This is a genomic window from Acetobacter sp., from assembly GCF_022483985.1.
Classification (GTDB): domain Bacteria; phylum Pseudomonadota; class Alphaproteobacteria; order Acetobacterales; family Acetobacteraceae; genus Acetobacter.
This window is the reverse complement of the sequence record NZ_JAKVME010000001.1, coordinates 2,476,382-2,589,956: the sequence shown is the minus strand read 5'-3', so window position 1 is coordinate 2,589,956 and position 113,575 is coordinate 2,476,382. Positions and strand designations below refer to the sequence as shown.

Sequence of the window (113,575 nt, the reverse complement as noted above, 5' to 3'; positions counted from 1 at the left end):
GCGTATGCGCGAGTGCGGATCGGTCAGCGTGACGGAAATGATCCTGCTCGATGCCGCAGCCCTCGCGCAGAAGGGGGATGAACGCGGCATGAAGGCTTTGCTGAAGAAAGTGTTTCCCCAGCATCATGTCGTTGCGTCTTTCGCGGTAGCGATGGTGCAGCTTGGCGCCTGTCTGGCGTCGGCGGGATTCTGGCTGCTGAGCAGGGCCTGTGTGCGGGATGATGTGATAGCCGATGGACAGGCCCAGCCCGGGAAAGTGCGGTCCGCGCAGGGACGGCAGCCGGTCGCGGAGGTGGTCAGGCCGGTCGCGGCGGCGTCTCTGGTCGCGGTGTCCCGCTGGCGGAACAATGACATGGCGGTGGGACAGGTGCTCTGGCCGGTCATGGAGCGCAGGCACAGCCTTCCGGCGGGTGTCTGAAAGGACGACAGGCCGGGAAGACGTGCTTCCCGGCCTGTCGGAATATAAGCCCCGGCCGTATCGCCGCAGCAACTGCTGCGGACAGGGCCGGAGAGAAGCTGCGTGCCGCTCTCAGCCCTCGTTGGCGGGAGCGGAGTTGAGCTGGATGTAGTTCTCGATGCCGACCTGCTTGATCAGGTCGAACTGACGGTCGATGAAATCTTCATGCTCTTCCTCATTGTCGAGAATCTTGAGCAGCAGGTCACGGGAGACGTAATCGCGGACGCTCTCGCAGTACGCGATGCCTTCACGCAGATCATCGAGGGCCTTCTCTTCGAGCTTCAGGTCGCATTCAAGGATTTCCTTGACGCTCTGGCCGATGAGAATGGTGTTGTAGCGCTGTACGTTCGGCAGGCCGCCGAGATAGAGGATGCGCTCGATCAGCCAGTCGGCGTGACGCATTTCCTCAATGGATTCCTCGTATTCCTTCTTGCCCAGCAGTGTCACGCCCCAGTGGTTCAGCGTGCGGGCATGCAGGAAATACTGGTTGATCGCCGTCAGCTCGTTGGTGAGCTGGATGTTCAGGTGTTCGATGACCTTCGGGTCTTTGATCGCCATGACTGCCTCATCTTTTGATGTGTGGTGGATATGAGATGCCCTTTACACCGGCATTTTGTCGGTTTGCAAGAAAAATTCTTTATTTTTCAATATGATATGAGAAGTGACTTGCATTCTCATCTGAAGTTGCAGTTCTGTCGGCAAGAAATATCTGTGATTTCAAGGCCATCGTGCAGTGACGTCGATGATTTTGCTGGTCTGTAAGCGGCAGGACTGTTCTGTAATCAAACAATAGATGTCTGCGCCCTGATCCGTCCGGTTTTCGACGGATCAGGGCGGATTTGTTGTGGGTTACTGGTCATTAATCAATATGATTTATCCGGTATTTTCGATCTATATATTTCAAGACAGAATAACAGGGTTTTCTGTGAGGAGCCGCAATGGAGAGGGGGGATATAGGCAGGCAGATATTATCCCTCTTTGACGCTTCGGATGTTCTGGTCGCCATATATGATGAAACCGATCGTCTGGTTTATTTCAACGAAGCGTTCGGGCGTGAATTTGCGCTTCAGCCGGATGAAAGATTGACCTGGACGGAGCTGATGCGCAGGGGAGCCAGAAACAACTCTGGCTGCAAAGCCCATGCAGATGCGGCAAATTTCGAACAGTGGCTTGCTGGCGCAAGATCACGTCGGGGCAAGACGCGTTTCAAATCATTTGAAACCGATATGCGTAACGGTGACTGGTTTCTGATGACGGAAACGGTCGATGACGCAGGCTGGATGCTCAGCATAGCCCCAAATATAACGAGTATTGGTGATAGCGATTCAAAGAAAATTAGAATGGATCGCGATATTGCGAAGAGATTGTCGTATACGGATGATCTGACCGGAGTCTTCAATAGAAGGGGAATTGTAAAGGTTCTGAATGATACCATTGAAAGTGGAATAGAGTATTCAGTATCAATAATTGATATCGATTTTTTCAAGAAAATAAACGACAGTTATGGTCATGATTCTGGTGATGAGGTTATCAAGCATTTTGTAGCATCTGTTCTTAAAGGGATCAGAGGCTCGGATTTCCTTGGAAGATATGGGGGAGAAGAGTTTCTGCTGATTTTTCCACGAACGACATCGGAAGAAGCAGGGCAGATAATCGACAGGATCAGGGAATCTCTTGAGCCGGTTTTATACAAGACAAATGAAATCAGCTATTCTTTCTCTGCTGGCATCACATCATCAAAAGATGCTGGAAATTTTGAGAACTCCATAAAATTTTCGGACATGGCGCTTTATCACGTAAAAAATAATGGCCGGGGTGCGAGTGGGATATATGACCCAGCGGACGATTATCCCTCACTTTCGTAAGGTAGCCTGTCGTTCCGGTGTCATGGGCGACAATCAATTGTATTGTGTTTCGTGGCTGCATCCGCTCGGACTGGATCGCGCGGGCGTAATTTGACCCGTTGTGTGTCACGCGGCAGCCCGCTTCGGGTGTGGCCATGCCACAGTATATTTCCGCAATAGAGATAGAACCGGTCAGGACAGGTTTCCTACCGCGTGGTGCCCTATCAGCCCGCCGGGTCTGTTCTTCAACAGCTTGGCGGATTGATGGGGGATGTCTGAAATGTTGACGGCAGGATCAGCGCGGTAACGCTACCAGCCGGTCCAGTGCCGTGGCGTCACCCAGAGCCGCAGCTTTTTCTTTTGTCGTCAGCGTCGTTTCCGCCTCGGTCAGCGACCGGGCTTCCTGTAGCTTCAACAGGCCCACCAGACGCTCCGCGTCAATCGGGTCGCCGGGTCTGCGGGCAGGTGGCAGCATGGCCCGATGCGCCGCCAGCAGCGCCGGGTCGGCAAGAAGCGCCATCATGGCCTCTTCCGGCAGATCGGGTGCGGGCGTCTGCATGGCGGCGGCGGCTTTTAGCAGCACGTCCGGTGTCTGGGTTTCTTCCGGAACCAGCAGCAGCCCCAGCCGTCGCAGGACCTGACCGGCGTCACGGCTTGCCGTGAAAGCTGCGAGTGGAATGGCCAGAACCAGCCCCAGAAGCACCGGTGTCATCCAGAGAAACAGGGAAATGGAGACGGCCCACGCGGCCGTGCCAAGAATCAGGCCGAACACGGTATAGCGCCAGTAACCCTTGACGATGACGCCGAACGGCACGCCGCCATCGTCGCGGCGCTGCGCATTCCAGCCGGAATCCTGCCCGCTGAGAATGGAGATCACGCCGCCTGTCTGGATCAGCATGGCGATCGGGGCGATCAGACCGCCGATCAGGGTTTCCACCAGAATGGAGCAGACAGTCCGGAGTGCGCCGCCGCAGCCTTTGAGCGTCGTTCTGTTGAAGAGCAGGGCGATGTAGGCGAACAGTTTCGGCGCGAGGAGAATGGCCATCGTCGCGATGAACACGTATTTCGCGCGGACCGGATCGACCTGCGGCCAGTGCGGATACAGCGTCTTGGTATCGCCGAAATATTCCGGTCGGACAAAGCGCGCCTGCAACGAAATCAGGATGCCGACGAGCAGGAAAACCAGCCACAGCGGCGAGGTCACATAGGCCCCGATGCCGATCATCATATGCATCCGGCTCAGCCAGTGCAGTCCCTTTGTCGGGATGACCTTGTAATGCTGGAGATTGCCCTGACACCAGCGGCGGTCACGGATGGCCACGTCAGTCAGTGAGGGCGGGCTTTCTTCGTAGGAGCCGAGCAGGGCGGGGACCATGTGGATGGCCCATCCACCGCGCCGCATGAGGGCTGCTTCCACGAAATCATGGCTGAGAATGTGACCGCCGAACGGCTTGCGTCCCGGCAGATGCGGCAATCCGGCCTGTTCGGCGAAGGCCGCCGTGCGGATGACGGCGTTGTGGCCCCAGTAGTTGCTCGCCGCGCCATGCCACCAGGCGATGCCGTGGGCGATCAGTGGGCCATAAACCCGTCCGGCGAACTGCTGCATCCGGGCGAACAGCGTCGTGCCGCCCGCAATGATGGGCAGGGTCTGGATCAGGCCGACCTGCGGGTTGCGCTCCATCGCGGCGGCGATCTGGACCAGAGTGCGACCGTCCATGACGGAATCCGCATCCAGCGTGACCATCAGCGGATAGGCGCTGCCGAAGCGGCGGACCCACTCGCCCACATTGCCCGCCTTGCGTTCGATGTTCTTGGCGCGACGGCGATAGAAGATATGTCTGTCGTCGCCCGTGTCCCGTCGCAGGGCGAGGAAGGCGGCTTCCTCCGTTACCCACACGTCCGGATTGGTGGTGTCGGAAAGGATGAAGATATCGAACGCATCCGCCCGTCCGGTTTCCTGAAGGCTGGCGTAAATGGCGCGGAGACCGGCCATTACCCGGTGCGGATCTTCGTTGTAGGTCGGCATCAGCAGCGCGATGCGGGTGTTCAGTGCAGGGAGCGGCCCATCCGCATGGATGCCGAGCCCCAGACCACCCCGCGTCAGCAGGGACCAGAATCCTGCGATGGAGGAGGTGAAGGCCAGTGCAATCCATGTGAAGAGCAGGATGAACAGCACCTCCATGATGACGCCGAGCACGGAGAAACCGTTGGCGTCGAGCACGAGGTGAGTCTGGTAGGCGCCGTAGAGTGTCAGCGCGAGAGCCGAACCGATGACCGCCAGTCGTCGGAGCGAGACAAGAGGAGGCTCCGTCGGAGAAACGGGCTCACGACCATGCAGATCGGGGAGCGCATGGAGATTCTGTGTCTCCATGGACAGGGGCGCTTCCGGGGGAAGTGCATGGAACCCGGCGGAGGTGATGACGCCGGGCATGTCGGTTATGGCGTCCAACGATATACCCACTGTTCTGAGACAGGCCCCTGATCATTGGCGAGAACGACATTCATTTCGGCGAGCTTTGCATCGCCGGGATAGAATTCGAACGTGGTGCGCCAGCCCTTGATATTGGGATTGCGTTCGACGACCACATTCTTGATCGTTCCTGCGGATGTTTGCGGAATAAGGTGGAATTTTGCGTCCGGACCGGCGTTTTCGACAGGTCCGCCGGTAAAGTCGATGGCGAAGAACCGGGCGTCCTTGTGGTCGGTCACAGCGCCGACACGGGTCGCGCCGATCCGCGCCAGTTCGGTCGGGAACGGCTCGTCCCAGCCCCAGTACATGCGATAGGTGTAGGCATATTCATGCCCCGCCTGCATCGGCTCTTTCGGTCGCCAGAAGGAGACGATGTTGTCATTGACCTCGTTGGGAGTCGGAATTTCAACCAGATCGACAAAACCGGCTCCCCAGTCCCCGATCGGCTCGATCCACAGGGACGGACGCTTCTCATAGTTGAGCGCGAGATCCTCGAAATCATGGAACGAGCGGCGGCGCTGCATCAGCCCGAAGCCGCGCGGCGAGATATCGCTGAACGCGGAGAACTGGAGATCCAGCGGATTGCGCAGCGGCCGGTAAAGCTGCTGGTCCGATCCGGTCCAGATCTGCAACGCCTCGCTGTCATGCGCGGCGGGACGCCAGTCATCGACATGGGTGCGGTCGTTGGTGTCGAAATAGAACATGCCGGTGAGAGCGGCGATGCCGGACTGCTCGATCTTGACACGCGGGAAGAAGGTGGACTGCACATCGAAGATGGTGGTCTCACCGGGACGGATGGTGAAGCGGAACGCACCGGTCACGGACGGGCTGTCCAGCAGTGCGTGAATGACGACCGAATCGACGCCCGCCTGCGGTTTTTCAAGCCAGAAAGCCCGGAAGAGAGCGAACTCCTCACCCTTCGGGTCACCTGTTCCATCCGCGAAGCCGCGTGCGGAGAGGCCGTAATTCTGACCCTTGGCGACGGCGCGGAAATAGGAGGCTCCGAGGAAGACCGCACACTCTTCCATCACGCCGGGCGTATTGATGGCATAGCGCAGGCGCAGACCGGCAAAGCCGAGATTGTCGGTGACCCGTAGCATCGGGTCGCCGTAGCGGAACATGTCGGGGCTGTAGGGAACCGGCGCGGACTTTCCATCCACGACTTCATGCATCTCGATCTGCTGGGGGTAGAGGAAGCCGCGCGGGAAAAACTCGACGTCGAACGCCAGATTGTCGTTGTGCCAGAGCGCCTGGTCAGGCTGGAACTCGATGGAACGGAACTGGTCGAACGTCAGGCTCGAAATCGGTTTGGGGAGAGACTGCTCGGGCGCGCTGTACGGTCTGCTGGCCAGACTACGGGCAATCTGTGTCACAGTGCTGTTGTCAAACGGCGTGGGCGCGGGCGGCGCGGAAGGGGCGTCAGCGGCGCGGGCCGGTCTGCCGATGAAGTCTGCTGTAAGGGCGGCCAATGCGACGCCGCTGCCTGCACGAAGCAGATCGCGGCGGAAGACGGATGATGACACGCTTCTTGTTCCCCCGGTTATTAAGGACAGACCTGAATCTTTTGTCAGCTATTGTACCAGTCTGTTTCGATTGTCACGAAGGTCAGGCTTTTTGAGGGCGGCGGACCATGCTGGCAAGCTCGTCCAGCGCTCCTTTTGCGCCTGCCGCCGCATCCTGCTCCGCTGTGCGGTAACAGCGGACCACGGCCTGCCCCGTCTCCGTGAGATGGGCGCCGCCGCCGCCGCCGGGTCTGGTGGCGACCAGTGGAGCGGTGAACTGGTCGTTGAGGGCGTCGATCAGCAGCCACGCCCGCCGGTAGGACATGCCCATGGCCCGTCCTGCGGCTGAAATCGAGCCGGTTTCGGCCAGACGTTCCAGCAGGCGAATCTTGCCATGTCCGAGTGCGGGATGACCATCCACATCCACCCTCAGCGTCAGACGTAGCTCAGTCACGGTGTCAGATCCTCAGTCGCGTTTGCAGAAATAGCCGAATGGATAATGTCGGACGGGTCGTGAAAAAGGGATCATACGCGGCAAACCTCCTGACCGGAAGGCCGCCGCTCATCCTCCCTGCGCCCGCACCCTCCGCTCAGCGGGAGCCGTCCAGCGGGAAAGGCACCCAGCGCAGCCCGTCCATGTCATGAACCAGCAGCAGAACGGAGTGGCGCTGTTCCTTCTGCGCCGCTTCGATCCCCTTGCGCAGATCAGCCACCGAGTTCACCCCGACCTGCTGGACCTCGGTGATGACATCTCCTTCCTTGAGGCCGCGATCGGCCGCCGCGCCGCCATCGGTGATGCTGGTGATCACCACGCCCTTCTGGTCCTCGGGAAGGCGGTATTTCTTCCTGTTTGCTTCCGTCAGTCCGGAAACCTTCAGGCCGAAAGCGCTGAAATCTGCGGATTTGTCGGCAGGGTGGCTTCCGGGCTTCTCGGAATGATCCGGCTGGGTCTCTTCTTTCGGCTCGGGCAGAGCCCCGATGGTCACGGCAAGATCCTGCATCTTTCCATGACGCCAGACCGAGAGCGTGGCCTGTGAGTCGACGGGCAGGTCGGCGATCAGGCGCGGCAGGGCATGACCCTCGATCGGCTTGCCATTGAGAGCCTGAATGACGTCGCCGGTCTCAAGCTTCGCCTTCGCCGCCGGACCCTTGGCGTCCACGCCCGCGATGAGAGCGCCGCGCGCCGGTTTCAGTCCGAGACCGTCGGCGATCTCCTGGGTCACGTCCTGAATCCGCACGCCGATCCAGCCGCGCGAGACGTGGCCGGTCCTGCGAAGCTGTTCGATGATGCCGCGCGCCTCGTTGGATGGGATGGAGAATCCGATCCCCACCGAGCCGCCGGAAGGAGAATAGATGGCCGTGTTCACGCCGATGACCGCGCCGTGCATGTCAAAGAGTGGGCCGCCGGAATTGCCCTTGTTGATGGGGGCGTCGGTCTGGATGAAGTTGTCGTACGGTCCCTGCTCGATATTGCGGCCACGGGACGAGACGATGCCCGCCGTCACCGTGCCGGACAGACCGAACGGGTTGCCGATGGCCAGCACCCAGTTGCCGACGCGGGCCGTGTCACTGTCGCCAAACGAGACGAAGGGCAGCGGGTGAGGCGAGGTGACTTTCAGCAGGGCGAGGTCGGTGCGGTCGTCATGGCCGATGACCTTCGCCGGGAGGGACGTGTTGTCCTGTAGCGTGACGGTGACGCGGTCGGCCTTGCGGATGACGTGGTTGTTGGTCACCACATAGCCTGACGGGTCGATGATGAAGCCGGAGCCGAGCGCCTGCATCTTGCGCGGTGGCCCGTTGGGCGTGTTCTGGCGATTCATGAAGTCGTGAAAAAACTTCTCGAACGGCGAGCCACGCGGGAATTCCGGAATCTGCGGGCCTTCCTCGTCTCCTTCATCCTCGTCGTCCGAATCGCCCTTCATGGTCTGGGTGGTCGAGACATTGACCACGGCGGGCAGCAGACGGTCCGCGAGATCGGCGAAGCTGCCCGGAACGCCGTGGGCGTCGATGGTCACTTGCGGCATGGGTGCTGGTGCGGACTCTGCATGGGCGGCCATGCCTGATGAACACAGGGCTACTGAGCAGGCTGAGACCGACAGGCCGAGAGAGAGCAGAAGGGGGCGGGCAGGACCGGAAAAAGGCATGAAAGGTGCGTTCTTTATCTGGAAAAAAAACGAAATATGCCTCTTTCATAACGCAGGGTGAGACAATGTGACAGTGTCACGGTGGGTCGCGCCTGCGTGATTTGAATTGACCGGAAGCCGCTCTATTCATAGCTTCCCGCCCATGTCTGACCAAAACGTAAATCCTGCTGGCCATTCCCTCCTGCCGAACGGGGCCGTTCCCAAAGCCTGGCCCTTTCAGGAGGCGCAGAAAATCGCCGACCATGTCACGGCCAGAGGCGGGGACCGTCCGGCGCTGTTCGAGACGGGCTATGGTCCCTCCGGTCTGCCGCATATCGGCACGTTCGGCGAAGTGGCCCGCACAAGCTGGGTGCGTCAGGCCTATACGGCGCTGACGGGAAAGCCTTCTCACCTGCTTGCGTTTTCCGATGACATGGACGCGCTCCGCAAGGTTCCGGACAATGTGCCGAACCGCGAGATGCTGGCGGAATTCATCGGCAAGCCGCTGACCCGTGTACCGGACCCGTTCGGCACGCACGACTCTTTCGCGGCCCACAACAATGCCCGTCTGCGATCCTTTCTGGACGGATTCGGGTTCGATTACGAATTCGCATCCTCGACCGAATACTACACGTCCGGCCGTTTCGACGCCGCGCTGAAGCGGATGCTGGAAGTGCATGACGAGGTCTGCGCCGTGATCCTGCCGACGCTCGGCGAGGAACGCCGCGCGACCTATTCACCGGTCCTGCCAATCCACCCGAAGACCGGCAACGTCATGCAGGTCCATATCGACAGGGTCGATCCGGAAGCGGGCACCGTCTTCTGGACCGATGAGAACGGGGAGCGCTTCGAGACGCTTGTGACCGGCGGCGCTGCCAAGATGCAGTGGAAGGCCGACTGGGCCATGCGCTGGTACGCGCTCGGCGTCGATTATGAAATGTCAGGCAAAGATCTGATCGATAGCGTGCGTCTGTCCGGTCGTATCTGCCGCGTTCTGGGAGCGGCGGCTCCTGCCGGTCTGACCTACGAGCTGTTTCTCGACGAACACGGCCAGAAGATTTCCAAATCGAAGGGCAATGGCCTGTCGGTCGAGGAATGGCTGCGCTACGCGCCGCCCGAGAGCCTCGGTCAGTATATGTTCAACCAGCCGCAGCGGGCGAAGCGTCTGTTTTTCGACGTGATCCCCAAGGCGGCCGATGAATATCTCTCTCATGTGGAGAAAGCCTCCGCCCTGCAGAAAAGCGTTGCCGAAGGCCAGGGGAGCGAGACGCAGGACGCTGATCGTCTGACGCTCTATGCCAACCCCGCCTGGTTCCTGCACGCCGGTCACATTCCGGACCATGCGGGTAGCCCGCTGTCCTTCGCCATGCTGCTGAATCTCGCCAGTGTCGCCAATGCCGAGACGCCGGACGTGATGTGGGGCTTCATCAGGCGCTACGATGCGAGCGTCTCTCCCGAGACGCATCCGATGCTGGCCACGCTGGTCGAGCGCGCCATCGTGTTCTACGCCGATTTTGTCCGGCCTTCGAAGAGCTATCGCCTGCCCAGTGAGCAGGAACACGCGGCGCTTGCCGATCTGGCGGAAGCCCTCAAGATTTATGAGGGCGAAGAGGTGTCCGCCGATGCATTGCAGAATCTGGTGTTCGAGGTCGGCAAGCGTCATGCGTTCGAGCCGCTGAGAAGCTGGTTCACGTGTCTCTACGAAGTTCTGCTGGGGCAGAGTGAAGGCCCGCGCTTCGGTGGTTTCATCGCGCTTTACGGTGTTCGCGGAACGATCGCCCTGATCGAAGCGGCGCTGGTGCGGAGCGCGGAAGCCTGAGGGCCTCGCCATGCCGCTGACCCGCAATCCCGGAGAGAAACCGCCTCATCTCTCTCTGGAAGAGGAAGAAGCCATGGTCTCCCGTGTGGAGGCCATGGCTCAGGACACACCGGCGCTTCAGGACAAGCCGAAAGGCTGGAAACGCTGGCTGAAACATCTGCCGCATCTGCTCGGGCTGCTTCTGATGATCGCCGCCATTCTGGTGGTCCGCAAGGAAGTGCAGTCGCTGAGCATGGCCGATATCCGGGCGGCGCTCAGAGGTATCCCGCACAGTGCCCTGATGGCGGGCGTGGCCTGCACCTTCCTGTCCTATTTCATCCTGTCTTTCTACGATCGGCTGGCCGTCATTCAGGTTGGGCACAGGGAGGTCTCCTTTCTCAGGACCGCCTTCGCCGCGTTCTGTTCCTATGTGCTGTCCCACAATCTCGGCTTCTCGGCTGTCTCCGGCGCGGCGGTGCGCTTCCGGCTCTATCGCAACTGGGGTCTGCCCCCGTTTGCGATCGCGCACATCATCGCGTTCTGCTCGGTCACCTATCTGCTGGGCGCGGGTGTGTTGATCGGCAGCGTGCTGCTGCTGGAGCCGGGCGCCGTGCCGGGGCTGGGTGGCCGTGTTCCCGCGCCGGTGACGGCAGGGATCGGCGTGCTGTGCTGGCTCGGTGTTCTCGCCTACATTCTTGCTGGCCTGAAATGGCGGAAGGTCACGTGTCGGGGCAAGGAAATCGATCTGCCGTCCGTGCCGATGGCCATCGCCCAGACGGTCGTGGCGGCGGCGGACATGGCGGCGACCGCCGGTATCGCGTGGGTGCTGCTGCCACCCGGCACGATCGACTACACGTCCTTTCTGGCCATCTACATCGCTTCCTACACGGCTGGGCTGGTGGCCAGCGTGCCGGGCGGTCTAGGCGTGTTCGATAGCGCCATGCTGCTGGCGCTCGGACCTTACATGTCCAAGCCGGACATCATTGGCGTCATTCTCGTCTTCCGGCTGTTCTACTACATCATTCCGCTTTTTCTCGCGGGAGGCATGTTCGCGGCGCATGAACTGTTCCTGCGCGGAGACGCCGCTCTGGCGCGCAAGAAATGTCGGGAAGACGGTGACTGTCAGGCAAAAGGCGATGAGCTGATGAAGCCGCGCCGTCCCAGTCAGGTCGTGCGGGAAAGCGAGGCTGATTTCTCGGTGGCGGTCGCCACGGGTGCGGTGGCCCTGTGCGGCGTCATGCTCATGGTTCTGCCGGTCGTCAATCCGGTGCATCATGTCGCGGGGCCGAAGATTATCATGTTCGTTTCGCGGCAGGTCGGCGGTTATGCCCTGACACTGGCAGGCGCATCGCTCATCGCGCTGGCCGTTGGACTGTCGCAGCGTGTGACGCTGGCGTGGGGCGCCACTCTCTCCGTGCTGGTGGTGGCCACGGCGGCGACCTTTCTGCGCGGCAATGCCCCGGCAGTCTCGGTTGTACTGGGCTTTTCAGCGTTTCTCATCGCGCCGTTCCGTCGCTGTTATTACCGGCATGCCCGTCTGCTGAGCGAGCCGTTATCCTTCACCACGGTCCTTTCTCTGGTTCTGCTGATCGGATGCGCGTTGCTGATCGGCACGCATCGGGAAGCGACGGACAGTTGGTGGGAGCTTTTTGTGTCGGAGGGGAGCCATGCCCGCTGGATCGTGACGGTGGCCGGGGCGCTGGCCCTGCTGGTCATTGCCAGTCTGGCGCGTCCGGGTCGTGTGATCGTGCGGCCCTGGAACGAGAAGAACGCCGAATGGTATTATGCGCTGGAGCACGCCATCGCGCCGATTCCGGGCGGGGTCGTGCATGGTATGGTCGCGGGTGAGACCGGAACCGCCGCCATGCCGTTCCGTCGGCGAGGCAATTTCGTGATCGGGCTGGGTGATCCGGCGGGTGATGACGCCGATGCGCCGTCCGTCATCTGGCGTCTGCGCGATCTGGCGTTACAGGAAGGTCTTCAGGCTGTTTTCTGGAGAACCGGCGAGGTCTTCCTGCCGGTCTATGATGATATCGGTCTGGTGAGCTGGCCGCTTGACGGTACGTCCGGTCTGTATGTCAGTTGTCCTTCCGAACAGATTGGCCTCGTCCGGGCGCTTCTGAAGGGACGTCAGGCAGCGCGGAAGACACCCAGACGGGCCGACTGATTCTGGGCTGAAGGTTGGGTTCGTATCAGCAATATGGTCCTGTAAATACCAACGCGCCTTGGCAGTGACACAGTGAAAGCTCAGCACGGGCTCGGCCCGCACCCGGCAGGGACCGCAGGCCCCGATTTATTGATATAAATACGGTTTCCAAAGGCCGACGGTCTTTGGCGGGTTTCGGGGCAACGCCCCGGAAAACGTCCTCACAAGAGTCAGTCTTTCCCCGGGTTGGTATAAGGTTTCATGAACTGTGTGGAACCGTTGGCTGTGCCATCTGCCAGTGTGCAGGCTGCGCTCTCATGATGCTCACTGGAACGGTGGCGCTCCGGAGAGCGGACGCGCTGGTGAGGTCTTCCGGTAGAAGCGGACAGGCCCGCACCCGGTTGTGGTCGCTGGTAATGGGCGACTGGTCTTACGGCTGATCGCGCCGGGCCTGTAGAAGCTGCCGGGCCTGCCGGGTGTCGCTGGCGATCTGCTGCTTCAGGGCGTCCAGATTTTCGAACTTCCTTTCCGGACGGAGCAGATCGTGGAGCGCGACGGAAACCGTCTGTCCGTAGAGATCTTCCGCGAAATCGAAAATATGGACTTCCATGCGGCTTTCGCTGCCATCGGCGATGGTCGGGCGTCGGCCGATATTGGCAACCCCCGCACGGGTCCGTCCATCCGGCAGCCGAACGGTTGTGGTGTAAACGCCGCGCGCCGGTTCAAGATGGCGTCCGAGACGGATATTGGCGGTGGGAAAGCCCAGAAGGCGGCCCCGTTTGTCGCCATGACACACTTCACCGCGAATGGACCAGGGACGACCCAGTTCTGCGGCGGCCCGCTCAGGATAGCCATCCTGCAGCAGCCGACGGATACGGGTTGAGGAATAAGGGCCATCAGCATCGGCAAGAGCGGACACGAGAGTCAGGCCGATTCCCAGCTCGCTGGCGCGTTCGGCCAGCAGGCCGGTCGTGCCGCCCCGCCGGTGTCCGAAGGCGAAGTCATGCCCGCAGGCAATGTGCTTCACGCCCAGAGCGTCATGCAGCACGTCGTCGATAAAGCGTTCGGCGGACATCTGCGAGAAGGCTTCGTCGAACGCGATCTGGAAGACATGTTTGACGCCGAGGGCCGCCAGCGCCGCAAAGCGCTCATCGGCCAGAGTCAGACGGAATGGCGGGTCTTCCGGCCTGAACAGTTCCCGGGGATGTGGCTCGAACGTGATGACGGCAGGAGGCGTGTCCGGCTGGCTGAGGTGCAGTGTGCGGATCAGATGGGCGTGTCCCAGATGGACGCCATCGAAATTGCCGAGAGCCGCCGCCGCGCCACGCGCCTCGGGGGGGATGGAGCGCCAGTCCGTATAAAGGTGAGCGTGCATTACCGGGCCTTGCCAACAGGGTCCGGAAGGCTGAACAGGTCCGCGACCTCCTTCATGGAATGAGCGACGATATGGGCGGTTCCGGGAAGTGTGCCGTCTTCCGGACGCACCATCTGGCAGGTGCGCAGTCCCGCCGAGGCTGCGGCGTCCAGTTCGGCGACCACGTCCGATACGAACAGGACATCCGGAGCGTTCCAGCCTGTTTCCGCAAGGATGCGGCGGTAGCTCCCGGCGTCCTTCTTGCCGCCCATCTCCAGATCCAGAAAGGCGCTGAAGAGCGGCGTCAGGTCGCCGTCGGTCGTGTAGGTGTAGATCAGACGCTGGGCGGGAGCTGATCCAGAAGAGTAGACGGCAAGCGTCAGCCCGGCTTTGGACCATGCCCGCAGGGCGGGCGGCACATCCGGAAAGAGATCGGCGATGAGCGCGCCGGAGGCGTATCCGTCCGCCCACGCAATGCCTTGCAGGGCCTTGAGAGGTCCGACCTTCGCGTCCTCATCCATCCACGCCATCAACTGGTCGAGAGGTTCACGATCCGGGCTCAGGGCCCGGGTTTCCTCCAGCGCGGCGATGACAGCCGGGTCATTCGCCCGCTCCCGGATCAGATCAGGGAGCGCCTTGCGGGCATAGGGAAACAGAACCGTGTGCACGAAAGAGACGGGAAGGGTGGTGCCTTCGATATCGAGCAGAATGACGGAGGGTGTCGGAATGCTGTTCATGCGGCCTGATTATGCGATCTGGGCGGGAAAGCGGAGAGCGATGTCGTCGCCGGTATAGTCCGCGATCCACCCTTCCTTGTGAGTGAAGATGCGGAGCGCCACGACATCCGGCGTTTCCCCGGCGTCAAACCAGTGGGGAATCCCCGTCGGCACGGAAATCAGATCGCCCTGCGTGCAGCCGACGTCATACACCCTGCCATCCACATGCAGGACGAAATGGCCCTGCCCATGCACGAAAAACCGCACTTCATCTTCCGAATGGATATGCTCGGACAGAAATTTCTCGCGCAGGGCCGCGCGGTTCGGCGTGTTGACGTCAATGCTGATCACGTCAGCCGAACCCGCGCCGGTCTCGCCCATCAGCTTGTCGAGATAGGGACGGTAGACACCCAGAACGGTTTCCTGATCCGCGCCGCGGGCGGGAGGCTCGACATCCGTCCAGCGTTCAAACCGCACGTTAAGGGGAGCCAGCCGGGTGGCGATCGCCTCGGCGTCATGGCTGGAAAATTCCGGCTGGCCGGGACGGGCGTCGTCATAAACCGTGAGACTGCTCATGATCCGCTTCCCTGAACGGTCGCGCGAAATTTCGCCTGTTCCAGTTCGCAGGCGAGAAGAAACTCCAGTCCCTCCAGCCGGGCGAGCGCGGTGTCCATGTTGGGACCCCAGACATACACGCCATGACCGCGAATGATGTATCCGGCCTTCATGTCGTCAAGAGACAGGGCCACGCTCCGGGAAAGGCGCGCGATATCCTGATCGTTCGGAAAGACGGGCACGGCGAGGCGCGTCTCGTGCGTGGTCTGGCCCTCGAAGACTTTCAGGACTTCGTAGTCAGCCAGATAAAGCTTTGATCCAGCGGTCGTCATGGAGAGCACTGTCGATGCGACGGAATGTCCGTGCAGGACAGCGCCCGCATCGGGAAACCGTGCGTAAATCTGGCAGTGCAGGAGAGTCTCGGCGCTGGGGCGGTCTTCGGGACGCATGGAAGCGCCATCCAGCCCGACCTCGATGACGCCCTGACGGGTCAGGAAGCCCTTGTGGCCGCCGGAGCGTGTGACGGCGATCCGCCCGTCAGGCAGCCGGACGCTGAGATTGCCTGCTGTGGCAGGCACCCAGCCGCGCTGGTCCATACGACGGCCCGCATGGATGATCTGCTCGACAGCCTTGTCCCATGCGCTGTCCGATGGTTCGGGGGCTGCGTGGAGGAGGGTGTCTGTGTCGGTGGCGAAACTCATCGTATGGCAAAATCCCTGAAGCGGGCCCGCTGTCCAGAGTGACCGGACGTCAGTGCGTGCCGGGTCCGCCGGATGTCGTGTGCTGCTGTTCCGTGGAGAAATTCGGAGCGTTTGCGGGCGGCGGCGAGATGCGTCCGTCCGGCGTTGACGGCGGGTGTTCCATGGACTCGTCATCATCAAGATTTTTCTTGAAGGATTTGATGCCCTTGGCGAAATCGCCCATCAGCGTGCTGATTTTGCCGCTGCCGCCGAAGACGATCAGGACCACGGCCAGAACGATCAGCCAGTGCCAGATGCTGAAGCTACCCATTGTGTCGACTCCTCAACCTGAAGAAACCGCCGGGCGAGAGACAGGCGCGGACGGGTGTAGTTTCAGTTGGTGTTGCATGGACTTCAGGAGAATAACCGCCTGAAACGCCTGTGCGGATGTTGGCGTCGTTATTACACACCCCCGGGCCGGAAAGCCAATGGGGTTTTCGTGTCTATTTCCTTACGAAATCCACCCGCCGGGTCGTCCGGGAAGAATGAAACCGTATGTGGGATAGACCGTGCGGCCCATGCTGCCGGTGGGGCTCCACCACACCCGCACGCGCGTCCAGTCATTGCGCGGAGAGACATCGACCACGGGGACGTCATGATCGACCCGCCCCGGATTCCAGTTGGCCTGATCGACAAGAATGGCGCGGGTGCCCCTGATGGAGCGGACGACTGAAACATGGCCGTCCGGAAGGCGGGAGGACGAACGGAAGACAAGCACGGCTCCCGGTGCGGGGCGGGGGCCACGGACATATTGTCCGTCGGCGCTGCGCCACCAGGACGCCGCCGCCCCCCGCAGGGCGATGGATGAGTGCTCCCGTGCCCAGGGGGCGCATTGAAGGCTTCCCTGCCAGCTTCTGCCAGTGCCACCACCGCCGCATCCGGCGAGCAGCAGGGCAGGCAGACAGCAGAGAGTTTTCCGGAGAAGGTGGTTGCGGAAAAAGAGCGGACGGTCGGCGGCAGACATTACAGGCTGGCTTTCAGGGTCAGGATACGGGATTCGGCTTCTTCGGCGTCCATCCCGAGCGCCCTGTCCGTAACGTCGCGGGAAAAGCCTGCGAGGGCGAACGCACCGTAAAGACGGGCCTTTTTTCCGGCGTGATTCTCATCGGCATCGTCGTGCGCGTCGTCGGGCTGCTCTGCGTGTTGAAAAGGACCGGCCCTGCGTTTGCGCGCAAAGATAAGTGCTGCTGCAATTTCCGCGTCACGGGCCATCTCATCCTGACCCAGCGTTTCATCGAGCGCCTGTTCGGTGGTCGGGGAATCGATGCCTCTGGCGGAGAGCTGCGCCTGCACGGCCCGTCGTGAGCGACCGCTACGGGTGAGGCGGGCGGCGCGGGATCTGGCGAAGTCGTGATCGTTGACGGCGCCCAGCGTGACCATCTCCTTCGCGATGGCTGCCGCCAGTGGCAGGCGACTGTTCACGGTGTCTGCGACGGCGGATGATTCCTGTCCGTCCTCGACAGCCCTGCGTCCCCATCGTGTCACCCGGCGCTCAAGGACGAGGGTGAGGCTTCTTTCCGTCGCGGCGAACCGTCCCAGATGAGCGAGCGCCGCTTCCCGAAGGGATTTCCTGTCGGGGGGAGGAGGAAGAGGGCGGCGCGCGCCGATATCCGGACGTCGTGACATGAAGTTCCCCTATCATGGCGGCGGGGCGGATGTAACTTGTTGTGTCACCAGATCGTCGATTCTCTTTCACGCATACTTGACGGGGAGGGGAAGCAGGCGTATGGCCCCGGCTCTTGCGAAACGCGGGAGAGTCGTCCGTGCGCCCTGTGCGTGGTGGAGATTCGCCAGAACCGCGGTTCGGGTTCAATATAAAGGAGTCCCGGATATGGCCAAAAAAATCGTTGGCTACATCAAGCTTCAGATTCCGGCAGGCAAGGCGAATCCGTCTCCGCCGGTTGGTCCCGCTCTTGGTCAGCGCGGCCTGAACATCATGGAATTCTGCAAGGCGTTCAACGCCAAGACGCAGACCCTTGAGCCCGGCATGCCGATCCCGGTGGTCATCACCGCGTATGCCGACCGTACGTTCAGCTTCATCACCAAGACGCCGCCGAACACCTACTTCCTGCTGAAGGCCGCCAAGGTCTCCAAGGGAAGTCAGACTGTTGGCAAGTCCGCCGCTGTCGGCAAGGTGACGATGGCGCAGCTGCGCGAGATCGCCGCAGAGAAGCAGAAAGACATGAACGCCAACGACATCGACGGCGCCGTCCGCATGCTGGTTGGTTCCGCCCGCTCAATGGGCCTGCAGGTTGTGGAGGGCTGAGATCATGGCAAAGAACAAGCGTCTGACCGCCGCCCGCGCGACCGTTGACAGCACGAAGCTGTATGCCCTCGACGAGGCTCTCGCTCTCGTAAAGAACAATGCGAAGGCAAAGTTCGACGAGACGGTCGAGATTTCCCTGAACCTCGGCATCGATCCACGTCATGCTGACCAGATGGTTCGTGGCCTGCTCTCCCTGCCGAACGGCACGGGCAAGACCCTGCGCGTTGGCGTGTTCGCTCGTGGCGCGAAGGCTGAGGAAGCCCTCGCAGCCGGTGCTGACGTCGTCGGTGCGGAAGATCTGATGGAGAAGGTGCAGGCTGGCGAAATCAACTTCGACCGCTGCATTGCGACCCCGGACATGATGGGCCTCGTCGGTCGTCTCGGTAAGGTGCTCGGCCCGCGCGGCCTGATGCCGAACCCGAAGCTCGGCACGGTGACCATGGACGTTAAGGGCGCCGTCGAAGCCGCCAAGTCCGGTCAGGTCGAATATCGCGCCGAGAAGGCCGGTATCATCCATGCCGGTATCGGCAAGGCTTCTTTCGATACCGACAAGCTGGCTGAAAACATCCGCGCTTTCGTGGATGCCGTTCAGAAGGCGCGTCCGACCGGTGCGAAGGGAACCTACCTGAAGAAGGTGGCTCTTTCCTCGACCATGGGTCCGGGTGTGGGTGTCGAAGTCTCCGCTTTCGGCGGCTGACATCAAGAATGACTGCCGGAAAGTTCTGCTTTCCGGCTTTCCAGGGTGACGCTCTCGCGTCACCTGATCCTGTCCAAGACCGGATGTGGCTCTGAGCCTTAATGCCCTTGGTGGCGCGACCGGGAGACGAGGGTGCTGGTTTGTGGATTTCGGTCTGCTCGCCGTGCGTATCGTGACATGGACAGGCGAACCGGATTGTCAGCTCTGCTGACGGTCCTTGGGTAACCGGCCCATTCTCCCTGAGGGGGTGGGCTAACACGGAGACGGGAAGTGAACCGTACGGAGAAGCGCGAATTTGTCGCCTCGCTCGCTGCCGTGTTCGCAGAGACGTCCATGGTGGTTGTCACCCGTAATGACGGGCTGACAGTCGCTGATGTGACTGACCTGCGTCGCAAGGTGCGTGCAGCGGGAGCGACTTACAAGGTCGCGAAGAACCGGCTGGCCACTCTCGCCCTGGATGGGACCCGATTCGACGGCATTGCGCCATTGCTGAAGGGGCCGACCGCCTTGTCGTGGTCGGCTGATCCTGTTGCGGTGGCGAAGGTGATCGTCGAGTTCGCCAAGACCAATGAGAAACTGGTGGTGCTTGGTGGCGCCCTTGGAGCCCAGACGCTTGACGTCAACGGGGTCAAGGCGCTGGCCGAGCTGCCGTCGCTGGACACGCTTCGTGCGCAGCTCGTGGGGCTTATCTCCACGCCGGCTACGCGTATCGCGGGTGTTCTCCAGGCGCCGGCAGGCCAGCTGGCTCGGGTCTTTGGTGCCTATGCCAAGACGGGCGAGGCGGACGCAGCCTGATGCGTCTCCCCGCAAGGGGAGAGAGAAAATGCGCATGACCCGTTTCTTTCGGGTTGTGCATCCTGAATCAGTATCTATATTAGGAAGACCATATCATGGCCGATCTGAACAAGCTTGTTGACGAGCTTTCCGTCCTTACAGTTCTCGAAGCTGCTGAGCTGTCCAAGCTCCTTGAAGAGAAGTGGGGCGTTTCCGCCGCTGCTCCGGTTGCTGTTGCCGCTGCCGCTCCGGGCGCTGCCGCCGCTCCGGTTGAAGAGAAGACCGAATTTGACGTGATCCTTGCCAGCGCAGGCGACAAGAAGATCAACGTGATCAAGGAAATCCGCACGATCACCGGTCTGGGTCTGAAGGAAGCCAAGGACCTCGTCGAAGGCGCTCCGAAGACCGTCAAGGAAGGTGCAAGCAAGGACGAAGCCGAGAAGATCAAGAAGGTTCTTGAAGAGAACGGCGCCAAGGTTGAGATTAAATAATTATCTCAATCTTCTGGCGGCGCCTTTGCGTGCCGCCACTGTTTGAGCTGGTTATGGGCGGAGGCTGCTTGTGGTCTCCGCCTGTTCGTCTGTAGTGACACCCTGTAAGGGTAAATTGCTACGGCGGTTCACGGATCGGACGATTGCGCCGGATTTGGGCGTTGGTCGTGTGAAGTGTGCATTAAGGCCGGACCGTCTGGCTGCCCTCCTCCCCTGTCGGGGCGGGGTGGCCGGATGGTCCGACGGCAGGGACGAGGCAGGATAGACATGAACGCAATCACCAAATCGTTCACGGGGCGTAAGAGGATCCGCAAAAGTTTCGGGCGGATTCCCGAAGTTGCGCCGATGCCTAACCTCATCGATGTCCAGCGCGCCTCCTATGAGGCATTTCTTCAGGCGAACGTATCGCCTGACGCGCGGACGCAGACGGGGCTTCAGGAAGTATTCCGTTCCGTTTTTCCGATCAACGATTTCGCAGGGCGTGGCCGTCTCGAATTCGTTCAGTACGAATTTGAAGATCCGAAATATGACGTTGAAGAGTGCATCCAGCGTGGCCTGACCTATGCCGCCCCGCTGAAGGTCATTCTCCGTCTGATCGTCTGGGACGTTGATGAGGATACGGGCTCCCGCTCGATCCGCGATATCAAGGAGCAGCCGGTTTACATGGGCGACATGCCCCTGATGACCGATAACGGCACCTTTATCGTCAACGGCACCGAGCGTGTGATCGTCAGCCAGATGCACCGTTCGCCGGGTGTCTTCTTCGATCACGACAAGGGCAAGACCCATTCCTCGGGCAAGTACCTCTTTTCGGCCCGTGTCATCCCGTATCGCGGTTCCTGGCTCGATTTCGAATTCGATGCCAAAGATCTGATCTATGTCCGCATCGACCGTAAGCGCAAGCTGCCGGCCACGACCCTGCTTTATGCGCTTGAAGGAGCCAATTCCGAGGCGGCGCGCAAGCAGAAGGCGGAAGAGGGCGGCGACGTCGCTTCCATGGACATCCGTGGGATGGATTCTGATGAAATCCTTGGCTACTTCTATGCTAAGGTGGTTTTCCAGAAGTCCGCCAAAGGCTGGGCTCGTGCCTTTGATCCGGAAGCTTTCAAAGGGCAGAAGCTTCTGTCCGACCTGATCGACGCGGATAGCGGCGAAGTCGTTGCGGAAGCCGACACGAAGCTGACCGCCCGCGCTGTCCGCAAGATCGCGGAAACGACGAAAGAAGTGCTGGTCACGGAAGCGGACCTGCTCGGACGTTTCATCGCCCATGACATCGTGAACCCGAACACGGGAGAGATTTATGGCGAGGGCGGCGAAGAGCTGACCGAAGCCCGTCTGCTGGCGCTGGAAGAAGCGGGAATCACGGAACTGCCGACCCTTGCGGTTGATCAGGCCAATGGTCCCTGGGTCCGCAACACCATGACGGTGGACAAGAACAACTCCCGTGATGAAGCGCTGATCGACATCTATCGTGTCATGCGTCCGGGCGAGCCGCCGACCGCTGAAACAGCGGAAGCGATGTTCCGCAGCCTGTTCTTTGATCCGGACCGTTACGACCTGTCGTCCGTTGGTCGTGTGAAGATGAACATGCGTCTGGGCCTTGAGTGCCCTGACACGGTGCGTGTGCTCCGTAAGGAAGACATTCTTCGCACGATGAAGGTCATGTGCGACCTGAAGGATGGCCGCGGTCAGATCGACGACATCGACAACCTCGGCAACCGTCGTGTCCGCTCCGTCGGCGAACTGATGGAGAATCAGTATCGTATCGGCCTGCTCCGCATGGAGCGCGCCATCCGCGAGCGTATGGGCTCCGTCGATATCGACACGGTTATGCCGCATGACCTGATCAACGCGAAACCTGCTGCTGCTGCCGTGCGCGAGTTCTTCGGCTCCTCACAGCTCTCGCAGTTCATGGACCAGACCAACCCGCTTTCGGAAGTCACGCACAAGCGTCGTCTTTCGGCGCTTGGCCCGGGCGGTCTGACCCGTGAGCGCGCAGGCTTCGAAGTCCGTGACGTTCATCCGACTCACTATGGCCGTATCTGCCCGATTGAGACGCCGGAAGGTCCGAACATCGGTCTGATCAACTCGCTGGCGACCTACGCCAAGGTGAACAAGTACGGCTTCATCGAGACCCCTTATCGTCTCGTCAAGGACGGCAAGCTTCAGGACGGCTGGAAATATCTCTCCGCCATGGAAGAGGAACGTCTGGTCGTTGCTCAGGCTGACGCCAAGCAGGACAAGGACGGCACTCTGACCGGCGAGCTGGTTTCGGTCCGCAGGAACGGTGACTTCCGTCAGGTGCTTCCGACCGATGTGACCGCCTGTGACGTTTCTCCGAAGCAGCTTGTCTCCGTGGCTGCGGCGCTGATTCCATTCCTTGAGAACGATGACGCCAACCGCGCGCTCATGGGATCGAACATGCAGCGTCAGGCTGTTCCGCTGGTGCGCTCTGATGCGCCGCTGGTCGGAACGGGCATGGAAGCTGCTGTTGCCCATGACTCGGGTGCAACCATCGTCGCCCGCCGTGGCGGTGTTGTCGATCAGATCGACGGCGCCCGTATCGTGGTGCGCGTCACGGACGAAAGCGGTGCGACGCAGGGTGTTGATACCTATCGTCTGCGGAAATATTCCCGTTCCAACCAGTCCACCTGCATCAATCAGCGTCCGCTGGTCCGCGTGGGTGATCAGGTTGCTGCCGGTGACATCATCGCTGACGGTCCGTCCACGGAACTGGGTGAACTGGCTCTGGGCCGTAACGTGCTCGTCGCGTTCATGCCATGGAACGGTTACAACTTCGAAGATTCCATCCTGATTTCCGAGCGTATCGCCCGTGACGACGTCTTCACCTCGATCCATATCGAGGAATTCGAAGTCATGGCGCGTGACACGAAGCTCGGTCAGGAAGAAATCACCCGTGACATCCCGAATGTCGGTGAGGAAGCCCTTCGCAACCTCGACGAGGCAGGCATCGTGTATGTCGGCGCCGAGGTGAACCCGGGTGACATTCTGATCGGCAAGGTCACGCCGAAGGGCGAGAGCCCGATGACACCGGAGGAGAAGCTCCTTCGCGCCATCTTCGGTGAAAAGGCTTCCGACGTTCGTGACACGTCCCTGCGTCTGCCGCCCGGCACGACCGGTACGATCGTTGACGTGCGCGTCTTCTCCCGTCGCGGCGTCGACAAGGACGAGCGTGCGATGGCCATCGAGCGCGCCGAGATCGAGCGTCTGGCGAAGGATCGTGATGACGAGCGCGCCATTCAGGAGCGTTCCTTCTACAACCGTCTGCGTGAGCGTCTCATCGGTGAGACGGCAGGGACGGGTTTCAAAGGTCTGAAGTCCGGCACGCCGATCACGGAAGAAGTTCTGACCGAGATTCCGCGTGGCGCATGGCGCAACGTCAGCGTCGCCTCCGACTCTGTCACGGCCGAGCTGGAAACCCTGCGTCGTGAATTCGATGCGGCTATCCAGAAGATTCAGGCTCGCTTCGACAGTAAGGTCGAGAAGCTCCAGCGCGGTGATGAACTGCCGCCGGGCGTGATGAAGATGGTCAAGGTCTTCGTCGCCGTGAAGCGCAAGCTTCAGCCGGGTGACAAAATGGCTGGTCGTCACGGTAATAAGGGTGTCGTGTCCCGCGTGGTGCCGGTTGAGGACATGCCGTTCCTTGAGGATGGCACCTCGGTCGACATCGTGCTGAATCCGCTCGGCGTGCCGTCACGAATGAACGTCGGACAGATTCTTGAGACCCATCTGGGCTGGGCGTGCGCCAATATCGGCAAGCGCATCGGTGGCATGGTCGATGAGTATCAGCGTGATGGTGAAAAGAAGCAGGTCCTTCTTGATGAACTGAAAGACGTTTACGGCGATGAGGTCTTCAAGACCGATATCGCCGAGATGTCCCATGATCAGCTTGTTGAGCTGGCGAACAATCTGCGTAAGGGCGTGCCGATTGCAACGCCGGTCTTCGATGGCGCCTCGATCCCTGATATCGAGAACATGCTTGAAAAGGCGGGTGTCGACCGGTCCGGTCAGTCCCAGCTTATCGACGGTCGCACAGGCGAACTGTTCGAGCGTAAGACGACGGTCGGTTACATCTACATGCTCAAGCTGCATCACCTTGTCGACGACAAGATTCATGCCCGCTCGATCGGCCCATACTCGCTCGTCACGCAGCAGCCGCTGGGTGGTAAGGCGCAGTTTGGTGGTCAGCGCTTCGGTGAGATGGAGGTCTGGGCGCTTGAGGCGTATGGCGCAGCCTACACGTTGCAGGAAATGCTCACGGTCAAGTCCGATGACGTCTCCGGTCGTACCAAGGTTTACGAATCCATCGTTCGTGAGCAGGACGACTTCGAAGCCGGTATTCCGGAGAGCTTCAACGTTCTTATCAAGGAACTGAAGTCGCTGGGTCTGAATGTCGATCTGGAAAACGGTGGTGACTGATTTTCCTGTTAATTTTGTCGAGGGGCTGTGGTCCCTCGACGCCGACCTGTTTTCAATAAAACGGAGCGCGGGGCAGAGCGCCCGGCGTGACGCGGAGCGCGGCCGCGTGAAACCCGTCCTGGAGGTTTTCGGCGCATGAATGAACTCATGAAAATCCTTGGCCAGTCCGGTCAGGCAGCCACCTTCGATCAGATCAAGATTCAGCTCGCATCAAGCGAGCAGATCCGTTCCTGGTCGTTTGGCGAGATCAAGAAGCCGGAGACGATCAACTATCGTACGTTCAAGCCGGAACGTGATGGTCTGTTCTGCGCGCGTATCTTTGGACCCATCAAGGACTACGAGTGCCTGTGCGGCAAGTACAAGCGCATGAAGTTTCGCGGCATTGTCTGCGAGAAGTGCGGCGTTGAAGTCACGCTGGCGAAAGTGCGGCGCGAGCGGATGGGTCACATCCAGCTTGCCAGCCCGGTCGCGCATATCTGGTTCCTGAAGTCGCTTCCGAGCCGCATCGGCCTGATGGTCGACATGACGCTGAAAGATCTGGAAAAGGTTCTCTATTTCGAGAGCTATCTGGTTCTGGAGCCCGGCACGTCTCCGTTGAAGCAGTTCAGCCTTCTGACCGAAGAGCAGTATCTCGACGTGCTTGATGAGCACGCGGAAGACGGCATTGAAGTCGGCATTGGCGCGGAAGCGATCAAGAAGCTGCTTGAGCGCATCGACTGCGACGCCGAGAAGGTCAAGCTCCGTCAGGAACTGAAGGAGACGACGTCCGAGGCCAAGCGCAAGAAGCTGGTCAAGCGTCTGAAGCTGATCGAGGCGTTCGCCGAGAGCGGCTGCAAGCCGGAATGGATGATTCTGGACATCGTGCCAGTGATTCCGCCCGAGCTGCGCCCACTGGTGCCTCTGGATGGCGGTCGTTTCGCGACATCCGATCTGAACGATCTGTATCGTCGCGTCATCAACCGTAACAACCGTCTGAAGCGGCTCATGGAGCTGCGTGCGCCGGACATCATCGTCCGTAACGAAAAGCGCATGTTGCAGGAGTCCGTGGACGCCCTGTTCGACAACGGCCGTCGTGGACGTGCGATCACGGGTGCCAACAAGCGCCCGCTGAAGTCGCTGTCCGACATGCTGAAAGGCAAACAGGGACGTTTCCGTCAGAACCTGCTCGGCAAGCGCGTCGATTATTCCGGTCGTTCGGTCATCGTGGTTGGACCCGAGCTGAAGCTGCATCAGTGCGGTCTTCCCAAGAAGATGGCGCTGGAGCTGTTCAAGCCGTTCATCTACTCCAAGCTTGAGAAATACGGTCACGCCACCACCATCAAGGCTGCGAAGCGCATGGTGGAAAAGGAGCGTCCGGAAGTCTGGGATATCCTTGAAGAGGTGATCCGCGAGCATCCCGTGATGCTGAACCGCGCACCGACGCTGCATCGTCTCGGCATTCAGGCGTTCGAGCCGATCCTTGTCGAGGGCAAGGCCATCCAGCTTCATCCGCTGGTCTGCACCGCGTTCAACGCCGACTTCGACGGCGATCAGATGGCCGTTCACGTGCCGCTGTCGCTTGAAGCCCAGCTTGAAGCGCGCGTGCTGATGATGTCGACCAATAACATCCTCAGCCCTGCGAACGGCAAGCCGATCATCGTGCCGTCGCAGGATATCGTTCTGGGTCTCTACTATCTCAGCCTTGAGACACCGGAATTCGGCGCGACGCCTGATCGTAATGAATATGACGACAAGACCGGTGAACTGACGAAGAAGGGCGCATCGTCTTTCGGGTCGATCAATGAAGTCGAATATGCCCTGTCGACAGGCGCTCTGAAGCTTCACGACAAGATTCGCATGCGTCTTGAGATGACCGGCGAAGGTGGGAAGACCTATGCCGAGACGGTCGTCACGACGCCGGGGCGCGTTCTGATCGCACAGATTCTGCCGAAGAGCAGCTCGGTGCCGTTCTCCCTGATCAACAAGCAGTTGACCAAGAAGAACGTGTCCGACGTGATCGACGCGGTCTACCGTCACTGCGGTCAGAAAGAGGCGGTGATCTTCTGTGACCGCATGATGTCGCTTGGTTTCCGTCATGCTGCGAGAGCCGGTATCTCCTTCGGTAAGGATGACATGATCATCCCGCACGAAAAGAAGGAACTGGTCGATCGTACCTCCGCCGAGGTCAAGGAGTTCGAGCAGCAGTATCAGGACGGTCTGATCACGGCTGGCGAGCGCTACAACAAGGTGGTTGACGCCTGGTCTCGCTGCACGGACGAAGTGCAGGCTGCGATGACCAAGGAGCTGTCGAAGGCCGAGATCGGCAAGCCGATCAACTCGGTCTGGATGATGAGCCACTCCGGCGCGCGTGGGTCGCCAGCGCAGATGAAGCAGCTTGCCGGTATGCGTGGTCTGATGGCCAAGCCGTCGGGCGAGATCATCGAACAGCCGATCATCGCCAACTTCAAGGAAGGCCTGTCGGTTCTCGATTACTTCACCTCGACTCACGGCGCCCGTAAGGGGCTGGCCGATACCGCGCTCAAGACAGCCAACTCGGGTTATCTGACGCGTCGTCTAGTCGACGTGGCGCAGGACTGCATCATCGTCGAGAACGATTGCGGTACCGAGCGTGGCCTGACCATTCGCGCCGTGATGGATGGTGGTGAGGTTGTCTCCTCGCTTTCCGAGCGAATCCTTGGTCGTACACTGGCTGCTGATGTCATCAACCCGACCACGGGTGAGATTGTCTTCAAGCGCAACCGTCTCGTTGAGGAGGCTGACGCCGAAATCATCGAGAAGTCCGCTGTCGAGACCGTTCTCATCCGTTCGGTTCTGACCTGTGACAGCCGCGTTGGTGTCTGCGGTCATTGCTATGGTCGTGACCTCGCCCGCGGCACGCCGGTCAATATCGGTGAGGCTGTCGGTGTTATCGCCGCCCAGTCCATCGGTGAGCCCGGCACGCAGTTGACGATGCGTACCTTCCATATTGGTGGCGCGGCCCAGCGTGGCGCCGAGCAGTCGATGGTCGAAGCGTCCCGTGACGGCAAGGTGACGATCCGCAACCGCAACGTGGTGCAGAACTCGCAGAACGTGCCGATCGTCATGGCCCGTAACTGTGAAATCATCCTTGCGGACGAGAATGGCACGGAGCGTGCGCGCTATCGTGTGCCTTACGGTGCGCGACTTCTGGTGGAGGACGGTCAGGCCGTCACCCGTAACCAGAAGATGGCCGAGTGGGACCCGTACACCCTGCCGATCATCACGGAGAAGGCGGGCACGGTCGAATATCTCGACCTGATCGAGTCCATCACGCTCGTCGAGCGTATGGACGAAGTGACGGGCCTGACTTCGAAAGTGGTCGTGGATTACAAGCAAGCTTCCAAAGGTGTCGACCTGCGTCCGCGTCTGCAACTGAAGGACAGCAACAACAACGTCATCAAGCTCGATAACGGCAACGATGCGCGTTACTTCCTGTCGCCGGACTCGCTGCTCTCCGTTGAGAACGGCGCTCAGGTCCATGCGGGTGACGTGCTGGCGCGTATTCCGCGTGAAGGCTCGAAGACGCGTGACATTACCGGTGGTCTGCCGCGTGTGGCTGAACTGTTCGAGGCCCGCCGTCCGAAAGACCACGCCATCATCGCCGAGAACGAAGGTCGCGTGGAATTCGGCAAGGACTACAAGTCGAAGCGCCGTGTCATCGTGAAGAACGATGAGACAGGTGAAGAGACGGAATATCTGGTGCCGAAGGGCAAGCACGTTTCCGTTCAGGAAGGCGACTTTGTCCAGAAGGGCGATCCGCTGGTCGATGGTCCGCGCGTCCCGCATGACATTCTCAAGGTCATGGGCGTCGAAGCTCTGTCCGACTATCTCGTGAACGAGATTCAGGACGTGTATCGACTGCAGGGCGTGAAGATCAACGACAAGCATATCGAGGTGATCGTTCGCCAGATGCTGCAGAAGGTCGAGGTTCTGGAACCGGGCGACACGACCTTCCTGATCGGCGAGACGGTGGACCGTATCGAATTCGAGGCGGAGAATACCAAGCGTCTCAACGCTGGAGATCGCCCGGCGGTCGCGATGCCGGTGCTTCAGGGTATCACGAAGGCGTCGTTGCAGACCCAGTCCTTCATCTCGGCGGCCTCCTTCCAGGAGACCACGCGCGTTCTCACCGAGGCGGCTACGGCCGGCAAGGTGGACACGCTGAACGGTCTGAAAGAGAACGTCATTGTCGGTCGTCTGATCCCGGCGGGAACAGGCAGTGTGATGAACAAGCTGCGGGCTGTCGCGGCGCGTCAGGATCGGCAGCGTCTTGAGCATGGAAATGAGGCTGCCGAGTAATCGGCAACCTTGACCTGCTGTGATCATGGAGAGGCCGGGCTTTGTCCCGGCCTTTCTTTTTGTGACGGGATCATCCAGCGCACGCTCCGTGGACTCTTTTCTCCGTGACGTGGGCCGTTTTCTCTGGTCAAGCATGAAATTTCGGGTTATGAGGCGCGCAATTCGTTGCGTAACGACGCCAAAAGGCCGGTTCCAGCGGAATGTTAGTGTCAGCAGATTGGGAAACTGACCCGAATCGTGCGAGTTTTCTTGACTCGTATGGCCTCGGGGCCTAGGTTCCGCCCCCTCAGCTTCATGCATTCCGGCTCACTGTCCGGGCAGGTTGTTGTCAAGGCAATTAAAACATGCGGTTCCATGCGTTCTCTGAGAGCGTATCAAGGCCGGATGTAAACATAGGCTTTCCGGATGTTGTGTCCGGGAAGTGATTTTGGATGACAGTCGGCAACCGAAGTGAGGGTTCGCCGGCCGAACTGTGTAAGGATCGGGAAAGGCGCATGCCGACCATCAACCAGCTGATCGCCAAGGGGCGCGAGCCTGCGGCAAAGCGCAACAAGGTGCCGGCCCTTCAGGGCTGCCCGCAGAAGCGCGGCGTTTGCACTCGCGTTTATACGACCACTCCAAAAAAGCCGAACTCCGCGCTCCGTAAGGTCGCGAAAGTGCGTCTGACGAACGGCCATGAAGTGGTGAGCTACATTCCGGGTGAAGGTCACAACCTTCAGGAGCATAGCGTCGTCCTGATCCGTGGTGGTCGTGTGAAGGATCTTCCGGGTGTCCGTTACCACATCCTCCGCGGTGTGCTTGATACCCAGGGTATCGCAAAGCGCCGTCAGCGTCGTTCGCTCTATGGCGCTAAGCGTCCTAAGTAAGGGAATATCGAGGCATGAGTCGCCGTCACCGCGCTGTAAAGCGTGAGATCCTTCCGGATCCGAAATTTGGAGACATCGTCATTACGCGCTTCATGAATGCGCTGATGTATGATGGTAAGAAGTCCACTGCAGAAGGCATCGTCTACGGTGCTCTCGATGTTCTGCATCGTCGTGGTGGTGCTTCCGCTGATCCTGTCGCCATGTTCCATGCTGCGCTGGATAACGTGAAGCCTGCTGTAGAGGTTCGTTCGCGTCGCGTCGGCGGTGCAACGTATCAGGTGCCCGTTGAAGTGCGTGCTGACCGTCGTCAGGCTCTGGCGATTCGCTGGCTGATTGATGCGTCGCGCAAGCGCGGTGAAAGCACGATGCAGGATCGTCTTTCGAACGAGCTGATGGACGCCGTGAACAATCGTGGCGCTGCGGTCAAGAAGCGCGAAGATACGCACCGTATGGCTGAAGCCAACAAGGCTTTCAGTCACTACCGCTGGTAATCGACGCTTTTTTTATGTGTGTTGCGGTGTCCCGGGTTGGGTGCCGCAGCGGAAATTGCTAACAACCGCATCCCGTCTGATGGCGGGTAACGGAGAGAAACGATGGCAAAGGCTAAATTCGAGCGTAATAAGCCGCATTGTAATATCGGCACCATTGGTCACGTTGACCATGGCAAGACGTCGCTCACGGCTGCAATCACCAAGACGCTGGCAAAGACCGGTGGCGCCGAGTTTAAGGCGTATGACCAGATCGACGCCGCTCCTGAAGAGCGCGCTCGTGGCATCACCATCTCCACGGCTCACGTCGAGTACGAGACGGCAGCCCGTCACTACGCTCACGTCGACTGCCCTGGTCACGCTGACTATGTGAAGAACATGATCACCGGTGCTGCCCAGATGGACGGCGCGATTCTGGTTGTGTCCGCTGCTGACGGCCCGATGCCGCAGACCCGTGAGCACATCCTGCTTGCCCGTCAGGTTGGCGTTCCGGCTCTGGTCGTGTTCCTGAACAAGGTTGATCAGGTTGATGATCCGGAGCTGCTTGAGCTGGTCGAGATGGAAGTGCGCGAGCTGCTTTCTTCCTATCAGTTCCCGGGCGACGATATTCCTGTGGTAAAGGGTTCTGCTCTTGTCACACTGGAAGATGGCGATCCGGAAATTGGCGAAAACCGCGTCAAGGATCTGATGGACGCTGTTGACTCCTACATCCCGCAGCCGGAGCGTCCGGTTGACCGTCCGTTCCTGATGCCGATCGAAGACGTGTTCTCGATCTCCGGTCGTGGCACGGTCGTCACGGGTCGTGTCGAGCGTGGCGTTGTCAACACAGGTGACGAAGTTGAAATCGTTGGCATCCGTCCGACGACCAAGACGACTGTTACGGGCGTTGAAATGTTCCGCAAGTTGCTTGATCGTGGTGAGGCTGGCGACAACATCGGCGCTCTGCTGCGTGGCACGAAGCGTGAGGATGTCGAGCGTGGTCAGGTTCTGGCCAAGCCGGGCTCCATCACGCCGCACAAGAAGTTCAAGGCTGAGGCTTACATCCTCACGAAGGAAGAGGGTGGCCGTCACACGCCGTTCTTCACGAACTACCGTCCGCAGTTCTACTTCCGTACGACGGACGTTACCGGTGTTGTCCACCTGCCGGAAGGTACGGAAATGGTCATGCCGGGCGACAACATCGCTATGGATGTCGAGCTGATTGCTCCGATCGCCATGGATGAAGGTCTCCGTTTCGCTATCCGCGAAGGTGGCCGCACGGTTGGCGCAGGCGTGGTCGCTTCGATCACTGAGTAAGACGGGGCAGGTGCCCCATAGCCCTTAATTGGGCGGGCCCTGAACTGAGTGCCCCCGGTCGGAGCGATCCGGCCGGGGTCTTACTTGGCGGTGGGATATCCCGGGCAGACCCTGGCCGGATTAGAAAGTTGGACTGAAACAAGACGATGGACAACCAGAACATCCGCATTCGCCTAAAGGCGTACGATCATCGCGTGCTCGACAACAGCACGAAAGAGATCGTCAACACGGCGAAGCGTACGGGTGCGCGGGTTCGGGGTCCTATCCCGCTGCCGACGCATATCGAACGGTTTACCGTGAACCGCTCACCCCACGTGGATAAGAAAAGCCGCGAACAGTTCGAAATTCGGACTCACCGCAGGCTGCTCGACATTGTCGAGCCGACCCCGCAGACCGTGGACGCCCTCATGAAGCTCGACCTCGCCGCTGGCGTTGATGTCGAGATCAAACTCTAAGGTCCAGACGATGCGTACCGGATTGATCGCAAGAAAGCTGGGTATGACCCGGCTGTTTAAGGAAGATGGCACACATGTGCCCGTCACTGTCCTGCATCTCGATGATGTGCAGGTGGTTGATGTCCGCACCGAGGAGCGTGACGGTTATACCGCCGTGCAGCTCGGTCTGGGCAAAGCCAAGGTGAAGAATGTCACGAAGCCGAACCGCGGCCATTATGCCCGCGTGAAGGTCGAGCCGAAGAAGGCCGTGCGCGAATTCCGCGTTGCTGCCGACGCCGTTCTCGAGCCGGGTGCCAGTCTCCTCGCCTCCCACTTTGTGGTCGGTCAGAAGGTGGATGTCACCGGCACGAGCAAGGGTAAGGGGTTTGCCGGTGCGATGAAGCGCTGGAACTTCGCCGGTCTCGAAGCTTCTCACGGCGTGTCCATCTCTCACCGTTCACATGGTTCTACCGGTAACCGTCAGGATCCCGGCAAGACCTTCAAGAACAAGAAGATGGCTGGTCATCTCGGTGACGAGCGCGTGACGACACTGAACCTGGAAGTGGCTGCGGTCGATCCGGAAAAGAATCTGGTCATGATTCGTGGTTCCATCCCGGGCGCGAAGAACGGACTGGTCATGGTCCGTGACGCGATCAAGAAGGCCCGTCATGCAGAGGCGCCGTATCCGGCAGCCATTGCGACGGCGGAGGGCTGAGGACGATGGAACTCGATATCAAAACCCTCGATAACGGCAGCGCTGGCACAGCTACGCTTCCGGACGAGATTTTCGCTGTTGCACCGCGTGCCGATATCATGGCGCGTGTGGTTCACTGGCAGCTGGCGAAACGCCGCGCCGGCACCCACAAGGTGAAGGGCATGGGCGAAGTTTCGGGTACGACGAAGAAGCCGTTTCGCCAGAAAGGCACCGGCTCGGCACGTCAGGGCTCGCTGCGTGCGCCGCAGTATCGTACCGGTGGTGCGGTTCATGGTCCGGTCGTTCGTGATCATGGCTATGACCTTCCCAAGAAGGTGCGTCGCCTCGGTCTGATTTCCGCTCTTTCCCAGAAGGCGAAAGACGGCAAGCTGATCGTTCTCGACGCAGCGGATGGCGTGACCAAGACGGCTGAGCTGGCTGTAAAGCTGAAGGCTCTCGGTCTGACCTCGGCTCTGATCGTTGACGGCACAGTGAACGAAGGCTTCGTTCGTGCGGCCCGCAACCTGCCGAAGATCGACGTCCTGCCGACCATCGGTGCGAACGTCTACGACATTCTCAACCATGACGTCCTTGCGATCACTCGCGCTGGCGTTGAAGGCCTCAAGGAGCGGCTGGCATGACAAACGTGCTTGCGATCCGCAAAAAGGCGGAAAAGATGTCGCGCGAAGCGCTCTATGACATCGTCCGTGCGCCGCTGATCACCGAAAAGGCGACGGCGATGTCCGAGAAGAACCAGGTGGCCTTCAAGGTCGCCATCTCAGCTACAAAGCCTGAGATCAAGGTTGCGGTCGAGACACTCTTCGGCGTCAAGGTTGTCAGCGTTTGCACGCTGGTTCAGAAGGGCAAGACGAAGCGTTTCAAGGGTCGTCCCGGACAGCGCTCCGATATCAAGAAGGCGTTCGTGCAGCTGGCGGAGGGTCAGTCCATTGACCTGACCGCCAAGCTGGCGTGACGCGGGGTATCCACACATGGCATTGAAGCACTTTAATCCCGTCACGCCGAGCCTTCGTGGCACGGTGCTGGTGGACCGGGCTGACCTGTGGAAGGGCAAGCCGGTCAAGCAGCTTACCGAAGGCAAGAACAAGTCCGGTGGTCGTAACAATCACGGTCGCACAACGTCGCGTTTTCGTGGCGGCGGGCACAAGCAGTCCTATCGCTATGTCGACTTCAAGCGTCGCAAGCTGGACGTGCTGGGCACCGTTGAGCGTCTGGAATATGACCCGAACCGCACCGCGTTCATCGCGCTGATCAAGTACGAAGACGGCGAGCTGGCTTACATTCTGGCTCCGCAGCGTCTGAAGGTTGGTGATCAGGTCATCGCGGGTGCCCGCGTTGATATCAAGCCGGGCAATGCTATGCCGCTGGCTTCGATCCCCGTCGGAACGATCGTGCACAACATCGAGCTGAAGCAGGGCGCTGGCGGCAAGATGGCTCGCTCGGCAGGCACCTACGCACAGCTGGTCGGCAAGGACTCTGGCTACGCCCAGATTCGTCTGCAGTCAGGCGAACTCCGCGTTGTTCGCGGTGAATGCTTTGCCACGGTTGGTGCAGTGTCCAATCCGGACAACATGAACCAGCACATGGGCAAGGCTGGCCGTATGCGCTGGCTTGGCCGCCGTCCCCATAACCGTGGTGTTGTCATGAACCCGGTCGACCATCCGCATGGTGGTGGTGAAGGCCGGACCTCGGGCGGTCGTCATCCGGTTACGCCGTGGGGCAAGCCGACCAAGGGTTACAAGACACGGGTCAACAAGCGTACGGACAGTCTGATCATCCGTCGCCGGAAGACCGGCAAGTAAGGGGCAATAAGAGATGGCACGTTCCGTCTGGAAAGGCCCGTTCGTAGACGGGTATCTGCTGAACAAGGCCGAGGCGTCCCGCGCGTCGGGTCGTAACGAGGTGATCAAGATCTGGTCACGTCGTTCCACGATCCTTCCGCAGTTCGTTGGTCTGACGTTTGGTGTTTATAACGGTCACAAGTTCCTTCCGGTTCAGGTGACCGAGAACATGGTTGGCCACAAGTTTGGCGAATTCTCTCCGACCCGTACCTTCCATGGTCACGGTGCGGACAAGAAGTCGAAGCGAGGCTGAGATGAGCAAATCCAAGCATCCTCGCGTTCTGGCTGAGAACGAAGCACAGGCAATCACGCGGAATATCCGCGTGAGCCCCCGCAAGCTTGGTCTTGTTGCCGGTCTGATCCGCAACAAGCCGGCTGCTCAGGCTGTGGCGACTCTCACGTTCTCCAAGCGTCGTATCGCTCAGGACGTGAAGAAGACACTCGAGAGCGCGATTGCGAACGCCGAGAACAATCATCAGCTGGACGTTGACCAGCTGTTTGTGAAGACAGCCGATGTGGGCAAGTCGATCGTGATGCGCCGCTTCCATGCGCGTGGCCGTGGTCGTTCCGCTCGCGTCGAGAAATTCTTCAGTCACCTGAAGATTGTCGTGGCCGAGCGTGCGCCCGAGCCTGAGGCAAAGACGGAAGAGAAGGCGGCCTGACGATGGGACATAAAGTCAATCCGATCGGGCTTCGGCTCGGTATCAACCGCACCTGGGACAGCCGCTGGTATGCGGATGGCGACTATTCCCGGCTGCTGCATGCGGATCTGAAACTGCGCGCTTTCCTGCGTCGCAAGCTGGCTGGCGCGGGTGTTTCCCGTGTCGTCATCGAGCGTCCGGCGAAGAAGCCGCGTGTGACGATCTATGCTGCACGTCCGGGTGTTGTCATCGGCAAGAAGGGTCAGGACATCGACGCGCTCCGCAAGGAGCTGACGAAGATGGCTGGCACGGAAGTCGCGCTGAACATTGTCGAAATCCGCAAGCCGGAAATCGATGCGACACTGGTGGCTGAGAACATTGCCCAGCAGCTGGAGCGTCGTGTGGCGTTCCGTCGCGCGATGAAGCGTGCAGTTCAGTCGGCCATGCGTCTCGGCGCACAGGGCATCCGGATCAACTGCTCCGGTCGTCTTGGTGGTGCTGAAATCGCCCGTATCGAGTGGTATCGTGAAGGCCGTGTGCCGCTGCACACGCTTCGCGCCGACATTGATTATGGAACTGCAACAGCGAAAACGACCTATGGCACCTGCGGTGTGAAGGTTTGGATCTTCAAAGGTGAGATCCTTGCCCAGGACCCGATGGCCCAGGATCGTCGCGCCGCTGAGCAGGCGCCGCAGCGCTGAGGGATAGAGAACAATGCTTTCTCCAAAGCGGACTAAATTCCGCAAGGCCCACAAGGGCCGCATTCATGGCTTGGCCAAGAGCGGCACGCAGCTGAATTTCGGCGCGTTCGGTCTCAAGGCTCTTGAGCCTGAGCGTATTACGGCGCGTCAGATCGAGGCGTCCCGTCGTGCGATCACCCGTGCGATGAAGCGTGCTGGTCGCGTGTGGATTCGTATCTTTCCGGATCTTCCGGTCTCGACAAAGCCTGCCGAAGTGCGTATGGGCTCCGGCAAGGGATCTCCGGAATACTGGGTGGCCCGTGTTAGACCGGGTCGTATCCTGTTCGAGATCGAGGGGGTTCCACCAGAAGTGGCGCGTGAAGCGCTCGCTCTTGGTGCTGCGAAACTTCCGATCAAGACGAAGTTCGTGACCCGAATCGGAGAGGCATAAGATGAGCAAGGCACTAAAGCCGGCTGATCTGCGTGTGAAGTCCGTTGATGAGTTGCAGGCGCTTCTTCTCGATCTGAAGCGCGAGCAGTTCAATCTTCGGTTCCAGCAGGCCACCGGTCAGAATGAAGGGGCAAGCCGCGTGCGCGTTGTGCGCCGCGATATTGCCCGTATCAAGACGATCGTAGCTCAGGCTGCGAAGAAGACTGCCGCGGCTGGTGCTGCGGCCAATTCCTGAGGGAGCGGCTAATGCCTAAGCGCATTCTCAGCGGGCGTGTGACCAGCGACAAGATGGACAAGACGATTACCGTTCTTGTCGATCGTCGTATCATGCACCCGCTTTATAAGAAGTTCATTCGTCGCTCTAAGAAGTATGCGGCGCATGATGAACTTAACGTATGCAAGATTGGAGACGCGGTTCGCATCGAAGAATGCACGCCGATTTCCAAGCGCAAGACCTGGACGGTCATTTCACGCAACGGCGAAGTCGTTGGTGGTGTTGCGTCCGGGAATGCTGCGTAACAGGGGTATATAGGTAAATGATCCATCCCGAGACCAACCTCGAGGTCGCCGATAATTCAGGCGCACGTCAGGTGCAGTGCATCAAGGTGCTGGGCGGTTCCAAGCGGAAGTCTGCCTCGGTCGGCGACGTGATCGTCGTTTCCGTCAAGGAAGCGATTCCCCGTGGCAAGGTGAAGAAGGGTGACGTCCATCAGGCCGTCATCGTTCGGACGTCCTACCCGGTGCGTCGTGCAGACGGCAGTGCGATTCGCTTCGACCGCAACGCGGCTGTGCTGATCAACAAGCAGCAGGAGCCGATTGGTACGCGTATCTTTGGCCCGGTTGTCCGTGAACTGCGTGCGCGCAAGTTCATGAAGATCATCTCGCTGGCGCCGGAGGTGCTGTAATGGCTGCTCGTATCAAAAAGGGTGACACCGTCGTTGTGACGACAGGGTCTTCCAAGGGCGTCCGCGGTGAAGTTCTCTCGGTTCTGCCGGTTGAGAACAAGGCCGTTGTCCGTGGCGTTGCGGTTGCGAAGCGCCACAAGCGCGCAACACGCATGGGTGAGGAAGGTGGTATCATCGAGCGCGAGGCTCCGGTGAACCTTTCCAACCTTGCGCTGATCGATCCGAAGAGCGGCAAGCCGACGAAAGTCGGTTTCCGTATTCTTGATGATGGTCGCAAGGTTCGCGTCGCCAAGGCGACCGGCGAAGTGATCGAAGGCTGAGGAGGGACTGATGGCTACCGAAAATACGCGCGTCGTCCCTCGCCTCAAGGCACGATATGAAGCTGAGCTGGCTGGCAAGCTGCGTGAGCAGTTCGGCTACAAGAATGTGATGCAGGTTCCCCGCCTTGAGAAGATCGTTCTCAACATGGGCGTGGGCGAAGCCGCTGGCGATCAGAAGAAGCTTGACGCTGCTCTGAACGAGATGATGCTGATCGCTGGTCAGCGTCCGGTCAAGACAGTGGCGAAGAAGGCCATCGCTGGCTTCAAGATTCGTGAAGGTCTTCCCATCGGCTGCAAGGTGACCCTGCGTCGTGCTCGGATGTATGAGTTTCTTGATCGTCTCGTGACGATTGCGATGCCTCGCATCCGTGACTTCCGTGGTCTGCCGGCTAACAAGGGCTTTGACGGACGCGGCAACTTTGCTCTGGGGCTGAAAGAACAGCTGATCTTCCCGGAGATCGAATACGACAAGGTTGACCAAGTCCGTGGCATGGACATCATCTTCGTGACAACAGCGAAGACAGATGCCGAGGCAAAGGCGCTCTTGAAAGCTTTTGATCTTCCCTTTATGGGGTGAGCCAATACGGCTTGATCGTTTCCTGCGGCTGTAGACAGTCGTGGGGTGTTTTAGCCTGATGCCGGATTTTTCTGGCGTCAGGTATATGTAGGTTTTGGAAAACCGCTGGAATGGTCCGGCAGGTTCCGGAGGGTAAATCAGGCATGGCCAAGATTTCCGCCGTCAATCGTAACGCTAAGCGCGCCTATATGGCTCAGCGCGATAAAGCGAAACGTCTGGCGCTTAAAAATATCGTGATGGATCGCACCCTTCCCATGGAAGATCGCTTTGAGGCTTCCCTCAAGCTTTCAGAGCTTCCCCGGAATGGTTCCCGCGTTCGCGTGCGTCTGCGCTGCAAGCTGACAGGCCGTTCGCGCGGTAATTACCGTAAGTTTGAGCTGTGCCGTATTGCGCTGCGTGACCTGGCTTCGAGTGGCCAGATCCCGGGCGTGGTCAAGGCAAGCTGGTAAGGGGCGGCAATGTCACTTTCTGATCCCTTGGGTGATATGCTCACCCGTATCCGTAACGCACAGCGTGCCCGTCATGCCGCGTGTGTTGCTCCGGCGTCACGGCTGCGTGCCAGTGTGCTTGAAGCTCTGAAGCGTGAAGGCTACATCCGTGGCTTTGCAGTTGAGGAAATCCGTAAGGGTATTTCCCAGATTCGCATCGAGCTGAAATATTCGGAAGGCGAGCCGGTGATCAAGGAGATTCACCGCGTGTCGCGTCCCGGACGCCGCGTCTATTCCAAGATCAAGGAACTGCCGCGCGTCTATGCTGGCCTTGGTGTGTCGATCCTTTCGACTCCCCGTGGTGTTCTCTCCGATGCAGAGGCTCGCGCCGCCAATGTTGGCGGCGAAGTTCTCTGCCGCGTATTCTGAGGAGGGATAGATGTCACGCGTAGGCAAATATCCCGTTGAGGTTCCTGCCGGAGTAACTGTCAGCATCAATGCTGGCATTCTGACGGCTAAAGGCAAACTCGGCGAGCTTAAGCTTCCGTTGTCTCCCCTGGTGGAGACGACGGTCGACGAGGGTAAGGTTGCGGTCAAGCCTCTTGGTTCTCTGGCCCAGGCCCGGATGATGTGGGGCACGACGCGTTCGCTCGTCGCCTCCATGGTCAAGGGTGTTTCCGAAGGCTATTCGAAAACACTGGAGATTACAGGAACGGGTTTCCGTGCTGCTGTGCAGGGATCCAATCTTGTCATGAACCTCGGCTACTCTCATGACGTCGTGTATCCGATTCCTGAGGGGATCAAAATCACGACGCCGCGTCCGACAGCCGTGGTCGTTGAAGGCATTGACAAGCAGCGTGTCGGTCAGGTTGCGCTCGATATCCGCAATTTTCGCAAGCCGGAGCCCTACAAGGGCAAGGGCGTGCGTTATGACACCGAGACCATTCGTCGCAAGGAAGGCAAGAAGAAGTAATGAGCACTCAGCAGGAATTGCGGGAGCGTCGGCGCAAGCGCCTTCGGTTCCAGCTCCGCCGCAAGGCCGGCGGGCGTCCGCGCCTGTCGGTGTTCCGTTCAGGCAAGAACATCTATGCCCAGGTGATCGACGATGCCGCCGGCCTTACGCTGGCTTCGGCATCTTCTCTGGACAAAGAGTTCCGTACGGGTGGAGTAACTGGAGCAAACCGGGATGCCGCATCGGCAATCGGCAAGCTTGTTGCCCAGCGCGCGGTTGCAGCCGGTGTGACGCAGGTCGTGTTCGATCGCGGCTCCTATATCTATCATGGGCGCATCAAGGCGCTCGCGGAGGCTGCCCGCGAGGGCGGTCTCTCGTTCTGAGGAGGGGCGCGTAATGGCACGTGAACCGAGAGAAGGCGGTCGTGGTCGCGACCGCGAGCAGCGTCAGGATCGCGAAGGCGATGATCTGATCGACAAGCTCGTGACGATCAATCGTGTTGCGAAAGTGGTCAAGGGCGGTCGTCGCTTCGCTTTCGCGGCGCTGGTTGTCGTGGGTGATCAGAAAGGTCGCGTCGGATATGGAGCGGGCAAGGCTCGTGAAGTTCCCGAGGCGATCCGTAAGGCTACTGAAAAGGCGAAGCGCGGGATGATCCGCGTTCCCATGAAGGAAGGCCGTACGCTGCATCATGACGTCGCTGGTCACTTCGGCGCTGGTAAGGTTGTTCTTCGTTCGGCGGAAGCCGGAACGGGAATTATCGCAGGTGGTCCGATGCGCGCCGTGTTCGAGAGCCTTGGCATCAACGACGTTGTCGCCAAGTCGCTTGGAACGCGTAACCCGCATAACATGGTGAAGGCGACGTTCGCGGCGCTGGAGCGTTGTGCGAGCCCGCGTGCGGTTGCCAATCGTCGTGGCAAGAAGGTCTCTGACATTCTTGGCAAGCGCGAGCAGGTTGCGGAGGGCGCAGATGTCTGAAGCTAAAACTGTTCGTATCACGCAGGTTGCGTCCGGTAACGGACGCAAGCCGGGACAGCAGGCGACGTTGGTCGGTCTTGGTCTTAACAAGATCGGTCGCACACGCGAGTTGCAGGATACTCCGTCGATCCGGGGTATGCTGAACAAGGTAGCCCACCTGGTGAAGGTGGAGGATTGAAATGAAACTTCATGAACTCCGCGATAACGAGGGTTCTCGTTATCGCAAAAAGCGCCTTGGACGTGGTATCGGCTCTGGTAAGGGCAAGACCTCGGGTAAGGGCGTAAAAGGTCAGAAGGCTCGTGAGGGTGTCTCCCTGAATGGCTTCGAGGGTGGTCAGCTTCCGCTGTATCGTCGTATGCCGAAGCGGGGATTCAAGAATATCTTCCGCAAGGTCTATGCTCCGGTGAACCTCGGTACACTTGAGAAGGCCATTGTTGACGGTAAGCTTGAAGCCGGATCGGTGATCAATGAGGAAGCTCTTCGCAAGGCTGGTCTGGTTGGTACGGGCAAGTATGCCGGTATCCGCCTGCTTGCTGACGGTGAGATTTCCCGGGCCGTGACGGTTGAGGTTTCTGGTGCTTCCGCATCGGCGATCGCAGCTGTCGAGAAGGCTGGCGGATCTGTGAAGACGCTTGTCGCAGCTCGGAAAGAAGCCACCCCGGCTTCCTGACATGATTGGGAAGACAGGATCATTTCTGTCTTTCTGTTATGTAGGTTTGATTTGCAGGCGTTGGTGTCTGCCACGACAGCGCCCCGCTTTGCGGTGGCGCTGTTTTTTGTGAAAGGACAGGCGTATGGCCTCGGCGGCTGAGCAACTCGCGGCCAATTTCAATCTGGGCTCCTTCGCCAAAGCGACGGAACTCAAGAAGCGGATCTGGTTCACGCTGGGAGCGCTGATCGTTTATCGTCTGGGCACCTATATCCCTGTCCCGGGCATTGACGCGAAGGTGATGGGGCAGCTTCTGGCCCAGCATCAGGGTGGTATTCTGGGCATGTTCGACATGTTCACAGGCGGCGCTCTTGGGCGCATGACCGTGTTCGCCCTGAATATCATGCCCTACATCTCGGCCTCGATCATCATTCAGTTGATGTCGACCGCCATTCCCTCGATGGAAGCTCTCAAGAAAGAGGGCGAGCATGGACGGAAGAAACTCAATCAGTATACCCGTTACCTGACGGTCGCGATCGCGTTCTTTCAGGCCTATGGCATTGCTGTCGGTCTTGAGCGGATGAGTTCCTCAGCCGGATCGGCCGTGGTCAGTCCAGGACTGTTCTTTCTTGTCTCCTGCGTCTTTACGCTGGTTGGCGGAACGATGTTCCTGATGTGGCTCGGCGAGCAGATCACGTCACGGGGCGTAGGGAACGGAATCTCGCTGATCATTTTCGCGGGTATCGTTGCCAACCTGCCGCATGCTCTGGCGACACTTTTCCAGCTTGGATATACCGGCGCTCTCTCGCCGTTCTTTGTGCTGATCTTTCTGGCGCTGGCGGCGCTCACGATCGTCTTCATCGTGTTCATGGAGCAGGCGCAGCGGCGTGTCGTGATCCAGTATCCCAAGCGTCAGATGGGCAACCGTGTTTTCGGTGGCGAATCGACGCATATGCCGCTGAAGGTGAATACAGCCGGAGTGATCCCGCCGATCTTCGCCTCTTCGGTGCTTCTGATCCCCGTGACAATCGCGGGTTTCATGAACGGAAAAGGGATGCCGGGCTGGCTGTCGTTTCTGGGGCAGTCTCTCGGACAGGGGCAGCCGCTCTACATGCTATTCTATGCTCTTATGATCGTCTTCTTCTCGTATTTTTATGCGGCGGTAACGTTCAATCCGGAAGAGACGGCTGATAATCTGCGCAAACAGAGCGGGTTTATCCCGGGAATTCGTCCGGGCGCCTCAACAGCAGCCTATTTCGACGGGATTCTGACGCGGCTTACGACAATCGGCGCGCTTTATCTTGTCGCAGTCTGCCTGCTGCCCCAGATCCTGATCAGCCGCTATAATGTGCCCTTCTATTTTGGTGGTACAAGCCTGATCATCATCGTATCGGTGACAATCGATACGGTTACCCAGATTCAGTCTCATCTGGTGGCGCACCAGTATCAGGGGCTGATCCAACGCAATCGAAAGAACAGCTCCAATCGGAGGATCGTCCGCAAATGAACATTATTTTTCTTGGCCCGCCGGGCGCGGGAAAAGGGACCCAGTCCAAGCGGCTTGAGGCGCGTTATGGAATTGCCCAGATTTCGACGGGCGATATGCTTCGGGCCGAAGTAAAGGCTGGTTCCGATATCGGGCGTGAAGCGAAATCGCTGATGGATGCCGGAAAGCTTGTCCCGGACGCCATCATCGTGAGCATGCTGGAATCCCGCATCCAGCAGCAGGACTGCGCCAAGGGCTTCATTCTGGACGGTTTTCCGCGGACGGTGGCGCAGGCTGAGGCTCTGGACGTTGTGCTTGCACGCATCTCCCGCAAGATTGACGTCGTTCTGATGCTGGAAGTGGATGAGCACGCTCTGGCTGATCGTATCGCCGGACGCTTCTCCTGCGCCAAATGTGGCGCGAGCTACAATGATGTGTCCAAGCCTACAAAAGTGGCGGACACATGCGATCTCTGCGGCTCACATGAGTTCATACGACGGGCGGATGACAACCGCGAGACGGTGACATCCCGTCTGACCGCCTATCGGAACGAGACGCTGCCTCTCCTGCCTTACTATGAGGAAAAGGTGATGGTTGCGTTCATTGATGGCATGGCGCCTATCGATGAGGTGAGCAAGCAGATCGACTCAACGATGACTGAAGTCGAGAAGCTCACGCAAAAGTGATCTATCTGGATTGACTCTTCATACCTGCCCGGTCTATTGCGCGCGCTCTGGACCGCATGGTCGCCTGGCGATCAAAAGGGCGGCAAACTAATTCGAATCAACGCCGGACGCGCAGTCGGGCGGACTAGGAGTGTGTGGCGTGGCGCGTATTGCCGGCGTTAATATCCCAACGAACAAACGTGTTGTGATCGGACTGCAGTATATTTACGGCATCGGTCAGACAAAGGCGCAGGAAATCTGCAAGAACCTTGGCTTGCCTGACGCGAAGCGCGTCAACGAGCTGAGCGACGATGAAATCATGAAGATTCGTGAGACCATCGACAACGACTACCGCGTCGAGGGTGACCTCCGTCGTGAAGTTGCGATGAACATCAAGCGTCTCATGGATCTCGGTTGCTACCGTGGCCTTCGCCATCGTCGTGGCCTGCCTGTGCATGGACAGCGGACGCATACCAATGCGCGCACCCGTAAGGGTAAGGCTGTTGCCATCGCCGGCAAGAAGAAAGTAGCGCGTTAATCAGTACGCCTGCGGGCGTATCAGACAATTCAGGTATCTGTCGGTTTTGTGCCGATAGTTGCCGGGCGGGCTTAATCCGCCCTTACAGTGAAAAGGCAAGGCGACAGACATGGCGAAGGCCGCTGCACCGCGTATCCGCAAGAAAGAACGCAAGAACATTATCTCGGGCGTGGCGCATGTGCTCTCCACGTTCAACAACACGATGATCACGATTTCCGACGCCCAGGGAAATGCCATTGCATGGTCTTCCGCTGGTGCGCAGGGTTTCAAGGGTTCGCGTAAGTCCACACCGTATGCGGCTCAGGTTGCTGCAGAAGACGCAGGCCGCAAGGCTCGCGAACACGGCATGGAAACGCTGGACATCGAAGTGTCGGGTCCGGGTTCGGGACGTGAGAGCGCTCTGCGTGCTCTTCAGGCTGTCGGTTTCCAGATCGCATCGATTCGCGATCTGACGCCGGTGCCGCACAACGGCTGCCGCCCGCGCAAGCGTCGTCGCGTCTGATTGAGGTTCCTGTTCCGGAAGGTGGATCACCATTTTCCTGGGCAGGGTCTTTACTGAAGTTGCCCCGGCTTTCGGTCGGGGTTTCCGCCGTCTTGTTGCGGCCCCCTTATTGAAAGGCCGAGACCTTGGTGCTCCAGAAAAACTGGCAATCCCTGATCAAGCCGGAGAAGCTGGAAGTCGAACCCGGCTCCGTCCCGTCTCGCGTGGCGACGATCGTTGCCGAACCGCTGGAACGCGGCTTTGGTATGACGCTCGGGAATGCTCTCCGTCGCGTTCTTCTTTCTTCCCTTCAGGGCGCGGCGATCACCGCGATCCAGATTGACGGCGTTCTGCATGAATTCTCGGCCGTGCCGGGCGTGCGTGAAGACGTGACCGACATCGTCCTGAACATCAAGCAGCTCGCTCTCAGTATGCATGGTGAGGGCCCGAAGCGCATGGTGCTGACGGCGACCGGACCGGGCGAAGTCAAGGCTGGTCAGATCCAGACAGGCCACGGCATCGAGATCATGAATCCGGATCTGGTGATCTGCACCCTCGATGAGGGTGAGAAGCTGGGTATGGAATTCACCGTGAACATCGGCAAAGGCTATGTTCCGGCTGCGGCGAACCGTCCGGAAGACGCACCGATCGGGCTTATCCCCATCGACGCGATCTACTCGCCGGTAAAGCGCGTGTCCTACAAGGTTGAGCCGACCCGCGTGGGTCAGGTGACCGACTATGACCGCCTGCTGCTGACGGTTGAGACGAATGGCGCGGTGACGCCTGAGGATGCTGTCGCTCTGGCGGCGCGTATTCTTCAGGACCAGTTGCAGCTCTTCATCAACTTTGATGAGCCGCGCCCTGTCGTCACGACGGAGCCGCAGGATGACCTGCCGTTCAACCGCAACCTGCTGCGCAAGGTTGATGAGCTTGAGCTGTCGGTGCGTTCGGCGAACTGCCTGAAGAACGACAACATCATCTATATCGGCGATCTGGTTCAGAAGACCGAGCAGGAAATGCTCCGTACACCGAACTTTGGTCGTAAATCACTGAACGAGATCAAGGAAGTCCTCACCACCATGGGACTTTCACTTGGCATGAATGTTCCGGCGTGGCCGCCGGAGAATATTGAGGATCTGGCGAAGCGGCTCGACGAGCCCTTCTGATCCGCGACAACAGGAGACTTAACAATGCGTCATGGTGTTGCCGGTCGGAAGCTCGGCGTTACCTCCACCCATCGTGCAGCGATGTTCCGCAACATGGCAGTTGCGCTCATCAAGCACGAACAGATCACAACGACCCTGCCGAAGGCGAAAGAACTTCGCCCGGTTGTCGAGAAGCTGATCACGCTCGGCAAGCGTGGTGATCTGCATGCTCGTCGTCAGGCTTATGCCCAGCTGCGTGATGACACGATTGTCAGCAAGCTGTTCTCGGCTGTGGCTGATCGCTACAAGGCCCGCACGGGTGGTTACACCCGCGTTCTGAAGGCTGGCATCCGTTATGGCGATGCGGCTGACATGGCTGTGATCGAGCTGGTTGATCGTGATGTGAATGCGAAGGGGCAGGACAGCGGTCCGCGTCCGGTTGCTCACGAAGAAGCTGATCTGGCTGCCTGAGCCATCTCAGTCTGGAAAACCGGTCCTTGGGGCCGGTTTTTTTTTGCCTGAATGACGGGCTGAGAGCTGTGCGGGGAGCTTGTCGTGATCCCCACGGCTGGTCGTTTCCAATGCCAGTTTCGCGCGTTGCGTTTCAAACGCCAACACTATAATACAAAATAAAATAGTGATAATTTAAAATAACGATATTTCATGTTTATATTGTTGTTGAGCGCTCGCCGGAGTGCTAGCTTTGCAAATCTTGATATGATGCACTTGCCGACAGGGGATGTTTATGGCGTTTCGGAATCAATTCAGAAGGCTGGCAACCGCTGCGTTCGCGGCTGCCGGCATGACACTTGCCGTTGCTCAGGCAGCGACCGCCGCCCCGGTTCGCGTTGGTTATATTCCTGTTCTCGGATCTTCGGCACTGTTTGTCGTGGATGGAGAGGGATGGGCGAAGTCGGCCGGACTGGATCTGGAACTGGTCAGGTTTACTTCCGGTCCTCAGGCCATACAGGCGCTCGTTGCAGGGCGTATTGACGCTTATGTCGCCGGTGTCCTGCCGCTGTTACAGGTCAAATCACGCGGCGTGGATGTCAAGGTTGTCGCCAGCGGGGCCATTGAGGAACTGTCGGTGATCTCACGCGGCAAGCTCGCCGACGGGCTTGATGCCGGAAAACCCGGCGGTCTGACAAAAGAGCAGCTTACGGCGCGTATCGCGGACTTCACGAAAGCGGCTGGCCGTAAACCCAAGATCGCGGCGCAGCCGACGGGCTCCGTGCCGGATACGGTGCTGCGATATTGGCTGAAGGCGCAGGAAGGGCAGGATCTTTCCAGCGTTGATATCGTCGGGATTGATATTGATGCGGCGCAGCAGGCGTTTCTGGCGCAGGCGGTTGATGCCGCAATCCTGCGTGAGCCTGCTCTGACCATTATCAAGGCCCGCGTTCCGGAAGCCCGTATTCTGGCGACAGGTCATGATCTGCTGCCGGGGCAGCCTGGATCGGTTCTGGCTGTGGTCAGCCCGAATTCAGCGGAGCACGCCGTCTGGTCAGGCAAGCTCACGTCGCTGTTCGTCAAGGGGACAAACCTGATTGCAGCACACCCGGAAGAGGCGGCGCCTTTTGTGGCGAAAGCTCTGGGAGGTGGCCTGATGAAGCCTGCCGTGATCGAGCAGGCTCTGAAAAATTCAGCCGCGCAGTTCGTGTCCGACCCTGAAAAAATCATTCCCGGTGTGAAGGCGCTTCAGGATTTTGAGGTGCAGCAGGGTGTTCTGCGCTCGGCGGTACCGGTAGATGATCTGTTCGATTTGAAGATGTGGCGTCAGCCTGCGCCGTAAGCGCGGGATTAGAGGGTTTGGGATGAATGGTTTGCGTATACGCGCCGGAGGCCGGGCAGGTCTTGGCGCCGTGGGTCTGCTGCTGCTGCTGGCAATCTGGCAGGCGTCAGTGCAGTTTCATCTCGTTCCCCCCGGTCTGCTTCCTGCTCCAACCGAACTGTGGGCGGCTTTTGTTGCAGAAGTATCAGGTGGTTTCTGGACACAGGCCATCAGGGACAGTCTTGTTCACTATGTCGCCGGGTTGCTTATCGGTTCTGTTCTGGGCGCTGGCGCGGGACTTGTCTGTGCTTCCCTGCCGCTCGTTGATGCGCTGACAGGCGGTATCGTGAGGTTGCTGCGCCCGATACCGGGACTGGCCTGGGTGCCGTTCGCCATTCTCTGGTTCGGCCTGAATAATGTGGGCGCGACTTTCGTCATCGCTGTTTCGGTTTTCTGGATCAATTTCTACGCCGCCTATGGGGCCGTGAAATCGGTGGATCAGGAACTGTATGAAGTGGCCGCCGCTTTCGGACATCGTGGTTTTCTCGCGCGGCTTCGTTTTGTGACGTTGCCTGCCGCCATGCCGGGCCTGCTGGCTGGTCTCCGCACGGGACTCGGGCAGGGATGGATGTCGGTTGTGGCGGCGGAGCTGTTTGGCGTGCCGGGAGTGGGGGCGCGCATGATGCAGGCTTCCAGTCTTCTCGCGACGGATATTGTGGTTGTCTATATGATTACGATGGCCGGTCTCTACGCCCTGACGGATTTTCTGTTTGGTCTGGTGCGTGATCGGTTGCTGAGGTGGCAGGGATGAGTGACATGACATCTCTGGTGCGTGTGCAGGATGCTGGTCTTTCTCACGATGGCGGGAAGAGTTTCATTTTCCGCCATGTCGATCTTGAGATCGAGGCGGGGCAGTTCGTTGCGGTTCTCGGGCCGTCCGGTGTGGGAAAATCGACTCTTCTGCGTGTGATCATGGGGTTGATCCCGCCGACGGAAGGCGCGACGGTGCTGTCGACCGCGCGCGAACAGCAGACCGGGAACCGACGCTCCGCGCTGGTGTTTCAGGATGCGCGGCTGATGCCTTGGCGGACTGTGCGGGACAATGTTGAGCTTGGTCTGGAAGGGCTGGGTCTCAGTCGGGGCGAGCGCCATGAGCGAGCGCAACGGGCGCTGGAGCTGGTTGGGCTTTCTGGCGAGGCAGCCCGCTGGCCGCGCCAGCTTTCCGGGGGGCAGCGACAGCGCGTGGGCGTTGCGCGGGCGCTGACGGTCAATCCTGATCTGCTACTCATGGATGAGCCTTTTGGGGCGCTGGACGCGATCACGAGAAAGAGTCTTCAGACGGAACTGCTGGCGATCTGGCAGAAAACAGGAAAAACCGTGCTGTTTGTGACCCATGACATTGACGAGGCACTGTTGCTGGCGGACCGTATCATTGTGCTGGCGGGGAAACCGGCATCGGTGAGAGGGGATCTCAGGGTGGGGCAGCGTCCGCGTGACCCGTCTTCCCCGGCGCTGCGGGCTCTGGCCGGTCGCCTGAGGAGTCTGATCGCGGGTGAGGAAGATCCGGGTGATACACCTTACTGGCAGGCGGCGGAGATATAACCCGACACGTGACCCGGCGAGGAACTGGAAGCAGGGTGCGTATCCTGAAGTCTGGAAGAGGAGAAGGCTATGGCTGGCGGACAGTTGGATGAGAGCGACTATACTCTGGAAAGTGGTATAGATCGTCTACAGGATATGGGATCTGACAGCGCCGGTGCGACAGGTCCGCGCCTGAACGATCTTCTTGAAGATGGCTGTGACGTATTACGCGATGTGACCGTCGATACGCCCCGGCTGGCTGTGGGCGCCGCCCTGCTGCTTGGGGGTGTGCTGGGGGCGTGGCTGGCGCGTCGGTAAGGCTATCGGGGGGTGTAATCACCGGTTTCTGAAAAGTTTTTCCCCTCAGGTTCAGTTTTTCATGCAACCGGTTCGTGCAGCAACTGTTTACGGTGGGAATACATTCTCACCATAGGAGAAGAGACGTGCTGAGGCTGGCTCTGTTTTTTCTGATTGTTTCGGTTATCGCGGGCCTGTTCGGGTTTGGAGGCATCTCCAGCGCCGCTGCGGGCATGGCGAAAATCCTGTTCTTTATCGCTGTGATCGCCTGCGTGGTGCTTTTTGCGCTGGTGCTGATAGGCGTGGGGGCGGTTTCCAAATAAGCTGCGCGAAAGCCGCGTCAGGCAAATACGAAAACGGAAACATCGAAAGGTGTTTCCGTTTTTTTTTTTGCCTTGTGGGGTCTGTCTTTCCTGCAAAGGGATGCTGTCAGCTTGATCCTGGCACGGTAAAACGAACACAGGGTTCCGGTTGTCGCGAGCGTGGACGGCTGGGTGTGTAATACGGACAGCAGAGCGCCGGATGGAGGCCAGCCTTCATCGGGTTGCTCTTTTCAGACGGTCGCTGATCAGGCAGCATCCGCGCCATGAAAGACCTGACTGATATCCTGATTTCTCCCATGCTTCCGCTCGTCAGGAAGCTCGACCCTGAGCAGGCCCACACGCTTGCCATCGATGCCCTGTCGCTTGGCGTCGGCGTTCCGGCCAGACGCCTGAAGGATGACCCGGCGCTGGCTGTGCGCACACTGGGCATGCGGTTTCCCAACCCTGTCGGCATGGCGGCCGGTTTCGACAAGAATGGCCGTGTCATCCGTCCTCTGGCGCGGATTGGTTTCGGGTTTGTCGAGGCCGGAACTGTGACGCCGCGTCCGCAGGCAGGCAACCCGAAACCGCGTCTGTTCCGGCTGGATGAAGACCGTGCGGTCATCAATCGCATGGGCTTCAACAATGACGGGATCGACCGGTTTGCCGTGCGTCTGGCAAAATTGCAGCGCGGCAAGGGATATCATCCCGGTGTGCCGGTCGGCGCCAATCTCGGCATCAACAAGGTCGGCGCTGACCCTGAAAAGGATTACCCGGACCTGATCCGGCGGGTGAAGCATTATGCTGATTATATCGTGCTGAACCTGTCTTCTCCCAATACGCCGGGACTGCGCTCGCTTCAGGGAGCGGAGCGTCTGGTGGGGCTGCTGGCCGCGATCTCCGCCGCGCATGAGGAGCGGCCGCCTTTGCTGATCAAGCTGGCGCCTGACCTCGCCGAGGAGGAAATCGGACCGATCGTGGAGGCTGCCGTTGCGGGTGGGGCGGATGGTCTGATCATCAGCAACACGACACTGGCTCGTCCGGCGACGCTTCGTAGCCGTTTTGCCGGAGAGGCAGGTGGGCTTTCTGGGCGTCCCCTCCGGGAACGTGCGCTGGCCATGCTGCGGGATGTGGCGCGTCTTGTTGACGGGCGTCTGGCGTTGATCGGTTGTGGCGGGATCGAATCCGGTGCGGACGTGGTGGACCGTATCCGTGCCGGGGCTGATCTGGTGCAGGTCTATTCCGCCTTTGCGTATGAGGGTCCGGCTCTTGTGGGTCGCCTCAAGCGTGAAGTGCTGTCCATCCTGCGGGAGCAGGGTGTTGAATCGATTGGTGATCTGAAGGGAGCCGACCTGTGAGTCAGCGGAAGATTGAGGCGCTTCAGGGCATTGCCCCGCTGCTGGATCGATATGATGGTTTTATCGTCGATCTCTGGGGGACCGTGCATAACGGAGTGCGGCCGTTTCCGGGTGTGATCGACTGCCTCCGCGCGCTGAAAAAGCAGGGCAAGCGAATTGTGCTGCTGTCCAATGCGCCGCGACCGGCTGCGATCATTCGCGGCCAGTTGACGGCGATGGGAGTGGATGGCGCGCTGTATGATGGAATCATCACCAGCGGCGAAGTGACCTGGCGCGTTCTTGCCGGATGCACTGACCCGTCCGTGGCGCAGGCATGGCCGTGGGTGAAAACCCTTGGCAAGCGGGTGTTTCATATTGGTGGTCAGCATGACCTGTCGATGTTCGAAGGGCTGGGGGTGGAGCTTGTCAGCAACCCGGCGGATGCGACATTCGTGTTGAATACGGGACCGGACGAGCGTCGGGGGCAGACGGAGCTGGAGCCCTATCTGGAGATCCTTTCGGCCTGTGCCGTGCGCGATCTGCCGATGATCTGCGCCAACCCGGACATGGAAGTAATGCGAGATGGCGTGCGGCTGATCTGTGCCGGTCTTCTGGCGCGCGCCTATGAGCAGAAAGGTGGCGTTGTCCAGTGGATCGGCAAGCCTTTTGCTCCTGTTTATGAGCCCGTTTTCGAACTGTTGGGAGATATTCCGAAGGATCGCATTCTGGCGGCGGGCGATGCGCTGGCGACCGATATTCGTGGGGCTGCGAACGTAGGCGTGGATGCGCTGTGGGTACTCGCGGGCATCCATGGGGAAGGGCTGGCGGATGATCCTGTACTGGCGCAGGAGGAGGCGGACGGAGCCGGTCTGGCTCCTGTCGCGAGTGTGCCAGCCTTTGTCCTGTAGTAAAGAAGGACGCTGATCAGGACGACTGTTCTTGAGACAGTCACCTGTAGAAGCACGGCTCGTTCTGGGCCGTGCTTTTTTTTGTTTCGTGTAATGAGGGGAGCTATAGCGCGAAATACAATCTCCAGATTCTGCAGGGCTCTGGGGGATATTGTTCTCGGAAGTCTTGGGACGCAGTGTGCTGTTCACGACAGCCGCCTCGCCGTTGCATGTTTTTCCGCCTCTGTTCAACCGTTATGATGAAGGGATGCGGTTTCAGACGCATGTCGATAATGCGATCCATCCCTTGCCGGGAACGGGTTTTTGGATATGGGCGGATGTTTCCTCCACGCTGTCTCTCGGTAATCCGGAGGAGTATGACGGTGGAGAGCTTGTGATTGAAGATACATACGGCAGTCAAGGTAAAATTTCCAGCGGGTGATCTGATGCTGTATCCGGCCACAAGCCTGCATTCAGTGGCTCCCGTTACGCGTGGCAGTCGTTGGTCTTCATTTTTCTGGACGCAGTCAATGGTGAAAGATAATGGAAAAACAACACTGCTTTATAATTTTGACCAATTCATCATTGAGGTGCGGAGGGATCCGCCCGATGACTATCCCGCTGTTCTTGGATTGACGGCGATCTATCATAACCTTGTTCGGGAGTGGGCGGAGTTGTGAATGGGAAGGCATATTCCGTTTGTCTGTGACTGCACAAAAACTCCAGTTAATAAAAATGGTTTTCCGTATCACGGATAGGCTGGGCTGTGAGATGTTCTGTCATGGATAGCAGACAGATGGTCATGCCTTGCGTCAGGGGCGCAGCAATGAATCGGTCAGCGTGAGTAAACCATCTTCTGACCGCTGAATGCTCAGATCGATCAAATGGTTTTTCTTCGACTCATGACCGTTGTGCCAAGGGATGCCGTCACGATGGCGGCGATGCCAAGCCAGTCAGGAAGAGGCAGATGCTCGCCGAGCAGGAGCATGCCCATGATGGCGCCGACAGCGGGTTCGCCACTGGTCAGCACGCTGAAGGTTTTTGTCGGCAGGCGGCGGAGCGCGTACATCTCCAGCGAGTAGGGGAGCGCGCTTGAGAGAACAGCCAGCGCCAGAGCATTCCAGATGACGTGGGGATGCAGCAACTGACTTCCGAACTGGGTGATGCCGAAAGGAAGGATTGTCAGGGTGCCGACCATCATCCCCAGAGTAGGCGCGTGAGTTCCGAAAGCGGCTCCTGCTCTCTTGCCCGCCAGAATATAGATCGCCCAGCATACGCCTGCGCCGAGCGCAAAAATCATGCCTGTCGGATCGACGGGATGCGGGTCATGCCGTAACGGCAGCAGAAGAAACAGACCGATGACAGCCAGTCCGGTCCATAGAAAATCGCTTTTGTTGCGGGAGAAGGAAACGGCAAGAACCAGTGGTCCCATGAATTCCACAGCGAGGGCGATGCCGAGAGGAATGCGTGAAATGGCCGTATAAAATGCCAGATTCATGATCCCGAGGGACATTCCGTAAGGAAGAATCGCGGGCAGGGTGCGGAGGGGTATCCTGATCCGCCAGATACGCATGATGACGGAGAGAATGATTGAGGCGAGGCCAAGCCGCAGGACCGTCGTAGCGGAAGATCCGATCAGCGGAAACAGGGTTCTGGCGAAGGAGACGCCGGTTGTGATGGAGATCATGGCGAGCACGACCGCAGCGGGAGGCAGCAGTTCAGTCTGTGTCTGGCGGGAGAGAGGAGAGCGCATGATCAGTATCTTGCCGTGATGATGAACAGTGAGGCTATTGCAATAATGGATGGGAGCGGAAAAGCCATGAGGGTAATAAATTTCATCGCAACTTTATGATTCTCCTCCCTTCTTCGCGGAGATGCAGGTGAGGCTGTTCCTGCCGTCGAGCATGGTTGTCGTATAGTGCAATGCACTGTCTTGTGTATCTGCTGCGGTGGAGGAAGCGGCTGTGTGTCAGGGAACTGCTATGCTGCATGCTGTCGAAGGTATCGTGAAAAAAGTGATGGAAGAACGGTGCCAGCGGGATATTGCCGATAAAATGGATTGATCAAGGATTCCTGATGGCGGTTTTATCGAAAAAAGAGAAAAATACTATAGGAAATAAAATGATAATGAATAAATAATCGTTTTATATCAAAATATTAAGTTAATATCGGTTTTCCCGATGTTGTTTATGGGCATTATCTATTGGTTTGGTATCGTAACGTATGCCACGGTTTGGACATCAGATGGATTGCCAGTGATCTGCTGACGTAAAGGGTGTACATGGTGCTGACCAGAATGCTGATTGGCGCGGTCTTTGTCGAAGGTGCAGGAGAGAAGGAAACACTCTTTGCGCCGATGACGGGCGAGGTCATCATGGAACTGGCGAGCGCATCGACGGAACAGGTTGATGCAGCCGTGCTGGCGGCTGCTGAAGCCTTTCCGGTCTGGTCCATGACGACACCGGCCGAACGTTCCATGCGCCTGCTCAGGGTGGCGGACGCCATTGAGCGGGACGCGGAAATGTTGGCAGAGCTGGAAGCCAGAAATACAGGCAAGCCTCGTCATCTGATCGTGAGTGATGAAATTCCGGCCATTGTCGACTGCTTCCGTTTTTTCGCGGCGGCGGCAAGAAACCTGAGCGGTCCTATCGCGGGAGAGTATCTGGCGGGGCACACATCCATGTTGCGACGCGCCCCGGTGGGTGTGGTGGCCTGTATCGCCCCCTGGAACTATCCCCTGCTGCTGGCGACATGGAAGCTGGCTCCGGCGCTCGCCGCCGGTAATAGCTGTGTCATCAAGCCTTCCGAGAACACGCCTTTTACAATCCTGCATCTTGGAACAATTTTTGCAGAGATAATGCCCGCTGGCGTGGTCAATATCGTTCTGGGAAGAGGTAATTCTGTCGGGCAGCAGCTTCTGGATCATCCGGATGTCGCCATGGTCTCGCTCACCGGAGACATTGCGACAGGAAGGAAGGTCATTGCCGCCGCGGCCCGTTCCGTGAAACGCACGCATCTGGAACTGGGCGGGAAGGCTCCTGTCATTGTCTATGATGATGCCGACATCGATGCTGTCGTGCAGGGTGTCCGCACCTTTGGATATTATAATGCGGGACAGGACTGCACGGCTGCATGCAGGGTTTATGCGGACGAGAAGGTCTATGACCGTCTGGTTGCCGATCTTACCGCATCGGTCGAAAAAATTTCTTTTGGAAACTCAGATGATACAAGAAACGAGATTCCACCTCTGATTTCCGTGCGGCAGCGTTCCCGTGTGGCGGCTTTTGTTGAACGTGCCGCGGATTTACCTCATGTCGAGATCACGACGGGCGGAAGCATGGTTGAAGGTCGTGGGTATTTTTACAAACCCACCGTAATCGCCGGCGCGCTTCCGGGAGATGAGATTGTCGAACGAGAGGTCTTCGGTCCGGTTGTCTCCGTGACACGCTGCCGTGACATGGATGCCGTCATCGAAAATGTGAACGGGTCCGCCTATGGACTGGCTTCTTCCGTCTGGACCGGAAATATCAGTCGCGGCATGGAAGCTGCATCACGCCTTCGGTACGGATGCACATGGGTCAACACACATTTCATGCTGATCAATGAAATGCCGCATGGGGGATTCCGGAACTCCGGTTACGGCAAGGACATGAGTCTCGGATCCATCGAGGACTACACGGTATCGCGGCATGTCATGGTAAAATGGAACTGACAATAATGACGGATGAGCCTTCCCTGCATATGCCAGCAGTCAGTCTGACGGCCCTGACGAAATCCTACGGGCACGGCAGGCCGGTCCTGAAAGGCATCGATCTGGCCATCCGGCGTGGCGAGTTCTTTACCATGCTTGGTCCGTCAGGTTCCGGAAAGACCACCACCCTGCGTCTGATCGGCGGATTTGAGTTGCCGGACTCCGGAGAGGTTTTTCTCGGCGGCAACAAGGTTACAGGCCTTCCTCCGTACAGGCGTGATGTCAACACGATGTTTCAGGACTATGCGTTGTTTCCGCATATGAGTCTTCTGGACAATGTCGCCTACGGCATGAAGATCAGGGGGGTGGCGAAGGCCGAACGATCAGAGCGGGCCACAAAGGCGCTGGCCATGGTGCATCTGGAAGCGGTCGGGGATCGTCGTCCTTCCCAGCTTTCGGGTGGACAAAGGCAGCGTGTGGCGCTGGCGCGGGCATTGGTGAATGAACCCTCCCTGATCCTGCTTGATGAGCCGCTGGGCGCTCTGGATTTGAAATTGCGTCGCGAGATGCAGGTGGAACTGAAGAGAATTCAGAAACAGACGGGAATAACCTTTGTTTACGTCACGCATGATCAGGAGGAGGCGCTGAGCATGAGTGATCGTATCGCGGTGTTTTCGGAAGGTGTGATTGAACAGATCGGTACGCCGGAAGAGCTGTATGAACGGCCCGCGAGCAGTTTTGTGGCCCGTTTTATCGGATCATCCAATATCCTGAGTGAAGAGGGGGGCGAGATTCTGCTGAGACCAGAAGATATAAGGCTGGAGCCGCAGGATTACGTTCTGACAGACCATGAAGCTGGTTTGTCCGGTCTTGTTCATGAAATTTCCTATCTCGGTCCAGTCACACGCTGTCGTGTGACTGCGACTGACGGTGACATGGGTGTCACCGCCATGGTGCCGTCCCGTCAGGCGCGTGGGTTGAGTGAGAATATGGCCGTCCGGGCTGTATGGTCGAAAGAGTCTGCCTACCCTCTTTCATCGTAAGGAGGTTTTCGGAATGTCTTGTGTTTTCAGGAAGAAAGGATGACGACCATGAAGGGTTTCAGTGCATTGCTTCTGGCGACCTGTTGCACCGCGATGATGGCGCAGGCGCAGGCGGCGGATCTGCCGACTTCCGTTGGGAAGGGCGAGGGAGATCTGAATGTCGTTGCCTGGGAAGGCTACGCGGACGACGTCTGGGTCAAGCCGTTTGAACAGCAGTCAGGGTGCAAGGTCCATCGCAAATATGTCGGCTCGTCCGATGAAATGGTGGCGCTGACCCGCATGGGCGGCGGCAAGGGATTTGACGTTGTCTCGGCATCCGGCGACGCAGCGCTCCGGCTGATCTTCGGCAAGAACGTGCAGCCGGTGAATATCAGCCTCATCCCGGCTTATGGCGATCTGATGCCGGAACTGAAGGAGCCTTCCTTCAACACGGTGAAGGGTGTTCATTACGGCATTTCCTATGAGTGGGGGCCGAATGTCCTCATGTGGAACACGAAAACGATCACGACGGCTCCGACAAGCTGGTCTGTCATTTATGACAAGGCTCATGCGGGTGTGATCACGGTTCCGGACAACCCGATCCAGATTGCGGATGCGGCGCTGTATCTGTCGCACACCAAGCCGGAACTGGGCATCACTGATCCTTATGAGCTGACACAGCCGCAGATGGACGCGGTCGTGTCGCTGCTGAAAGAACAGCGCCCTCTGGTCAAGAAATACTGGGCGCTGGCGTCAGATGAAGTCGATCTGTTCAAGAGCGGTGATGCTCAGGTCGGTGCGGCATGGCCATATCAGGCCAACACGCTGCGGGCTGCTAATGTGCCTGTGCAGGACACCATCCCGACTGAAGGAGCCACCGGTTGGGCTGATACGTGGATGATCAGCACTCATGCGGAGCATCCGAACTGTGCCTATCTCTGGATCAACCATGTGATGACGCCGAAGGTTCAGGCCCAGCAGGCGCTGTCCTTTGGCGAGACGCCTGCTAACACCAAGGCCTGCGCCGAGATGGATACGATGCAGCCCGGTTCATGCAAGCAGTATCATGCTGACGCCTCAGCGGCATATTTCTCGACCATCAAATTCTGGAAAACACCAGTCAAGCAGTGTGGAAATGGTCAGAACAACTGTCTTGATTATGCCGCATGGCAGCGTGCCTGGCAGCAGGTCAAACAGTAATGACGGGCGGCCGGAAGCTTCTGGGGCATGCAGCCCTCCTGTTACCTCCGTTCGGATGGCTGACAGTTTTTTATCTGGGCAGTCTGTTCGCCCTGCTGCTTTCGGCCTTCTGGCAGGTCGATTCAATGTCCGGCGAAATACTCCACGAGTGGACGCTGGACAATTTCCGTATCCTCGTCACGGATAGCACCTACCGTGTCATTGCGGAGCGGACGATCGGTATTGCGGTGCTGGTCACGATTACGGACATCATCCTTGCGTGGCCACTGGCCTACGTTATTGCCCGCAAGGTTGGGCCACGTATGAAACTGGTTCTGCTGGTGCTGGTGGCGCTGCCGCTCTGGTCGAGCATGCTGGCGCGGATTTATTCCTGGCGGCTGATCCTTGGTCATGACGGTGTGCTGAACTGGTTTCTGCGGACGGCAGGATTGCCGGAGCAGTCATTCGCTTTCACGAACGTCGCTTTATGGATCGTGTTCACCTATCTCTGGCTGCCTTTCATGCTGATGCCGCTGGTTTCAGCTCTGGAACGTATTCCGGCCTCTTTGCCTGATGCGGCTGGGGATATGGGCGCCACACCGTTTCAGACGTTTCGGACCGTGATCTTTCCTCTCGCCATTCCCGGTATGGCGGCCGGATCAGTGTTCACCTTTGCCGTCACGCTGGGTGAGTATGTCACGCCGATGCTGGTCGGAGGGGCCGGTTCTGAATTTATCGGCAACGTGGTCTATTCGAATGTCGGTGTATCGGGAAATATTCCGTTTGCAGCAGCCTATTCCATGATTCTTCTTGTTGTGGTCGCGGCTTATATGTTGCTGGCCCGCCAGTTCGGGGCGTTTGACGGAGCATGAGTGGTTCGATGCGTAATGTTGCTCTCTGGGGCGCTGCATCTGCGGTGCTGGCGTTTCTGCTCCTGCCGCTGCTGATTGTGCTGGTGTTCGCGTTCGATGCGTCGTCCGTGCAGGTCTGGCCCATCCATTCCTTTTCACTGAAATGGTTCTACGCCACGTGGGCGGACGAAGAAGTGAGAAGCGCTCTTCTTGTGTCTCTGGAGGTGGCGGGTCTGGCGACCCTGTTTGCGTCCGTGCTTGGAACGCTGGCGGCTGTGGGGATGAATGGTCTTTCCTCGCGTGCTGTTCAGATAGGTTCATTCTTTCTCACGCTTCCCATTGCGCTGCCGGGTGTGCTGACCGGCATCGCGATGAACAGTTTCTTCACCGCGCTGGAAATTCCCTTCACGATGATGACGCTGGTGATTGCGCATACGACGTTCTGTACGGTGGTGATTTACAGCAATGTCATGGCGCGGCTTCGGCGGCTTCCCCGTTCGCTGCTGGAAGCGGCACAGGATATGGGCGCGACCCCTTTCCGGGGTTTTGTCAGTGTCACACTGCCTCTTTTGAGCGGTGCGATTGTGTCGGGAATGCTGCTTGCGTTCGCGCTGTCCTTCGATGAAGTGATTGTCTCGACCTTCACGTCCGGTTCTGAAACGACCCTGCCACTGTGGATCTTCGGCGCCATTCGTCTGGGCCAGCATATGCCGGAAGTGAATGTTGTGGTGTTCGCTGTTGTCGCTGTTACGATCCTGCCGATCATTATTGGTCAGAAACTGGCTGCTTCCGCATCCAGGGAGTAGGTCGTATGGGGGGATATGCGCGCAGGACAGGCCCATGACGGCGAGGAGGCTGACGGGGGCTCTGTGTGTCTCCGGATGCTGGTTGAAGCTGCCGGGTGACAGGTGAAACGCTCCGGAAAACATCATTCGTCCTGGGGTGAATTCTCATCAGTTTCACCCTGCTTCCGTGAGGGAAAAGGTGTGTTATGGCGCTGACATTACGCCAGCTTCGCTATTTTGTGTCTGTCGCGGAAGTCGGTTCGATTTCCGGCGCGGCCATGGTGCTGCTGGTGTCTCAATCAACGGTGACGGAAGCGCTGCGTGATCTCGAGGCGGAGATGGGATTCCGGCTGTTTGACCGTCATGCGCGGGGTGTTGTTCTGACCCGTCGTGGGCAGCAGTTTTTCCAGCGCGTGCAGCGTATTCTTGACAGTGTGGCCGACGCCCAGAGCATGAAGGACGAGGATGAAGAAGCTCTCGTCGGCAGGCTCACTCTTGGTGTGACACAGGTTGTGGCGGGCTATGTCCTGCCCGATCTTCTGACACGATTCCGGCGGGCTTTTCCGAAGGTGGAGGTGATACTGGTAGAGGAACAGTCGGACTATCTGGATCACATGCTGGTCAGTGGAGAGCTTGACCTTGCCGTGATGCTGCGTCTCGGCAGTTCGATCCCCAGCGCGTGCGGCGCGCATGTGATGGGAGTTTCCCCTCATCACGTCTGGCTGTCTCATGGTCATCCTCTTGCGCAGGAGAAGCAGGTCAGTTTGAAGCAACTGGATCAGGAGCCTTTCATCACGCTTGCAGCGGATGTTCTTGAAAGCAGAATGACGGCGGTCTTTGAGAAGTTTTCGTTTCAGTCGACATCCTGTTTCCGGTCGACGTCCATTGAAGCCGTGCGGAGTCTGGTGGCAGCCGGGCATGGTATCGCCCTGTTGCCGCAACTGATTTACCGTCCCTGGTCGCTTGAAGGGGAGAAGATAGAATCCCGTCCGGTTCAGGAGGAGCTTCCGGCGGCCGATTTGCTGGTGATGTGGCGACGCGGTCTGCCGCTGGCTGCTCCGGCGCAGTATTTCATGGATATGGCGTTGCAGCGAACGGATCGTGTTGCGGGCTGGTGAATGGGTGGTGTGCAGTCAAATACTTTTCTTCCCTGACGGGTGGAAGAGTGCTGGAAGAGGGATTATGTGGAGTGCGGCGCATGCGTTGCGCTCCAGTCATGTCACTGCGCTTGTCGGGATACCTTGATTTTTGATGTCAGGCAGAGCCGGTCGGGCAGCTTTTTTGGATAGGGAAAGAAACGTGAGTACAGGCAAGAGCAACAAGGATCTGTCGGCTCGTCGTGCGGCAGCCGTACCTGTTGGTGTTGGCTCGGCAACCGCTATTTATGCGGATCGGGCTCTGGGCGCTGAACTGTGGGATGTCGAAGGGCGTCGCTATATTGACTTTGCAGCAGGTATTGCTGTGGTCAATGTCGGCCACCGTCATCCGGCCGTTATCCAGGCTGTGCAGGAACAACTGGAGCGTTTCAGCCATACGGGTTTTCAGGTTGCGCCGTATGAGAATTATGTGGCTCTTGCAGAGCGTCTGAATGCTGTCGCCCCTCTGGAAGGCCCTGCGAAAAGCATTTTCTTCACGACGGGTGCGGAAGCGACCGAAAATGCCGTGAAGATCGCTCGCGCTGCTACGGGTCGGTCAGGTGTGATCGCCTTCACTGGCGGTTTCCACGGACGCACGCTGCTTGCTTCTGCCATGACCGGCAAGGTGAACCCCTACAAGACGCAGTTCGGCTCTATGCCGGGCGATGTGTTCCATGTGCCGTTCCCCGCTCGTGGTGTTTCGGTTGCGGACAGCCTCAATGCGCTTGACCTGATGTTCGCCGCCGATGTTGATCCGTCCCGCGTGGCTGCGATCATCATTGAGCCGGTGCAGGGTGAGGGTGGTTTCCGGGTGAGCCCGAAGGAGCTGCTCGAAGGTCTGCGTGAGCGTTGCACGAAGCACGGCATCCTGCTGATCGCGGATGAGGTCCAGACCGGTTTTGCCCGTACAGGCAAGCTGTTCGGCATCCAGCATTCGGGTGTGAAGCCTGATCTGATTTCAGTCGCCAAGGCTCTTGGTGGCGGGTTCCCGCTATCCGGTGTCGTTGGTCGCGCAGACATCATGGACGCTGTCCGTCCGGGCGGTCTGGGTGGCACGTATGGTGGTTCTCCGCTGGCCTGTGCTGCGGGTCTTGCTGTGCTGGATGTGATCGAAAAAGAAAAGCTCTGTGCCCGTGCCGAGCATATTGGCGCGACGATCAGCAGGCGCATTGCGGGCTGGGCCGAACGGAGTGATCTGACACCGATCGGCAAGGCGCATGGTCTTGGCGCGATGGTTGGTTTCGATGTGCTCAGCGCACGTGGCTCTGATGAGGTGAAAGCCGGTGGTGCGGGTGATATCTGCGCACGTGCGGCAGAAGCGGGTCTGATCGTTCTGTCCTGTGGCGTACTCGGCGAGACGGTTCGTCTGCTGCCGCCTCTGACCATCAGTGATGAACTGCTGAACGAAGGTCTGGATCTTCTTGAGAAGGTTCTCGCAGTCTGAAGTCAGTGTTCAGTTTTCTGACGTGACAGAAAAGGTGTTCCATGTGAATGGAACACCTTTTTTCGTGATGATGGGTTGTTTGAAAAACAGTTATAAATTCACAAGGATGCCAGAAACCTTTCTGTCTGATCTTTTTTGACGGGGGCTGCCACGAACCCCGGCGAAGGCGCGTTTTTGGTAACTGTTTCGGTTACAACAGATTGGGATCAAAGGGTCTGCGGTCCCTTGCGGGAGTGGGCAGAACCCGTATCGACCTTCCACAAAGAGCAGTCAGCTATGCCGATCGCATAATTCATAAAATGGCTTGGTCAGTAGTAAGTGTATGTTCTTTCATTGTGGATTGTCATGCTGCTGAGCATGGCGCTTGAGACAACAGAGGCAAAGATTGCCTGTCCTGTTTCAAGGAGTTGGCTGCCATCGGTTGTCGTGTACCAGTCGCGGTTGGATTCCAGAAGAACGGCAAGACTGGTCCCGGCGTCCACAACGACCACCCTGTCATCATCCGGATTGGCAAGTCTGTAGTTAGTGATGGCATTTGTAAAAATCTGCGGCCATGTCGCGCTGTATGTCGTGGCATAGTGGAAGCCGAATGGCATGATGGCGAACAGCCATGCGTCAGGTGCGGCAGTTCTGTGCGCAGCAAGAGACTGCGTCATCGCAGCCTGCGCGTCAGACTGGTTGGCGTAGGCCAGTGCGTCACGGGACAGAAGATTGAAGGCAATCCATGACGGAGGTGTCCCGATATCACCGTAGGCACTGAGACGCCCATCGCTATCGAGGGCCGAGATGCCGGAATCAATGAGATTCCAGCGACTTTTTTTGTCGCTATACTCTCCACCGAGGCCGTTGGCTGATCCTGTGACCGAGTAAAACGCCGGAACATCCTGCGTGCTGTCGCCAGCCGTGATGTAGCCTGAGCCAGTACAGGCCGATACGCAGGTCCGGTATCCCGCTGCTTCCATGCCACGCAACAGGAAATATGCATAGGATGACAGCATGTTGTCGCTACCATCGTCAGCCGATACACCCTCCGTCGTATCATCTCCCACCAGCTTGCCCCATAGTCGTGTCGCGACGATAGAGGCGGCTGAGGAGGCTGGATCTATCGTCATGCCGCTGATGGTGAGGCAGTTGCCTCCCCTGTTCCAGCGGTCCGCATTGGGCGTCCGTGTCAGGAAGGCTTCCAGTCGATTGATCTGTCCCGGCAAGATGTTGGAAAGCGTGAGGTCGGTTTTCGCCGCAATATCCCGGGTGGCAGCACCGTTGAGAAAATATGTTATATATGCACCGGTATTTTCAGGTCCAAGGTGGAGTGTGGCTGTTGGCGTTGCCGAAGCCAGCCATGAGACTTGAAACCATGCTCCCGGATTCCATGTGCTGCGCCAGAGGGAGCCTTCTCGTCCTCCATCGCCGGTCCAGTTTCCGGGAGAAAAGAGAAACGCTGAAGAGTCGACCGTCAGCGTATAGGCGGTGCTGAACGCCATGGCGGTAACGGTGAATGCTGGCGGGTTACTCAGTGCGGCGGAGTTGGTAACGGTAAAACTGCCTGTTCCCGCAACGGAAGGCGTAAATGTGAAGGTCAAGGGTGCTGTTGACCCGGCGGGGATGGTATTGGTCTGCGGAAAGAATGTTCCTGCCAGTGTACAACTGGGAACGATTGTAATCCCTGCCGTATTCGCCGTGCCGCTTCCGGGTGTGACTGTGTAGGTGGCGGCTGAACCGACTGTCAGGGCCTGTGGGCCTGACAGGGAGTATTTCGTAAAAGGCGTCTGTGTGGAGGATACTGTTATAAACAGGTCTCCCGGATCAGTCAGGGCGCCGTTGCTGCTCGTGCTGAGGGTTCCCACACCGCTTGCCGTTGGAGTGAAGGTCAATGTGACAGCGCTGGTGGAGCCCGCCGGTAGAGAAACGACTGCTGGTGAAAAAATACCGGCCAGTGAGCAGAGGGGAGTGATTGTAATCGCCTGTGATGCGGGCGATCCGGCTCCGGGAGTGATGGTATAGGTGGACGCAACGCCTGCTGTCAGGCTGGTGGTTCCTGTCAGCGTGTAGGTGGTGAATATATTGGAAAGAGCGATCGAGAAGACGGAAAGAGCGATGGGATCGGTCAGACTGGCAGAGTTTGTCGTGCTCAGGGTTCCTGAGCCTGCTTCTGTCGGTGTGAATGTGAATGTGACAGTGCTGGTGGAGCCGACAGGCAGGGTAACTGTTGTGGGCGTAAAAGCGCCGGCCAGCGTGCATGCCGGGGTAATGACCAGAGGAGCCGACAGTATCGTGCCCGCTGTAGGTGTCACGCGGAAGATGGCTTTGGAACCCACGGACAGGGAGGCGGGTCCCGTTAATGTATAGGCAGGCGTAATCAGGGGAATGACCGTGGACGTATCGCTCATATATCAATGCTCTTTATGATGGTCTTGATTGTAATTCATTCCCTTTTTTAAAGGGTGTTTTAAAAATTATATCTTTTGGAAATGACTCTCGGTGATTCTGCGCCGTGCTCCGCGGGGATTGCGGAAAAGGTCATTCAGGATGCGTGTCTTTGTCTGTGATCATAGATGAAATATCGCGTCAGTGGACGGAAATGATTGTCAGTTCAGAATATTCCAGACTCATGAAGCAATGTTCCTCGGTCTCACGCGCCTTTATGGCTGCTTAACCGTCCCTGAGAGGGATTGCATCTCTTTCATGAGAGGAGAGAAAGAAAGCATAATACTATCAGGTCTTGATTTTGAGATCTCGTCAGACAGAAGCGGGAATTAGAATCATCTCATCTCTTGATGAGGGAATGGTGCTTTTATAAGTTCGTCGTAAATACTTACATCAGTCAGCAGAAACTCAGGCCGGTGCGCTGTCTGTCTCGCTTCATAAGACAGGATAATATTCAGCAAGAAAGCATATCAGAATCCGTAAGCGAGTCCGGAATGAAGGGTCGCGCCGTTGGTCCAGCTGCTGGGTTCGAGCGCATAGAAACCATCGTGCTGATCGACAAGCTGACTGCGACCGAACGAATAATATGTATATTGTACGCCACCGATCAAGTGAAGCGAACGGGCAATACGATAATCGAAATCGAGAGCCGCCGTCCATTGCGGACGGGGACGAAGGTGGAAAGTGCCCCTTGTGCCGGCTGCGTCCATGCGGGAGTCCAGCAGCTCCGTCCACGCAAGCCGACCTCTGAGGACGAATGCGTTGGTAAGGGCGTAGTCGAGGCGTACCTGAATGCCAGCGAGAAACCCGCCATACGCTTCAGAGCTTTTCGGGACACCGCCGGATGACTGGATATCACGGTTCCATGACCAGTAACCACCGACGATCGTGGGGGTGATCATGAAGCGGTCATTGACCATCAGGCCCTTGCCGATTTCGATCCGGCTGTCGGTGGTCATGCGGTGTGAGGTGCTGTTGAGGGGCCAGACATCGCCCAACCGATTATAGGCTGAACCCTTGTAGGCAACATTTCCATCGCCAAGCGCGAAGTGGGCGGCAAGAAAGACATGGTCGATTTCGTACATGTCGAACATGTCGGCCACATCAAGCTGGAATCCCGGCACCCAGCCGATCTCCCGGTCATATCCGGTGCTGGCGCCCTGCCACGGGAGCTTTTCCTTGTAGTTGCTCCAGGCCCCCGTCACGGAAAGCCCGATTTCCCTGTTGACCTGAACGACGGCCGGGATATGGGACGCGGCTACATAGGAGCCGCCGGGATGATAGCTGTGCGTGTCATCGGGCAGGGAACGATGACGGGGAAGCTGTAAGCTTTCTTCCGGCTCGAAACGATGGGTTGGCATGTGATACTGGGTGAGGGGCGATGTATCGACCACGCCTTCATCACCCGGATCCATGTTCATGGTCATCAGCATCCGTGCGAGGGTCTGGTGGCGCAGTTCGGAATCCCGTCGTGCATCCAGATAGGACGCACTGTGCTCGGGAGCGAACTGGGCGTGAGCCTGTCGGGATGCAGACAGAGCCATCATGGAAAAGCCCAGACACAGGAGAATCTTGCGCAAGGGCGCCTCGCTCGGATGAGAAACAGTATCTGTGTTTCTCCTAAGGCGAGACGGTTAACGACCCCTTACGAAATCATCTATTCAGCGTGCCATCCGTCTTTTTTCAACACAACTCCAGCCAGATAAAGGCTGCCGCAGATCAGGACGCGCGCCGTCTTTTCCGGTCTCCCGGACAGTCTGGTGAGTGCGGTGGCAATGTCGGGCCCGGGCTGCGCGCGTCCACGGGAGGCTTCCACGATGGCTTCCACAGGGAGCGCCAGATGCTGGTCCGGTTCCGCAACCGCGTGAACGGAGGTAGCGTGATCGAGAAGGGGCGAAAGGAAACCTGACGCGTCCTTGGTCTGCTTCATGCCGACCAGAATATGCAGCGGTCGATCAGACCAGTGTTCAAGCACGGGCACCAGCGCTTCGCCTGCGCCGGGATTGTGCCCGCCATCCAGCCACAGCTCCCATCCGGACGGAAGCTGGGCGGCAAGCGCGCCTTCGAGTTTCTGAAGGCGTGCGGGCCAGCGTGTGTGTGCGATTCCCGCCCATGCCGAGTCAGGCAGATCAAGCCCACTGGCGCGGAGGGTCGCCACGGCGAGTCCGGCGTTGTCGTCCTGATGCGCGCCGGTGAGGGCAGGGAGAGGGAGCGTCAGAACGCCCTTGGCGTCCTTGTAAAGCAGTGAGGCTCCATCCTCGCTGCGCGTCAGCTCCCAGTCACGGTCCCGCAGCAGGAGAGGCGCGTTTTGGGCGTCGGCTTCCGCCTGCACGACATCCCGCACCGCCTGAGGCTGGCGTCCGGTGACAACGGGCGCGCTCGGTTTGATGATGCCTGCCTTTTCGCCCGCGATGGCGGCGAGAGTACTGCCGAGGAAGGCTTCATGATCCATCGAGATGGCGGTGATGGCGCAGGCGGCTGGACGGGTCAGAACATTCGTGGCGTCAAAGCGGCCACCCAGCCCGACCTCGATGATGGCCAGTTCGGCAGGGTGCCGTGAGAACAGTAGGAATCCGGCGGCTGTCAGCACCTCAAACACGGTGATCGGCTCACCATCGTTCACCCGTTCGATCTCTTCCAGCGTGGCGACCAGCTCTTCCTCGCTGACCAACTGGCCCGCGACGCGGAACCGCTCCGTCACATCCACCAGATGGGGCGAGGTCATGACATGCACACGCCAGCCCGCCGTCTCACCGATGGCGCGCAGATTGGCGCAGGTGCTGCCCTTGCCGTTGGTTCCGGCGACATGGATGACGGGAGGGAGGTGTCGTTCGGGGTGACCGAGTCTGCCCAGAAGGGCTTCGAGGCGTCCCAGAGACAGGTCGATCAGGGCCGGATAGAGTCGGTTCAGCCGTTCCAGAACAGTTCCGGTCCGGCCCGTGAACTCCGCTCCAAGCGCAGGCTGGCGGGGTGAAGGCGTGTCGGTCATGCAGTTTCACACTCCGGGCCAGGCGCCGGAGAGGCGTGGGCCGCCATATCGGATCGGGGTGAGACACATGCGTCTCACCCCGTGAGGAGGAGCTGGAGAAGCCGTTTCCCGCTCAGTTTACGGGCAGCGGATTCTCTTCAGAGCCGGGTTCTTCCGGATCGGGCAGGGTCTCCGTGAAGACATCGCCCGAAGGTGCTGCGGTCAGCAGACCGATCACGCGACCAAGGGTTTCACGCAGGTTCTTGCGCTCGACGACCATGTCCAGCATGCCGTGTTCGAGCAGATATTCGGAACGCTGGAAGCCTTCCGGCAGCTTCTCGCGGACTGTATCCTCGATCACGCGCGGTCCGGCGAAACCGATCAGCGCCTTGGGTTCGGCGATCTGCACGTCACCCAGCATGGCGAAGGACGCGGAAACGCCGCCGGTCGTCGGGTCTGTCAGCACGACGATGTAGGGTAGTCCGGCATCCTTGAGCATCTGCACGGCAACCGTCGTGCGGGGCATCTGCATCAGACTGAGAATGCCTTCCTGCATGCGCGCGCCGCCGGAAGCGGTGAAGATGACCAGCGGAGAGCGCTGAAGGATGGCCAGACGGGCGGCTGCGATGAACGCCTCGCCCAGGGCAGTGCCCATGGTGCCAGCCATGAATTCATACGCCATGACTGCGACGACCGCCGGATAGCCGGTGATCCTGCCGTGGGCGACCGCCAGCGACTCATCAAGACCGGATTTGGCGCGCGCGTCCTTCAGACGGTCCGTGTAACGCTTCTGGTCACGAAAGCCGAGCGGATCGACGGGCACCTTTGGCAGTTCGATGCGCGTGTAGCTGCCGGCGTCAAATGTCCACTCGAAACGCTCGGCCACCGGAACTTTCATGTGAAAGCCGCAGTGCGGGCAGACATTCAGGGTGCGCTGCAGTTCCTTCACCAGAACCATCTGATGGCAGGATGTGCAGTTGGTCCAGAGATTGTCCGGAACGTCGCGCTTGAGCAGTCCCCGAATCTTGGGGCGGACATATTTGGTCAGCCAGCTCATGCTCAACTCCGCACAGAAAAAACAAAACGGTCAGCCGCATCCCATGATATCAGGCGCGGACGCAAGGGGAGACTGCATAGCTTTCCTGCGGCGCTCTGCCAAGTATGTGGACATTTTCTCCGGATAGGGAGGCTGTCTGTTGTCCGCCGGACCGTCTGCGGAAAACCGTTCTGCTGTCCGGAGCCGCCGCAGAACCCGTAACCTGCTCACACAAGAAGCTGTTTGGCCTGCGCCTCCCGCTCCGCCTATAGAATGATGACCTGATATCTTCCGGATTGCGTGAGGCACCCATGCGGGACTTCCACTCCCTTTACAAACACGGCTTCGCCCGTGTTGCCGCCTGCACCCTGCCCGTCGGGCTCGCCGACCCGCGTCTGAACGCTGCCCGTATCGTCGAATGTGTGTCGGTCTGCTCGGAACAGGGAGCGGTGCTGGCCGTGTTCCCCGAATTGGGGCTTTCCGGTTACGCCATTGACGACCTTCGCCAGCAGGATGTGCTTCTGGACGCGGTTGAAGAGGCGGTGGCGGAGATTGCGCGTGCGACCAGCACGTTTCTTCCCCTCATCCTGATCGGCGCGCCGCTGCGTCACCGTGACGCACTCTATAACTGCGCCATCGCCATTCATCGCGGTGAGATTCTGGGTGTCGTGCCCAAATCCTATCTTCCCAACTATCGCGAGTTCTATGAAGCCCGGCAGTTCACCCCCGGCGCGGGCATTGTTGGAGACACGATCCGCCTTGCCGGTGGGGAGACGCCGTTCGGCACGGATCTGCTGTTCGAGGCAGGCGATATTCCCGGCTTCTGCGTCGGTGTGGAGATCTGTGAGGATCTGTGGGTGCCTCTGCCGCCCAGCACCCGTGCGGCGCTTGCCGGAGCAACCGTTCTGGCCAATCTTTCGGCCAGCGACATCACGGTCGGGAAGGCGGAGGAGCGGGACAGGCTCTGCCGTTCCCAGTCAGATCGCTGTCATGCGGCCTATCTCTACGCGGCGGCGGGCGAAGGAGAATCCACGACCGATGTGGCGTGGGACGGTCAGGTCTCCATCTTCGAGAATGGTCGTCTGCTGAAAGCCAGTGACCGTTTTCCGAGTGGAGCGCGGCATGTGCTGGTGGATATCGACCTTGATCTGCTGCGTCAGGAGCGGATGCGGATGACGTCCTTCGCGGCCAACGCGGCGGCTGAGGAAGATGGAGGGATGTGGCGGCGGATCGTCCGGACCTTCACACCGCCTGCTTCCGATTTCGGCCTGATGCGCGAGGTGCCGCGCTTCCCGTTCGTTCCGGCGGACCCGGCTGGACTGGCGCAGGACTGCTATGAAGCCTGCACCATTCAGGTCTCGGCGCTCCGGACGCGCCTTGCGGCCACGGGTGCGCGGAAGATGGTGATCGGTGTTTCGGGAGGGCTCGATTCGACTCAGGCCCTGCTTATCGCTGTCCGGGTGGCGGATGAGCTGGGTCTGAAGCGGGATGCCGTGCTTGCCTTCACCATGCCGGGTTTCGGCACCAGCGATGCGACGAAGAGCAACGCCCATGCCCTGATGCGGGCGCTGGGGGTGACCGCTGATGAAATCGATATTCGTCCGGCCTCGGAACTGATGCTGAAACAGATCGGCCACCCGTATGGGCGTGGTGAGCCGGTTTATGACGTTACCTTCGAGAACGTGCAGGCTGGTCTGCGGACCGACTTCCTGTTCCGTCTGGCCAACCAGCGTGGTGGCATCGTGTTGGGCACCGGCGACCTGTCCGAACTGGCGCTGGGCTGGTGCACCTACGGGGTGGGCGACCAGATGGCGCATTACAACGTCAATGCGGGCCTGCCAAAGACGTTGATCCAGCATCTGATCCGCTGGTTCATGTCGTCCGGCCAGTTCAGCCCGGAGACCGTGGAGATTCTGAAGTCGATCCTTGCGACGGAAATCTCACCTGAACTGGTTCCTCCCGGCGAAGACGGCGCGGTCCAGAGCACGGAGGCCACCATCGGTCCCTACGCGCTGCATGATTTCTCGCTGTTTCACGTCCTGCGCTACGGTTTTCGTCCGTCGAAGATTGCCTTTCTCGCGTGGCATGCCTGGAGGGAGGCGGAGAGTGGAGCGTGGCCGCCGGGTTTCCCCGAAGATGAGCGCATGGCTTACGATCTGCCGACCATCAGGCACTGGCTGGCCGTGTTTCTCCAACGCTTCTTCACGAGCAGTCAGTTCAAGCGCTCCGCCATGCCAAATGGTCCCAAGGTGGTGGCGGGCGGTTCCCTGTCGCCTCGTGGAGATTGGCGTGCCCCTTCTGACGGGAATGCCCGGGTCTGGCTGGAGGAGCTGGAGAAGAACGTGCCTTAGAGCAACATTCGATCAGACGAAATCGTCTGGTTGGATAAAGTTGCTCGATAAACAATGGCTGAGAGCGGCATCCGTGACCCAGCCTGAACGGATGCCGCTCTCAGCGTTTTATGGACCACGATGTGGGTTCTGCCCGCGTCCAGTAGGACTCTGGGTTCCCGCATCCCGACAAACGGTTGGCCTTTGGTGAGGTATGAGGCAAAGCCCGAATCCGCCTTCAGTCCACCAGTCCATGCAGGCGCATGATCCGGCAGGTTTCTCCGGTTTTCGCTTCCGGCGCGAAGCGTTCCCGCAGCAGCAGCGCATCGCAGTCGGCCAGCGGGGCCATCATGGAGGAGTCCTGTCGGGAGAAGGGTTTTGCCCAGAGAACGCCGTTTTCATCCCGGCTCAGTGTGGCGCGGAGATAATCGAAGCGCTGGTCATTGGCGGGCAGGTCGGCGGCCAGACGGGCGGACTCGATGCCATCGTCTTTCGTCACCTCGCCGGACATGGCGCGGAGGGCAGGCAGCACGAATACAAGGCTGCATACAAAAACCGCGACCGGATTACCGGGCAGGCCGATGACGGGTGTTCCGTTCATCTGGCCGAACATCAGCGGTTTGCCGGGACGCATGGCGATTTTCCAGAAATCCGTGACCAGCCCCGTCTCACCGAGGGCTTTCTTGACGAGATCATAGTCTCCCACGCTGGCGCCGCCGATGGTCAGCAGGAGATCGACCGTCTCCAGTTGCCGGATGCTGTCAGTCAGCGAATCGACCGTATCGCGGGCGACCGGCAGGATGATCGGGTCTGCTCCTGCCTTGCGGAGGAGGGCTGCGAGCATGAAGGCGGCTGAGCCGACGATGGAGCCGGGCGGCACAATGGCGCCGGGCAGAACGATTTCGTCGCCGGTGCTGAGAATGGCGACGCGAGGCCGTCGCCGCACCGTGATCCACGGGCAGTTCGCTGAGGCGGCGATGCCGATATCGCGCGCCGACAGTTTCCGGCCAACCGGGATAACGGTCTGGCCTTCGGAGAAATCCAGTCCTTTGGGGCGGATGAAGCGCCCGCTGGCGACTGGCTCCGTGACCGTGATGTGGTGGCCATCGCGGGTCGTGTTTTCCTGTATCAGAATCGCGTCAGCGCCATCCGGCACAAGACTGCCGGTGAAAATCCGCAGGCAGGTGCCGGGGGTGACGGCCAGATCGCTTGGATGTCCGGCGGGAATCTCGCCTATGACATGCAGCCTCGCATCTTTCGCCGTATCGACCGCTCTGACGGCGTATCCGTCCATTGAGGAGACGTCCGCCGGTGGGTTGAATAGGTGCGCCGTGACGGGTGCGGCGCTGATGCGGCCACAGGCCTCGGTCAGCGAAACGGTCTCTGCACCGAGCAGCGGGAGGGCGGAAAGGATACGATGAAGGGCTTCTGAGACCTCGATCATGGGCTTTTTCCAAACTTTTTGGGGCTTCCGGGGCGTTCGGGACGCATGAATGCTTGACCTGAGGCCCTCGGATGCGCAATTTGCGCCGAACTTGAACCACGACCGCGATCAGGGGTGCAAATCCGGACCTGCGGTCAGGCACGATTCCGAGGATCTTATGGCAAAGTCCAACGTCATCCAGATCCGGCTCGTCTCCTCCGCAGACACCGGATATTTCTACGTCACCAAGAAGAACGCCCGTTCCCAGACCGGCAAGCTCGAACTGAAGAAGTACGACCCTGTTGCGCGCAAGCACGTCGTCTTCCGTGAAGCGAAAATCAAATAAGGTCTGCGCCTTAAAACGCAGCCCATAAGAAAAGCGCCATTCCTTAGGGAACGGCGCTTTTTCTTTGGGTTGCAGGTCTTTGGGTTGTCAGGGTGATGTGCGGAGCGTCACCCCGCGCCTCACGTAGGGGCGGTCTCTTTAATTCTTTATAGTCTATTGAAAATAAAAGTTTTTTGTCTTTCGTGGAGAAGACACGCCCTGAAACGGCTTTAGAAAAGCTGTGCGTGTTTGTCGTAAGGCACGACAATATCGTTGGGGTTGGCCAGATTGAGCATCGCCCGGGCGCGCTCATCCAGAATGTCCGCGTTCAGCGCGCCCTCGCTCAGACCCGATACGCGGCGACGCCAGGCGGCCTGCTCCGTGACGGCATTGGCTTGGGACTCGTGCGCCTCGTCAAGCAGATGAAGCTGTTCGTGGTAGGATTTGAGGCCATGCGCACCCTGAGTGGCCTGCCAGCAGAAATAACCGGTGAGAGCGAGAAAGACGGAGGGGGGGAGAACCGCGTTGAAGGCGCGTCGGATTATCCGGCCAAGCTGCATACGAATCGGGACCTCCGGGAGAATCGAACCAAGGGGTTTCAAGCCTGTCCCCTACCGTATTGCAAGAAATGGCTTAAAAAAGGCGAAATGGCTGAATAATTACATTTTTGGAAATTCAAGCGGCTTTTACGTCACAGACCTGTCCCCGGCCAGAGAAAGCCGGGGACAGAGAAACCGGGGACAGAGAAACCGGGGACAGAGAAACCGGGGACAGGGGAGCGCGGACCTTATCTCTTCAGGATCGTGCGTCCTGCATAAGCGGCCGCCGTCGCCAGTTCCTGCTCGATCCGCATGAGCTGGTTGTATTTCGCCGTGCGGTCCGAGCGGCAGAGCGAGCCGGTCTTGATCTGGCCGCAGTTCGTGGCCACGGCGAGGTCGGAGATGGTGGTGTCTTCCGTCTCGCCGGAACGGTGGCTCATCACGCACTTGTAGCCAGCGCGGTGGGCCATTTCCATGGCGGCCAGCGTTTCGGTCAGCGTGCCGATCTGGTTCACCTTCACGAGCAGGGCGTTCGCCACGCCGTCCTCGATACCGCGCGCCAGACGGACAGGGTTGGTCACGAACAGATCGTCACCGACCAGTTGCACGGACTTGCCGAGCGTCTGGGTCAGCAGGGTCCAGCCCTCCCAGTCATCCTCGGCCACGCCGTCCTCGATGGAGACGATGGGGAAGCGCTTCGTCAGGTCTTCGAGATAAGCGACGATGCCGCCTGCATCCAGCGTCTTGCCTTCACCGGCGAGAACATACTTGCCGTCCTTATAATATTCGGTCGCGGCGCAATCGAGCGCGAACGTCACGTCCTCACCCGGACGGTAGCCGGCAGCTTCCACGGCGCGAGTGATATAGGTCAGCGCTTCGTCAGCGGATTTCAGGTTGGGCGCGAAGCCGCCTTCATCGCCGACATTGGTGGCGAAGCCATCAGCGGACAGGGATTTCTTCAACTGGTGGAAGATTTCCGATCCCCAGCGGATGGCGTCGGCCACTGTCGGTGCGCCGACCGGCTGGATCATGAATTCCTGAATGTCGATCGGGTTATCCGCATGCTCGCCGCCATTGATGATGTTCATCATCGGCACCGGCAGGACATGGGCGAACGGACCGCCGATATAACGGTAAAGCGGGATTTCCAGTTCTGCCGCTGACGCCTTGGCGACGGCGAGGGACACGCCGAGGATGGCGTTCGCACCCATGCGGCTCTTGTTCGGTGTGCCGTCCAGCTCGATCATCGCGTTGTCGATGTCGATCTGGTCCTGAGATTCCGCACCCTGAAGCGTCGGGAAAATCTCGTTTTCGACGTTCTCGCAGGCTTTCAGGACACCCTTGCCGCCATAGCGGGACTTGTCGCCGTCACGGAGCTCGACGGCTTCGTGCGCGCCGGTGGACGCGCCGGAGGGAACGGCTGCGCGGCCGGTGACGCCGGAAGCCAGCTCGACCTCGACTTCGACTGTGGGGTTACCACGACTGTCCAGAATTTCGCGGGCGATGATGTCGACAATGGCGCTCATGACTAGCCTCTTGTTTCTTGCACTCTTATTGCAGGCGCTGTCCGTTGCCGGGGCATGCGCCGGACTGTTAGAGGACTGCTTCGGACAGAGTTGTCAACTGCCAAGTGTATCATTCCCGGATGAACGTTTATCCTTTCCGGCAGGGTATGACAGATGAGGCGGATGGCTCGGGCGGGCATTTCCGCAGGGCCATCCACAGGGCCATCCGCTGGGCCAGCGGCACGGTGATGGGCGGAGACGAGGGCGGGCGCGTTTCACGCCGCGAGTCCTCTCAGTGGCCTGCTCTTCAGGGGAGTATGGCAATCGATCGGGAAAGAGCGTCTCCTTTTTTTGGAATATACGGAACGATATTTGTTTTCAGTATTTCCTAAACAGGACGAAACACCATAAAGACATGAAAGGAATCAGACGTGTATTTGACCCCGATGAGGCATCACCTCATGTTTCTTTTGTGGTGAGGTGTTTTCCGTGATGCTCCATACTCCATCTGGCATTGCGGTTGTGGCTGAAGACCTTGCGGGGATGCGGTCACAGGCATTTGGACTGGCGGAGTATGTCGCTCTTCCCTCACGATTTTATGCGGTTCGGGCAGAGAGGCTTCTGCATCGTTGCCTTCCACCTTCCCTGTGGCGTCGTCCATTGACGGCACTGTCGGAAAAGCTGCTCCCCTCACATGAGGATCTGGTGTTCAGCGTGGCCGGGAAAGGAGGAGCCGTCGGCGCCGCCATGCGTCGCAGAGGTCGTCCTGTCGTGCAGATTCAGAATCCCCGTATCCGTGCGGACCGGTTCGATCTGGTGATTGCCAATTATCATGATGAGATTGATGGGCCGAACGTTCTGCTCAGCCGCACGGCGCTGCATGGGCTGACTGAGGTAAAGTTGGCTGAAGCCCGCTTGTTGTGGCGGGACAGGCTGAATGTGTCAGGGCGTCCCCTGCTTGCTGTTCTGGTCGGCGGTGCGAACGGACGGTTCCGTTTTGGGCGTGAGGAAGCCGAGGATTTTGCGAAGCGGCTGATGCGTGTCGCGAGGAAAGCGGATGCGAATCTCTTTATCACGACATCCCGCCGTACGGCGCCGGAAGCGACGGCTGTGCTCCGTGAGGCCGTTGAGAGTGTGGGTGGCATCCTGTGGAGCGGTGGCGATGACAATCCGTATCGCGGACTGATCGCCTGCGCGGACTGGCTGGTTGTCACGGCGGATAGTGTGTCGATGGTTTCGGAAGCGGTTGCGAGCACGGCTCCTGTGTACGTGCAGCGTTTGCCGGGGAAATCCCGCAGAATTGGACTGTTTCTCGAAACGCTGCAAAAATCCGGCAGAATTCGCATGTTTGAAGACGAGCTTGAGTCTTGGCAGGTTCAGCCTCTGGATGACACGCCTGCTGTTGCGGAGCAGATGTGTCAGCGTCTTGGACTGGAAGAGCTGTTCACGGACGGGACATGATCTGTCTGTTATCCATCCTGTTTGGGACAGGATAGAATAGTATCATATTATGAGCATCACGGACTCAGTGTGGAGTTTGTGGTGCGAAGAGACTCGATATTTTATATTGTCTGAAGATATCGTCTCCTTGTCATGTGATTTCAAATGGTCATGATTATTACGGGCATAAAATTTTTTGCTTTTATAGGGTTTTGTGAATCCCGATTGAATGAAAATATTCTTTTCATATTGGATTATTTCATAAAAATTCGGATGAAGTTAATTTGCGGCATGTGGGTTTTTACCCGGCTGCTTTTCGAAACTTACACAGTGGACGGGGACAGCTACTCCTGTTGCAACTTTTGCGCTGAATGGTTTTTAGCTTTTTTATTTCAAGGAAATTTATAGATGGTCACATGGACACAGCTTGCTGACACCAATGTTGCGGCGACAGCAAGCGCGGTTGCCGCCGGGCAGACGCTGGTGGATGGATGGATTGATCTTGTAGGAAATGTCTGGTCGACCACGGTCCTTCCGTCCGGTGCGACACAGAATTATCTGACATCCATCAAGGAAAGCACTCCATGGTCTGGCGGTCCGCTCTACCGTCCGCAGTCGGAAGATGCGATGTCTGGTCGTATGACGGCTCAGGTTCGTCTTAATTCCAGTCAGACAGTCTATGTTATGCTTCGGTCGAACCGGGGTACGGCGGCGACTGCATTTCAGGGCTATCTGTTAGGCATTGATAATAATTCATCCGGTTTCTTTCTGCATGGTTTTGTTGGTATTTCCGGAAAAGTCACTCAGGTTCTCAACCAGACACTTTCACAGCAGCCTGCCAACGGAGATCTGGTCACCCTTGACGTTCAGTTGACGCAGGATACGTCTACAACCTCAACCTTGGTTGCCACCGTGACGAATTCCGCCGGCGTCACTCTTGGCACGGCAACGGTTACCGGCAACTCAACCGTGAATACAGCGGCGCTTCAGAATATCGTGGGATCATTCGGTCTCTGTGCCTATTCTGCGAACAGCAATAACGTTACCGGTGTCAAGGAGGTTTCTGTTTATAGCGGAGACGCTGCGGCGACCGCGGCAACGGCCTATACTCTGAGCGGTTCTTCCAGCCTGACTGTCAATACCGCAGCAACCTATACGGTCACACCGAACGGAGCACCCGCCGCAGCGGTGACCATCATGCCGGTCAGCACTCTGGCAGGCACATTTTCCCCGACGACTGTTACGCTTCCTGCCGCCAGTACCGGTGGTGTCCCATTTACCTTCACACCATCGGTATCCGGTTCAGGGTCTCTGTCCACGACAAATAGTGGCAGCCTTACCAATCCGGCAGCGTTGTCGCTGACGGTTGGTGCACAGGCTACTGCGCCTTCTGCTCCTTCCTTCACTCTTGCAGCCGGTTCCGGACAGGTGACTGTGACAGTCGCGGCGCCGACCTCCACGGGTGGCGCCACCATTACGGGCTACCCGATTTTTGTGGGAACCAGCGCGGGTGGTGAAAGCAGTTCTCCGGTCACCACGCTGACGGCTCCCGGCACCTATACGATCACCGGCCTGACGAACGGTGTTCCAGTATATGTGACGGTGGGCGCTACGAATTCTGTCGGCACGACACGGGCGTCGGAAAAGACGGCAACACCAGTCGCACCTGCGGCAACGACCTATACGTTGAGTGGTTCTTCCAGTCTGGCTGTGAATACGCCAGCAACCTATACGGTTGCACCAAATGCGGCGCCTTCCTCAGCGGTGACCATCACGCCCGCCAGTACTCTGGCTGGTACATTCTCTCCTGCGACAGTGACGCTTGCCGCAGGAAGCGCCAGCGGAGTGACGTTTACTTTCACACCGTCTGCGGTCGGTTCAGGATCTCTGTCCACGACAAATAGTGGTAGCCTTACCAATCCGGCAGCGTTGTCGCTGACAGTCATTTCGCAGGCGACAGCACCTTCCGCTCCTTCCTTCACTCTTGCAGCCGGTTCCGGACAGGTGACTGTGACAGTCGCGGCGCCGACCTCCACGGGTGGCGCCACCATTACGGGTTATCCGATTTTTGTGGGAACCAGCGCGGGCGGTGAAAGCAGTTCTCCGGTCACCACGCTGACGGCTCCCGGCACCTATACGATCACCGGCCTGACGAACGGTGTTCCAGTATATGTGACGGTGGGCGCTACGAATTCTGTCGGCACGACGCAGGCGGTGGAGCAGACGGCAATACCGGTTGCGCCTGTGACGGGTGGCGCTATCGCGGTTGATTCGCCCGCCTTCCTGTTTTCTCCCGGCAACTGGTATGGAGATACAGGGCGTGCGGGGTCCGCATGGCGTCGGACATGGAATGTGGGCGCCTATTTCGTCCTGACATGGACCGCATCCGCCAGCCCGACGGCTACCCTTCATCTCGGACCCAGCGGGACGGGAGCCTATGTCACGCTCTATCTCAATGGTGTCGGTACAACGGTTGCCGTGACGGGGGATATCACGCTGTCCGGAATCACGCCATCTTCGGAAAACGTCCTGTTCGCCATTCTGAGCAATACACCGCAGAGTTCTCGCTGGAATCAGGGGGGAAACAATCTTGTCGTGTCCGGCGTGACTGTTGATAGCAATTCCAGCGCGGGGGTATCTGTCGCGGGTACGAAAGGATGGATCAAGATTATCGGCGACAGCATCACCGAAGGGATCAAGGCGAATAACAACAAGGATAATATCGTTTACGGGTACACGTTCCAGGTTCTGCAGGGGCTGAGAGCGAAGGGATATGAGGTCTGCGTGTCCGCCTGTGGTTACTCCGGCTATCTGGTGAGCGGAGATAGCAGCGCGGATGTTCCGCCCTATTACTATGTTTCCGGATCCAGTTCCGGCAGCGGCGGAACCTATGATGACAGTAAGAGCCGGTGGAACAAGATTGATGCAAACGTCTCCGCACTGGACAGCAACAATCATCTTTCCGCATATGGGGCTGTGGGAACGGAGCCCGCCGCCATTGTCGTCAACTATCTGACCAATGAGGCGCTGAGCAAATTCAGCACGTCTGATTCGCAGGCGGCCATGCGGCAGGCCATGACCGCCCATCGCCAGGCAGCGCCGGATGCATGGCTTTTTCAGATTGTTCCGTTCGGATTTCATTATACGCCAAAATATGCTGCGTCGTGGCTTGCAGTTTTCAATAATGCCATGAATGATTACCGGGCGGCCTATCCGGGCGATACCAGAGTGGCAACCGTTGATATCGGTTCTGATCTCTCGAACACGCTTCAGAAAAATATGGGGTGGTATATCTATACGGACGATGTGCATCCTCTGGCGCCGGGTCATGCGCTCGTTGCGCCGGTTGTGCAGGCTTCCATCGTCACGTCGATGGAAAGCAAGAGAAACCAGTCCTACACGTTTTTCTGATCTTTTATTGTCTTCTCAGTCGAAGATCGAATCTTCGGCTGAGAGGGGCTGTCTCTTTCCAGAAGTTGATTTGTGCGCGGACTATGCGGCACACTCCGGCACATGCATTATCTTTCACTCCGGTCTGCGGTTCTGCTGGCGTTTCTGATACCTGTTTCTGCAGGCGCCACATGTTCCGATCATTTTGCCGCGCAGAGACAGCCTTCTTCCACTCGTGAAGTAACCCTTCTCTGTTCTCTTTCTTTTGCAACGGGCTATTCAGCGCAGGCAAAAGAAGCCGCATGGAGCGCGGAGCATCTGACTGCGGACAGCATCGCTCAGGCGGAAGCATTGAAGGGCCGGGCGGAGTTTCAGGAAGATCTCAGGATTCCGCTTGAGGATCGATCCGGCCTGATGGATTACAAACGCTCAGGATGGTCGCGTGGTCACCTGACGCCTTCAGGCGATGTTGCCACGGAAAACGCCCGCGCGGAAACTTTCCTGCTGTCCAATATCGTTCCTCAGGCGGCCCGGCTGAATTCGGGAGCCTGGAATCATCTGGAAGCCAATGTCAGGAAAATAGTGAAACGATACCGGGAGGTTTATGTGGTGACCGGACCGGCCTTTCGTGCTCCTTTGGGAACGATTGGTCCTGACCATGTTCGTATTCCTTCATCCCTCTGGAAAACGGTGTATGTGCCGTCGTCAAAAGCTGTATCGGTTATTGTCTGTAAAAATACGGCGCCATACCGATGTAATGCTGTCAGTCAGGACTCGCTGGAGCGGGTGACTGGGATTGATCCTTTTCCCGGCGTTGCACTGTCTGATAAAAATCGGAGCGTTGCACTGGACCGCGCTCTCTTGCCCTGATTTCCCGCTTCCCCGTGTGGCCTGCAAGTGATGCGGGTTGGCGACACGCCTGTCAGAAGGGAAGAACATCTATGTGGAGTGTTTTTCCCTTCTGGCCGCGGTCTTTTTGCTCACAAGGCTGATGCCAACAAGGATCAGGGCTGATCCGGCCAGAAATTCTGGTCTGAGCGCCTCATGTAGCAGTAAGGCCCCGAAAAGAATGCCGAACAGAGGTGTCATGAGGGACAGCACGCCGAGGCGCGAAGCCAGATAGACTCTGAGAAGAGAAAACCAGATCAGAAAACTGATAACCGAAACAAGGACAAGCTGAAAAATAAAATCGAGAATGACCATGCCGGTCATGTGAAAACTCATTTGATGTGAGAAATATGCTGTTGGTATCAGGATGATGCTGGCAACAGAAAGCTGGCAGAACAGAGTGACCGTGGCGGGAGCTTCTGAAAGATTGGAAAAGCGGATGATCAGGGTTGTCATGCCCCAGGACGCACCCGCGAGAACCCCCAGCATGTCTCCTATCCACGTAGAGTGGGTCGTGGGGTCGCCGATACCGCTTTCCGGTCCCATAAAGGATACGACGACGCCCAGAAAAGCCAGTGCGATACCGCTCCACTGTATTGGCGAAAGACGCTCTTCCGGTAACCCGACATGTAGCCCGAGTGCCGCAAAGATTGGTGCCGTATAAAGAAAAATCGACATGTGGGCGGCGCTCGTGAAGCAGAGCCCTTCGCCCGTCAGGAGGAATTCCAGTGCAAAGAGGACGCCAACCGAGAGAGTGGCAAATACCGGAATCTTACGGAACGCCGTGTAATCTTTTTGCCATATGATGATCAGACCTACGATCAGGGCGGCCAGCGCCGAGCGGATGCCGACCTGCAGGACAGGAGCCATGTCGTTGGAAATCGCCTTGATGGCCGTCTGCTGGAGGCCCCACATCATGCAGAGAAAAATCATGAGCACTATGGCTGTTCTATCTAACTCCCTGCGGGAAGGCGTGGTGCTCATCTTTTGTTCCTGAATGACAATGAGTGTGCTTTTAGGACAGGATGACAGGGTTGGACACCGGATTTTTCCAAGCTCTGTGGTGCTATGTTTATAATTCTGAAATACAAAGTTCAGCCTGACCAAACCGATGTTTCTCTGAAGCCTTTCTGTGTGTAAGAAGCGGAAATGCGCCCCTTTTCCGTCACTGAACTCCCCTGGGTTGATCCATGGACCGCCTTGCAGACGTGGAAAACCGCACCGTGGATTGCATTCCTCGATAGTGGAGGAACACCTGCAGCTTCTCCCGGCGACGAACGGGCACGCTGGTCTTTTCTCTGTGTGGAGCCGTGTGAAACGCTCGTATCGTCTCAGGGTAAAGTGGTCAGAAACGGTCGGCATGTCACAGGTGATGCATGGCGCCATCTGAAGGATATGCACGCCCGTTTGCAGTCCGTGGAGAGTGCGGATCTCCCTTTTTCAGGCGGGCTTGTTGGACTGACGTCTTATGCGGCAGGCATGGCGCTGGAAGGCGTGGTGTCGCGTCATCGGACGGAGACGCCGGAGATTCTCGCCGCGTCCTATGACACTGTTTTTGCTTTTGATCGGCTGGAGAGGCGCTGCTTCAGGGTGGGGAACAGCGCCCTGTCTTTGTCAGCGTACGAAAACGTGCCGATGTCATCCGCCACTGCCCGTGTGCATTTCCAGCCCGATATGGAGCGGGAACAGTGGATTTCAGCGGTCCGGGAAGTTGTCCGCCTGATCGGTGAAGGAGACATTTTTCAGGCCAATCTGACACTGCGCTGGCAGGCGGATGAACCGTCCGGTTTTGATGATCTGGCAGTATATGGCCTGTTGCGACAGGGATCGCCCGCTCCTTTCGGGGCTTTTCTCAGAGGCTGCACCGGGCTGGACACGGCCTCCCCGTTCTCTCTTCTGAGCGCATCGGTGGAACGGTTTCTGTCGCTTTCCCCTGAAGGTCTTGTCGAGACCCGTCCTATCAAGGGAACCGCACCACTCGGGTCCAATGCGGCGGAAACCCTGCGTCTGGCTGAACAGTTGCGACGGGACGGGAAAGAAAACGCCGAAAATCTCATGATTACCGACCTGATGCGCAATGATATCGGGCGTGTCTGCGACATCGGTTCCGTGTCGGTGCCGCAACTGTGTGCGGTGGAGCCGTTCGCGCATGTGCAGCATCTCGTTTCCTGTGTGCAGGGACATCTGAAATCCAGTCTCGATGCGTTTGATCTTCTGCGTGCGACTCTGCCGCCGGGCTCCGTGACGGGAGCGCCGAAAAAACGCGCTATGGAGATCATCGATCAGATCGAACTGTCGGCGCGTGGAGCGTATTGTGGCAGCGTTTTCCGGATCGGCAGGGAGGGCGCGATGGACAGCTCGGTTGTGATCCGGAGCGTGGAACGCTGCGACGGTAGACTGCGGATCGGCGTTGGTGGCGGGATCACGTGGCTGTCCGATCCGGAGCGCGAATATGACGAGATGAGACTGAAAGGAGCGGCTTTGCTCAAGGTGTTCGGGGAATGACCGCGCTGCTCTGGCTGAATGGCGCGCTGCTGCCGGCGAATGAAGCCAGAATCGATCCGGCTGATCGCGGCCTGCTGCTTGGGGACGGGCTGTTCGAGACCATGCGGGTTGCGACAGGATGTGTGCCCCTGCTGGAACGGCATCTCGATCGGCTGGGCGCGGGATGTGCGACGCTGTTTCTACCGCCGCCAGACCGGGAGAGGCTCAGGCGGGCGGTGGGCGATCTTCTGGCCGCATCCGGCCTCGTGGAGGGGAGCATGCGCCTCACGGTCACACGGGGTTGTGGACCGCGCGGACTTCGCCCTCCAGCACAGGTGCAGCCGACGGTCATGCTGACCTGTGCCGCCGGAGTGAGCGCCATGCCTGCTCCTGTCCGTCTGGGTGTCAGCCGTTATGTGCGGGATGGCAGTTCACCTCTGTCCCGGGTCAAATCTCTGAATTACCTGCCGATGGTCATGGCGCGGATGGAAGCGGCTGCCGGAGGGCACGATGACGCCCTGCTGCTGGACGGAAAAGGCAACGTGGCGGAGGCGAGCGCTGCGAATATCCTGCTGATGCTGGCGGGACGTGTCGTTACGCCGCCGGTCGAGGACGGGGCGCTGCCGGGAACATCCCGCGCCCGGCTGCTGGAGACGGGGCTCTGTGTCGAACAGTCCGTGCCGCTTGCCTGCATGCGGGAGGCGCAGGCGGCATGGCTGGTCTCGGCTCTCTCCCTGCAACCGGTCGCGTCTGTCGAGGCGTATGGGCATATGTATGAACTGGAGCAATGTGTGGAACAGGAGGCCGTTTTGCGCGAGGCCCTGTTCGGAAACGTGGTGTCCTGAAGCTTTGAAAAGGACGAGGAGATGAGTGTCTCCGGCTGCTTTTGGCCGCGCAGGCCGGATTAGCGCCGTCAGTTCCCGAACACGCCCCGATGTCTTGCCATTCCCTGATACGCGTGGTTTCGTAACGGTCTTTCTCGCTCCTTCTGCCGCTTCCTGTCTGTAGCGCCGAGTTCAGGCAGGGAGCGGCAGAGATGGAAAAGGGCCGGTGTGATGGTGACAGTTCTGCCGTTCGAGATTCCGGGGAAAAAGGAAGGCAGACAGTCCGGGAAGGACAAGATCTGGGCCGTGGTGGCGATGATCGGGCGCAGACGGCGTGTCGCCAGTATTCACATCTCGCGTGAGGCCGCTCTGGCGGACTGTCAGTGGCGCAGGGAGCAGGTCACGGCGTACGCCCGATTCCTGTCCGAGGCGCGCGATCCTGCACCGGACTATCATATCGCCCTGATTTACAAGGGAGAATTGCCGAAGGGCTGGATACCGATGCCTGCACTTGGAATTTTACATGGCCGCTTCATTTAATGGCAACCGCTTCCGGATTACACTCGCAGTCACGCGGGGAGTTTGCTAAGCCCACCTGCGCGCTGATTTATATGTAACAGAAAGTCTCCTCAGGTATGGCTGGTCAGAATACGATGGAAACAGTAACAGGTGCGGGAAATTCTGCGGACAGCGTGGATGGCTCCGGATCAAAGGCACCTGCAACGCCGACGCTTCTGATGGGCGCACAGTATATCCGCAGCGTGTCGTTCAAGGCGATCGATTCAGCCCTGCTGCATACCCGTCCGCCCGTGCGGCCCAATACGTCCATGACGCTTGATGTCATGGCGCGGCAGATCGCGGAAAATCAGCCGGACTTTGAAGTCGATGTGGTGATGAACTGCGTGGGACGTGGGGATGCGCCCGTGGATGGAAGCGAGCCGCCGCTGCTGTTTGAAGCCCAGATCACCTATGCGGGGATGTTCACCCTGCGCAATGTGACGACAGAGTCGTTCGAGCCGATGCTGCTGGTGGAAGCGCCGAAGATGCTGTTTCCCGCCGCGCGGAACTATCTGGCTGATCTGACCCGGGAGGCGGGCTTCATTCCCGTCATCATCCAGCAGATCGACTTTTTCGCACTCTGGCAGTCACGCCGTTCCCAGCCCACTGCTGGCTGACATCCTGCGCCGGGCGGAGCCTGCCGGAGGCGTATAAAGCCTTCACACATCGTCTCCGGTAGCATAACCGTTGACATGCTCGGGGAGGCTCCCCGCCAAGGTGTTGAAAGGGCCATGGGTGTCGTCTGTCGTTTCTGAGCTTCCTTCTGACAAGGCTCCTCTCTGGAGGCGCTTTGACGCCGAGTGGTATCGCGCCCGTTACAGGGACGTTCTGGGAGAGTTCGCCGACGCGGACCCGGAAGCGCTTGCGACGCATTATGCGGAGGTTGCTGGAGAACTGCACCTTTCTCCCAACCGTTTCTTCGATGAGGAATGGTATCAGCAGGCCAATCCTGATGTCGCCTCGGCGGTACATGCCGGATCTTTTGCTTCAGGCTTCGACCATTACTGTCGGGATGGATACCTCAACCGGTCTCCGCACTGGCTGTTTTCAGAGACCGCTTATCTTGCGCGCTACCCGGACCTGACCCGCGCCACGCTGGACAGGCTGGGAGCATTCAACGGATACGATCATTATCTCCGTTACGGCGACCGTGAGTTCCGGTCCGGCCACCTGCTGTTCGATCCGCATCTTTACTATGCCCATGCCTGCCTCGATGGAGATGGTTCTTCCGGGAAAACGGCAGGAAAGGCCAGCGCGCTTTCCATCCCGCAAACCGGGCCATTCGCGTCCTTCCTGATGGATGGGATCGATCAGAATACACTCAGGGTCAGTTGGTATTTCGATCCCGAATGGTATCTCAAAACCTATCCGGAAGTGGCGGAAGCTCTGGAGGCGGGACAGATACGTAGCCCGCTGTGCCATTTCCTGACCAACAGGACGCCGGTCGAGTTCTGTGGTCTCGAATGGTTCAGTGAGGCCTATTATCTGGAGCAGTATCCGGACATCGCGGACGCCATAGCCACCGGGCAGCTGCGTTCCGCCTATGACCATTTCCTGCGTTATGGTGCGTTTGAGCGACGTCGTCCGCATCCGGATATCGATCTCAACGCCTATTTTTTCTCCGGAACGGTCAGGGCTGATATCGAGCGCGGTCTGGTGCGCGACGTGTTCGAGCACTGGCTGTCCCGTCGGAGCCAGCAGCCGCTCGATGCGGGTCTTGAACGGCCTGATCTGAAGGTGTTTGAAGGACTCGCCGTGCGGAAGGCCGAGAACCTTCTGCCGCTTCTCGCCGCCCGTCCACTGGATTTCACTGCACGGGAGGAACCCCGTCTCAGCATCATCCTTCTTGTCCGCAATCGTCTCCCGCTGACCCTGTCCAGCCTGTCGGCCCTGCGTATGACCCATGCCGGGCCATTGAATGTCATCGTCGTGGACGCAGGATCACGCGACGATACGACGCGCCTGCACCATTTTGCCCGTGGCATGAAGATTCTGCGGCTGGACCGATCAGTGACCCGGGCGGAGGCCCTGAAAGCTGCTCTGCCTCACTTGCGCGGAGAGGCGGTTTTGTGGCTGGGGCAGGGCGTGCGTCTGGCGCACGGCAGCTTGCAGGCTGCGCTCGACGCGCGGGCAGATACTGCTGCCGGGCGTATCGGTATTGTGACGGGTCGGACCTTGCGGGCTGACGGCCGTATTCTTGAAGCGGGCGCCCTGATCGGACGGGACGGGTCGTTGATCCGCTATCTTGAAAACGCCCCGATGGAGGAGCCCGCCGCCTGTTTCCGTCGGCCCGTCGTCTGCGCAACGGTCCCGGCGCTGCTGATCGACCGCGATCTGCTGAAAGCGCTGGAAGGATTTGATGACAGGCTGGAGTCCGAGGGGGCGCAACTGACCGATCTTTGCCTGCGGGCAGCCGAGGCCGGGCGTCGTGTTCTCTATGAGCCTGCTTTTCTGGCCTCTCAGGATGTCAGCGACAAGGAAGCGTCCGCCTTTGATGAGGCCGACCGTCGTGGTTTGCGGCAGAAGCACGCAGCAATTTTTGCGCAGGCTCTTCCACCGTCCCCCCGTCTCGCCGTCCGGGCCAGAAGCGCTGTCAGTCCGTCGGTCAAACGCATTCTCTTTATCGAGGACCGGATTCCCGTTCGCAGTCTCGGGTCCGGCTTTGTGCGCTCCAATGACATTGTGCGCACCATGGCCGCGCTTGGCCATCAGGTCACGGTTTTTCCGATCTATGCGTCGGTTGATCCCCTGTCGCGGATTTATGCGGATTTTCCTCCGGAGGTGGAAGTTCTGCATGACCGGGGCTTCGAGACGCTTGATACCTTTCTTCAGGAACGCAGCGGGTCATGGGACTGCGTATGGATCGGCCGGACACATAATATCGGCAGGCTGCTGCCGATCCTGATGGCGCAGGCTCCCGCGTTGCCGCTTGATGCGGTTGTGCTCGACACGGAGGCGGTGACGTCTCCCCGTGATCTGCTGAAGGCGAAGCTGTTTGACGAGCCGCAGACCCGGACGCTGGACGAAGCGCTGGCTGCCGAGTTCTCGGCGGCATGGTTCTGTCGGAAGATTGTCGCGGTCAATCCGCTGGATGTCCGTGCCCTGCACGAAGCGGGTTTCGAGAATGTCGCTGAGCTTGGCCATATGTGCCCTGTCAGACCGACATCGGCTGCATGGGATGAGCGCCGTGATATACTTTTCCTCGGGGCTATTCACGAGCCCAATTCTCCTAACCATGACAGCCTGATCTGGTTTGTTGAGAAGGTGCTGCCTCTGCTGCGGGACCGTTTGCCTGAGGATGTCCGGTTTCGCGTCGCCGGTTTCCGTGGTGCTGGAGTCGATCTGAGCGCACTGGGGCGTGATCCACGCGTTGAATTGCTTGGGCCGGTGAAAGATCCGTCAGATCTGTATGCGTCTCATCGTATCTTTGTCGCGCCGACCCGTTATGCAGGAGGTATCCCATTCAAGATTCATGAGGCTGCGTCTTACGGATTACCTGTTGTAGCGTCCGGCCTGCTCTGTCGTCAGCTTGGCTGGCGGGATGGTCTGGAAATTGTGGCGGGTGGCGACAACGATGCCGAACGTTTCGCTGAACGTGTGGTGGCTCTCTACACGGATGAGGAGTTGTGGAACACGGTGCGCGCCGGTGCTTTGAGAATGCTGGAGCAGGAGAACAGCGCGAAAGCCTATGCGGTGCGGCTGAACAGTATCCTGCAGGATGTGTTCGATCCCGGACGGTAGGAACTCCGGTCATCCAGCGCTCCTGTGTGTCATGATGGTGTTCGGGGTTGGCTTTTTCCGGAAAAAAAGAGATAGCATACGATAGTGGTCATTATTTTGAGAGAAAACATAAACCAGGCGGAAATACTGTCGATGATGGTTCTCTGGCGAGGAGGGCATACATCAGTGTAATCCCACATCATCTTGAAACCGAGCTCGGGGAAATGGATAATTTTTACGGGTATTGTAATAAATGTAATAATAAATAGAAAAATAATAAATAAATAAATTTTTCCTTTCGTTTCTTTTATGGAAAAATTAATTATAAATACAGAATAAATAAAAAATAAACATGGAAAGATATAAAATAAAAAATAAGTAAATATACAAAGAAGACTATAGGTGTTGTTCTGGGTTGAAATATATTTATGAATTTCATCAAGACATTTATCCATTTGTATGTCTCCATGAAAAGAAATATTTAAAAATATTATAGAGAACAAAACGACCAGAAAAAAGAGAAAAAGGTTTCGTTCTGATTTCTGGTCTTTCATGGGAACATATTTTCGATCATCACTTTTTCTGAAGTGCAGGTAAAAATTACAGGTTCTGTTTCCAGTATATTATTTCAATGTTCATGAATAGGTTCTGCTTCAGGATTGGTTTCCGGGCTGTCACCCTGAACCTCGCCAAAGACGGTGCTTCTGGAAAGCGGTCTGTTATCAATATATTACGGTCAAGGAGGCTGTGCCTCCCTGCGGGTGCGGGCAGAGCCCACAGAAGGCTCAATCCGTAGCGCCGCCAGTCTTATCCCGGCACTGACAGATCGGTCAGACGCCGGTGTTCTTCCATCGCGAAACGGTCAGTCATGGACGCCAGATAATCAGCAACGACCCGCCGGTGTCCCGCTTCATCGGGTGCAATCGCGGCCTGTTCCCTCCACCCGTCGGGGAGGAGACCGGGAGATGAACCCAGCGTATCGAAAAGCTCGGCCACCACATGCTTCGCCTTGTGTGTCATCCGTTTGACTTTCCAGTGCCGATAAAGATTGGCGAACAGGAAAGAGCGGATCTGCGCGTTGGCTTCACCCATGGCGGGACTGAAACCCACAACCGGTCCGGCTGCGTGGCGAATATCGTTGGCGGATTGCGGTGTCAGGGCAATAAGATTTTTTTCGGTTTGGGTGAGAACATCCGAGACCAGTGCATGAACGATGCGTCTCACCATTTCGTGTCGGAGGCGTTGATCCTGTGTGGCGATGAACGCGCTGGAGGTCGTGGGAGCATCACCTGTACGGCTGCCCGCTCCGAACGCTGTGACCGGACGCGGGGGCAGGGATGAGGCAATCCGGCGGGCTTCGCGCAAGGCGTCGCTGACGACCGGCACATCGACAAGATCGTCCAGTGTCAGCAGGCCGGATTTTATGCCGTCGTCCAGATCATGCCCGTGATACGCAATATCGTCCGCCAGAGCCGCCAGTTGCGCTTCAAGTGAAGCGAACGTGTGCAGTTCGAGGTCCTGAGCTGCTGTGTAATCTTTTAGCCATCTGGAAACATGGTTCACAGGTCCATTATGTTTTACAAGACCTTCCAGTGTTTCCCATGTCAGGTTGAGACCGTCGAACTGGAGGTAACGCTGTTCCAGAACAGTCACTTGCCGGAGCGCCTGCGTGTTGTGATCAAACCCGCCCCATGGCTCCATGGCGAGGGACAGGGCATCTTCTCCAGCATGCCCAAACGGCGTGTGGCCAAGGTCGTGGGCGAGGGCAATGGCTTCGGTAATGTCTTCATCCACGCCGAAATGCCTTGCCATGGAGCGGGCGATCTGTGCGACTTCGAGGGAGTGCGTCAGGCGGGTACGGAAGAAATCTCCTTCGTGGTTGATGAAGACCTGTGTTTTGTACTGAAGCCGCCGAAACCCCGATGAATGGATGACGCGGTCACGATCCCGCTGCCACGGCGACCGCGTGGGTGAGGGCGGCTCGTCGTAGAGTCTGCCTCGTGAGGCATGCGCATTGACTGCAAAGGGTGCTGTAACCATCAGGCCCATCCATCGGTGGTGATGGGCTCCATAAGATCATGTTCACAGGGTCATGGCGAGAGGCGCCTGTTTTGACCGTCCCGCTGTTTGAGAAACGGATCGCTCGATCAGCGGTAGCCGATCATGCGCCAGATTGAGGAAAAATGACCCGTTCTTGACACGAAAATCGCGAATGATAATTATTATTGAGTAAGTGTGTTATGGCTGAACGTAAATCAGTAATGAAAGTATGAGGCGCAGGTTGGAGTAACTCCTGAATGGGTGGATAATACTGGAAAATACGTCCGTGTCTGGTGGCAGAACGATCTTGTCGCCGACAGCGGTCAATCGTAGACGACAGATTCAGTATGCCCCGAGCAATCAGTCTGGCTTGTAGAAAAAATATCATATTCTTCTAAACAGGTTGGCCAATCTTCTGAGAGCCTTTTTGGAAATTGAGCGTGAGGGGTTTTCAGGGCGTCTGTCGCGTGATTCAAACTCAGGATGTGGATGCCAGAACAACGAGGCCGAATGGCCAACATTACGCGCAAGACGAAGCGTTATCCGTCTGATCTGACCGATGAGGAATGGGAGCGCATAGCGCCCCTGATGCCGCCTTCGAACCGGCGTGGCCGAAAACGAGCAACCGATTTTCGTGAGATCATCAATGCGCTGCGTTATCTTGTCCGCTCAGGCTGTGGCTGGGAAATGTTGCCTGTTCATTTTGGTCCATGGCAGACCGTCTATTGGTGGTTTCGCAGGCTGATACGCCGTTTCCTGTTTCAGACCATCCATGATGTCTGCCTGATGCTCGATCGTGAAGTCGCGGGACGCGAGGCCAGTCCATCTGGGGGCATTATCGATAGCCAGAGTATCAAGGCTCCTCATGCAAAGACCCGTGGCTATGACGCTGGCAAGAAGATCGTTGGCCGCAAGCGTCATATCGCGGTCGATACCGATGGCCGACTGCTTTTGGTCAGGCTGACACCAGCCGATATTTCGGATAGTGCGGGTGGACAAATGATCCTGGATGCTATCCGCAAACGCTGGCCGTGGGTGAAGCATCTGTTCGCAGATGGGGCCTATGACCGCTTGCAGTTGATGGACAAAGCCGCCTTTCACGACTTCACGGTCGAGATCATCCGGCGGCCAGATACGGCAAAAGGATTTGAAATCCTGCCACGTCGATGGGTCGTTGAACGGACATTCGGCTGGATGATCCGCTGGCGCCGACTGGTGAGGGATTACGAACAGCGTATCGACGTGGCAGAGGCCATGATCCACATCACCATGGGAAGCCTTATGCTACGCAGAAACGCTCATCCGTGAATTTCCAAAAAGGCTCTGAGCGGATGGGTGACATAACGTGAGAGCGAGCATCTGAATGCCGCCAGTAAAGAAATGGTTTTCACAGACGTAGAGTGTGACGCTACTGTTTCCTATCGGTCTGGAAAATATTGGGATGCTCGGTTTAATGGTTTCAATTTATACAATATATTGAATTTTTGTTATTTGTTTTATAATCGTGCGACGCTACAGTCAGGGATGCGTTCCTGTGTTTAGCTTACATGGATTGCTGAATATGAGAAAAAATATTTTAAAATATTTGCTCGTTTTTTTATTTTCTCCAATTGGTGACGCGTCTGCCAGCAGTGCATTCATTGTGCAACAGAGGATAGGAAAACCAACCATCGTTATGGAGGAAGTATCGTCAGATGAGGCATATAACCCCGCCTATCTCAGAAATATTGAAGCATATGATGCTCATGATCTTCCTCTGTCAATAAAATATCATTCAGATGGTGAACACATAATTTTAGAGGCTGATCCGCGTATTACGGCAATTATTATAAAGGCGGATTTTGATTTCCATGCTCGGAAATCCGGTCAGAAAGAGTGGATATGGGCACGTAAATCGACAGTCGCTCATGCAGAGACCGGCCTACATGCCTTTAAGGAAAGTGTGAATTTATATGCAGGATCGATAAAAAATCAGCATTCTCATAATCTTATGCTGGAAATCGTCCCGGAGACAGATCCTTTTGCATTGCATCGAGGGGATAGTTTGGGTGTAACAGTTCTTCTGCATGGGAAGCCTCTGAAAGATGTAAGACTGAACGAAAATTTTCTGAACACTGTTTCTGAAAAGTCGCCTCCGACAGACGCTGAAGGACGGACGCGGGTTCGGCTTCATGCAGACCAGATGAACGTCATACAGTTGACGTATGAAGAGCCTGTACGAGGTGATCCTGATGTCGATTTCTTTCGACTGAACTCGGCTCTGACATTTAATCTTGGTGAGAAAAAACAATAGCCGTTTGGTGAGGTATATCTTCATGAAAGAAATTATAAAAATTACTTGAGAGATATAAGAAATTTGAAAATTTCCTGTCCTGACCGCCGTCGGTAACGGTATCAATGATTTGCAGTTGTGATTTGATCAGGAGAGAAAGTTTTCAAATCAGCCATCTACCAGAAAAAACGGGGAGTGCACTGCACTCCCCGAGATAGGCGACCCGTTTATGTGTTTGCAGTCTGGATCAGAATGCCCAGATTGCGTCCGCGTTGAACCACAGCATGTTGTTGGTTCCGGTGGTGACAACCGGGTTGTCAGGCGTGCCAGCCTTGTTGAAGGGTCGGGTGCCGTTGAGCGATTTGTCGAGACGAACTTCCGGGCGGAAGCTGAACTGTCCGAAATGGACATGTTTGTTGATGAAGTCAGGACGATAGGTGACGCCGAGTGTCAACTCGCCATAAGTTGTCGGAGCAGCGACATAGTATGGATATGGCTGGTTGGTGAGCGATTTGGTGAAGGATGTGAAGCTGGAATATTCCGCGATCACGCCACCGGTATTGTCGCGCAGGATTTCGCCACGGGCGTTGAAGGTGAGATTGGGATTGATGTTGTAGGCGAAATAGGTCGTGACGCCATAAACATCGTCGCGAGAAAGGTCGTCATGGAGATAGGTGCCGTCAACAGTGACGGTCATCTTGTCGTTGATTTTGTAGGTCGCCAGAATATCGCCGTTATACTGCATCTTTTCGTTGGCGATCTTGCCGACACCGATGCTGGTCCAGCCGCCTCCAACACGTGAAGGGCCATTGTTGCCCTGAGGTCCGAAGTGACCAAGGAGATGGAAGCTCAGTTTGCCATCCATGAGGTTGTTGAATGCGAAACCAAACGTTCCTTTAGGGCGGCTGTTGTTGCCGGAACTTCCAAAAGTTGTCGAGTTACCAGCGTCAATGCCGAGAACCCAGTCAACATACTTGTTCAGGTGCAGTGTCGTGTAGATGCCGACCACCTGGAACGGTACGATGTAGTCTGAGGCATAGTTGAAGGTATAAAACGGCCGGGCAAGAGCGGGTGTGCCTTCGGAGCCGAGCAGACCGTACATCTGGCCGATCTGGATGTCGATGCCACGTTTGAGAAGCCAGGGCATATGGAAGTCAACATGCGCCTGTGTCGGCACCCACTGGTAAAGACCCGTCAGGGAGCCGTCACCCATGCCGGCGGTCGGATCGAAACGGGCGTCAGAACCATACATGACCTCAAAGTTGAAGCCGAATCCGTAACCGTCTCCGATGCTGGTCACAGGATGGGAGAGGGAGCCCATGATCTGGTTCAGCGTGACGGTATTGGCGCGATCAACATAGAACTGCGCGAAGTTGCGGCCTGATTTCGTCCAGGGGTTGCCTGCGATACCAGCTTCGACAGTGAGATGCCCTACCAGCCCATCCCAGTAAGACAGTGGTTTTCCGGCTTTCGGATGGAAGATGTTGCCCTGTACGACTTTCAGGCTTTCTTCGGTTTCCGCAACATCGTCGTCGACAAGCTTGTTGTTGTCGGAAATGGTATCAGACGCCGTGTTCGGCGCTGTGAGGTTGACGACGGGAGCCGCGGCTGGAGCAGGTGACGGCACAGTCTGTGCGTGGGCCGCATGCGGCAGGATCAGGCTTGCTGTCATCAGTGCGGATGAAAGAAGTAGGTATTTTTTGCGGAATTTTTCGATCATATAACTTCCCTCTCTCGTGATCGACTCTGACTGGCTCAGGAAGCCTGCAGACGCTTCTTCGTGGATCTCATCATAAAGAACACTGACAAAATCATTACGAATACGATATAAATCAAGAAGATTATTGTGTTGTAGAAAATAACCGCAGCCAGTGCGACAATTGCGCAACTTAAAGCGAGCGCCGGGAGTATTGGATAGAGCGGTGCACGGTAGGAACGCTCCATGTTCGGCTCCTTGCGGCGCAGCACGAACAGGCTGATCATGCTGAGAATATACATGGTCAGAGCCCCGAACACTGACATCGTGACGAGTGTCGCCGTCAGGGACTGACCGGCGATTGAAATAACATCGTCAGAGAAAATAGCTGCGATTCCCACGATTCCGCCCGCAATGGTGGCGACATAGGGTGTCTGGAATCGTGGATGGATCTTCCCCAGAACAGCAGGGAGGAACCCGGCGCGGGCAAGAGCGAAAATCTGACGGGCATAGCCCATGATGATGCCGTGCAGCGAGGCGACCAGACCGAAAAGTCCAAGCCACACAAGCATGTGCAGCCAGCCGCTGTTGGTTCCGACAACACGTTTCATGGCTTCTGGCAGAGGATCATTCAGATTGGCCAACGCTTTCCAGTCGCCAACGCCACCGGCAAAGATCATCACTCCAAAAGCCAGAGAAACAAGGGTCAGCACACTCGCAATGTAGGCCACGGGAATCGAGCGTTTTGGGTCTTTCGCTTCTTCAGCGGCCATCGCTACGCCTTCGATGGCAAGAAAGAACCAGATGGCAAAAGGAATGGCGGCAAAAATGCCTCCCATGGCCTCAAGACCGAAATGAGGGGCAACGCCCCAGCCGTCATGGATGAAATTGTCCCATGAAAAGGCGGGCGCGACCACGCCCATGAAAACCAGAAGTTCGATAATGGCTGCTATGGTCACAAACAGTTCAAAAGACGCCGCGATATGCACGCCGACAATGTTGAGGGCCATGAAAACGATATAGGCGCCCACGGCAGCCACTTTAGGTGACAGGGCCGGAAACTGCACGTTCAGATAAGCACCAATCGCGAGAGCGATGGCGGGAGGAGCAAAGATGAACTCGACGAGAGTCGCCAGACCGGCAATCAGCCCTCCCAATGGACCCAGCGCACGGAAGCTGTAGGTGAACGGGCCGCCCGCATGAGGTATGGCTGTCGTCAGCTCCGTAAAACTGAAGATAAAGGAGGTGTACATCAGGGCCACAAAGATTGTGGCGATCATGAAGCCAAGTGTTCCGGCCGTGCCCCAGCCATAACTCCAGCCGAAATACTCGCCTGAAATCACAAGGCCAACACCGATGCCCCATAAATGGAAAGCGCTCAGTGTCTTGTTGAGTTTTGTCGCACCCGTGGTCATGCGCGTGTGTCCTTGTCAAGAGCGGCTGGTGTCTGTTCGAGAAGTGTGCTTTCTGGCGCATCATCTTTCAGATCAACGCCTGTCAGTTTTCTGTGCCGTGCTTCACTCATCAGCCATGCGAGCTTGTCAGCCGCGACAGCCGTTTTCAGACCATGCGGATGAATGTTGGAAAGGCAGTTGCGGGCGGAATCCGGGCAGCCAACACGCGGGGCATATGTCAGATAGACACCCATACTGTTCGCAACGCTGAGGCCGGGACGTTCGCCGATCATCATGACCACCATGTTGGCGCCCATGGCCGCGGCGATCTCATCTCCGATCGCAACGCGCCCCTCTTTTGCGATGACGAGAGGCGCGATCGACCAGTCTTTCAGGCGCTCTTTCATCGCGTGATACAGGGCGACCGCGCCTTCAGTCGTGGCAACGGAGGAAAGACCATCCGCTGCGACAAATACAGCGTCCCAACTGCCTTTTTTCAGACTGTCCAGACTTTCGGCGTCAAGACGACGCCCCAGATCAGGCCGCCGAAGATAAGTCGGGCGATCCGGCGCGCGGCTGTGAACGAGCAGGCAGGGCTCATCCTTCAACTGCGCCTGCATCGTGTCGATGTCGAGGGGCGTATGCACGGCGTCACGCGCCTGTGCATGGGCGGCCTGAAATGCGAGAACATCCGTGCTGCGCTGCGCATTTCCGCTGCGTCCCAGTCCGATCCGTGCGCGGGTGAGGGAACGCAGGCCGTGCCACGGGTCCGGGCTGCTGTTGCCGGTCGGTGTGGTGGGGAGGGTCTTGTCCGTCATGTCAGGCAATCATCTGGCCAAGAAGTGTCTGGCTGGGAGACAGGGGCAGCATTCTTTCATTGCTGCTGTCATACAGGCCTATTTTTTCAAGCCATGCTGCGAATTCCGGAGCCGGTTTCAGGTTCAGCAGCGTCCTCAATGTCAGGATGTCGTGGAAGGACAGGCTCTGGTAGTTGAGCATGATATCGTCGGCGCCCGGGACGCCGATCAGGAAGGAAATGCCCGCCGTGCCCAGCAGCACCATCAGGTTGTCCATGTCATCCTGATCAGCCTCGGCGTGATTGGTGTAACAGGCGTCGCAGCCCATCGGGACACCCAGCAGTTTGGCGCAGAAATGATCCTCCAGACCGGCGCGGATGATCTGCTTGCCGTCATAGAGATATTCGGGACCGATAAAGCCCACGACCGTATTGACCAGTAGTGGCCTGTAGGCCCGCGCAACAGCATAGGCCCGTGTTTCGACGGTCTGCTGGTCGATGCCGTGATGCGCGTCGGCGGAAAGGGCAGCCCCCTGCCCGGTCTCGAAATACATCAGGTTGTCGCCAACCGTGCCGCGCTTCAGTCCCTGCGCGGCTTCGTGCGCTTCCTTGAGGATGGCGAGGTTGACGCCAAAACCCTCATTGGCCTTCTGGGTGCCGGCGATGGACTGGAACACCAGATCAACCGCACCGCCACGATTGATGATCTCGATGGTGTTCGTCACATGCGTCAGAACGCAGGTCTGGGTAGGAATGTCGTAATGCTGGCGGGCGTGGTCGAGCATGTCGAGTAGCGCCAGCCCGTTGGCGACACTGTCCGTCGCCGGATTGATGCCGATGACCGCATCGCCCATGCCGTAGAGCAGCCCGTCCAGCGTGGAGGCGGCGATGCCCTTGAGATCATCCGTCGGGTGATTGGGTTGCAGACGGGAAGCGAGGCATCCCTCAAGCCCGATGGTGTTGCGGAATCTGGTGACGACCCTGATCTTGCGCGCAACGCTCATCAGGTCCTGATTGCGCATGATCTTGCTGACGGCGGCGGCCATTTCGGGCGTGATGCCCGGTGCTACGGCGGCGAGTGTGGCTGTGTCGGCTTCGTGCGACAGGAGCCAGTCGCGGAAACCGCCAACCGTCAGATGGGCGATGGGAGCGAACGCGGCCTTGTCGTGCGTGTCCACGATCAGCCGGGTTACCTCGTCTTCGTCGTAGGGAACGAGGTCGGTGTTCAGGAAGGTGGTGAGGGGGAGTTCCGCCAGTGCGTAGCGGGCGGCCATGCGCTGGCCGTCCGATGTGGCGGCAAGGCCCGCCAGTTCATCCCCTGACCTCTGTGAGGAAGCTGCTGCGAGCAGGGCCTTGAGGTCTTCAAATCCGTAGCGTTCTCCGCCGAGCGTATGGTGGAAGCCCATCCCGAAAGCTCCTGACATCCAGTTTCGGGCTATGCCCGGCTTGTGTGACTTGTCGCAGACGCGCAGAACGATGCGTTCTCGAAACATACCGGATATGCGTCAAAACACCAAAGAAGCGCCGTTCAATCCGCAAGCTGTTTCCGCAGGGTAGCGGCGTTTTGCACGGGTTGTGTCAAAAAAACGGTTTTTTCGGAATCGGAAGGTTTTTTGGGTTGAGTATTACGCATATGGAAAAACGTAATCATGAAACAAAAGAACAATTGGCAATGTTTTGACATAAAAATAATACGCTTGGAAAACCGTAAAATTTTTAATTACTTGAAAACAAATAATAAATTTTATTGTTTTCCATTGAATGGACATAAAATGATGCGATATTTCCGATGGAAGTGGGCTGCTTCATCAATTTGGTGGTACGGAAAGCCTGTCGGAAGATCCATCGCAGATAGGCCGCATGGGATACCGTATGTTTATTTTTCTGGATAATGAGGCCTCTTCTCTCGACATCGACAGCTATCCCGTCGAAATCGCCTGGGTCCGGGAGAATGGGCGGAGTGAGAGCTTCCTGATCCGTCCGGAATCTCACTGGACAGACTGGTCGGAAGAAGCCGAAGCCCTGCACGGGCTGAGTCGGGACAGATTACTGCGGGAAGGCAGTCCGGCGGGTGTCGTGGCGCGGCATTTTCTGGCGACCACGGAAAACTGCCGGATCGTCACGGATGCGCCATCCTTCGATCGGGGGTGGCTGCAAAAATTGTGTGAGGTTGTCGGCGAGGAAGCGCCGGCCATCTACCCGGTTCTGGAAGCATGGGTGGAGGCGCTCCGGTCAGCACGCAGGGAGACGTCGGCGCTGGAAGACGCCACCCTGCTGGATCAGGTCCGCATGCGGGAAGAGAAACGGACCAGGCGCAGGCATAGAGCTTTGCCCGATGCGCTGGAGCTGTGGAGGGTCTGGAGAGACCTTCGCGATGATGTGTCGTAACGACGGAGAGGGCGGGCCGGAAATGTACCAGGCCCGCCCTGGTCGCGTCAGCCGCGAAGAGGCAGTTCGCCTGTCAGGAACTGGGCGCGGCCCAGCCCGAACGACCAGTGCGCGTCCTTGTTCTCCACCACGGAAATCATGACGTCGGACGACTTGATTCCGCATTCTTTTTCCAGACGGTCCGTGAGGAGCCGGTAGAACAGAGCGAAACCACCATCGCCACGGGGGCGACTGAACACCTGAAGCAGGATCATGTCCTTCGTGCGGGGAATGCCGAGGCCCGTATCCTCAAGGATCATGTGCGACGGCTTGTGCTCGGTGACGATCTGGTAGCGGTCACCGCGCGGCACCTGAAACGCTTCGAGCATGGCTTCGTGCGCTGTGTCGAGCAGCGTCTTGATCTCGGCTTCGCTGCGGCCTTCATAGACGTGAAAATGCAGAAGAGGCATGAAAATCTCCTTATCTCCGCTGGAAGCGGAACCAGTGTCAGTCCAGTTCGGTAATCAGCTTGCGAACGGTCGCCACCATGTCACGCAGCTGCTCGGGTGTCGAAATGAAGGGAGGGCCGAACGAAACCGTCTCACCGGCGCATCGCAGAAGAAGGCCGTTCTTCAGTCCTTTTTCGAACAGTTCAAGACACCGTGCGCCCGGCGCGCCGTCCCGTGGCTTCAGATCGAAACCTGCTGTCAAACCGATATTGCGGATGTCATGGATCAGGGGCAGATCGCGGAGGCTGTGGATCGCCTCTTCCAGAACCGGCTCCAGTGAGCGGGCGCGGGCAATCAGGTTTTCCTCTTCCATGATGTCCAGAACGGTGTGCGACACCGCCGCCGCCAGCGGGTGGCCGGAATAGGTGTAGCCATGCGCGAACTCGATGGCGTTCTCGGGGCCGGTCATGAAGGTGTTGTAGATTTCATCGGTCACGATCACGCCACCCATCGGCACGATGCCGTTGGTCACGGCCTTGGCGAAGGTGATCATGTCCGGTGTCACGCCGAAACGCTGGGCGGCGAAATTCTCGCCCATGCGTCCGAACCCGGTGATGACCTCGTCAAAAATCAGCAGGATGCCGTGTTTCGTGCAGATCTCGCGCAGACGCTGGAGGTAGCCGACCGGCGGCACCAGAACACCCGTGGAGCCCTGCACGGGTTCCACCATGACAGCGGCGATGGTGGAGGCGTCATGCAGGGCGATGACCCGTTCCAGATCCTCGGCCATTTCTGCGCCCCATTCGGGCTGTCCCTTGGAGAACGCGACCTTGGCGTGGTCGTAGGGGTGGCGGATGTGATCGACGCCCGGCGTCATGATCGTGGCGAACATCTTGCGGTTGGGAACAATGCCGCCGACCGACATGCCGCCCAGTCCGACGCCGTGATAGCCGCGTTCGCGTCCGATCAGGCGGAAGCGACCGCCTTCGCCCCGCAGCCGATGATAGCCGATGGCGGCCTTCAGGGCCGTGTCGGCGGCCTCCGAGCCGGAATTGGCGAAAAAGACGTGCTCAAGTCCTGCTGGCGCCATATTGGCGATGCGTTCGGCGAGCCGGATCGTGACAGGATTGGCGAGCTGGAAGCCTGGCGCATAGTCGAGCGTATCGGCCTGCTTTTTCAGGGCTTCCGAAATCCGGGGGTTGGCGTGCCCGAGAGGGGAGCACCACAGTCCTGAGAGCGTATCGAACAGCTTCACGCCGTCGGCGGTTGTGTAATACGGACCACTGGCGCTCTCAAGAACACGGGCCATGCCCTGTTCCTTCACCCGGCGATTGGCCGTGAAGGGCATCCAGTACCGCCCGTCCCGGAGGGTTTTCGCGCAATCGAACTCGTTTTTCAGTTCCGGCATGACTGCCTCTCATCCTGTCAGGAGATGTGTCGCCGCGCATGTTAGGCGGTCATTGCGGTTTCGTATAGACATGACGCAATATCTTCGGGGAATTTCTGGAAGGTGGCGGGTTTCCGTATGGATTTCATGCTGTGAAATCAATAGGATACTCCGAAGAGTTTCTGTTTGCCGCAATGAGAAAAAAGTTGATCGAATGGTCAGTTTTTGTCCACTCCGCCGCTTCCGGCGCGAGGGCTGGTTGAGGGGAGGTCGAAGCTCTCGTCGGGGTTCGACGGCAAGACAGAAAGCATCCCGTGTCATCGCCATGACGCAGGTTTCAATAGCTTCTTTCCGGTGGAATGCTATTTTCCGTTTATGAAACAGGCCACTCTTCCGCTTTCCGATCATTGCAATGGAGAGATTTTCATCAATCCACCGCTTCCGGAGGACTGGGAGGAAGCGCCGCGCCCTCCTTCATGGCCGGATGCGCCGCATACCGGACGGTCGGGCGTGAAGGCGGGCAGGCGGCGGCGGGGCATAAGGCCGCTGGTGTTTCTGCGCTGGATTCTCTCGACCATTTTCGAAAAGCCGTCACATAATCTGGAGCCGGATGTGGCCGGGAATCCGCATTGCGTGCCGGGGCAGGGGGAAGTCGCCGTCACCTTTATCGGTCACAGCACGTTCCTGCTCAGATACTCCTTGCCGGGTGGCGGCACGCTGTCCGTTCTGACAGACCCGATTTTCTCGGATCGCTGTTCCCCTGCGTCCTTTATCGGACCGAAGCGTTTCAGGCCGCCCGCTTACCAGTTGGCTGATCTCCCCCCGATCGACGTCGTTCTGGTCTCGCATTGCCATTACGATCATCTCGACCTGCCGTCCCTGCGGGCTCTGGCCCGTCGGGATAATCCCGTGGTCGTGACGACGGCGCGGACGGGTGACCTGATTCGCAAGGCCGGTCTGTTGCGGGTGTCCGAACTGGACTGGTGGCGGAGCGTGAGGATCGGTGATCTTGAGATCGTCTGCACACCGGCCCGACACTTCACGCAGCGGGGACTGACTGACGCCGGGAAGCGTCTATGGGGTGGTTTCTTCCTGCGTTTCCCGAAATCGCCGGAGCGCCCCTCGGTCTTCTTCGCGGGTGACACTGCGCACGGACCGCACTGGAGGGAGATACGCACCCGGCTCGGCGCGCCTGATGTGGCCTTGCTGCCGATCGGGGCATACGCGCCGCGTCCGATGCTGCGCAAGGTCCATACGGACCCGGTGGAAGCGGTGGAGGCGTTCCGGCAATTGCAGGCGCGGCAGGGGATCGCCATGCATTTCGGAACATTCCCATTGTCGCAGGAGCCATTGGGAGAGCCGGAACGTTGTCTCAGGGAGACGGCGGACTGGGCCGGACTTGCTCCGGGCGTCTTCGAGGCGCCGGGTTTTGGTGAAACGAGGCTGATAAGCCGGTAACCTCCTTCGCAGAGGCGTCCGAATAACGTAGAAGAAGCCAGCGTTCCGTGTGGGGCGCACAGGCGGTGGAACCGGGAAGGGAGAGTCAGATGCCGGAACATGAAGGCAAGACATTCGATCAGGCGGAAATCGAAACCCTGTTCCTCGAAGCGGCGCGTGACGGTCAGACTGATCTTGTCAGCGAATTTGTTGCGGCGGGCCTGAACCCGGATGTCATGAATGACAAAGGATACACGCCGCTGATTCTGGCCGCCTATAACGGACAGAAAGAGACGGTGAGACAACTGCTCGAATCCGGTGCGTCGGTTGACAGGCCGGACGCCAAGGGCGCGACCGCGCTGGCGGGTGTGGCGTTCAAGGGGGATCGCCCGATTGCCGAACTTCTGATCGCTCACGGCGCAGCCGTGGATGCCGTCAACAATGTGGGGCGTACGCCGCTGATGTTCGCTGTCATGTTCGGGCGCACCGATATGGCGCGCTACCTGCTGGAAGCAGGAGCGGACGCGGAGCGCAAGGATGGCGAAGGCCAGAGCGCCCGCGACATGGCGGTCACGCAGGGACAGCCGGATATGCTCACTCTTTTTGGAATCTCTTCATGAGTCGTTTCTGGAGCCCGCTGGTTCACCGTCTCACGCCTTATGTTCCCGGCGAGCAGCCGCGTCTGACCAACCTCATCAAGCTGAACACCAACGAGAGCCCTTATGGTCCCTCGCCCAGAGCGATCGCGGCGATGCAGGCGGCGACGGACGATACGCTCCGGCTCTATCCCGACCCGGCGTCCCTTGCCCTGCGTGAAGCGATCGCGCGACGGGAGGGGCTGACGGCGGAGCATGTCTTTGTCGGCAATGGTTCGGACGAGGTTCTGGCGCACGCGTTTCAGGCCTTCTTCAACCACGGCGAGCCGGTGCTGTTCGCTGATGTGACCTACAGCTTCTATCCGGTCTATTGCGGTCTGTATGGTCTGCCGTTCGAGACTGTTCCGCTGGATGAAGGGCTGCGTGTCCGCGTCGAGGATTTCAATCGTCCGAACAGTGGCATCGTGCTGGCCAATCCCAACGCGCCGACAGGGATTGCGCTGGGACTTGGGGACATCGAGAAGCTGCTGGCTGCGCATCCGGACCGGGTGGTGCTGATTGATGAGGCCTATGTCGATTTCGGCGCTGAATCGGCCGTTTCACTTGTCAGCCGCCATCCGAATCTTCTGGTGGTCCAGACATTCTCCAAATCCCGGGGACTGGCTGGCCTGCGTGTCGGTTTTGCTGTCGGTGACCCTGCTCTGATCGAGGGTCTGACCCGCGTAAAGGACAGTTTCAACTCGTACCCGCTGGATCGTCTGGCTCAGGCTGGCGCACTGGCGGCCTATGAGGATGAGGGCTGGCTTGCCGAATGCGTCAACAGGGTGATGGCGACCCGGACGGCTCTGTCGGGCTCCCTCGCGGAGCTTGGTTTTGAGGTCTTGCCTTCCAGCGCCAACTTTGTTTACGTTCGGCATCAGGATCGTGAGGCCGCCATGCTGGCGGCCGCGTTGAGAGAAAGGGCGATTATCGTGCGCCATCTTAAAGGCCCGCGAACATCATCCTGGCTCAGGATCACGGTCGGAACCGATGCGCAATGCGCAGCACTGGTGAAGGCGTTGCAGGATATCCTGCACAGGAATGATCAGTCGACGGATTAACGCCGACTTCCATTTTCTGAGCACTTCCCCGCACTCCGAAAACAGACACGTCTCTCACGTCTGTCGTTCTCGCCCGTCGGCAGGACTGGTCAGTCGTAAAGGACAGGTGAGGGAGTCTGTTTTTTCACTTTTTGTTAGAATCTGTCCTCCAGATATGGAGGTAACCTTTTGTCCTGCCTGATTGGGTTTTGAAACATGCGTGCTTTTCACGGCCAGCTTTCGGATAATCAGCCGATCCGCCGTACTCTTGCTGAGAAGCAGAAGCAGCTTCGTGACCTCAAGGAAACGCTGGCATCCATGAAGTCGCACACGGCCCCCGCCCTGCGGGACAGCGTGCGCAAGCGTATCGCCCAGCTTGAGGCCGAACTGACAGCCGCTCCGGCTCTGAAGTCTACATCCGACAACCGGACACAGCGTCCTGCCACGCGCACGGGTGATGCTTCCCGTCGCCCCCGCAGCCGCATCCGTTCAGACCTTACGGGCTGAACGCATACCTGTTGCGCGACGCCTGATGGTGTCGCTACCTGTCGGAACTTACGGTTTCGACAGGCTTCAAAGGTCCGGTTTTTCCGGACCTTTTCTGTTTCTACGGTGACGGACTCCATCTGTCCGACACCATGCCAATGGTCTTTCTGTGGAGGCGGCCTGTCCTGCAGGAAGACTGCTCCCCCACTTGCCCGGGAATGAATGGGTTCCAAAGGTGGGTGCGAGACAGCGCTCCGGGACATTTCCCTGCCGAAAAACGGGAGGAGGAAGCGCCGGGATCAGACGCCCATCGCGTGCTTGACGAACGCCCTGCGCAGACGGGGCAGACGCTGGACGGTGGCAATCCCGACATCCCTTGCAAGACGCAGCACCGGATTGTCATTGCTGAACAGGCGATCAAGGACATCGGTCGCCATAAACATCATCATGTTCGCAGGGCGGCATCGCGCCTGATAACGGGCCAGCAGCGCCGGATTGCCAAGGTCTTCACCCTTGCCGTGAGCCGTAATCAGGATGTCCGAAAGTGCGATCACGTCCCGGAAGCCGAGATTGAGACCCTGCCCGGCAATGGGGTGAATGCCGTGCGCCGCATCGCCAGCCAGAACAAGGCGTGTGGCGGTATAATGGTGCGCGTACTGTGCGGCGAGCGGGTAGACCCAGCGACGTCCGACTGGCGTGACGTCTCCCAGCCGGTCTCCGATGCGACGCTTCAGTTCACGCCTGAACTGCTCTTCCGGCAGGGCTGCGATTCGCTGGGCCATCGCATCTTTTTCGCTCCAGACAATCGCTGAAAGATAGGGATGCTCGTCGGTTCCGGTCATCGGAAGCTGGGCGAAAGGACCGCCCGGCAGGAAATGTTCGAGCGCCCCGTTGTCATGCGGATGTTCGTGAGCGATCGCACAGACGATGCCGCTCTGGCCGTAGGCGAGCTTCGTGATGGGGATACCGGCCTTGGAACGTGTCCGGCTTCCACGACCGTCCGCGGCGACAACAAGCTGCGCCCGGATCGTGCGGCCATCCGTGGTTTTTACGGTCGCGCCGCTCTCGTTGCGCACGATCGAGACGTCGGCGGGCGCGAGAACGGTCACCAGCGGAGAGTCGTGCAGGTTTGCGTTCAGCGCCACACGCAGGGCGCGGGCTTCCGCCATCCAGCCGAACGGCTGGGTCGAGTCCTCGCGGGTAAATTCAAGGGACAGCGAGGAAGGGGGCTGACCCGGTCTGCCATCGGTGACGAGAATATCCTCGATAGGGCAGGGAACCTGCGGGAGATGCTCCCAGACACCGGCGGCTTCCAGAAGATTTTTCGGTCCGGCTGCAATGGCGTAGGCCCTGCCGTCAAATTCCGGGTTCTCCATTGGGGGAAGGGCCGCACGGTCCACGACGGCCACGGGAACGCCGTCACGGGCAAGGCGGCACGCCAGCGTGGCCCCTACAGGACCTGCCCCGATAATGCAGACCGCGACATCCGTGACTGTTTCGCCAGCGCCCTGTTCCGCCATACTGGACATACCAAGGTCTCCATGAATTCAGCAATTTACGCCGGGCCTGTCCGTGCAGGAAACATCCCGGTCCCAGTGGCGGAACTCATGACACGCTTTATGCGTTCGGGCTATCCCGAGCGATGTCATCCATATGACGTGACAGGAGGGAAACAATATGCTTCCTTGGCAAAGCCATTACGGCATCGTTGTGAATTTTCTCGTGATTAAAGAGGAACTGGGATGAAGCTCGTCACGGCAATTATCAAGCCCTTCAAGCTCGACGACGTCCGCGACGCGCTCTCGCCGTTGGGAATCCAGGGGCTGACCGTGTCTGAAGTCAAGGGATTCGGTCGTCAGAAAGGGCAGACCGAGATTTATCGCGGCGCTGAGTATCATGTCAGCTTCCTGCCCAAGATCAGGATTGAAATCGCAACTTCCGACGCCCTCGTCGATCAGGTGGTCGAAGCCATCCTCCAGTCCGCGCATACCGGCAAAATCGGTGATGGAAAGATTTTCGTGAGCGATCTCAGCCGCGTCGTACGTATCCGTACACGCGAAAGTGGTGACGAGGCGCTTTAATCGGTTCCAGTCCTCCGCCAGTCTGATGGAGGCTGCCAACGGGCATCGGTTGCGTGTCCGCGCCGACTCCTTCAGGGGGGCTTCATGAATGCTTCTGTCATGGAGCATTCGTGCTAGTGCCCCTCTTCACATTGACGCTTCCGCAACCCATTATCTCTCCATGACCCAGAATTTCACCGTTTCCGACGCCGCCGCCAGACGCATTGCCGAGATCATCGCGACGAAGGGCGAGGCTGAATCAGCATCTGCCCTGCGCGTCTCCGTTTCGGCTGGGGGATGTAACGGCTTTCAGTACGAGTTCAAACTCGATCCGGAGACTGCGCCCGATGACTTCGTTGTCAGCAGCAACGGCGTCCGCGTGGTGGTCGATCCGGTCAGTCTGGACCTGATGAACGGTGGCGAACTCGATTTTGTCGACAAACTGATGGGCGCGCATTTTACGGTGAAAAATCCGAATGCAGCTTCCGGGTGCGGGTGTGGCACGAGCTTTTCGCTCGCCTGACGCCATCACCCCTTCATCATGACCCGTTTTCTTCCTAGCCAGAGAATGGGGCCATCCGTCGGGTCTGCGGTTGCAGGCCGCTCCGAACACCCGGATCACAAGGCCGTCCCAACGCCATGAAAATCGCGACCTGGAATGTCAATTCCATCCGCCAGCGTCAGTCTCTTGTCCTCGACTGGCTGAAGCGCAACGAACCGGACCTGCTTCTGTTGCAGGAAATCAAGTGTGAGGACCATCTGTTCCCCGCTTCCGTCTTTGAGGAAGCCGGTTACATCACCCATTGTGTCGGACAGAAATCCTACAACGGTGTGGCGGTTCTCTCCCGTCGTCCTGTCGAGGTACTGGCCCGCAGCCTGCCCGGTCTGAGCGATCCTGAGCCACCGGCGCGCTATATCGAGGTCCGGCTTGATTCCCTGACAGTAGGCAACCTGTATCTTCCCAACGGCAATTCCGGCGGTGAAGCCGGTTTTCTCGGGAAGCTGGAATTTCTGGACGCCCTTGCCCGTCATGCGGAAGCCATGCTGCGGGCGGATAAGGATTTCATTCTGGCAGGCGACTACAATGTCTGTCCGACTGACAGGGATCTCGCGCCGGGTGCGCTGTCCGCCACGGATGCGCTTGTCCGTCCCGAAAGTCGCGCTGCTTTCAGGCGGCTGTTCTGGCTTGGTCTGACGGACGCCGTGCGTGCGCTTCACCCGGACGAGACGGTCTATACGTTCTGGGATTATCAGGCCGGAGCTTTCAACCGTGATCTGGGACTCCGTATCGACCATCTTCTGCTCTCGCCCGTTGTGGCCGAGCGTCTGGTCACGGCAGGACCGGACAAGGCCGAGCGGGCGATGCCGCAGCCGTCCGACCATGTTCCCGTCATGATCACGCTGGCGTAAGAACTCTTTCAGAGACAGAACTATGAGCTTGTCTGATGTGGTGTAGCATCCCGCGCCGTGACAGGTCTAAAGCCTGTGTCTCAACAGAATACCGCTTATCCGGAGGTCCATCATGGGCATTGCAAACCTTTCCGATCCGTCCCTTTTCCGTGAACAGGCCTATATTGCGGGCGAATGGATGGCGTCTTCTTCCGGCAGGACGCTGTCCGTCACCAATCCGGCGACTGGCGAAGTAATCGGAACGATTCCGGCCTGTACGGCAGCGGAGACCCAGCGGGCTATCGAAGCCGCGGACCGGGCTCAGAGCAAGTGGAAGACCACCACGCCTGATGAGCGGGCCGATCTGCTGATGGCATGGTACGACCTGATCCTTCAGAACGCCGATGATCTGGCGCTCATCATGACGGTCGAGCAGGGCAAGCCCCTGTCTGAGTCGAAGGGTGAGGTGAAATACGGAGCCACTTTCATCAAGTGGTTCGCGGAAGAAGCCCGTCGGATCAATGGAGCCGTCATCACGCCGCCGCAGAAGGACCGTCGCGTCCTCACCGTAAAGCAGCCGGTCGGCACCACTGCCGCCATCACGCCGTGGAACTTCCCCAACGCCATGATCACCCGCAAGTGCGGCCCGGCTTTCGCCGCCGGATGCAGCATGGTGCTCAAGCCGTCCGAACTGACGCCTTATTCCGCGCTGGCGCTTGCCGTTCTGGCTGAGCGCGCCGGTCTGCCCAAGGGCCTGTTCTCTCTCGTGACCGGTGATGCGAAGGAAATCGGCCCCGAACTGACCTCCAGCCCGGTCGTGCGCAAGCTGTCCTTTACCGGCTCCACGCATGTCGGGGCACTGCTGATGAAGCAGTCAGCCGACACCATCAAGCGCCTGAGTCTGGAGCTTGGCGGCAACGCACCGTTCATCATCTTTGATGATGCTGATCTGGAAACGGCTGTCGCTGGCGCTCTGGCCAGCAAGTTCCGCAACGCCGGACAGACCTGCGTCTGCGCCAACCGGATTTTTGTGCAGGACGGCATTCATGACCGGTTTGTCGTCCGGATGAAGGAAGAAGTCGCCAAATTCAAGATCGGTAACGGGCTTGAGGATGGTGTCACCATGGGACCGCTCATCAACGAAAGCGCCGTGAAAAAAGTCCGCGAGCATGTCGAGGACGCTCTGTCCAAAGGGGCGACCTATGTCAGTGCTCCGCTGGAAACGAATGGTAATTTCGCTACTCCGGTCGTGCTGGAAGGTGTGACGACGGAGATGCGCGTGTTCAGCGAAGAGACGTTCGGGCCGCTGATGCCGATCTTCAGGTTCAGCGATGAAGCGGAGGCAATCCGCAAGGCCAATGACACGCCATTCGGTCTGGCCAGCTACTTCTTCACGAGCGATATGAGCCGCGCATGGCGGGTTGGCGAGTCGCTTGAATACGGCATGGTTGGGGTGAATACCGGCATGGTGTCGATGGAATGCGCTCCGTTTGGCGGTGTGAAGCAGTCTGGTCTGGGCCGTGAAGGTGGTGCGGAAGGAATTGAGGAATTCCTTGAGACCAAGGCGCTGCATATGGCGGGCCTGAAACTGTAAGATTCAGCTTTTTATCCAGCTGGAATTCTGTTCTGGCTGGATATCTTTCTATTTATAATGTTCGGGATTTATTTTCCTGAACTGATAGTCCTTGCGGTCGAGATGATGAATCTCTGCTGTAAAGCGCAGCAATTATATATCTGTTCCGAGAGCGCTCAGGAGTTCGTCGCAAGAGACGATTTGTATCAAAATAGATAAAATCATAAATTTTTGGTTAATTTGTAAAATAAAACCTTTCTATCTTCATTGATAATTAATACAATAGGAAAAAATTAACTCCTTGATGGGGATGTGCGCGTCATGGCTGTATATAGTCTCAATTCACAAGGTGCTTCCCTTTATACTGGTGGTAGTACGTTCAGTAAAAACGGCACAAACTATATCAATGTAAACGCCTCTGGCACGACAATATATCTTGATTCCATAACCCAGGCATCGTCCGGAACCCAAGTTTATATTAACCAGAACAATAACTCCAATTTTAGTATTGAGATTTCTGCTGGAAATATCTCGCCTGATTCCAGTGCGGTCTATAATGCGAATACCAACATAACGATCATCAACTACGAAACCACGGATGGCAGGAACATATCCTTCCGTGTGGTCGGTGACTTTCTGAATCTGGGACCATCCATTGAGTCCGGGTCGCATTACGTTCAGAAAAATCTTACGGACATCGTCCCGAAAACTGGAGATTATTACGAAATCACAGCCTGCTTCCTTGCTGGCACCATGATTTCAACTGTCGATGGTGAGCTTCCTGTCGAGGATGTTCAGGAAGGCGCTCTGCTTCGCGCCTATTCAGGTGAGGGCGCACCGGCTGCGCCCGTCCGCGTGGTGTGGGTGGGTAAATCCCATGCTGTCGTGCGCTCGTCCGACCATGATGATGTTGCGGGTTATCCGGTGCGCGTGCTGCAAAACGCCATTGCAGAAGGCGTTCCCGCGCAGGACATGCTCGTAACCGCTGAACACTGCCTTTTTCAGGAAGGTGCGTTCGTTCCGGTACGTATGCTGGTCAACGGCACGTCGATTTTCTACGACAAATCCATTCTGTCGTATGATTACTATCATATCGAAACAGAAGAGCACGCCATTATCGAAGCCAATGGAACGCTTACGGAAAGCTATCTGGATACTGGCAACCGTCACTCATTTCGGCAGATCGCCGGTATGTCACGGATCGGTGGAACGGGTCTGCTCTGGGAGCGTGACGCGGCTGCGCCACTGAAAACAGATATGGCGTTTGTCGAGCCGATTTTTCGTCGGATTGAAGCGCGTGCGGAAGCGTGCGGCTATCTGCCGCGGCAGAAACAGGTGTCCCTGACGCAGGACCCCGGGCTTCATCTCGTTACCGATAACGGCCATGTAATTCGTGAATCACGACAGGTCGACGGTTACACGACGTTCAGGCTTCCTGCTGGCGTCAAGTCGGTGCGGATTGTTTCCCGTGTCAGTCGGCCATGTGATGTCGTCGGGCCATTTCTGGATGACCGTCGTCTCATGGGGGTGGCGGTCGTACAGATCAAGCTGTTCGATGACGGTAAACCGCATGTGCTTTCGTCCTATCGCCAACAGGAAATCCTTTCAGGCTGGTGTTCTGTGGATGCTGGAGAGACGCGCTGGACCAGCGGAGATGCCTTGCTCCCGCTTGAAGGTCGCGTGAGTGGAGTCTTTACGCAGCTTGCGATCCAGATTGTCGCGGGAGGCCCTTATGCGGTTCATGACACAGTGGATATGGCTGACGTCCTGAATGCATGATTGAGATCATATTCAGAGAGGAAAATCGCTGCCGCGTAGCGTAACAGGATCACGCCTTTTACCCCGCGTCTGTGCTTTCCTCTCTGTTTTATGATAAATCTGCAAAAGCGTAATGTGATCCGGCAGGGAAAACGTCTTCGCAGACGCGCGTTCGCTGCTGGATTTATCACTCTTCAGTCTGTCGCCATTGCCTGCGTATCGCGTGGATTCAGATTTCCAGACGCGATTTGCGATTGCTTCAGGCTATTGAAGAAGATTTCGACTGGTGTCTTATCTTCTGCGAATGCAGTAAAGGTGTTGGTTTTTCCTGCATCTGGAAATTACAGATAAGGATGGACGTCATTTAAATAGACTCTCTGAACTATGCTGACGTCTTCCAGAGGATTTTGTTTTCAGTTTTTCTGTATTGCCGAAGCGCCAGTCTTACGCTCATGATGGTGTTAGGTGAAAACGAAGTTATCGTGTCTCACTCAGGATCAGGTTGATGATTTTATTTTCGTATAGATTATATATAGTTTAAATATATTTGCATTTTTATTTTTGAAGAAATTGAAGATATTTTTTCTCTTCTGTCTTATCTGTATGAATGCTTCGGGATTTTTTTGTCGTTTCATTTTCTGGGGCGAGTTTTCAAAATGTTCAGATTAGATTTCTGATCGAAAGAATAAATATTCATTTCGGACACAGCTATTCCGCCAGACTGAAAAACGGAAAAGGCTGAACTGTTATGTGTTTTGTCGGTTAACTTCGCTGTATTGCCGTGATAGACGAAAATCGTGAAGCAATCCCTGAACACCTTCCAAGATATTCTCGATCTCTCTGCCGGTCTGTGGCGATGATTCTCCCGGATGGTCTCGTCGGACCGAGACCGTATAGGACGAACGCGACACCCTGTCCGGCGTTACCTTTGATGGGCAGACAGTCGCTTCCTTCAGTGGGGACGTTCTGGGTCGCGAGATCAGCCAGACGGCAGGCGCTGTCACCACCTGTTCGGATTACGCCCCTCAGGGTCGTCTTCTGCGCCAGTCAGGAAGCAGCTGGAACGGCGACTTCATCACGGAACGCGGCTACGAATAGGATGCCGCGGATCAACTGACGGCCTTTCCGACCATCTCGGGGGCCTGACCCGCTACGGCTATGACGCCGCCGGGCGTCTTCTGAGCGCGTCGGGCGACGCGGGCTTGGAATATTTTGCCTTTGACCCTGCGGGCAACATACTCGGCGAGAACGGTGGGTCCGGACAGGCCACGGGTGACCGCCTGCTGTTCTCCGGCGATCGGAAATTCTCGTATGACCGCTGCGGCAACCGTGTGCGGGAAGTGCGCGGCGCAGGCGGTCGTGTTGAGACCCTCTATCATTACCGTGCGGATAACCAGCTGGAGGGTTCGAAAAACCTTTGATTGACTTCTCTTGTGCCTGATTTCAGGTTTTTAGCGTGTTGACTGCTGCTTCCCTGGTCTAACTTTTACTCTGGGTTTTGAGCAGAGCGATGGTTTCCTGCTCTGGATTGCTACGCGGCGGCGTTAATCCGCTCCAAGAGGAGAAAGCGGCGCATATTATAGACGATATTGGCCAGCCCGACCCTCATGGTGGCCCGCGTTATGCCTACGGTTCGGACGAACAGCCCCGTCTGTGATTTCTGATCGGCAAAGACATGCTCGACACGCGACCGGATAACGGACTTTCCTGCGTTGGATCTCTGGATATGGCGTGGCATAGGCTTGAGATGCGGCTTTTTCCTGTGAACCTTCGAGACAAAGCCCTGCTTTTCCATGAAGTCCTCATTGGCTTTTGAGCGGTAGGCTGTGTCTGCCCAGACCGTTGAAGCTGTATTGCTTTTATCAAGCAGGCCCTCCCTCAATCGCGCGCCATCACTGGCGGCGGCATCTGTCGTCTTCCATTTGCGGATCAGCCGAAATTTCCGGTCGATGGAGATGTGCGATTTATAGCCAAAGAACGGGATGGCCAGATCTGTTGCAGGGATACTCCCGTCCTCCTGTCGCTTCGCTTTCGTGAACTTCAGGGTCCAGCGCGCATGCCTGTCCTTGTGGGACAGCTTTGACGGCTTGTCCTGCCAGTCCTGAGGGATCCGTCCTTCACGCAGATCCGCCTTCTCCGCATTGGTATTGCGCTGCTTCGGAGCCGCTACCAGCGTGGCATCCAGGATCTGGCCTGACATCGGCAGATAACCAGCGTTACGCAGGGTTGCGTCAAAGCGATTGAACAGACCACCAATCGCACCAGCCTGGGTCAGACGCTCTCGAAACAGCCATACCGTTCTGGCATCAGGTACACGGTCCGACAGCCCCAGACCTAAAAAGCGCATGAAGGAGAGACGGTCGTTGATCAGGTATTCCGTCCGTTCATCGGACAGATTGTTGAGTGTCTGGATCACCAGGATCTTGAACATCAGCACCGGATCAAACGGTGGACGCCCGCCTTTGCTCCCGTCTGAATAGGCCAGTGCCTTGTCCAGTTCCGGGCGGAACACCTCAAAATCCACAGTCCGGGAAAACGCTTCAAGCTGGTCGCCAAGACCGCTTAACCGAGCAAGCCGCTCTTCAACGTCAAAAAATCCCGCCTGTTTCATAGCGCCATTCCTCCAACCAGAACCAGAAAAATGGAATCACAGCGTAGGCCTCAATACCAAGAGGTTTTTAGAACCCTCCAGCTTGCTTCGGTGGAGGAGCGCAGCCGTCTTGGCGTGAAGATGACGCGGTTTGCGTATGACGCGCTGGGGCGGCGGACGGAGAAAGTGTTCACGGCGCACGGGCCTGTTGCGGCGAACGATGCTGTTTCTGCTCCGGTGCAGATGGTGCATACCCGTTTTCTGTGGTCTGGCAACGTGCTGCTGGCGGAGGGTCTGGACGATCAGCCTCTTGCGACGGTGTATCTGCACGAACCGGGCACGTTCCGTCCTCTGGCGCTGATCCGCGCTGGGGCGGTGTGTCACTACCATCTGGACCATCTTGGCACACCACGTGAGGTGACGAACGATGACGGCCGGATTGTCTGGCAGGCGCGCCTAAAGGCGTGGGGCGGGACGGCGCGTGTTACGTGCGATGGGGTGTCACAGCCGATCCGTTTTCAGGGCCAGTATGCGGATGCTGAGACGGGCCTTTATTACAACCGGTTCCGGTATTACGCGCCTGACGAGGGTCGGTATCTCCAGCAGGACCCGATCGGTCTTGCGGGCGGCGTCAATGTTTCAGCGTATGTGGCGGCGCCGACGACATGGGTTGATCCGTTTGGACTGGCAGGGAGTTGTGGGGGAGGAAGCAAAAAGCCAAATATTTCACGGATTACACCTGGTTCGTTACCAGCAGAAGAGGAACAATCTGTTCAAAAAACATTAAATCATATTGATAACGGAACTGTTCCGAATGATCCGACAAAGGTAAAATGGGGAACTAA

General features: G+C 58.1%; 113 protein-coding genes (2 of these 113 cut by a window edge). 82 read left to right on the top strand and 31 right to left on the bottom strand.

Annotated elements, in window-relative coordinates:
• Positions 1 to 418, top strand: partial view of a hypothetical protein gene (locus LKE90_RS11520; protein ID WP_291493488.1) — the 3' portion only. It extends 218 nt beyond the left edge of the window; only the last 418 of its 636 coding nucleotides appear in the window; its start codon lies beyond the left edge, outside the window; the stop codon is at positions 416 to 418.
• A gap of 111 nt (positions 419 to 529) precedes the next feature.
• Here LKE90_RS11520 and bfr read toward each other — a convergent pair whose 3' ends face one another.
• Positions 530 to 1,015: a bacterioferritin gene (gene bfr / locus LKE90_RS11515; RefSeq protein ID WP_077813751.1), complete on the bottom strand. Its 486-nt coding sequence runs from the start codon at positions 1,013 to 1,015 to the stop codon at positions 530 to 532.
• A gap of 380 nt (positions 1,016 to 1,395) precedes the next feature.
• On the opposite strand from bfr, the gene LKE90_RS11510 reads away from it, so the two are divergent.
• Positions 1,396 to 2,322 carry a GGDEF domain-containing protein gene (locus LKE90_RS11510; protein ID WP_291493487.1) on the top strand — a complete coding sequence of 309 codons (927 nt, stop codon included), beginning with the start codon at positions 1,396 to 1,398 and terminating at the stop codon, positions 2,320 to 2,322.
• A 274-nt stretch (positions 2,323 to 2,596) separates the two neighbouring features.
• Here the strand turns inward: LKE90_RS11510 and mdoH are convergent, their stop codons facing one another.
• From mdoH to LKE90_RS11490, 4 genes are all read right to left on the bottom strand, one after another.
• Positions 2,597 to 4,732 (bottom strand): glucans biosynthesis glucosyltransferase MdoH, encoded by a 2,136-nt coding sequence (gene mdoH, locus LKE90_RS11505; protein WP_291493550.1) that lies wholly within the window; start codon positions 4,730 to 4,732, stop codon positions 2,597 to 2,599.
• 5 nt (positions 4,733 to 4,737) lie between these two features.
• The gene (locus LKE90_RS11500; RefSeq protein WP_291493486.1) at positions 4,738 to 6,294 is read right to left on the bottom strand and encodes a glucan biosynthesis protein; all 1,557 of its coding nucleotides are present in this window, start codon (positions 6,292 to 6,294) and stop codon (positions 4,738 to 4,740) included.
• An 82-nt stretch (positions 6,295 to 6,376) separates the two neighbouring features.
• On the bottom strand, positions 6,377 to 6,727 hold the full coding sequence (locus tag LKE90_RS11495) for a winged helix-turn-helix domain-containing protein (protein ID WP_291493485.1): 351 nt from the start codon (positions 6,725 to 6,727) through the stop codon (positions 6,377 to 6,379).
• 136 nt (positions 6,728 to 6,863) lie between these two features.
• Positions 6,864 to 8,417: a DegQ family serine endoprotease gene (locus LKE90_RS11490; protein WP_291493484.1), complete on the bottom strand. Its 1,554-nt coding sequence runs from the start codon at positions 8,415 to 8,417 to the stop codon at positions 6,864 to 6,866.
• A 142-nt stretch (positions 8,418 to 8,559) separates the two neighbouring features.
• On the opposite strand from LKE90_RS11490, the gene LKE90_RS11485 reads away from it, so the two are divergent.
• From LKE90_RS11485 to LKE90_RS11475, 3 genes are all read left to right on the top strand, one after another.
• A complete protein-coding gene (locus LKE90_RS11485; RefSeq protein WP_291493483.1) occupies positions 8,560 to 10,215 on the top strand; it encodes a lysine--tRNA ligase in 1,656 nt (551 codons plus the stop codon).
• 94 nt (positions 10,216 to 10,309) lie between these two features.
• Positions 10,310 to 12,361 (top strand): lysylphosphatidylglycerol synthase domain-containing protein, encoded by a 2,052-nt coding sequence (locus LKE90_RS11480; RefSeq protein WP_407066094.1) that lies wholly within the window; start codon positions 10,310 to 10,312, stop codon positions 12,359 to 12,361.
• A gap of 296 nt (positions 12,362 to 12,657) precedes the next feature.
• Positions 12,658 to 12,780: a hypothetical protein gene (locus LKE90_RS11475; protein ID WP_291493480.1), complete on the top strand. Its 123-nt coding sequence runs from the start codon at positions 12,658 to 12,660 to the stop codon at positions 12,778 to 12,780.
• On the opposite strand, the gene LKE90_RS11470 is transcribed toward LKE90_RS11475, so the two are convergent.
• The 7 genes from LKE90_RS11470 to LKE90_RS11440 all read right to left on the bottom strand — a co-directional run bounded on the left by LKE90_RS11470 (position 12,771) and on the right by LKE90_RS11440 (position 17,331).
• Positions 12,771 to 13,715, bottom strand: coding sequence for a bifunctional riboflavin kinase/FAD synthetase (locus LKE90_RS11470; RefSeq protein ID WP_291493478.1), 945 nt, complete (start codon positions 13,713 to 13,715; stop codon positions 12,771 to 12,773). The two genes, LKE90_RS11475 and LKE90_RS11470, sit on opposite strands and share 10 nt — an antisense overlap.
• Positions 13,715 to 14,431, bottom strand: a complete 717-nt coding sequence (gene mtnC, locus LKE90_RS11465; protein ID WP_291493476.1) for an acireductone synthase — start codon at positions 14,429 to 14,431, stop codon at positions 13,715 to 13,717. Before mtnC ends, LKE90_RS11470 begins: the two co-directional genes overlap by 1 nt.
• A gap of 9 nt (positions 14,432 to 14,440) precedes the next feature.
• Positions 14,441 to 14,986, bottom strand: coding sequence for a 1,2-dihydroxy-3-keto-5-methylthiopentene dioxygenase (locus tag LKE90_RS11460; protein WP_291493473.1), 546 nt, complete (start codon positions 14,984 to 14,986; stop codon positions 14,441 to 14,443).
• Entirely contained in the window at positions 14,983 to 15,666 is a 684-nt protein-coding gene (locus LKE90_RS11455) for a methylthioribulose 1-phosphate dehydratase (RefSeq protein ID WP_291493471.1), read from the bottom strand. The genes LKE90_RS11460 and LKE90_RS11455 overlap by 4 nt, the downstream gene beginning before the upstream one ends.
• Positions 15,667 to 15,715: 49 nt before the next feature.
• On the bottom strand, positions 15,716 to 15,976 hold the full coding sequence (locus LKE90_RS11450) for a twin-arginine translocase TatA/TatE family subunit (RefSeq protein WP_291493469.1): 261 nt from the start codon (positions 15,974 to 15,976) through the stop codon (positions 15,716 to 15,718).
• Positions 15,977 to 16,156: 180 nt separating this feature from the next.
• The gene (locus LKE90_RS11445) at positions 16,157 to 16,669 is read right to left on the bottom strand and encodes a CHAP domain-containing protein (RefSeq protein ID WP_291493467.1); all 513 of its coding nucleotides are present in this window, start codon (positions 16,667 to 16,669) and stop codon (positions 16,157 to 16,159) included.
• Positions 16,669 to 17,331 (bottom strand): RecX family transcriptional regulator, encoded by a 663-nt coding sequence (locus LKE90_RS11440; protein ID WP_291493465.1) that lies wholly within the window; start codon positions 17,329 to 17,331, stop codon positions 16,669 to 16,671. The genes LKE90_RS11445 and LKE90_RS11440 overlap by 1 nt, the downstream gene beginning before the upstream one ends.
• Positions 17,332 to 17,536: 205 nt before the next feature.
• On the opposite strand from LKE90_RS11440, the gene rplK reads away from it, so the two are divergent.
• The 47 genes from rplK to LKE90_RS16555 all read left to right on the top strand — a co-directional run bounded on the left by rplK (position 17,537) and on the right by LKE90_RS16555 (position 52,076).
• Entirely contained in the window at positions 17,537 to 17,971 is a 435-nt protein-coding gene (rplK, locus tag LKE90_RS11435; protein WP_291493463.1) for a 50S ribosomal protein L11, read from the top strand.
• Positions 17,972 to 17,975: 4 nt separating this feature from the next.
• On the top strand, positions 17,976 to 18,668 hold the full coding sequence (gene rplA, locus LKE90_RS11430) for a 50S ribosomal protein L1 (RefSeq protein ID WP_291493461.1): 693 nt from the start codon (positions 17,976 to 17,978) through the stop codon (positions 18,666 to 18,668).
• Between the two features lie 85 nt (positions 18,669 to 18,753).
• Positions 18,754 to 18,879, top strand: a complete 126-nt coding sequence (locus LKE90_RS11425) for a hypothetical protein (protein WP_291493459.1) — start codon at positions 18,754 to 18,756, stop codon at positions 18,877 to 18,879.
• Between the two features lie 59 nt (positions 18,880 to 18,938).
• Positions 18,939 to 19,463 (top strand): 50S ribosomal protein L10, encoded by a 525-nt coding sequence (gene rplJ, locus LKE90_RS11420; RefSeq protein ID WP_291493457.1) that lies wholly within the window; start codon positions 18,939 to 18,941, stop codon positions 19,461 to 19,463.
• A gap of 95 nt (positions 19,464 to 19,558) precedes the next feature.
• Entirely contained in the window at positions 19,559 to 19,933 is a 375-nt protein-coding gene (rplL, locus tag LKE90_RS11415) for a 50S ribosomal protein L7/L12 (protein ID WP_291493455.1), read from the top strand.
• A gap of 267 nt (positions 19,934 to 20,200) precedes the next feature.
• On the top strand, positions 20,201 to 24,373 hold the full coding sequence (gene rpoB / locus LKE90_RS11410) for a DNA-directed RNA polymerase subunit beta (RefSeq protein WP_291493453.1): 4,173 nt from the start codon (positions 20,201 to 20,203) through the stop codon (positions 24,371 to 24,373).
• Positions 24,366 to 24,512, top strand: coding sequence for a hypothetical protein (locus tag LKE90_RS11405; protein ID WP_291493451.1), 147 nt, complete (start codon positions 24,366 to 24,368; stop codon positions 24,510 to 24,512). The genes rpoB and LKE90_RS11405 overlap by 8 nt, the downstream gene beginning before the upstream one ends.
• A complete protein-coding gene (gene rpoC / locus LKE90_RS11400; RefSeq protein ID WP_291493449.1) occupies positions 24,509 to 28,690 on the top strand; it encodes a DNA-directed RNA polymerase subunit beta' in 4,182 nt (1,393 codons plus the stop codon). Before LKE90_RS11405 ends, rpoC begins: the two co-directional genes overlap by 4 nt.
• A 494-nt stretch (positions 28,691 to 29,184) precedes the next feature.
• Positions 29,185 to 29,556: a 30S ribosomal protein S12 gene (gene rpsL / locus LKE90_RS11395; RefSeq protein WP_010666058.1), complete on the top strand. Its 372-nt coding sequence runs from the start codon at positions 29,185 to 29,187 to the stop codon at positions 29,554 to 29,556.
• A gap of 14 nt (positions 29,557 to 29,570) precedes the next feature.
• Entirely contained in the window at positions 29,571 to 30,047 is a 477-nt protein-coding gene (gene rpsG, locus LKE90_RS11390; RefSeq protein ID WP_010666057.1) for a 30S ribosomal protein S7, read from the top strand.
• A gap of 102 nt (positions 30,048 to 30,149) precedes the next feature.
• A complete protein-coding gene (gene tuf / locus LKE90_RS11385; protein ID WP_291493447.1) occupies positions 30,150 to 31,340 on the top strand; it encodes an elongation factor Tu in 1,191 nt (396 codons plus the stop codon).
• Between the two features lie 146 nt (positions 31,341 to 31,486).
• A complete protein-coding gene (rpsJ, locus tag LKE90_RS11380) occupies positions 31,487 to 31,795 on the top strand; it encodes a 30S ribosomal protein S10 (protein ID WP_007282720.1) in 309 nt (102 codons plus the stop codon).
• 10 nt (positions 31,796 to 31,805) lie between these two features.
• Positions 31,806 to 32,489 (top strand): 50S ribosomal protein L3, encoded by a 684-nt coding sequence (gene rplC / locus LKE90_RS11375; RefSeq protein WP_291493445.1) that lies wholly within the window; start codon positions 31,806 to 31,808, stop codon positions 32,487 to 32,489.
• Positions 32,490 to 32,494: 5 nt separating this feature from the next.
• Positions 32,495 to 33,109, top strand: coding sequence for a 50S ribosomal protein L4 (gene rplD / locus LKE90_RS11370; protein WP_291493444.1), 615 nt, complete (start codon positions 32,495 to 32,497; stop codon positions 33,107 to 33,109).
• Positions 33,110 to 33,144: 35 nt separating this feature from the next.
• Positions 33,145 to 33,441: a 50S ribosomal protein L23 gene (locus LKE90_RS11365; protein ID WP_291493548.1), complete on the top strand. Its 297-nt coding sequence runs from the start codon at positions 33,145 to 33,147 to the stop codon at positions 33,439 to 33,441.
• 16 nt (positions 33,442 to 33,457) lie between these two features.
• Positions 33,458 to 34,288, top strand: a complete 831-nt coding sequence (rplB, locus tag LKE90_RS11360; protein ID WP_291493442.1) for a 50S ribosomal protein L2 — start codon at positions 33,458 to 33,460, stop codon at positions 34,286 to 34,288.
• Positions 34,289 to 34,301: 13 nt separating this feature from the next.
• Entirely contained in the window at positions 34,302 to 34,580 is a 279-nt protein-coding gene (gene rpsS / locus LKE90_RS11355) for a 30S ribosomal protein S19 (protein WP_010666051.1), read from the top strand.
• Between the two features lies 1 nt (position 34,581).
• Positions 34,582 to 34,989, top strand: coding sequence for a 50S ribosomal protein L22 (gene rplV, locus LKE90_RS11350; protein ID WP_077811584.1), 408 nt, complete (start codon positions 34,582 to 34,584; stop codon positions 34,987 to 34,989).
• 2 nt (positions 34,990 to 34,991) lie between these two features.
• Positions 34,992 to 35,669, top strand: coding sequence for a 30S ribosomal protein S3 (gene rpsC / locus LKE90_RS11345; RefSeq protein ID WP_077811585.1), 678 nt, complete (start codon positions 34,992 to 34,994; stop codon positions 35,667 to 35,669).
• A gap of 13 nt (positions 35,670 to 35,682) precedes the next feature.
• Positions 35,683 to 36,099, top strand: a complete 417-nt coding sequence (rplP, locus tag LKE90_RS11340; protein ID WP_010666048.1) for a 50S ribosomal protein L16 — start codon at positions 35,683 to 35,685, stop codon at positions 36,097 to 36,099.
• A 1-nt stretch (position 36,100) separates the two neighbouring features.
• Positions 36,101 to 36,334 (top strand): 50S ribosomal protein L29, encoded by a 234-nt coding sequence (gene rpmC / locus LKE90_RS11335; RefSeq protein ID WP_010666047.1) that lies wholly within the window; start codon positions 36,101 to 36,103, stop codon positions 36,332 to 36,334.
• Between the two features lie 11 nt (positions 36,335 to 36,345).
• Positions 36,346 to 36,618: a 30S ribosomal protein S17 gene (gene rpsQ / locus LKE90_RS11330; RefSeq protein ID WP_077811588.1), complete on the top strand. Its 273-nt coding sequence runs from the start codon at positions 36,346 to 36,348 to the stop codon at positions 36,616 to 36,618.
• Positions 36,619 to 36,635: 17 nt separating this feature from the next.
• Complete coding sequence (gene rplN / locus LKE90_RS11325) at positions 36,636 to 37,004, top strand: 50S ribosomal protein L14 (protein ID WP_010666045.1); 369 nt, start codon at positions 36,636 to 36,638, stop codon at positions 37,002 to 37,004.
• Entirely contained in the window at positions 37,004 to 37,324 is a 321-nt protein-coding gene (rplX, locus tag LKE90_RS11320; RefSeq protein ID WP_291493441.1) for a 50S ribosomal protein L24, read from the top strand. Before rplN ends, rplX begins: the two co-directional genes overlap by 1 nt.
• Before the next feature lie 10 nt (positions 37,325 to 37,334).
• The gene (rplE, locus tag LKE90_RS11315) at positions 37,335 to 37,901 is read left to right on the top strand and encodes a 50S ribosomal protein L5 (RefSeq protein WP_291493440.1); all 567 of its coding nucleotides are present in this window, start codon (positions 37,335 to 37,337) and stop codon (positions 37,899 to 37,901) included.
• Between the two features lie 143 nt (positions 37,902 to 38,044).
• Positions 38,045 to 38,350 carry a 30S ribosomal protein S14 gene (gene rpsN, locus LKE90_RS11310; RefSeq protein ID WP_077811589.1) on the top strand — a complete coding sequence of 102 codons (306 nt, stop codon included), beginning with the start codon at positions 38,045 to 38,047 and terminating at the stop codon, positions 38,348 to 38,350.
• 9 nt (positions 38,351 to 38,359) lie between these two features.
• Positions 38,360 to 38,758, top strand: a complete 399-nt coding sequence (gene rpsH / locus LKE90_RS11305; protein ID WP_010666041.1) for a 30S ribosomal protein S8 — start codon at positions 38,360 to 38,362, stop codon at positions 38,756 to 38,758.
• 10 nt (positions 38,759 to 38,768) lie between these two features.
• The gene (rplF, locus tag LKE90_RS11300) at positions 38,769 to 39,302 is read left to right on the top strand and encodes a 50S ribosomal protein L6 (protein WP_077811590.1); all 534 of its coding nucleotides are present in this window, start codon (positions 38,769 to 38,771) and stop codon (positions 39,300 to 39,302) included.
• Complete coding sequence (gene rplR / locus LKE90_RS11295; RefSeq protein WP_077811591.1) at positions 39,302 to 39,664, top strand: 50S ribosomal protein L18; 363 nt, start codon at positions 39,302 to 39,304, stop codon at positions 39,662 to 39,664. Before rplF ends, rplR begins: the two co-directional genes overlap by 1 nt.
• 13 nt (positions 39,665 to 39,677) lie before the next feature.
• Complete coding sequence (gene rpsE / locus LKE90_RS11290) at positions 39,678 to 40,256, top strand: 30S ribosomal protein S5 (RefSeq protein ID WP_291493434.1); 579 nt, start codon at positions 39,678 to 39,680, stop codon at positions 40,254 to 40,256.
• Positions 40,249 to 40,434 carry a 50S ribosomal protein L30 gene (gene rpmD, locus LKE90_RS11285; protein WP_291493432.1) on the top strand — a complete coding sequence of 62 codons (186 nt, stop codon included), beginning with the start codon at positions 40,249 to 40,251 and terminating at the stop codon, positions 40,432 to 40,434. The genes rpsE and rpmD overlap by 8 nt, the downstream gene beginning before the upstream one ends.
• A gap of 1 nt (position 40,435) precedes the next feature.
• Positions 40,436 to 40,927: a 50S ribosomal protein L15 gene (gene rplO / locus LKE90_RS11280; RefSeq protein ID WP_291493430.1), complete on the top strand. Its 492-nt coding sequence runs from the start codon at positions 40,436 to 40,438 to the stop codon at positions 40,925 to 40,927.
• 124 nt (positions 40,928 to 41,051) lie between these two features.
• Positions 41,052 to 42,413 (top strand): preprotein translocase subunit SecY, encoded by a 1,362-nt coding sequence (gene secY / locus LKE90_RS11275; protein WP_291493429.1) that lies wholly within the window; start codon positions 41,052 to 41,054, stop codon positions 42,411 to 42,413.
• On the top strand, positions 42,410 to 43,078 hold the full coding sequence (locus tag LKE90_RS11270; protein WP_291493427.1) for an adenylate kinase: 669 nt from the start codon (positions 42,410 to 42,412) through the stop codon (positions 43,076 to 43,078). Before secY ends, LKE90_RS11270 begins: the two co-directional genes overlap by 4 nt.
• A 139-nt stretch (positions 43,079 to 43,217) precedes the next feature.
• Entirely contained in the window at positions 43,218 to 43,595 is a 378-nt protein-coding gene (gene rpsM, locus LKE90_RS11265; protein ID WP_291493425.1) for a 30S ribosomal protein S13, read from the top strand.
• A gap of 109 nt (positions 43,596 to 43,704) precedes the next feature.
• The gene (gene rpsK, locus LKE90_RS11260; protein ID WP_010666031.1) at positions 43,705 to 44,097 is read left to right on the top strand and encodes a 30S ribosomal protein S11; all 393 of its coding nucleotides are present in this window, start codon (positions 43,705 to 43,707) and stop codon (positions 44,095 to 44,097) included.
• 125 nt (positions 44,098 to 44,222) lie between these two features.
• The gene (locus LKE90_RS11255) at positions 44,223 to 45,242 is read left to right on the top strand and encodes a DNA-directed RNA polymerase subunit alpha (RefSeq protein WP_173573636.1); all 1,020 of its coding nucleotides are present in this window, start codon (positions 44,223 to 44,225) and stop codon (positions 45,240 to 45,242) included.
• Positions 45,243 to 45,266: 24 nt separating this feature from the next.
• Entirely contained in the window at positions 45,267 to 45,692 is a 426-nt protein-coding gene (gene rplQ, locus LKE90_RS11250) for a 50S ribosomal protein L17 (RefSeq protein ID WP_291493422.1), read from the top strand.
• 331 nt (positions 45,693 to 46,023) lie between these two features.
• The gene (locus LKE90_RS11245) at positions 46,024 to 47,013 is read left to right on the top strand and encodes an ABC transporter substrate-binding protein (RefSeq protein WP_291493420.1); all 990 of its coding nucleotides are present in this window, start codon (positions 46,024 to 46,026) and stop codon (positions 47,011 to 47,013) included.
• A gap of 22 nt (positions 47,014 to 47,035) precedes the next feature.
• Positions 47,036 to 47,803, top strand: coding sequence for an ABC transporter permease (locus tag LKE90_RS11240; protein WP_291493419.1), 768 nt, complete (start codon positions 47,036 to 47,038; stop codon positions 47,801 to 47,803).
• The gene (locus LKE90_RS11235) at positions 47,800 to 48,594 is read left to right on the top strand and encodes an ABC transporter ATP-binding protein (RefSeq protein WP_291493417.1); all 795 of its coding nucleotides are present in this window, start codon (positions 47,800 to 47,802) and stop codon (positions 48,592 to 48,594) included. Before LKE90_RS11240 ends, LKE90_RS11235 begins: the two co-directional genes overlap by 4 nt.
• Positions 48,595 to 48,663: 69 nt before the next feature.
• Positions 48,664 to 48,891, top strand: a complete 228-nt coding sequence (locus LKE90_RS11230) for a hypothetical protein (protein WP_291493415.1) — start codon at positions 48,664 to 48,666, stop codon at positions 48,889 to 48,891.
• 125 nt (positions 48,892 to 49,016) lie between these two features.
• Positions 49,017 to 49,193 carry a DUF1328 domain-containing protein gene (locus LKE90_RS11225; protein ID WP_291493413.1) on the top strand — a complete coding sequence of 59 codons (177 nt, stop codon included), beginning with the start codon at positions 49,017 to 49,019 and terminating at the stop codon, positions 49,191 to 49,193.
• A 263-nt stretch (positions 49,194 to 49,456) separates the two neighbouring features.
• Positions 49,457 to 50,530, top strand: coding sequence for a quinone-dependent dihydroorotate dehydrogenase (locus LKE90_RS11220; protein WP_291493411.1), 1,074 nt, complete (start codon positions 49,457 to 49,459; stop codon positions 50,528 to 50,530).
• Positions 50,527 to 51,417 carry a TIGR01459 family HAD-type hydrolase gene (locus tag LKE90_RS11215; RefSeq protein ID WP_291493409.1) on the top strand — a complete coding sequence of 297 codons (891 nt, stop codon included), beginning with the start codon at positions 50,527 to 50,529 and terminating at the stop codon, positions 51,415 to 51,417. The genes LKE90_RS11220 and LKE90_RS11215 overlap by 4 nt, the downstream gene beginning before the upstream one ends.
• Positions 51,418 to 51,595: 178 nt before the next feature.
• On the top strand, positions 51,596 to 51,838 hold the full coding sequence (locus tag LKE90_RS16560; RefSeq protein WP_407066093.1) for a hypothetical protein: 243 nt from the start codon (positions 51,596 to 51,598) through the stop codon (positions 51,836 to 51,838).
• An 88-nt stretch (positions 51,839 to 51,926) separates the two neighbouring features.
• Positions 51,927 to 52,076, top strand: a complete 150-nt coding sequence (locus LKE90_RS16555) for a hypothetical protein (protein ID WP_407066092.1) — start codon at positions 51,927 to 51,929, stop codon at positions 52,074 to 52,076.
• Positions 52,077 to 52,276: 200 nt separating this feature from the next.
• On the opposite strand, the gene LKE90_RS11205 is transcribed toward LKE90_RS16555, so the two are convergent.
• Positions 52,277 to 53,149, bottom strand: coding sequence for an EamA family transporter (locus LKE90_RS11205; protein WP_291493407.1), 873 nt, complete (start codon positions 53,147 to 53,149; stop codon positions 52,277 to 52,279).
• A gap of 531 nt (positions 53,150 to 53,680) precedes the next feature.
• Between LKE90_RS11205 and LKE90_RS11200 the strand changes: the two genes are divergently transcribed.
• The 7 genes from LKE90_RS11200 (at position 53,681) to gabT (ending at position 61,504) form a co-directional block, all read left to right on the top strand.
• A complete protein-coding gene (locus LKE90_RS11200) occupies positions 53,681 to 55,108 on the top strand; it encodes a gamma-aminobutyraldehyde dehydrogenase (RefSeq protein WP_291493546.1) in 1,428 nt (475 codons plus the stop codon).
• A gap of 5 nt (positions 55,109 to 55,113) precedes the next feature.
• Positions 55,114 to 56,130 (top strand): ABC transporter ATP-binding protein, encoded by a 1,017-nt coding sequence (locus tag LKE90_RS11195; RefSeq protein WP_291493405.1) that lies wholly within the window; start codon positions 55,114 to 55,116, stop codon positions 56,128 to 56,130.
• A 48-nt stretch (positions 56,131 to 56,178) separates the two neighbouring features.
• Entirely contained in the window at positions 56,179 to 57,309 is a 1,131-nt protein-coding gene (locus LKE90_RS11190) for an ABC transporter substrate-binding protein (protein ID WP_291501464.1), read from the top strand.
• Positions 57,309 to 58,160, top strand: a complete 852-nt coding sequence (locus LKE90_RS11185; protein WP_291493401.1) for an ABC transporter permease — start codon at positions 57,309 to 57,311, stop codon at positions 58,158 to 58,160. Before LKE90_RS11190 ends, LKE90_RS11185 begins: the two co-directional genes overlap by 1 nt.
• A gap of 8 nt (positions 58,161 to 58,168) precedes the next feature.
• Positions 58,169 to 58,945, top strand: coding sequence for an ABC transporter permease (locus LKE90_RS11180; protein ID WP_291501010.1), 777 nt, complete (start codon positions 58,169 to 58,171; stop codon positions 58,943 to 58,945).
• A 185-nt stretch (positions 58,946 to 59,130) separates the two neighbouring features.
• Positions 59,131 to 60,042 (top strand): LysR family transcriptional regulator, encoded by a 912-nt coding sequence (locus LKE90_RS11175; RefSeq protein ID WP_291493397.1) that lies wholly within the window; start codon positions 59,131 to 59,133, stop codon positions 60,040 to 60,042.
• A gap of 181 nt (positions 60,043 to 60,223) precedes the next feature.
• Positions 60,224 to 61,504: a 4-aminobutyrate--2-oxoglutarate transaminase gene (gabT, locus tag LKE90_RS11170; protein ID WP_291493396.1), complete on the top strand. Its 1,281-nt coding sequence runs from the start codon at positions 60,224 to 60,226 to the stop codon at positions 61,502 to 61,504.
• Positions 61,505 to 61,812: 308 nt separating this feature from the next.
• Here gabT and LKE90_RS11165 read toward each other — a convergent pair whose 3' ends face one another.
• The 4 genes from LKE90_RS11165 to accD form a co-directional block, all read right to left on the bottom strand.
• A complete protein-coding gene (locus LKE90_RS11165) occupies positions 61,813 to 63,894 on the bottom strand; it encodes a hypothetical protein (protein WP_291493394.1) in 2,082 nt (693 codons plus the stop codon).
• 507 nt (positions 63,895 to 64,401) lie between these two features.
• Complete coding sequence (locus LKE90_RS11160) at positions 64,402 to 65,511, bottom strand: hypothetical protein (protein WP_291493392.1); 1,110 nt, start codon at positions 65,509 to 65,511, stop codon at positions 64,402 to 64,404.
• 77 nt (positions 65,512 to 65,588) lie between these two features.
• Entirely contained in the window at positions 65,589 to 66,920 is a 1,332-nt protein-coding gene (locus LKE90_RS11155; protein ID WP_291493390.1) for a bifunctional folylpolyglutamate synthase/dihydrofolate synthase, read from the bottom strand.
• 112 nt (positions 66,921 to 67,032) lie between these two features.
• On the bottom strand, positions 67,033 to 67,956 hold the full coding sequence (accD, locus tag LKE90_RS11150) for an acetyl-CoA carboxylase, carboxyltransferase subunit beta (protein ID WP_291493388.1): 924 nt from the start codon (positions 67,954 to 67,956) through the stop codon (positions 67,033 to 67,035).
• 290 nt (positions 67,957 to 68,246) lie between these two features.
• On the opposite strand from accD, the gene LKE90_RS11145 reads away from it, so the two are divergent.
• Positions 68,247 to 70,286 carry an NAD(+) synthase gene (locus LKE90_RS11145; RefSeq protein ID WP_291493386.1) on the top strand — a complete coding sequence of 680 codons (2,040 nt, stop codon included), beginning with the start codon at positions 68,247 to 68,249 and terminating at the stop codon, positions 70,284 to 70,286.
• 217 nt (positions 70,287 to 70,503) lie between these two features.
• Here LKE90_RS11145 and LKE90_RS11140 read toward each other — a convergent pair whose 3' ends face one another.
• Positions 70,504 to 71,709: a molybdopterin molybdotransferase MoeA gene (locus LKE90_RS11140; RefSeq protein ID WP_291493384.1), complete on the bottom strand. Its 1,206-nt coding sequence runs from the start codon at positions 71,707 to 71,709 to the stop codon at positions 70,504 to 70,506.
• A gap of 157 nt (positions 71,710 to 71,866) precedes the next feature.
• Between LKE90_RS11140 and rpmG the strand changes: the two genes are divergently transcribed.
• Positions 71,867 to 72,034, top strand: a complete 168-nt coding sequence (rpmG, locus tag LKE90_RS11135; protein ID WP_173569660.1) for a 50S ribosomal protein L33 — start codon at positions 71,867 to 71,869, stop codon at positions 72,032 to 72,034.
• A 209-nt stretch (positions 72,035 to 72,243) separates the two neighbouring features.
• On the opposite strand, the gene LKE90_RS11130 is transcribed toward rpmG, so the two are convergent.
• Entirely contained in the window at positions 72,244 to 72,573 is a 330-nt protein-coding gene (locus LKE90_RS11130) for an FtsB family cell division protein (RefSeq protein ID WP_291493382.1), read from the bottom strand.
• Between the two features lie 227 nt (positions 72,574 to 72,800).
• On the bottom strand, positions 72,801 to 74,078 hold the full coding sequence (gene eno / locus LKE90_RS11125) for a phosphopyruvate hydratase (RefSeq protein WP_291493380.1): 1,278 nt from the start codon (positions 74,076 to 74,078) through the stop codon (positions 72,801 to 72,803).
• A gap of 471 nt (positions 74,079 to 74,549) precedes the next feature.
• Between eno and LKE90_RS11120 the strand changes: the two genes are divergently transcribed.
• The 3 genes from LKE90_RS11120 to LKE90_RS11110 all read left to right on the top strand — a co-directional run bounded on the left by LKE90_RS11120 (position 74,550) and on the right by LKE90_RS11110 (position 79,757).
• Positions 74,550 to 75,518, top strand: coding sequence for a mitochondrial fission ELM1 family protein (locus LKE90_RS11120; RefSeq protein ID WP_291493542.1), 969 nt, complete (start codon positions 74,550 to 74,552; stop codon positions 75,516 to 75,518).
• A 387-nt stretch (positions 75,519 to 75,905) separates the two neighbouring features.
• Complete coding sequence (locus tag LKE90_RS11115) at positions 75,906 to 78,908, top strand: SGNH/GDSL hydrolase family protein (RefSeq protein ID WP_291493378.1); 3,003 nt, start codon at positions 75,906 to 75,908, stop codon at positions 78,906 to 78,908.
• A gap of 72 nt (positions 78,909 to 78,980) precedes the next feature.
• Positions 78,981 to 79,757, top strand: a complete 777-nt coding sequence (locus LKE90_RS11110; protein ID WP_291501463.1) for a DNA/RNA non-specific endonuclease — start codon at positions 78,981 to 78,983, stop codon at positions 79,755 to 79,757.
• Between the two features lie 69 nt (positions 79,758 to 79,826).
• Here the strand turns inward: LKE90_RS11110 and LKE90_RS11105 are convergent, their stop codons facing one another.
• Positions 79,827 to 80,759 (bottom strand): DMT family transporter, encoded by a 933-nt coding sequence (locus LKE90_RS11105; protein WP_291493375.1) that lies wholly within the window; start codon positions 80,757 to 80,759, stop codon positions 79,827 to 79,829.
• 165 nt (positions 80,760 to 80,924) lie between these two features.
• Here LKE90_RS11105 and LKE90_RS11100 point away from each other — a divergent pair, with 165 nt between their 5' ends.
• From LKE90_RS11100 to LKE90_RS11080, 5 genes are all read left to right on the top strand, one after another.
• Positions 80,925 to 82,280 (top strand): anthranilate synthase component I family protein, encoded by a 1,356-nt coding sequence (locus LKE90_RS11100; protein WP_291493373.1) that lies wholly within the window; start codon positions 80,925 to 80,927, stop codon positions 82,278 to 82,280.
• The gene (locus tag LKE90_RS11095) at positions 82,277 to 83,104 is read left to right on the top strand and encodes an aminotransferase class IV (RefSeq protein ID WP_291493371.1); all 828 of its coding nucleotides are present in this window, start codon (positions 82,277 to 82,279) and stop codon (positions 83,102 to 83,104) included. Before LKE90_RS11100 ends, LKE90_RS11095 begins: the two co-directional genes overlap by 4 nt.
• Positions 83,105 to 83,314: 210 nt before the next feature.
• Positions 83,315 to 83,623 carry a hypothetical protein gene (locus LKE90_RS11090; RefSeq protein ID WP_291493369.1) on the top strand — a complete coding sequence of 103 codons (309 nt, stop codon included), beginning with the start codon at positions 83,315 to 83,317 and terminating at the stop codon, positions 83,621 to 83,623.
• 95 nt (positions 83,624 to 83,718) lie between these two features.
• Positions 83,719 to 84,258: a protein-export chaperone SecB gene (locus tag LKE90_RS11085; RefSeq protein WP_291493367.1), complete on the top strand. Its 540-nt coding sequence runs from the start codon at positions 83,719 to 83,721 to the stop codon at positions 84,256 to 84,258.
• 118 nt (positions 84,259 to 84,376) lie between these two features.
• Positions 84,377 to 87,382 carry a glycosyltransferase gene (locus LKE90_RS11080; RefSeq protein WP_291493365.1) on the top strand — a complete coding sequence of 1,002 codons (3,006 nt, stop codon included), beginning with the start codon at positions 84,377 to 84,379 and terminating at the stop codon, positions 87,380 to 87,382.
• 786 nt (positions 87,383 to 88,168) lie between these two features.
• Here LKE90_RS11080 and dgt read toward each other — a convergent pair.
• Positions 88,169 to 89,401, bottom strand: coding sequence for a dGTP triphosphohydrolase (gene dgt, locus LKE90_RS11075; protein ID WP_291493363.1), 1,233 nt, complete (start codon positions 89,399 to 89,401; stop codon positions 88,169 to 88,171).
• A 483-nt stretch (positions 89,402 to 89,884) separates the two neighbouring features.
• On the opposite strand from dgt, the gene LKE90_RS11070 reads away from it, so the two are divergent.
• Together LKE90_RS11070 and LKE90_RS11065 are read left to right on the top strand one after the other, a co-directional pair.
• A complete protein-coding gene (locus LKE90_RS11070) occupies positions 89,885 to 90,709 on the top strand; it encodes an IS5 family transposase (RefSeq protein ID WP_291493361.1) in 825 nt (274 codons plus the stop codon).
• 253 nt (positions 90,710 to 90,962) lie between these two features.
• The gene (locus LKE90_RS11065; RefSeq protein ID WP_291493359.1) at positions 90,963 to 91,694 is read left to right on the top strand and encodes a DUF4198 domain-containing protein; all 732 of its coding nucleotides are present in this window, start codon (positions 90,963 to 90,965) and stop codon (positions 91,692 to 91,694) included.
• A gap of 226 nt (positions 91,695 to 91,920) precedes the next feature.
• Here the strand turns inward: LKE90_RS11065 and LKE90_RS11060 are convergent, their stop codons facing one another.
• Genes LKE90_RS11060 through LKE90_RS11045 form a run of 4 tightly spaced genes read right to left on the bottom strand, consistent with a single transcriptional unit; the run spans position 91,921 to position 96,965 of the window.
• A complete protein-coding gene (locus LKE90_RS11060; RefSeq protein WP_291493357.1) occupies positions 91,921 to 93,393 on the bottom strand; it encodes an outer membrane beta-barrel protein in 1,473 nt (490 codons plus the stop codon).
• 35 nt (positions 93,394 to 93,428) lie between these two features.
• The gene (eat, locus tag LKE90_RS11055; protein ID WP_291493356.1) at positions 93,429 to 94,784 is read right to left on the bottom strand and encodes an ethanolamine permease; all 1,356 of its coding nucleotides are present in this window, start codon (positions 94,782 to 94,784) and stop codon (positions 93,429 to 93,431) included.
• Complete coding sequence (eutC, locus tag LKE90_RS11050) at positions 94,781 to 95,581, bottom strand: ethanolamine ammonia-lyase subunit EutC (protein WP_291493355.1); 801 nt, start codon at positions 95,579 to 95,581, stop codon at positions 94,781 to 94,783. The genes eat and eutC overlap by 4 nt, the downstream gene beginning before the upstream one ends.
• Position 95,582: 1 nt before the next feature.
• Positions 95,583 to 96,965 (bottom strand): ethanolamine ammonia-lyase subunit EutB, encoded by a 1,383-nt coding sequence (locus LKE90_RS11045; protein ID WP_291493540.1) that lies wholly within the window; start codon positions 96,963 to 96,965, stop codon positions 95,583 to 95,585.
• A 466-nt stretch (positions 96,966 to 97,431) separates the two neighbouring features.
• On the opposite strand from LKE90_RS11045, the gene LKE90_RS11040 reads away from it, so the two are divergent.
• Positions 97,432 to 97,947, top strand: coding sequence for a 3'-5' exonuclease (locus tag LKE90_RS11040; RefSeq protein ID WP_291493354.1), 516 nt, complete (start codon positions 97,432 to 97,434; stop codon positions 97,945 to 97,947).
• A 47-nt stretch (positions 97,948 to 97,994) separates the two neighbouring features.
• On the opposite strand, the gene LKE90_RS11035 is transcribed toward LKE90_RS11040, so the two are convergent.
• Positions 97,995 to 98,396: a tautomerase family protein gene (locus tag LKE90_RS11035; protein ID WP_291493352.1), complete on the bottom strand. Its 402-nt coding sequence runs from the start codon at positions 98,394 to 98,396 to the stop codon at positions 97,995 to 97,997.
• A 37-nt stretch (positions 98,397 to 98,433) separates the two neighbouring features.
• Positions 98,434 to 99,783 (bottom strand): aspartate aminotransferase family protein, encoded by a 1,350-nt coding sequence (locus LKE90_RS11030; protein WP_291493351.1) that lies wholly within the window; start codon positions 99,781 to 99,783, stop codon positions 98,434 to 98,436.
• A 354-nt stretch (positions 99,784 to 100,137) separates the two neighbouring features.
• On the opposite strand from LKE90_RS11030, the gene LKE90_RS11025 reads away from it, so the two are divergent.
• The 4 genes from LKE90_RS11025 to LKE90_RS11010 all read left to right on the top strand — a co-directional run bounded on the left by LKE90_RS11025 (position 100,138) and on the right by LKE90_RS11010 (position 103,381).
• The gene (locus tag LKE90_RS11025; RefSeq protein WP_291493350.1) at positions 100,138 to 101,220 is read left to right on the top strand and encodes an MBL fold metallo-hydrolase; all 1,083 of its coding nucleotides are present in this window, start codon (positions 100,138 to 100,140) and stop codon (positions 101,218 to 101,220) included.
• Between the two features lie 89 nt (positions 101,221 to 101,309).
• Entirely contained in the window at positions 101,310 to 101,819 is a 510-nt protein-coding gene (locus LKE90_RS11020; RefSeq protein WP_291493347.1) for an ankyrin repeat domain-containing protein, read from the top strand.
• Positions 101,816 to 102,895 (top strand): histidinol-phosphate transaminase, encoded by a 1,080-nt coding sequence (gene hisC / locus LKE90_RS11015; RefSeq protein ID WP_291493345.1) that lies wholly within the window; start codon positions 101,816 to 101,818, stop codon positions 102,893 to 102,895. The genes LKE90_RS11020 and hisC overlap by 4 nt, the downstream gene beginning before the upstream one ends.
• A gap of 195 nt (positions 102,896 to 103,090) precedes the next feature.
• Entirely contained in the window at positions 103,091 to 103,381 is a 291-nt protein-coding gene (locus tag LKE90_RS11010) for a hypothetical protein (protein ID WP_291493344.1), read from the top strand.
• Positions 103,382 to 103,659: 278 nt separating this feature from the next.
• On the opposite strand, the gene LKE90_RS11005 is transcribed toward LKE90_RS11010, so the two are convergent.
• On the bottom strand, positions 103,660 to 104,889 hold the full coding sequence (locus LKE90_RS11005) for a UbiH/UbiF/VisC/COQ6 family ubiquinone biosynthesis hydroxylase (RefSeq protein WP_291493342.1): 1,230 nt from the start codon (positions 104,887 to 104,889) through the stop codon (positions 103,660 to 103,662).
• A 213-nt stretch (positions 104,890 to 105,102) separates the two neighbouring features.
• On the opposite strand from LKE90_RS11005, the gene LKE90_RS11000 reads away from it, so the two are divergent.
• The 5 genes from LKE90_RS11000 to LKE90_RS10980 all read left to right on the top strand — a co-directional run bounded on the left by LKE90_RS11000 (position 105,103) and on the right by LKE90_RS10980 (position 110,161).
• Entirely contained in the window at positions 105,103 to 105,441 is a 339-nt protein-coding gene (locus tag LKE90_RS11000) for a P-II family nitrogen regulator (protein WP_099347488.1), read from the top strand.
• A 160-nt stretch (positions 105,442 to 105,601) separates the two neighbouring features.
• On the top strand, positions 105,602 to 105,943 hold the full coding sequence (gene erpA, locus LKE90_RS10995; RefSeq protein WP_291493539.1) for an iron-sulfur cluster insertion protein ErpA: 342 nt from the start codon (positions 105,602 to 105,604) through the stop codon (positions 105,941 to 105,943).
• Positions 105,944 to 106,059: 116 nt separating this feature from the next.
• Positions 106,060 to 106,830, top strand: a complete 771-nt coding sequence (locus LKE90_RS10990; protein ID WP_291493339.1) for an exodeoxyribonuclease III — start codon at positions 106,060 to 106,062, stop codon at positions 106,828 to 106,830.
• A gap of 112 nt (positions 106,831 to 106,942) precedes the next feature.
• Positions 106,943 to 108,403 carry an NAD-dependent succinate-semialdehyde dehydrogenase gene (locus tag LKE90_RS10985; protein ID WP_291493337.1) on the top strand — a complete coding sequence of 487 codons (1,461 nt, stop codon included), beginning with the start codon at positions 106,943 to 106,945 and terminating at the stop codon, positions 108,401 to 108,403.
• Between the two features lie 600 nt (positions 108,404 to 109,003).
• Complete coding sequence (locus LKE90_RS10980) at positions 109,004 to 110,161, top strand: Hint domain-containing protein (RefSeq protein WP_291493335.1); 1,158 nt, start codon at positions 109,004 to 109,006, stop codon at positions 110,159 to 110,161.
• A gap of 1,088 nt (positions 110,162 to 111,249) precedes the next feature.
• Here LKE90_RS10980 and LKE90_RS10975 read toward each other — a convergent pair.
• Both LKE90_RS10975 and LKE90_RS10970 read right to left on the bottom strand, forming a co-directional pair.
• Positions 111,250 to 111,519: a hypothetical protein gene (locus LKE90_RS10975; protein WP_291493333.1), complete on the bottom strand. Its 270-nt coding sequence runs from the start codon at positions 111,517 to 111,519 to the stop codon at positions 111,250 to 111,252.
• A gap of 152 nt (positions 111,520 to 111,671) precedes the next feature.
• Positions 111,672 to 112,751, bottom strand: coding sequence for an IS5 family transposase (locus tag LKE90_RS10970; RefSeq protein WP_011252003.1), 1,080 nt, complete (start codon positions 112,749 to 112,751; stop codon positions 111,672 to 111,674).
• A gap of 30 nt (positions 112,752 to 112,781) precedes the next feature.
• Here LKE90_RS10970 and LKE90_RS10965 point away from each other — a divergent pair, with 30 nt between their 5' ends.
• Positions 112,782 to 113,575: the 5' portion of an RHS repeat-associated core domain-containing protein gene (locus LKE90_RS10965; RefSeq protein ID WP_291501462.1), read on the top strand. It continues 199 nt past the right edge of the window; only the first 794 of its 993 coding nucleotides appear in the window; the start codon lies at positions 112,782 to 112,784; its stop codon lies off the right edge, out of view.

Coding starts and splice junctions, on each gene's coding strand:
- bfr (WP_077813751.1), bottom strand. CDS start 1,015: ATGGCGATCAAAGACCCGAAGGTCATCGAACACCTGAACATCCAGCTC.
- LKE90_RS11510 (WP_291493487.1), top strand. CDS start 1,396: ATGGAGAGGGGGGATATAGGCAGGCAGATATTATCCCTCTTTGACGCT.
- mdoH (WP_291493550.1), bottom strand. CDS start 4,732: ATGCCCGGCGTCATCACCTCCGCCGGGTTCCATGCACTTCCCCCGGAA.
- LKE90_RS11490 (WP_291493484.1), bottom strand. CDS start 8,417: ATGCCTTTTTCCGGTCCTGCCCGCCCCCTTCTGCTCTCTCTCGGCCTG.
- LKE90_RS11485 (WP_291493483.1), top strand. CDS start 8,560: ATGTCTGACCAAAACGTAAATCCTGCTGGCCATTCCCTCCTGCCGAAC.
- LKE90_RS11480 (WP_407066094.1), top strand. CDS start 10,310: ATGGCTCAGGACACACCGGCGCTTCAGGACAAGCCGAAAGGCTGGAAA.
- LKE90_RS11475 (WP_291493480.1), top strand. CDS start 12,658: ATGATGCTCACTGGAACGGTGGCGCTCCGGAGAGCGGACGCGCTGGTG.
- LKE90_RS11470 (WP_291493478.1), bottom strand. CDS start 13,715: ATGCACGCTCACCTTTATACGGACTGGCGCTCCATCCCCCCCGAGGCG.
- mtnC (WP_291493476.1), bottom strand. CDS start 14,431: ATGAACAGCATTCCGACACCCTCCGTCATTCTGCTCGATATCGAAGGC.
- LKE90_RS11460 (WP_291493473.1), bottom strand. CDS start 14,986: ATGAGCAGTCTCACGGTTTATGACGACGCCCGTCCCGGCCAGCCGGAA.
- LKE90_RS11455 (WP_291493471.1), bottom strand. CDS start 15,666: ATGAGTTTCGCCACCGACACAGACACCCTCCTCCACGCAGCCCCCGAA.
- LKE90_RS11450 (WP_291493469.1), bottom strand. CDS start 15,976: ATGGGTAGCTTCAGCATCTGGCACTGGCTGATCGTTCTGGCCGTGGTC.
- LKE90_RS11445 (WP_291493467.1), bottom strand. CDS start 16,669: ATGTCTGCCGCCGACCGTCCGCTCTTTTTCCGCAACCACCTTCTCCGG.
- LKE90_RS11440 (WP_291493465.1), bottom strand. CDS start 17,331: ATGTCACGACGTCCGGATATCGGCGCGCGCCGCCCTCTTCCTCCTCCC.
- rplK (WP_291493463.1), top strand. CDS start 17,537: ATGGCCAAAAAAATCGTTGGCTACATCAAGCTTCAGATTCCGGCAGGC.
- rplA (WP_291493461.1), top strand. CDS start 17,976: ATGGCAAAGAACAAGCGTCTGACCGCCGCCCGCGCGACCGTTGACAGC.
- rplL (WP_291493455.1), top strand. CDS start 19,559: ATGGCCGATCTGAACAAGCTTGTTGACGAGCTTTCCGTCCTTACAGTT.
- rpoB (WP_291493453.1), top strand. CDS start 20,201: ATGAACGCAATCACCAAATCGTTCACGGGGCGTAAGAGGATCCGCAAA.
- rpoC (WP_291493449.1), top strand. CDS start 24,509: ATGAATGAACTCATGAAAATCCTTGGCCAGTCCGGTCAGGCAGCCACC.
- rpsL (WP_010666058.1), top strand. CDS start 29,185: ATGCCGACCATCAACCAGCTGATCGCCAAGGGGCGCGAGCCTGCGGCA.
- rpsG (WP_010666057.1), top strand. CDS start 29,571: ATGAGTCGCCGTCACCGCGCTGTAAAGCGTGAGATCCTTCCGGATCCG.
- tuf (WP_291493447.1), top strand. CDS start 30,150: ATGGCAAAGGCTAAATTCGAGCGTAATAAGCCGCATTGTAATATCGGC.
- rpsJ (WP_007282720.1), top strand. CDS start 31,487: ATGGACAACCAGAACATCCGCATTCGCCTAAAGGCGTACGATCATCGC.
- rplC (WP_291493445.1), top strand. CDS start 31,806: ATGCGTACCGGATTGATCGCAAGAAAGCTGGGTATGACCCGGCTGTTT.
- rplD (WP_291493444.1), top strand. CDS start 32,495: ATGGAACTCGATATCAAAACCCTCGATAACGGCAGCGCTGGCACAGCT.
- LKE90_RS11365 (WP_291493548.1), top strand. CDS start 33,145: ATGTCGCGCGAAGCGCTCTATGACATCGTCCGTGCGCCGCTGATCACC.
- rplB (WP_291493442.1), top strand. CDS start 33,458: ATGGCATTGAAGCACTTTAATCCCGTCACGCCGAGCCTTCGTGGCACG.
- rpsS (WP_010666051.1), top strand. CDS start 34,302: ATGGCACGTTCCGTCTGGAAAGGCCCGTTCGTAGACGGGTATCTGCTG.
- rplV (WP_077811584.1), top strand. CDS start 34,582: ATGAGCAAATCCAAGCATCCTCGCGTTCTGGCTGAGAACGAAGCACAG.
- rpsC (WP_077811585.1), top strand. CDS start 34,992: ATGGGACATAAAGTCAATCCGATCGGGCTTCGGCTCGGTATCAACCGC.
- rplP (WP_010666048.1), top strand. CDS start 35,683: ATGCTTTCTCCAAAGCGGACTAAATTCCGCAAGGCCCACAAGGGCCGC.
- rpmC (WP_010666047.1), top strand. CDS start 36,101: ATGAGCAAGGCACTAAAGCCGGCTGATCTGCGTGTGAAGTCCGTTGAT.
- rpsQ (WP_077811588.1), top strand. CDS start 36,346: ATGCCTAAGCGCATTCTCAGCGGGCGTGTGACCAGCGACAAGATGGAC.
- rplN (WP_010666045.1), top strand. CDS start 36,636: ATGATCCATCCCGAGACCAACCTCGAGGTCGCCGATAATTCAGGCGCA.
- rplX (WP_291493441.1), top strand. CDS start 37,004: ATGGCTGCTCGTATCAAAAAGGGTGACACCGTCGTTGTGACGACAGGG.
- rplE (WP_291493440.1), top strand. CDS start 37,335: ATGGCTACCGAAAATACGCGCGTCGTCCCTCGCCTCAAGGCACGATAT.
- rpsN (WP_077811589.1), top strand. CDS start 38,045: ATGGCCAAGATTTCCGCCGTCAATCGTAACGCTAAGCGCGCCTATATG.
- rpsH (WP_010666041.1), top strand. CDS start 38,360: ATGTCACTTTCTGATCCCTTGGGTGATATGCTCACCCGTATCCGTAAC.
- rplF (WP_077811590.1), top strand. CDS start 38,769: ATGTCACGCGTAGGCAAATATCCCGTTGAGGTTCCTGCCGGAGTAACT.
- rplR (WP_077811591.1), top strand. CDS start 39,302: ATGAGCACTCAGCAGGAATTGCGGGAGCGTCGGCGCAAGCGCCTTCGG.
- rpsE (WP_291493434.1), top strand. CDS start 39,678: ATGGCACGTGAACCGAGAGAAGGCGGTCGTGGTCGCGACCGCGAGCAG.
- rpmD (WP_291493432.1), top strand. CDS start 40,249: ATGTCTGAAGCTAAAACTGTTCGTATCACGCAGGTTGCGTCCGGTAAC.
- rplO (WP_291493430.1), top strand. CDS start 40,436: ATGAAACTTCATGAACTCCGCGATAACGAGGGTTCTCGTTATCGCAAA.
- secY (WP_291493429.1), top strand. CDS start 41,052: ATGGCCTCGGCGGCTGAGCAACTCGCGGCCAATTTCAATCTGGGCTCC.
- LKE90_RS11270 (WP_291493427.1), top strand. CDS start 42,410: ATGAACATTATTTTTCTTGGCCCGCCGGGCGCGGGAAAAGGGACCCAG.
- rpsK (WP_010666031.1), top strand. CDS start 43,705: ATGGCGAAGGCCGCTGCACCGCGTATCCGCAAGAAAGAACGCAAGAAC.
- rplQ (WP_291493422.1), top strand. CDS start 45,267: ATGCGTCATGGTGTTGCCGGTCGGAAGCTCGGCGTTACCTCCACCCAT.
- LKE90_RS11245 (WP_291493420.1), top strand. CDS start 46,024: ATGACACTTGCCGTTGCTCAGGCAGCGACCGCCGCCCCGGTTCGCGTT.
- LKE90_RS11240 (WP_291493419.1), top strand. CDS start 47,036: ATGAATGGTTTGCGTATACGCGCCGGAGGCCGGGCAGGTCTTGGCGCC.
- LKE90_RS11235 (WP_291493417.1), top strand. CDS start 47,800: ATGAGTGACATGACATCTCTGGTGCGTGTGCAGGATGCTGGTCTTTCT.
- LKE90_RS11230 (WP_291493415.1), top strand. CDS start 48,664: ATGGCTGGCGGACAGTTGGATGAGAGCGACTATACTCTGGAAAGTGGT.
- LKE90_RS11220 (WP_291493411.1), top strand. CDS start 49,457: ATGAAAGACCTGACTGATATCCTGATTTCTCCCATGCTTCCGCTCGTC.
- LKE90_RS16555 (WP_407066092.1), top strand. CDS start 51,927: ATGGTGAAAGATAATGGAAAAACAACACTGCTTTATAATTTTGACCAA.
- LKE90_RS11205 (WP_291493407.1), bottom strand. CDS start 53,149: ATGCGCTCTCCTCTCTCCCGCCAGACACAGACTGAACTGCTGCCTCCC.
- LKE90_RS11195 (WP_291493405.1), top strand. CDS start 55,114: ATGACGGATGAGCCTTCCCTGCATATGCCAGCAGTCAGTCTGACGGCC.
- LKE90_RS11190 (WP_291501464.1), top strand. CDS start 56,179: ATGAAGGGTTTCAGTGCATTGCTTCTGGCGACCTGTTGCACCGCGATG.
- LKE90_RS11185 (WP_291493401.1), top strand. CDS start 57,309: ATGACGGGCGGCCGGAAGCTTCTGGGGCATGCAGCCCTCCTGTTACCT.
- LKE90_RS11180 (WP_291501010.1), top strand. CDS start 58,169: ATGCGTAATGTTGCTCTCTGGGGCGCTGCATCTGCGGTGCTGGCGTTT.
- LKE90_RS11175 (WP_291493397.1), top strand. CDS start 59,131: ATGGCGCTGACATTACGCCAGCTTCGCTATTTTGTGTCTGTCGCGGAA.
- LKE90_RS11165 (WP_291493394.1), bottom strand. CDS start 63,894: ATGAGCGATACGTCCACGGTCATTCCCCTGATTACGCCTGCCTATACA.
- LKE90_RS11155 (WP_291493390.1), bottom strand. CDS start 66,920: ATGACCGACACGCCTTCACCCCGCCAGCCTGCGCTTGGAGCGGAGTTC.
- accD (WP_291493388.1), bottom strand. CDS start 67,956: ATGAGCTGGCTGACCAAATATGTCCGCCCCAAGATTCGGGGACTGCTC.
- LKE90_RS11145 (WP_291493386.1), top strand. CDS start 68,247: ATGCGGGACTTCCACTCCCTTTACAAACACGGCTTCGCCCGTGTTGCC.
- LKE90_RS11140 (WP_291493384.1), bottom strand. CDS start 71,709: ATGATCGAGGTCTCAGAAGCCCTTCATCGTATCCTTTCCGCCCTCCCG.
- rpmG (WP_173569660.1), top strand. CDS start 71,867: ATGGCAAAGTCCAACGTCATCCAGATCCGGCTCGTCTCCTCCGCAGAC.
- LKE90_RS11130 (WP_291493382.1), bottom strand. CDS start 72,573: ATGCAGCTTGGCCGGATAATCCGACGCGCCTTCAACGCGGTTCTCCCC.
- eno (WP_291493380.1), bottom strand. CDS start 74,078: ATGAGCGCCATTGTCGACATCATCGCCCGCGAAATTCTGGACAGTCGT.
- LKE90_RS11120 (WP_291493542.1), top strand. CDS start 74,550: ATGCTCCATACTCCATCTGGCATTGCGGTTGTGGCTGAAGACCTTGCG.
- LKE90_RS11115 (WP_291493378.1), top strand. CDS start 75,906: ATGGTCACATGGACACAGCTTGCTGACACCAATGTTGCGGCGACAGCA.
- LKE90_RS11105 (WP_291493375.1), bottom strand. CDS start 80,759: ATGAGCACCACGCCTTCCCGCAGGGAGTTAGATAGAACAGCCATAGTG.
- LKE90_RS11100 (WP_291493373.1), top strand. CDS start 80,925: ATGCGCCCCTTTTCCGTCACTGAACTCCCCTGGGTTGATCCATGGACC.
- LKE90_RS11095 (WP_291493371.1), top strand. CDS start 82,277: ATGACCGCGCTGCTCTGGCTGAATGGCGCGCTGCTGCCGGCGAATGAA.
- LKE90_RS11090 (WP_291493369.1), top strand. CDS start 83,315: ATGGTGACAGTTCTGCCGTTCGAGATTCCGGGGAAAAAGGAAGGCAGA.
- LKE90_RS11085 (WP_291493367.1), top strand. CDS start 83,719: ATGGCTGGTCAGAATACGATGGAAACAGTAACAGGTGCGGGAAATTCT.
- dgt (WP_291493363.1), bottom strand. CDS start 89,401: ATGGTTACAGCACCCTTTGCAGTCAATGCGCATGCCTCACGAGGCAGA.
- LKE90_RS11070 (WP_291493361.1), top strand. CDS start 89,885: ATGTGGATGCCAGAACAACGAGGCCGAATGGCCAACATTACGCGCAAG.
- LKE90_RS11065 (WP_291493359.1), top strand. CDS start 90,963: ATGAGAAAAAATATTTTAAAATATTTGCTCGTTTTTTTATTTTCTCCA.
- LKE90_RS11060 (WP_291493357.1), bottom strand. CDS start 93,393: ATGATCGAAAAATTCCGCAAAAAATACCTACTTCTTTCATCCGCACTG.
- eat (WP_291493356.1), bottom strand. CDS start 94,784: ATGACCACGGGTGCGACAAAACTCAACAAGACACTGAGCGCTTTCCAT.
- eutC (WP_291493355.1), bottom strand. CDS start 95,581: ATGACGGACAAGACCCTCCCCACCACACCGACCGGCAACAGCAGCCCG.
- LKE90_RS11045 (WP_291493540.1), bottom strand. CDS start 96,965: ATGGGCTTCCACCATACGCTCGGCGGAGAACGCTACGGATTTGAAGAC.
- LKE90_RS11040 (WP_291493354.1), top strand. CDS start 97,432: ATGTTTATTTTTCTGGATAATGAGGCCTCTTCTCTCGACATCGACAGC.
- LKE90_RS11035 (WP_291493352.1), bottom strand. CDS start 98,396: ATGCCTCTTCTGCATTTTCACGTCTATGAAGGCCGCAGCGAAGCCGAG.
- LKE90_RS11030 (WP_291493351.1), bottom strand. CDS start 99,783: ATGCCGGAACTGAAAAACGAGTTCGATTGCGCGAAAACCCTCCGGGAC.
- LKE90_RS11025 (WP_291493350.1), top strand. CDS start 100,138: ATGAAACAGGCCACTCTTCCGCTTTCCGATCATTGCAATGGAGAGATT.
- LKE90_RS11020 (WP_291493347.1), top strand. CDS start 101,310: ATGCCGGAACATGAAGGCAAGACATTCGATCAGGCGGAAATCGAAACC.
- hisC (WP_291493345.1), top strand. CDS start 101,816: ATGAGTCGTTTCTGGAGCCCGCTGGTTCACCGTCTCACGCCTTATGTT.
- LKE90_RS11010 (WP_291493344.1), top strand. CDS start 103,091: ATGCGTGCTTTTCACGGCCAGCTTTCGGATAATCAGCCGATCCGCCGT.
- LKE90_RS11005 (WP_291493342.1), bottom strand. CDS start 104,889: ATGTCCAGTATGGCGGAACAGGGCGCTGGCGAAACAGTCACGGATGTC.
- LKE90_RS11000 (WP_099347488.1), top strand. CDS start 105,103: ATGAAGCTCGTCACGGCAATTATCAAGCCCTTCAAGCTCGACGACGTC.
- erpA (WP_291493539.1), top strand. CDS start 105,602: ATGACCCAGAATTTCACCGTTTCCGACGCCGCCGCCAGACGCATTGCC.
- LKE90_RS10990 (WP_291493339.1), top strand. CDS start 106,060: ATGAAAATCGCGACCTGGAATGTCAATTCCATCCGCCAGCGTCAGTCT.
- LKE90_RS10985 (WP_291493337.1), top strand. CDS start 106,943: ATGGGCATTGCAAACCTTTCCGATCCGTCCCTTTTCCGTGAACAGGCC.
- LKE90_RS10975 (WP_291493333.1), bottom strand. CDS start 111,519: ATGATAGAGGGTCTCAACACGACCGCCTGCGCCGCGCACTTCCCGCAC.
- LKE90_RS10970 (WP_011252003.1), bottom strand. CDS start 112,751: ATGAAACAGGCGGGATTTTTTGACGTTGAAGAGCGGCTTGCTCGGTTA.